The 115,343-nt window shown below is 71.6% G+C and carries 99 protein-coding genes, 1 tRNA gene and 1 other RNA gene; 69 read left to right on the forward strand and 32 right to left on the reverse strand.

Annotation, left to right across the window (positions count from 1 at the left end; genetic code table 11):
* From AB0I71_RS18025 to ilvA, 4 genes are all read left to right on the forward strand, one after another.
* Positions 1-929 (forward strand): cystathionine gamma-synthase (locus AB0I71_RS18025; RefSeq protein WP_357585939.1); only part of this gene is annotated, 929 nt, incomplete at its 5' end.
* A gap of 16 nt (positions 930-945) precedes the next feature.
* A complete protein-coding gene (locus tag AB0I71_RS18030; RefSeq protein ID WP_357585941.1) occupies positions 946-2,355 on the forward strand; it encodes an amidase family protein in 1,410 nt (469 codons plus the stop codon).
* A 43-nt stretch (positions 2,356-2,398) separates the two neighbouring features.
* Entirely contained in the window at positions 2,399-3,400 is a 1,002-nt protein-coding gene (locus AB0I71_RS18035) for a DUF4328 domain-containing protein (RefSeq protein ID WP_357585943.1), read from the forward strand.
* Between the two features lie 2 nt (positions 3,401-3,402).
* Positions 3,403-4,623: a threonine ammonia-lyase gene (gene ilvA / locus AB0I71_RS18040; protein WP_357585945.1), complete on the forward strand. Its 1,221-nt coding sequence runs from the start codon at positions 3,403-3,405 to the stop codon at positions 4,621-4,623.
* Positions 4,624-4,680: 57 nt separating this feature from the next.
* Here ilvA and greA read toward each other — a convergent pair whose 3' ends face one another.
* Both greA and AB0I71_RS18050 read right to left on the reverse strand, forming a co-directional pair.
* On the reverse strand, positions 4,681-5,178 hold the full coding sequence (gene greA / locus AB0I71_RS18045) for a transcription elongation factor GreA (RefSeq protein ID WP_164446063.1): 498 nt from the start codon (positions 5,176-5,178) through the stop codon (positions 4,681-4,683).
* Between the two features lie 190 nt (positions 5,179-5,368).
* Entirely contained in the window at positions 5,369-5,803 is a 435-nt protein-coding gene (locus AB0I71_RS18050; protein WP_357585947.1) for a DUF4307 domain-containing protein, read from the reverse strand.
* Positions 5,804-6,025: 222 nt separating this feature from the next.
* Between AB0I71_RS18050 and mca the strand changes: the two genes are divergently transcribed.
* From mca to purE, 6 genes are all read left to right on the forward strand, one after another.
* A complete protein-coding gene (gene mca, locus AB0I71_RS18055; protein ID WP_357585949.1) occupies positions 6,026-6,907 on the forward strand; it encodes a mycothiol conjugate amidase Mca in 882 nt (293 codons plus the stop codon).
* 48 nt (positions 6,908-6,955) lie between these two features.
* A complete protein-coding gene (locus tag AB0I71_RS18060) occupies positions 6,956-7,252 on the forward strand; it encodes a hypothetical protein (protein WP_357585951.1) in 297 nt (98 codons plus the stop codon).
* A 201-nt stretch (positions 7,253-7,453) separates the two neighbouring features.
* Positions 7,454-9,961, forward strand: a complete 2,508-nt coding sequence (locus AB0I71_RS18065) for a bifunctional diguanylate cyclase/phosphodiesterase (RefSeq protein WP_357586215.1) — start codon at positions 7,454-7,456, stop codon at positions 9,959-9,961.
* Between the two features lie 94 nt (positions 9,962-10,055).
* Complete coding sequence (locus AB0I71_RS18070; RefSeq protein WP_357585953.1) at positions 10,056-12,095, forward strand: thioredoxin domain-containing protein; 2,040 nt, start codon at positions 10,056-10,058, stop codon at positions 12,093-12,095.
* Positions 12,096-12,146: 51 nt separating this feature from the next.
* Positions 12,147-13,334 carry a 5-(carboxyamino)imidazole ribonucleotide synthase gene (locus AB0I71_RS18075; protein ID WP_357585955.1) on the forward strand — a complete coding sequence of 396 codons (1,188 nt, stop codon included), beginning with the start codon at positions 12,147-12,149 and terminating at the stop codon, positions 13,332-13,334.
* Positions 13,335-13,339: 5 nt separating this feature from the next.
* The gene (purE, locus tag AB0I71_RS18080) at positions 13,340-13,831 is read left to right on the forward strand and encodes a 5-(carboxyamino)imidazole ribonucleotide mutase (RefSeq protein WP_099852231.1); all 492 of its coding nucleotides are present in this window, start codon (positions 13,340-13,342) and stop codon (positions 13,829-13,831) included.
* A 189-nt stretch (positions 13,832-14,020) separates the two neighbouring features.
* Here purE and AB0I71_RS18085 read toward each other — a convergent pair whose 3' ends face one another.
* Both AB0I71_RS18085 and AB0I71_RS18090 read right to left on the reverse strand, forming a co-directional pair.
* The gene (locus AB0I71_RS18085) at positions 14,021-18,976 is read right to left on the reverse strand and encodes a zinc ribbon domain-containing protein (RefSeq protein ID WP_357585957.1); all 4,956 of its coding nucleotides are present in this window, start codon (positions 18,974-18,976) and stop codon (positions 14,021-14,023) included.
* A gap of 269 nt (positions 18,977-19,245) precedes the next feature.
* Positions 19,246-20,673, reverse strand: a complete 1,428-nt coding sequence (locus AB0I71_RS18090) for a UDP-glucose/GDP-mannose dehydrogenase family protein (RefSeq protein ID WP_357585959.1) — start codon at positions 20,671-20,673, stop codon at positions 19,246-19,248.
* Between the two features lie 251 nt (positions 20,674-20,924).
* On the opposite strand from AB0I71_RS18090, the gene AB0I71_RS18095 reads away from it, so the two are divergent.
* Positions 20,925-22,088, forward strand: a complete 1,164-nt coding sequence (locus tag AB0I71_RS18095) for an acyl-CoA dehydrogenase family protein (protein ID WP_357585961.1) — start codon at positions 20,925-20,927, stop codon at positions 22,086-22,088.
* 73 nt (positions 22,089-22,161) lie between these two features.
* Here AB0I71_RS18095 and AB0I71_RS18100 read toward each other — a convergent pair whose 3' ends face one another.
* Positions 22,162-22,812 (reverse strand): hypothetical protein, encoded by a 651-nt coding sequence (locus tag AB0I71_RS18100; protein WP_357585963.1) that lies wholly within the window; start codon positions 22,810-22,812, stop codon positions 22,162-22,164.
* A 23-nt stretch (positions 22,813-22,835) separates the two neighbouring features.
* Here AB0I71_RS18100 and AB0I71_RS18105 point away from each other — a divergent pair, with 23 nt between their 5' ends.
* The 3 genes from AB0I71_RS18105 to AB0I71_RS18115 all read left to right on the forward strand — a co-directional run bounded on the left by AB0I71_RS18105 (position 22,836) and on the right by AB0I71_RS18115 (position 26,194).
* Positions 22,836-23,357 carry a hotdog domain-containing protein gene (locus AB0I71_RS18105; RefSeq protein WP_357585965.1) on the forward strand — a complete coding sequence of 174 codons (522 nt, stop codon included), beginning with the start codon at positions 22,836-22,838 and terminating at the stop codon, positions 23,355-23,357.
* Positions 23,358-23,557: 200 nt separating this feature from the next.
* Entirely contained in the window at positions 23,558-25,540 is a 1,983-nt protein-coding gene (locus AB0I71_RS18110; protein ID WP_357585966.1) for an acetoacetate--CoA ligase, read from the forward strand.
* Positions 25,541-25,993: 453 nt separating this feature from the next.
* Positions 25,994-26,194, forward strand: coding sequence for a hypothetical protein (locus AB0I71_RS18115; RefSeq protein WP_357585967.1), 201 nt, complete (start codon positions 25,994-25,996; stop codon positions 26,192-26,194).
* A 51-nt stretch (positions 26,195-26,245) separates the two neighbouring features.
* Here AB0I71_RS18115 and AB0I71_RS18120 read toward each other — a convergent pair whose 3' ends face one another.
* Complete coding sequence (locus tag AB0I71_RS18120) at positions 26,246-26,956, reverse strand: TIGR03089 family protein (RefSeq protein ID WP_357585968.1); 711 nt, start codon at positions 26,954-26,956, stop codon at positions 26,246-26,248.
* A gap of 150 nt (positions 26,957-27,106) precedes the next feature.
* Here AB0I71_RS18120 and AB0I71_RS18125 point away from each other — a divergent pair, with 150 nt between their 5' ends.
* Together AB0I71_RS18125 and AB0I71_RS18130 are read left to right on the forward strand one after the other, a co-directional pair.
* Positions 27,107-28,252 carry a glycosyltransferase family 1 protein gene (locus AB0I71_RS18125; RefSeq protein WP_357585970.1) on the forward strand — a complete coding sequence of 382 codons (1,146 nt, stop codon included), beginning with the start codon at positions 27,107-27,109 and terminating at the stop codon, positions 28,250-28,252.
* 49 nt (positions 28,253-28,301) lie between these two features.
* Positions 28,302-29,393 (forward strand): sugar phosphate nucleotidyltransferase, encoded by a 1,092-nt coding sequence (locus AB0I71_RS18130; protein WP_357585972.1) that lies wholly within the window; start codon positions 28,302-28,304, stop codon positions 29,391-29,393.
* Here AB0I71_RS18130 and AB0I71_RS18135 read toward each other — a convergent pair.
* The gene (locus AB0I71_RS18135) at positions 29,362-29,961 is read right to left on the reverse strand and encodes an NUDIX domain-containing protein (RefSeq protein WP_357586217.1); all 600 of its coding nucleotides are present in this window, start codon (positions 29,959-29,961) and stop codon (positions 29,362-29,364) included. The genes AB0I71_RS18130 and AB0I71_RS18135 overlap by 32 nt on opposite strands.
* Before the next feature lie 356 nt (positions 29,962-30,317).
* Between AB0I71_RS18135 and AB0I71_RS18140 the strand changes: the two genes are divergently transcribed.
* Positions 30,318-31,310: a winged helix-turn-helix domain-containing protein gene (locus tag AB0I71_RS18140; protein ID WP_357585974.1), complete on the forward strand. Its 993-nt coding sequence runs from the start codon at positions 30,318-30,320 to the stop codon at positions 31,308-31,310.
* Positions 31,311-31,333: 23 nt separating this feature from the next.
* Here the strand turns inward: AB0I71_RS18140 and AB0I71_RS18145 are convergent, their stop codons facing one another.
* Complete coding sequence (locus AB0I71_RS18145; RefSeq protein WP_357585976.1) at positions 31,334-32,422, reverse strand: coenzyme F420-0:L-glutamate ligase; 1,089 nt, start codon at positions 32,420-32,422, stop codon at positions 31,334-31,336.
* Positions 32,419-33,426, reverse strand: a complete 1,008-nt coding sequence (gene cofD, locus AB0I71_RS18150; RefSeq protein ID WP_357585979.1) for a 2-phospho-L-lactate transferase — start codon at positions 33,424-33,426, stop codon at positions 32,419-32,421. Before cofD ends, AB0I71_RS18145 begins: the two co-directional genes overlap by 4 nt.
* Before the next feature lie 97 nt (positions 33,427-33,523).
* Here cofD and AB0I71_RS18155 point away from each other — a divergent pair, with 97 nt between their 5' ends.
* The 6 genes from AB0I71_RS18155 (at position 33,524) to AB0I71_RS18180 (ending at position 40,460) form a co-directional block, all read left to right on the forward strand.
* A complete protein-coding gene (locus AB0I71_RS18155; RefSeq protein ID WP_357585981.1) occupies positions 33,524-34,675 on the forward strand; it encodes a hypothetical protein in 1,152 nt (383 codons plus the stop codon).
* 74 nt (positions 34,676-34,749) lie between these two features.
* Entirely contained in the window at positions 34,750-37,311 is a 2,562-nt protein-coding gene (locus AB0I71_RS18160; protein ID WP_357585983.1) for a bifunctional FO biosynthesis protein CofGH, read from the forward strand.
* Positions 37,312-37,467: 156 nt separating this feature from the next.
* Positions 37,468-37,752 (forward strand): hypothetical protein, encoded by a 285-nt coding sequence (locus AB0I71_RS18165; protein ID WP_357585985.1) that lies wholly within the window; start codon positions 37,468-37,470, stop codon positions 37,750-37,752.
* 215 nt (positions 37,753-37,967) lie between these two features.
* The gene (locus AB0I71_RS18170) at positions 37,968-39,362 is read left to right on the forward strand and encodes a DUF4331 domain-containing protein (RefSeq protein WP_357585987.1); all 1,395 of its coding nucleotides are present in this window, start codon (positions 37,968-37,970) and stop codon (positions 39,360-39,362) included.
* Positions 39,363-39,379: 17 nt separating this feature from the next.
* On the forward strand, positions 39,380-39,730 hold the full coding sequence (locus tag AB0I71_RS18175; RefSeq protein WP_357585989.1) for a phospholipase: 351 nt from the start codon (positions 39,380-39,382) through the stop codon (positions 39,728-39,730).
* Between the two features lie 472 nt (positions 39,731-40,202).
* Complete coding sequence (locus AB0I71_RS18180) at positions 40,203-40,460, forward strand: WhiB family transcriptional regulator (RefSeq protein WP_013731688.1); 258 nt, start codon at positions 40,203-40,205, stop codon at positions 40,458-40,460.
* Between the two features lie 66 nt (positions 40,461-40,526).
* Here AB0I71_RS18180 and AB0I71_RS18185 read toward each other — a convergent pair whose 3' ends face one another.
* Positions 40,527-40,976, reverse strand: a complete 450-nt coding sequence (locus tag AB0I71_RS18185; protein ID WP_099847483.1) for a metallopeptidase family protein — start codon at positions 40,974-40,976, stop codon at positions 40,527-40,529.
* A gap of 152 nt (positions 40,977-41,128) precedes the next feature.
* On the opposite strand from AB0I71_RS18185, the gene AB0I71_RS18190 reads away from it, so the two are divergent.
* Entirely contained in the window at positions 41,129-41,506 is a 378-nt protein-coding gene (locus AB0I71_RS18190) for a DUF3499 domain-containing protein (RefSeq protein ID WP_204011217.1), read from the forward strand.
* 138 nt (positions 41,507-41,644) lie between these two features.
* Here AB0I71_RS18190 and AB0I71_RS18195 read toward each other — a convergent pair whose 3' ends face one another.
* Together AB0I71_RS18195 and AB0I71_RS18200 are read right to left on the reverse strand one after the other, a co-directional pair.
* Positions 41,645-43,021: an FAD-dependent oxidoreductase gene (locus tag AB0I71_RS18195; RefSeq protein ID WP_357585992.1), complete on the reverse strand. Its 1,377-nt coding sequence runs from the start codon at positions 43,019-43,021 to the stop codon at positions 41,645-41,647.
* Between the two features lie 66 nt (positions 43,022-43,087).
* Positions 43,088-44,434: an aspartate aminotransferase family protein gene (locus tag AB0I71_RS18200; protein WP_357585994.1), complete on the reverse strand. Its 1,347-nt coding sequence runs from the start codon at positions 44,432-44,434 to the stop codon at positions 43,088-43,090.
* A gap of 749 nt (positions 44,435-45,183) precedes the next feature.
* Between AB0I71_RS18200 and AB0I71_RS18205 the strand changes: the two genes are divergently transcribed.
* Together AB0I71_RS18205 and AB0I71_RS18210 are read left to right on the forward strand one after the other, a co-directional pair.
* Positions 45,184-45,957 (forward strand): helix-turn-helix transcriptional regulator, encoded by a 774-nt coding sequence (locus AB0I71_RS18205; protein ID WP_357586219.1) that lies wholly within the window; start codon positions 45,184-45,186, stop codon positions 45,955-45,957.
* Positions 45,948-46,142, forward strand: a complete 195-nt coding sequence (locus AB0I71_RS18210) for a DUF397 domain-containing protein (protein ID WP_357585996.1) — start codon at positions 45,948-45,950, stop codon at positions 46,140-46,142. Before AB0I71_RS18205 ends, AB0I71_RS18210 begins: the two co-directional genes overlap by 10 nt.
* 16 nt (positions 46,143-46,158) lie before the next feature.
* Here the strand turns inward: AB0I71_RS18210 and AB0I71_RS18215 are convergent, their stop codons facing one another.
* The gene (locus AB0I71_RS18215; protein ID WP_357585998.1) at positions 46,159-46,671 is read right to left on the reverse strand and encodes an Lrp/AsnC family transcriptional regulator; all 513 of its coding nucleotides are present in this window, start codon (positions 46,669-46,671) and stop codon (positions 46,159-46,161) included.
* Between the two features lie 212 nt (positions 46,672-46,883).
* On the opposite strand from AB0I71_RS18215, the gene AB0I71_RS18220 reads away from it, so the two are divergent.
* The 15 genes from AB0I71_RS18220 (at position 46,884) to AB0I71_RS18290 (ending at position 63,372) form a co-directional block, all read left to right on the forward strand.
* Entirely contained in the window at positions 46,884-48,068 is a 1,185-nt protein-coding gene (locus AB0I71_RS18220; RefSeq protein WP_357586000.1) for a spermidine/putrescine ABC transporter substrate-binding protein, read from the forward strand.
* Between the two features lies 1 nt (position 48,069).
* Positions 48,070-49,221: an ABC transporter ATP-binding protein gene (locus AB0I71_RS18225; protein ID WP_357586002.1), complete on the forward strand. Its 1,152-nt coding sequence runs from the start codon at positions 48,070-48,072 to the stop codon at positions 49,219-49,221.
* A gap of 84 nt (positions 49,222-49,305) precedes the next feature.
* The gene (locus tag AB0I71_RS18230) at positions 49,306-50,220 is read left to right on the forward strand and encodes an ABC transporter permease (RefSeq protein WP_357586004.1); all 915 of its coding nucleotides are present in this window, start codon (positions 49,306-49,308) and stop codon (positions 50,218-50,220) included.
* Positions 50,217-51,050, forward strand: a complete 834-nt coding sequence (locus AB0I71_RS18235; protein ID WP_357586006.1) for an ABC transporter permease — start codon at positions 50,217-50,219, stop codon at positions 51,048-51,050. Before AB0I71_RS18230 ends, AB0I71_RS18235 begins: the two co-directional genes overlap by 4 nt.
* Before the next feature lie 112 nt (positions 51,051-51,162).
* Complete coding sequence (locus AB0I71_RS18240) at positions 51,163-52,584, forward strand: FAD-dependent oxidoreductase (RefSeq protein WP_357586008.1); 1,422 nt, start codon at positions 51,163-51,165, stop codon at positions 52,582-52,584.
* Positions 52,584-53,786, forward strand: coding sequence for a saccharopine dehydrogenase C-terminal domain-containing protein (locus AB0I71_RS18245; protein ID WP_357586221.1), 1,203 nt, complete (start codon positions 52,584-52,586; stop codon positions 53,784-53,786). The genes AB0I71_RS18240 and AB0I71_RS18245 overlap by 1 nt, the downstream gene beginning before the upstream one ends.
* 245 nt (positions 53,787-54,031) lie before the next feature.
* Positions 54,032-54,853 (forward strand): G5 domain-containing protein, encoded by an 822-nt coding sequence (locus AB0I71_RS18250; RefSeq protein ID WP_357586010.1) that lies wholly within the window; start codon positions 54,032-54,034, stop codon positions 54,851-54,853.
* Positions 54,854-55,077: 224 nt separating this feature from the next.
* Positions 55,078-55,932 carry a type IV toxin-antitoxin system AbiEi family antitoxin domain-containing protein gene (locus AB0I71_RS18255; protein ID WP_357586012.1) on the forward strand — a complete coding sequence of 285 codons (855 nt, stop codon included), beginning with the start codon at positions 55,078-55,080 and terminating at the stop codon, positions 55,930-55,932.
* A gap of 291 nt (positions 55,933-56,223) precedes the next feature.
* Positions 56,224-56,889 carry a response regulator transcription factor gene (locus AB0I71_RS18260; RefSeq protein ID WP_357586014.1) on the forward strand — a complete coding sequence of 222 codons (666 nt, stop codon included), beginning with the start codon at positions 56,224-56,226 and terminating at the stop codon, positions 56,887-56,889.
* Positions 56,886-57,944 carry an ATP-binding protein gene (locus tag AB0I71_RS18265; RefSeq protein ID WP_357586016.1) on the forward strand — a complete coding sequence of 353 codons (1,059 nt, stop codon included), beginning with the start codon at positions 56,886-56,888 and terminating at the stop codon, positions 57,942-57,944. Before AB0I71_RS18260 ends, AB0I71_RS18265 begins: the two co-directional genes overlap by 4 nt.
* 307 nt (positions 57,945-58,251) lie before the next feature.
* Positions 58,252-59,523: an acyltransferase gene (locus tag AB0I71_RS18270; protein WP_357586018.1), complete on the forward strand. Its 1,272-nt coding sequence runs from the start codon at positions 58,252-58,254 to the stop codon at positions 59,521-59,523.
* Between the two features lie 20 nt (positions 59,524-59,543).
* On the forward strand, positions 59,544-60,746 hold the full coding sequence (locus AB0I71_RS18275; RefSeq protein ID WP_357586020.1) for a pyridoxal-phosphate dependent enzyme: 1,203 nt from the start codon (positions 59,544-59,546) through the stop codon (positions 60,744-60,746).
* Positions 60,747-60,813: 67 nt separating this feature from the next.
* Positions 60,814-61,938 carry a D-alanine--D-alanine ligase family protein gene (locus tag AB0I71_RS18280; RefSeq protein ID WP_357586022.1) on the forward strand — a complete coding sequence of 375 codons (1,125 nt, stop codon included), beginning with the start codon at positions 60,814-60,816 and terminating at the stop codon, positions 61,936-61,938.
* Positions 61,935-62,570, forward strand: a complete 636-nt coding sequence (locus AB0I71_RS18285) for a M15 family metallopeptidase (protein WP_357586024.1) — start codon at positions 61,935-61,937, stop codon at positions 62,568-62,570. Before AB0I71_RS18280 ends, AB0I71_RS18285 begins: the two co-directional genes overlap by 4 nt.
* Before the next feature lie 121 nt (positions 62,571-62,691).
* The gene (locus AB0I71_RS18290) at positions 62,692-63,372 is read left to right on the forward strand and encodes a hypothetical protein (RefSeq protein WP_357586026.1); all 681 of its coding nucleotides are present in this window, start codon (positions 62,692-62,694) and stop codon (positions 63,370-63,372) included.
* A 72-nt stretch (positions 63,373-63,444) separates the two neighbouring features.
* On the opposite strand, the gene gabT is transcribed toward AB0I71_RS18290, so the two are convergent.
* Positions 63,445-64,776: a 4-aminobutyrate--2-oxoglutarate transaminase gene (gabT, locus tag AB0I71_RS18295; RefSeq protein WP_357586028.1), complete on the reverse strand. Its 1,332-nt coding sequence runs from the start codon at positions 64,774-64,776 to the stop codon at positions 63,445-63,447.
* Between the two features lie 3 nt (positions 64,777-64,779).
* Complete coding sequence (locus tag AB0I71_RS18300) at positions 64,780-66,216, reverse strand: gamma-aminobutyraldehyde dehydrogenase (RefSeq protein WP_357586031.1); 1,437 nt, start codon at positions 66,214-66,216, stop codon at positions 64,780-64,782.
* A 139-nt stretch (positions 66,217-66,355) separates the two neighbouring features.
* Here AB0I71_RS18300 and AB0I71_RS18305 point away from each other — a divergent pair, with 139 nt between their 5' ends.
* The gene (locus AB0I71_RS18305) at positions 66,356-67,795 is read left to right on the forward strand and encodes an aldehyde dehydrogenase family protein (protein ID WP_357586033.1); all 1,440 of its coding nucleotides are present in this window, start codon (positions 66,356-66,358) and stop codon (positions 67,793-67,795) included.
* 16 nt (positions 67,796-67,811) lie between these two features.
* Here AB0I71_RS18305 and AB0I71_RS18310 read toward each other — a convergent pair whose 3' ends face one another.
* On the reverse strand, positions 67,812-69,044 hold the full coding sequence (locus tag AB0I71_RS18310) for an SUKH-3 domain-containing protein (RefSeq protein WP_357586035.1): 1,233 nt from the start codon (positions 69,042-69,044) through the stop codon (positions 67,812-67,814).
* Between the two features lie 144 nt (positions 69,045-69,188).
* Here AB0I71_RS18310 and AB0I71_RS18315 point away from each other — a divergent pair, with 144 nt between their 5' ends.
* The 8 genes from AB0I71_RS18315 (at position 69,189) to ahcY (ending at position 77,737) form a co-directional block, all read left to right on the forward strand.
* Positions 69,189-69,419 carry a hypothetical protein gene (locus AB0I71_RS18315; RefSeq protein ID WP_357586037.1) on the forward strand — a complete coding sequence of 77 codons (231 nt, stop codon included), beginning with the start codon at positions 69,189-69,191 and terminating at the stop codon, positions 69,417-69,419.
* 136 nt (positions 69,420-69,555) lie between these two features.
* Positions 69,556-70,947, forward strand: a complete 1,392-nt coding sequence (locus tag AB0I71_RS18320) for a hypothetical protein (protein WP_357586039.1) — start codon at positions 69,556-69,558, stop codon at positions 70,945-70,947.
* A gap of 69 nt (positions 70,948-71,016) precedes the next feature.
* Complete coding sequence (locus AB0I71_RS18325; RefSeq protein ID WP_357586041.1) at positions 71,017-72,396, forward strand: phosphomannomutase/phosphoglucomutase; 1,380 nt, start codon at positions 71,017-71,019, stop codon at positions 72,394-72,396.
* Positions 72,397-72,458: 62 nt separating this feature from the next.
* Positions 72,459-72,641: a Trm112 family protein gene (locus tag AB0I71_RS18330; protein WP_203991675.1), complete on the forward strand. Its 183-nt coding sequence runs from the start codon at positions 72,459-72,461 to the stop codon at positions 72,639-72,641.
* Positions 72,638-73,834 carry an SIS domain-containing protein gene (locus AB0I71_RS18335; protein WP_357586044.1) on the forward strand — a complete coding sequence of 399 codons (1,197 nt, stop codon included), beginning with the start codon at positions 72,638-72,640 and terminating at the stop codon, positions 73,832-73,834. The genes AB0I71_RS18330 and AB0I71_RS18335 overlap by 4 nt, the downstream gene beginning before the upstream one ends.
* Entirely contained in the window at positions 73,831-74,784 is a 954-nt protein-coding gene (locus tag AB0I71_RS18340; protein ID WP_357586046.1) for a cation diffusion facilitator family transporter, read from the forward strand. Before AB0I71_RS18335 ends, AB0I71_RS18340 begins: the two co-directional genes overlap by 4 nt.
* Positions 74,785-74,787: 3 nt before the next feature.
* Positions 74,788-75,945 (forward strand): mannose-6-phosphate isomerase, class I, encoded by a 1,158-nt coding sequence (gene manA / locus AB0I71_RS18345; protein ID WP_357586048.1) that lies wholly within the window; start codon positions 74,788-74,790, stop codon positions 75,943-75,945.
* Between the two features lie 292 nt (positions 75,946-76,237).
* A complete protein-coding gene (gene ahcY / locus AB0I71_RS18350) occupies positions 76,238-77,737 on the forward strand; it encodes an adenosylhomocysteinase (protein WP_357586050.1) in 1,500 nt (499 codons plus the stop codon).
* A gap of 178 nt (positions 77,738-77,915) precedes the next feature.
* Here ahcY and AB0I71_RS18355 read toward each other — a convergent pair whose 3' ends face one another.
* Both AB0I71_RS18355 and AB0I71_RS18360 read right to left on the reverse strand, forming a co-directional pair.
* On the reverse strand, positions 77,916-78,062 hold the full coding sequence (locus AB0I71_RS18355; RefSeq protein WP_357586052.1) for a hypothetical protein: 147 nt from the start codon (positions 78,060-78,062) through the stop codon (positions 77,916-77,918).
* Positions 78,059-78,952, reverse strand: coding sequence for an RDD family protein (locus tag AB0I71_RS18360; RefSeq protein WP_357586054.1), 894 nt, complete (start codon positions 78,950-78,952; stop codon positions 78,059-78,061). Before AB0I71_RS18360 ends, AB0I71_RS18355 begins: the two co-directional genes overlap by 4 nt.
* A 41-nt stretch (positions 78,953-78,993) precedes the next feature.
* On the opposite strand from AB0I71_RS18360, the gene AB0I71_RS18365 reads away from it, so the two are divergent.
* On the forward strand, positions 78,994-79,995 hold the full coding sequence (locus tag AB0I71_RS18365; protein WP_357586056.1) for a stage II sporulation protein M: 1,002 nt from the start codon (positions 78,994-78,996) through the stop codon (positions 79,993-79,995).
* 27 nt (positions 79,996-80,022) lie between these two features.
* Here AB0I71_RS18365 and AB0I71_RS18370 read toward each other — a convergent pair whose 3' ends face one another.
* From AB0I71_RS18370 to AB0I71_RS18390, 5 genes are read right to left on the reverse strand one after another with little or no spacing between them, the layout of a single operon-like run.
* Positions 80,023-81,333 carry a DUF58 domain-containing protein gene (locus tag AB0I71_RS18370; RefSeq protein WP_357586058.1) on the reverse strand — a complete coding sequence of 437 codons (1,311 nt, stop codon included), beginning with the start codon at positions 81,331-81,333 and terminating at the stop codon, positions 80,023-80,025.
* Entirely contained in the window at positions 81,330-82,301 is a 972-nt protein-coding gene (locus AB0I71_RS18375) for a MoxR family ATPase (protein ID WP_357586223.1), read from the reverse strand. Before AB0I71_RS18375 ends, AB0I71_RS18370 begins: the two co-directional genes overlap by 4 nt.
* Before the next feature lie 11 nt (positions 82,302-82,312).
* Entirely contained in the window at positions 82,313-83,692 is a 1,380-nt protein-coding gene (locus tag AB0I71_RS18380; protein WP_357586060.1) for a DUF4350 domain-containing protein, read from the reverse strand.
* Positions 83,689-84,264: a DUF4129 domain-containing protein gene (locus AB0I71_RS18385; protein WP_357586062.1), complete on the reverse strand. Its 576-nt coding sequence runs from the start codon at positions 84,262-84,264 to the stop codon at positions 83,689-83,691. Before AB0I71_RS18385 ends, AB0I71_RS18380 begins: the two co-directional genes overlap by 4 nt.
* Positions 84,261-85,106 carry a hypothetical protein gene (locus AB0I71_RS18390; RefSeq protein ID WP_357586064.1) on the reverse strand — a complete coding sequence of 282 codons (846 nt, stop codon included), beginning with the start codon at positions 85,104-85,106 and terminating at the stop codon, positions 84,261-84,263. The genes AB0I71_RS18385 and AB0I71_RS18390 overlap by 4 nt, the downstream gene beginning before the upstream one ends.
* A 210-nt stretch (positions 85,107-85,316) precedes the next feature.
* Here AB0I71_RS18390 and mtrA point away from each other — a divergent pair, with 210 nt between their 5' ends.
* From mtrA to raiA, 5 genes are all read left to right on the forward strand, one after another.
* Positions 85,317-86,006, forward strand: coding sequence for an MtrAB system response regulator MtrA (gene mtrA / locus AB0I71_RS18395; protein WP_093406568.1), 690 nt, complete (start codon positions 85,317-85,319; stop codon positions 86,004-86,006).
* Positions 86,007-86,018: 12 nt separating this feature from the next.
* On the forward strand, positions 86,019-87,788 hold the full coding sequence (mtrB, locus tag AB0I71_RS18400) for an MtrAB system histidine kinase MtrB (RefSeq protein ID WP_357586066.1): 1,770 nt from the start codon (positions 86,019-86,021) through the stop codon (positions 87,786-87,788).
* The gene (locus AB0I71_RS18405; protein WP_357586068.1) at positions 87,785-89,590 is read left to right on the forward strand and encodes an LpqB family beta-propeller domain-containing protein; all 1,806 of its coding nucleotides are present in this window, start codon (positions 87,785-87,787) and stop codon (positions 89,588-89,590) included. The genes mtrB and AB0I71_RS18405 overlap by 4 nt, the downstream gene beginning before the upstream one ends.
* Positions 89,591-89,609: 19 nt before the next feature.
* Positions 89,610-90,308: a phosphoribosyltransferase family protein gene (locus tag AB0I71_RS18410; RefSeq protein ID WP_357586070.1), complete on the forward strand. Its 699-nt coding sequence runs from the start codon at positions 89,610-89,612 to the stop codon at positions 90,306-90,308.
* A 247-nt stretch (positions 90,309-90,555) separates the two neighbouring features.
* Complete coding sequence (raiA, locus tag AB0I71_RS18415; protein WP_357586072.1) at positions 90,556-91,185, forward strand: ribosome-associated translation inhibitor RaiA; 630 nt, start codon at positions 90,556-90,558, stop codon at positions 91,183-91,185.
* Between the two features lie 85 nt (positions 91,186-91,270).
* On the opposite strand, the gene AB0I71_RS18420 is transcribed toward raiA, so the two are convergent.
* Together AB0I71_RS18420 and AB0I71_RS18425 are read right to left on the reverse strand one after the other, a co-directional pair.
* Positions 91,271-92,398, reverse strand: a complete 1,128-nt coding sequence (locus tag AB0I71_RS18420) for a GNAT family N-acetyltransferase (protein WP_357586074.1) — start codon at positions 92,396-92,398, stop codon at positions 91,271-91,273.
* Complete coding sequence (locus AB0I71_RS18425; RefSeq protein WP_357586076.1) at positions 92,395-93,549, reverse strand: GNAT family N-acetyltransferase; 1,155 nt, start codon at positions 93,547-93,549, stop codon at positions 92,395-92,397. The genes AB0I71_RS18420 and AB0I71_RS18425 overlap by 4 nt, the downstream gene beginning before the upstream one ends.
* Positions 93,550-93,710: 161 nt before the next feature.
* On the opposite strand from AB0I71_RS18425, the gene secA reads away from it, so the two are divergent.
* On the forward strand, positions 93,711-96,638 hold the full coding sequence (secA, locus tag AB0I71_RS18430) for a preprotein translocase subunit SecA (RefSeq protein WP_357586078.1): 2,928 nt from the start codon (positions 93,711-93,713) through the stop codon (positions 96,636-96,638).
* Between the two features lie 116 nt (positions 96,639-96,754).
* On the opposite strand, the gene AB0I71_RS18435 is transcribed toward secA, so the two are convergent.
* Both AB0I71_RS18435 and AB0I71_RS18440 read right to left on the reverse strand, forming a co-directional pair.
* The gene (locus AB0I71_RS18435; protein ID WP_357586080.1) at positions 96,755-97,450 is read right to left on the reverse strand and encodes an Rv3235 family protein; all 696 of its coding nucleotides are present in this window, start codon (positions 97,448-97,450) and stop codon (positions 96,755-96,757) included.
* A gap of 110 nt (positions 97,451-97,560) precedes the next feature.
* A complete protein-coding gene (locus AB0I71_RS18440) occupies positions 97,561-97,794 on the reverse strand; it encodes a helix-turn-helix domain-containing protein (RefSeq protein ID WP_357586082.1) in 234 nt (77 codons plus the stop codon).
* Between the two features lie 212 nt (positions 97,795-98,006).
* Between AB0I71_RS18440 and AB0I71_RS18445 the strand changes: the two genes are divergently transcribed.
* Complete coding sequence (locus tag AB0I71_RS18445; RefSeq protein ID WP_357586084.1) at positions 98,007-98,525, forward strand: hypothetical protein; 519 nt, start codon at positions 98,007-98,009, stop codon at positions 98,523-98,525.
* 39 nt (positions 98,526-98,564) lie between these two features.
* Here AB0I71_RS18445 and AB0I71_RS18450 read toward each other — a convergent pair whose 3' ends face one another.
* Positions 98,565-99,542: a hypothetical protein gene (locus AB0I71_RS18450; RefSeq protein WP_357586086.1), complete on the reverse strand. Its 978-nt coding sequence runs from the start codon at positions 99,540-99,542 to the stop codon at positions 98,565-98,567.
* A 284-nt stretch (positions 99,543-99,826) separates the two neighbouring features.
* On the opposite strand from AB0I71_RS18450, the gene pruA reads away from it, so the two are divergent.
* The 8 genes from pruA to AB0I71_RS18490 all read left to right on the forward strand — a co-directional run bounded on the left by pruA (position 99,827) and on the right by AB0I71_RS18490 (position 107,441).
* Positions 99,827-101,455 carry an L-glutamate gamma-semialdehyde dehydrogenase gene (pruA, locus tag AB0I71_RS18455; protein WP_357586088.1) on the forward strand — a complete coding sequence of 543 codons (1,629 nt, stop codon included), beginning with the start codon at positions 99,827-99,829 and terminating at the stop codon, positions 101,453-101,455.
* Positions 101,456-101,675: 220 nt separating this feature from the next.
* A complete protein-coding gene (locus AB0I71_RS18460) occupies positions 101,676-102,191 on the forward strand; it encodes a PadR family transcriptional regulator (RefSeq protein ID WP_357586090.1) in 516 nt (171 codons plus the stop codon).
* A 142-nt stretch (positions 102,192-102,333) separates the two neighbouring features.
* A complete protein-coding gene (gene prfB / locus AB0I71_RS18465; RefSeq protein WP_357586092.1) occupies positions 102,334-103,455 on the forward strand; it encodes a peptide chain release factor 2 in 1,122 nt (373 codons plus the stop codon).
* Positions 103,456-103,573: 118 nt separating this feature from the next.
* Positions 103,574-104,254, forward strand: coding sequence for a cell division ATP-binding protein FtsE (gene ftsE, locus AB0I71_RS18470; protein ID WP_013731749.1), 681 nt, complete (start codon positions 103,574-103,576; stop codon positions 104,252-104,254).
* Positions 104,255-104,321: 67 nt separating this feature from the next.
* Positions 104,322-105,197: a permease-like cell division protein FtsX gene (ftsX, locus tag AB0I71_RS18475; protein ID WP_357586094.1), complete on the forward strand. Its 876-nt coding sequence runs from the start codon at positions 104,322-104,324 to the stop codon at positions 105,195-105,197.
* Positions 105,198-105,361: 164 nt separating this feature from the next.
* Positions 105,362-105,841, forward strand: coding sequence for an SsrA-binding protein SmpB (smpB, locus tag AB0I71_RS18480; RefSeq protein ID WP_357586096.1), 480 nt, complete (start codon positions 105,362-105,364; stop codon positions 105,839-105,841).
* 106 nt (positions 105,842-105,947) lie between these two features.
* Positions 105,948-106,323: a transfer-messenger RNA gene (ssrA, locus tag AB0I71_RS18485) on the forward strand.
* Positions 106,324-106,490: 167 nt separating this feature from the next.
* Positions 106,491-107,441, forward strand: a complete 951-nt coding sequence (locus tag AB0I71_RS18490; protein WP_357586098.1) for a hypothetical protein — start codon at positions 106,491-106,493, stop codon at positions 107,439-107,441.
* Positions 107,442-107,564: 123 nt separating this feature from the next.
* On the opposite strand, the gene mdlC is transcribed toward AB0I71_RS18490, so the two are convergent.
* Positions 107,565-109,160, reverse strand: a complete 1,596-nt coding sequence (gene mdlC / locus AB0I71_RS18495; RefSeq protein WP_357586100.1) for a benzoylformate decarboxylase — start codon at positions 109,158-109,160, stop codon at positions 107,565-107,567.
* Positions 109,161-109,456: 296 nt separating this feature from the next.
* On the opposite strand from mdlC, the gene AB0I71_RS18500 reads away from it, so the two are divergent.
* The 3 genes from AB0I71_RS18500 (at position 109,457) to AB0I71_RS18510 (ending at position 112,027) form a co-directional block, all read left to right on the forward strand.
* Positions 109,457-110,047, forward strand: coding sequence for a YqgE/AlgH family protein (locus tag AB0I71_RS18500; RefSeq protein WP_093406609.1), 591 nt, complete (start codon positions 109,457-109,459; stop codon positions 110,045-110,047).
* An 89-nt stretch (positions 110,048-110,136) separates the two neighbouring features.
* A tRNA-Ala gene (locus tag AB0I71_RS18505) sits at positions 110,137-110,212 on the forward strand.
* A gap of 681 nt (positions 110,213-110,893) precedes the next feature.
* Positions 110,894-112,027, forward strand: coding sequence for a tyrosine-type recombinase/integrase (locus AB0I71_RS18510; RefSeq protein ID WP_357586102.1), 1,134 nt, complete (start codon positions 110,894-110,896; stop codon positions 112,025-112,027).
* A gap of 235 nt (positions 112,028-112,262) precedes the next feature.
* Here AB0I71_RS18510 and AB0I71_RS18515 read toward each other — a convergent pair whose 3' ends face one another.
* The 3 genes from AB0I71_RS18515 to AB0I71_RS18525 form a co-directional block, all read right to left on the reverse strand.
* Positions 112,263-113,801 (reverse strand): relaxase/mobilization nuclease domain-containing protein, encoded by a 1,539-nt coding sequence (locus tag AB0I71_RS18515; protein WP_357586225.1) that lies wholly within the window; start codon positions 113,799-113,801, stop codon positions 112,263-112,265.
* A complete protein-coding gene (locus tag AB0I71_RS18520) occupies positions 113,714-114,037 on the reverse strand; it encodes a hypothetical protein (protein WP_357586104.1) in 324 nt (107 codons plus the stop codon). Before AB0I71_RS18520 ends, AB0I71_RS18515 begins: the two co-directional genes overlap by 88 nt.
* A gap of 708 nt (positions 114,038-114,745) precedes the next feature.
* Entirely contained in the window at positions 114,746-115,024 is a 279-nt protein-coding gene (locus AB0I71_RS18525; RefSeq protein ID WP_357586106.1) for a 4-fold beta flower protein, read from the reverse strand.
* Between the last annotated feature and the right edge of the window lie 319 nt (positions 115,025-115,343).

Below are 115,343 nucleotides of genomic sequence, written 5' to 3' on the forward strand. Positions count from 1 at the left end.
TCGCCTTCGCCAGCGGCCTCGCCGCCGAGGACACCCTGCTGCGTACCGTGTGCGCACCGGGTGACCACGTGGTGATTCCCGACGACGCGTACGGCGGCACGTACCGGCTCTTCGCCAAGGTCGCCGAGCGGTGGGGGCTGGCGTACACCCCGGCCAAGGTCTCCGACGCGGACGCCGTGCGGGCCGCGATCCGGCCGGGCGTCACGAAGGTGGTCTGGGTGGAGACCCCGACCAACCCGCTGCTCGGCATCGCCGACATCGCCACCCTCGCCGCCGTGGCGCACGACGCCGGGGCGTTGCTGGTGGTCGACAACACGTTCGCCTCGCCGTACCTGCAACAGCCGATCACCCTTGGCGCGGACGTGGTGGTGCACTCGACCACGAAGTACGTCGGTGGGCACTCCGACGTGGTCGGCGGTGCGCTGGTGGCGGCCGACGCCGACCTCGGCGAGCAGTTGCGCTACCACCAGAACGCGATGGGCGCGATCAACGGTCCGTTCGACGCGTGGCTGACCCTGCGCGGCATCAAGACCCTCGGGGTGCGGATGGACCGGCACTGCGACAACGCCGAACGGATCGCCGCGTACCTGGACGGGCACGCCAAGGTCGGTCAGGTGCTGTACCCGGGCCTGCCGACGCACCCCGGGCACGAGGTGGCCGCCAAGCAGATGCGCCGGTTCGGGGGCATGATCTCCTTCCGCGCCGCCGGGGGTGAGGAACACGCCGTCGAGATCTGCAACCGGGCCCGACTCTTCGTGCTCGCCGAGTCCCTCGGCGGGGTGGAATCCCTGATCGAGCACCCGGGTCGGATGACACACGCGAGTGCTGCCGGCTCGCCGCTTGAAGTTCCCTCCGATCTCGTGCGACTGTCTGTCGGCATCGAGACGGTCGAAGACCTGCTCGCCGATCTGGAGCAGGCGCTGGGCTGACCGCTGGCTTGGGAGGGTGGCCGTGCAGGACATCATGCCGACCTGGGTCGGGGCGACCGCCAAACAGATCGCCCGGGGCGTACGCCGGGGCGACGTCTCCGCCACCCAGGTGCTTGCCGACCACCTCGACCACGTCGCCAAGGCCGACGTCGACCTTGCCGCGTTCCGCGCGGTACGCGGCGGGGAGGCGGTCACCGAGGCGGAGAAGGTCGACGAGCAGGAGGACCTGGCGAACCTGCCGCTGGCCGGGGTGCCGGTCGCGGTCAAGGAGAACACTCCGGTGGCGGGTGTGCCCACCTGGAACGGCTCGGCCGCCGTGCGGAGCGCGGTGGCCGAGGCCGACCACGAGGTGGTCCGCCGGCTGCGTGGAGCCGGCGCGGTGATCCTCGGCGTCACCCGGATGCCCGAGCTGGGCCTCTGGGGCATCACCGACGACGAGACCGCCGTCACCCGCAACCCGTGGGACCTGTCCCGCACCCCAGGTGGTTCCTCAGGAGGTGCGGCCGCGGCGGTGGCGGCCGGACTGGTACCGATCGCCCACGGCAACGACGGTCTCGGCTCGATCCGTATCCCCGCCGCCTGCTGCGGGCTGGTCGGCCTGAAGCCCGGTCGCGGCGTGGTGCCCTGTCAGCTCGGCGCGGAGGACTGGTTCGGCCTGACCGAGCACGGCATGCTCAGCACCACCGTCGCCGACGCCGCCGTCGGCTTCCAGGTGCTGGCCGGCCGGGCGCAGAGCAAGCTCGTTCCGCCGCAGCGGCTGCGGGTCGGTGTGTCGCTGCGGTCGCCCGTGCGGGGCGTCTCGCCGGACGCGCCGAACCGGGACGCCGTCGCCGCCGCCGGCCGGCTGCTCGCCGGTGCCGGGCACGACACCGTGCCGGCCGATCCGATCTACCCGACCGCGCTGGGCCTGAAGGGCATCGCCACCTGGTTCGCCGCGGCTGCGGCGGACGTGCGCGCCGCCGGGGTCGACAGGCGTGCCCTGCAACGCCGCAGCCGCCGGCACGTGGCCCTCGGCGAATGGGCGTGGCGGCGCGGGTACGTCCGGGAGGCCGACCGGCTGGCCTGGCGCGAGCGGTCGATCAACTTCTTCACCGACCACTCGGTGGACCTGCTGCTCACCCCGGCGCTGGCGAGCGCGCCGCCGCCGGCCGCCGGCTGGTCGACCCGCTCCTGGCAGGCCAACATGCTGGCCAGCATCCGGTACGCGCCGTACGCCGCGCCGTGGAACATCGCAGGTCTGCCGGCGCTCGTGGTGCCGGTGGGCCGCCGTCCGGACGGGCTGCCGCTCGCCGTCCAACTGGTCGGACCACCCGGCTCGGAACTGCTGCTGCTCGGCGTCGCCGGTCAGTTCGAGATGGCCAGCCCGTGGCCTCGGCACGCCCCCGGTTACCCGCGCGTCGGAACGGGGTCGCCCACCAGCGCGTGATCATCTACGCTCCCGGTGCCATCACACGGGAGGTCGGCCGACCATGCGCTGCCACACCTGCGACACCGACAACGACGTACGCACCGGCGAGTGCCCGATCTGCCGTACGCCTGTCGGGTCGCCGGCTCTGCGTCCTGGCGTCCGGGTACGCCCGGTCCAGGGCGTCGGTCGGGCCGCGTCCGTCGCCGTCGCCGCGACCACCCTGTTCCTGCTGCTGACGGTGGCGGTACAGCCGGTCAACGCGGTGCTCGCCGGGCGGGCCGCCGACTCCGGGGACGGCGAGGGTTTCCTGCTCACCGCGGGGATGCTGGAACTGGCGGCGGCCGTGCTGTACCAGGTCGCGTTCCTGGCCGCGGTGGTGCTCGTCATCGTCTGGACCTGGCGGGCCCGGATGAACCTGGACGCCTTCCCGGGCGTCGGGCCCACCAACTCCGCCGGCTGGGCGATAGCCGGGTGGCTGGTGCCGTTCGTCAACTTCGTGATGCCGCACCGGGTGGTGGCCACCATCGCCCGGGAGAGTCTCTGGCGGCTGAACACGCCGGTGCTGGTGCACCTGTGGTGGGGAGCCTGGCTGGTGTTCCTCTTCGCGGAGCGGTTCATCGCGCGCTCGGCAGCGGAGTACGAGGCGCTGCCGGTTCCGCAGACCTCGGCGGACTTCCAGGCGTACGCCGACCACTACGTGTCGGCGACCGGCGAGTACCTGGTGCCGGCGGTGTTCTGTGTGGTGGCCGGGGGGTCGCTGGTCGTGCTGATCCAGAGCATCTCCGCCGCCCAGACCGCCCGGATCGCGCGGTCGATGCCGACCGGCCCGATCCTGCCCGGCATGACCATCGCGGCACCCGGGGGAACGTCGGAGGCAGCCGTCGCCGTTGCCGCCCCGGCACCGGACGGACCGACCGGATCGCACACCGCGCCCTCCGCCGCACCGGTCGTGGCGGCGCCGGCCGCGCCGGGCCCGGCATCGCAGGTCGAGCCCGGTCCGGCCGCCCCCGCCGCCCCGGCCCAGGCGCCGCCGGAGACTGACCGGCCGGGTGGCACGATCTAGGCATGACGGAACTGGTCAGCCTGGACGACGTGCGTGCGGCACGGGAACTGCTCGACGGAGTCGTCCGTACCACTCCGCTGGAGCCGTCCCGCCCGCTCAGCGCCGCGCTCGGCGGGCCGGTCTGGTTCAAGTGCGAGAACCTCCAGCGGGCGGGGTCGTACAAGGTGCGCGGCGCGTACGTGCGGATCTCGCGGCTGTCGGCGGAGGAGCGCGCCCGGGGCGTGGTCGCGGCCAGCGCCGGCAACCACGCCCAGGGCGTGGCGCTCGCCGCCGGCCTGGTCGGCACGCACGCCACAGTCTTCATGCCGGTGAACGCGCCGCTGCCGAAGGTGGCGGCCACGAAGGGGTACGGCGCCCAGGTCGAGCTGGTGGGTGCCACGGTCGACGAGTCGCTGGTCGCGGCGCAGACGTTCGCGGAGCGCACCGGAGCGGTGCTGATCCATCCGTTCGACCACCGGGACGTGATCGCCGGGCAGGGCACGGTGGCGCTGGAGATTTTAGAGCAGTGCCCGGAGGTCACCACGATCGTCACAGGCGTCGGCGGGGGAGGGCTGATCTCCGGGCTGGCGGTGGCCGCCAAGGCGCTCCGGCCGGACGTCCGGGTGATCGGGGTGCAGGCGGCCGGCGCGGCGGCCTTCCCGCCCTCACTTGTCGCGGGCGAGCCGGTGCGGCTGCCGGCCTTCACCACAATCGCGGACGGCATCGCTGTCGGTCGGCCGGGCGACGTCACCTTCACCCACGTCCGCAAACTCGTGGACGACGTGGTCACCGTCTCCGAGGAGGACATCTCCCGGGCGCTGCTGATGCTGCTCGAACGCGGCAAGCAGGTGGTGGAGCCGGCCGGTGCGGTGGGCGTGGCCGCCCTGCTGGCCGGCGCGGTCGAGGTGACCGCGCCCGTGGTGGTGGTGCTCTCCGGTGGCAACATCGACCCGCTGCTGATGTTGCGCGTGATCGAGCACGGACTGGCGGCGGCGGGGCGCTATCTGCGGGTGACGGTGCGCTGCTCGGACCGGCCGGGACAGTTGGCCTCGCTGTTGAGCGAGATCGCCGAGCACCGGGCGAACGTGGTGGACGTGGTGCACCAGCGAGCCAATCCGCACCTGCGCCTGGGCGAGGTCGAGGTGGCGCTGTCGGTGGAGACCCGTGGTGTCGAACACTCCGACATGCTGATCAGTGCCCTGCGGGCCAGCGGTTACCAGGTGACGATCGCACCAGAGGCGTGACGCGGCGGCGTCACGCCTCTGGACGAACGGATTGCCGGCCCGGCCGGCGGGCGACGGTCAGCCGGAGAAGGGCTCGAAGCTGACCACTGTCACCTTGATGTCGGCGCCACTCGGTGCGGTGTAGGTGCAGGCCTGGCCTGCCTTGCCGCCCAGGATCGCCTGGCCGAGGGCCGACTCGGGGCTGTAGACCGTCAGGTCCGTGGTCGAGGCGATCTCACGCGAGCCGAGCAGGAACGTCTCTGTGTCATCGGCGTCGTCGTCGAAGTAGATCGTCACGACCATCCCGGGCGCCACGGCGTCGACGGTCGGTGCCTCGCCGACCTGGGCCGTGCGGAGCAGCTCCTTCAGGTAGAGGATGCGCCCCTCGGCCTTGCCCTGCTCCTCGCGGGCGGCGTGGTAGCCGCCGTTCTCGCGCAGGTCGCCTTCCTCACGCCGGGCGTTGATCTCGGCGGCGATGACCGGCCGGTTGGCGATCAACTCGTCGAGCTCGCCCTTCAGACGGTCGTACGCGTCCTGGGACAGCCAGGTGGCGGGCGCCTCGTTGCCATTGGACACAGGCGGTCCTCCTCGGTTGTGCGTGCTGGCTGACAGGTGAACCTCCAAGTTACCAGTGCCCTACGACAAGGAGTGTCGGCGATCACGCGGCTGCGCGACGGGCCGTCAGCGACCGGCTGTTAGCGACCGGACGTGCGCGACGGAGGTCGACAGTGTCGGTTGCGCCGGTGGGGCTGCCGGTGTCCGGTCCTCAGGCGGACGGCCGGCAGCGGACGACCTCACCGATGAACGGCCGAGCCTCGGTGGCCAGGCGGTGCCGGACGGTGACGTGGCGCTGCCCGGCGGCGGCGGTCACCGGCACCTCCTCGCGGGCGACCTCGGCGCCGGCATGGTCCCGGGCACGCAGCACGCAGACCGCCGAGCCGCCGTCCGGCAGGTTCACCCGGAAGTCGACCACCACCTGGGTGTCCGTGATGTCGCCGTAGCTGATCACCTGGGCGTCGTACGCCGGATCGCCGTACTGCCGGTAGAGCCGGACCGAGACGACGGTGAGCAGCGCGACCACGATGACGACAAGCAGCGCGGCCAGTACCGGCCGGCGGCGCCGTGGGGCGCGGCGGTGGCCGTACCGACCGGGCGGGAAGACCGGCGCGTTCGGTCCAAGTGTGGCGTGCGTCTCGGTCACCGGCGGGTATCTCCCTGGCGTTGTTGTCAGCGGTATCGGCAAGAATGGCAGAGTCCGCCATTCCTGTTCGACTCGGTCGCCAGATCTGGCTCAGCGTCACGTGGGGCTGGGGTCAAATATGACAGGCCGGCGTGGTCCAGTGCCGCGCCACGGGGAGGAATTCGGCAGGTCAACGGGGGCCCGGGGTGGGTCGCCGGTGGGCAGAGACGAGGAGCGCCGACCTTGGCAGAGCAACTTCGACTCATGGCCGTTCACGCGCACCCCGACGACGAGTCGAGCAAGGGCGCCGCGACGATGGCGAAGTACGTCGCCGAAGGGGTGGACGTACTGGTCGTGACGTGTACGGGCGGTGAGCGGGGCAGCGTGCTCAACCCCAAGCTCGACCGGCCCGACGTCTGGGCGAACATCGCCGAGATCCGTCGCGCCGAGATGGACGCGGCACGCGCGATCCTCGGCATCGAGCAGGCGTGGCTGGGCTTCGTCGACTCCGGTCTGCCCGAGGGCGACCCGCTGCCGCCGCTGCCCGAGGGCTGCTTCGCCCTCCAGGACGTGGACGTGGCCGCCGGTCCGCTGGTGCGGCTGATGCGCGAGTTCCGTCCGCACGTGGTCACCACGTACGACGAGGAGGGTGGCTACCCGCACCCGGACCACATCATGTGCCACAAGATCAGTGTGGCGGCCTTCGACGCGGCCGGCGACGCCGAGCGCTACCCGGAGCTGGGTGCGCCGTGGCAGCCGCTCAAGCTCTACTACGACATCGGCTTCTCCAAGGGCAAGATCCTGGCGTTGCACGAGGCCGTCGTCGCGACAGGTGTCGAGTCGCCGTACGCGGAGTGGCTGACCCGCTGGGAGGACCGGCCGGACAAGGGGCCCCGGATCACCACCCGGGTCCCGTGCGCCGACTACTTCCCGGTCCGCGACGACGCGCTGCGGGCACACGCCACCCAGGTGGACCCGGACGGCTTCTGGTTCCAGGTGCCGATGGAGTTGCAGCAGCGTGCCTGGCCGACGGAGGATTTCGAGCTGGTCCGGTCGTCGGTCGACAGCCCGATGCCGGAGTCCGACCTGTTCGCCGGCGTACGGGGGACGGGCCATGCCCGCTGAGCGGGCGCCGGGCTACCCTGGTCGCACACCGCGAACCGGAGGAATCCCATGCTGACCGCTGTCCAGGTGCTCGCCCAGAACAACTTCGGGGACACCCGCACGGGTGGTCTGGCCGGGCCGATGGGCCTGTTCCTCATCCTCGTCCTCGGCGCGGCCACCGTGCTGCTGATCCGCAACATGAACGCCAGGCTGCGCCGGCTTCCGGACCGCTTCCCCGGCGAGGGGCCGACGACGCCGGGCACGGAGTCGATGGACCGTTCGGTCGGTGATCCGACAGGTGGGATCGTGACGGATGATTCATCCACGGATGCTCCCAACGGGCATCAGCAGCGCCGCGAGGGCTGATCGGAGCATGATTCACGTCGAACCGGATGGTCGACCCCTGTTGCGACCATCGGGTTTGGCTTAGCCTTCCGCCGGGGGGACCAGAAGTCCTCAAGCTGCGCGGGAGGGGGCGCCGATGACCACCGCAGTCATGTCCGCCCGCCGCGCGGCCTGTTTCAGGCCGGCGGGAGGGGGTCGGTGACCTCCGGCAGGGCCGGTCAACTGCTCGACCGGCCCACGGGCCGTGGTACGCCGACCGGGCTGCACCTGCTCACCGCCGCCCTCGTGGCCACCGCGTTGGTCGCCGCGGTGGTGGGGCTGAGCCTGCCGGCCCGGCTGCCGGCCGACGACCCGCTCGGCGGGCCCGCCCGGTTCGGCCTCGCCGTCGCTCTCTTCGCCCTGTCCCAACTGGCCCGGCTCCGATTCCGCGCGGCGGCCGGCGTGGTGAGCGTCACCTGGGCCGAAGCCGCTTTGGTCGTCTGTCTCTACCTGGTACCACCCGGCTGGCTGCCGGGGGCCGCGCTGCTCGGCGTCACGCTCGCCTGGACGGCCCTCTCGGTGGTGGACGACGGCCGCACCACCTGGGACGTGGTCCGGGTGGCGGGTGCGCAGACCGCGGCCACCGCGCTGGCGGTGGCGGTCACCACCGCGCTGGGGCAGCCGATGCTGGCCGGTCCGACCCCGTCACTCGCGCTTGCGGTGACCGCCGGTGCCGCCGCCTACCTGCTGGCCAGTGCCTGGCTGGGCGGGGTGATGCTGGCGCTGCGGCACGGCATGCCGATCGGGCGTCCGTTGCTCGCCGCGCTGCGCGGCAAGCTGCTGATGTTCGTCGGCAACGTGGTGGTCGGTCTGCTGGTGGTGGTGCTGATCGAGATCGACCCACGCTGGCTCCTGTTGCTGCCCGCTCCACTGTGGCTGTTGCAGCAGACCTACCGGCAACGACTGCGTGAGGACCGTGATCGGCGTACCTGGCGGTCGTTCGCCGAGGCCACGAACGCGCTCAACCAACTCGACGAGCGGGGCGCGGCCACGGCGGGTGTCACCGGAGCGCTGGCGCTGTTCGAGGCGGAACTGGTCGACGTGGAGGTGGTCCGGGGCGACGGACGGTGGCGCCGCTACCGGGGTGACCCCGGCGGTCAGGTGGTCGACCGGGAGATCGCCCCGCCCGGCGATGACGAACCGGAACCGGGGGAACTGGTCCGCGACCTGTCGGTCGGCGAGACCCGCGTCGGCCGCCTACGGGTGCGATTCCCCCGTACGGCGCCACCCACCGGGCGGGAGCGCGACGCCCACGCGGCCTTCGCCGACGCCCTCGCCGCGGCGTTGCACGATGCCGCCACCCACCGGGAGCTGCGCCTGGTCACGGCCCGTTCCTCGTACGAGGCGGTGCACGACCCGCTGACCGGCCTGGCCAACCGGGCGGCGATGCTCGGCAAGGGCGACCAGGCGTTGCGACAGCTGGCCCATGACCATCCCGTAGCCCTGCTGCTGCTTGACATCGACCAGTTCAAGGAGGTGAACGACACCCTCGGGCACGCCGCCGGCGATCAACTGCTGCGGTTGACCGCGAACCGGTTGGGTGCCCTGGCCCGCTCCGGCGACCTGCTGGCCCGCCTCGGTGGCGATGAGTTCGCGCTGCTGCTGAGTTCGGTCCCGGTGGTCGGCGACCGCGCCGCACCGATGGCGTACGCGCTGCGCCAGGCCCGGGACATCGCCGAGCGGTTGGCCGCGCCGACCGAGGTGGCCGGGGTGCGGATGTCCGTCGAGGTCTCCGTCGGGGTGGTGGTCGCCCCGGCCGGTACCGCCGACCTGACCGAGCTGCTGCGCCGGGCCGACATCGCGATGTACCAGGCCAAGTCGGGTGGCGTCAGCGTGGCCGCGTACGACAGCTCACGCGACGCGGCCAGCACCGACCAACTGGCCCTGCTCGCTGAGCTGCGGGAGGCGTTGCAGGCCGACGACCAGTTGGTGCTCGTGTTGCAGCCGGCCGTGGATCTGGTCACCGGAGCGCCGACCGGCGTGGAGGCGCTGATCCGCTGGCGGCACCCACGGCGAGGCTGGTTGGGCCCGGCCGACTTCATCCGGCCGGTGGAGAACAGCGAGCAGCTGGGCGCCTTCACCCGCTACGTGCTGGACAAGGCGCTGGCCGTGGCTGCCAGCTGGGCCCGGGAGGGCCTGGACATCCCCATCTCGGTGAACCTCTCCGCGCGTAGCCTGCTGGATCCGAGGCTGCCGGTGGAGATCGCCGAGGCGCTGCGCCGGCATCAGGTGCCGGCGGACCGGCTGGTCCTGGAGATCACCGAGACGGTGGTGATGAGCGAACTGGAGGTCATCGACCAGGTGCTCACCACGCTGCGGTCGATGGGCGTGCAGCTGGCGGTGGACGACTTCGGCACCGGCTTCTCGTCGCTGGCCTTCCTCACCCGGGTCACTGTGGACGAGCTGAAGGTGGATCGCTCCTTCGTGCTCCAGATGGCGGACTCACCGGAGGCGGCGGCCATCGTACGCAGCACCGTCGGGCTCGCTCACCAGCTGGGCCTGCGGGTGGTGGCCGAGGGGGTGGAGACGGCGGCGCAGCGCTCCGCGTTGGCCGAGCTGGGCTGCACCGCCGCCCAGGGCTACCACTTCTTCAAGCCGATGCCCGCCGACAAGATCGCCGCCGTCCTCGGCTCCCTACGCGACAGCGCCCCCAACAACGTCCTCCCCCTCCGCGCCGACGGCGCCTCCTGACCCCCTCTTCCGCGTTGACCAAGAAGTTCTGGTCGGCGGCAGCGTTCCTACCGACGCAAACTTCTTGGTCAACGCGGGTGGGTATGGTCGTTGGGTGAATCGACTTGCGGAGGCGACCAGCCCGTACCTGCTCCAGCACGCCGACAATCCGGTGGACTGGTGGCCCTGGTGCGACGAGGCGTTCGCCGAGGCGAAACGGCGGGACGTGCCGGTGCTGATCTCGGTCGGGTACTCGGCCTGCCACTGGTGTCATGTGATGGCGCACGAGTCGTTCGAGGACGAGGCCGTCGGCAAGCTGCTCAACGAGGGCTTCGTGTCGATCAAGGTGGACCGCGAGGAGCGGCCCGACGTCGACGCGGTCTACATGACGGCCACCCAGGCGATGACCGGTCAGGGCGGCTGGCCGATGACGGTCTTCGCCACCCCGGACGGCACCCCGTTCTTCTGCGGCACCTACTTCCCCCGGCCGAACTTCATCCGGCTGCTGGAGTCGGTGGGCACCGCCTGGCGGGAGCAGCGCGACGCCGTGCTGCGCCAGGGCGCCGCGGTGGTGGAGGCGATCGGCGGCGCCCAGGCCGTCGGCGGCCCCACCGCCCCGCTCACCGCCGAGCTGCTCGACGCCGCCGCAGACCAGCTCGCCAAGGAGTACGACGAGGTGAACGGTGGTTTCGGCGGGGCACCGAAGTTCCCACCGCACATGAACCTGCTCTTCCTGCTGCGCCACCACCAGCGCACCGGATCGGCACGGAGCCTGGAGATCGTCCGGCACACCTGCGAGGCGATGGCCCGAGGCGGCATCCACGACCAGCTCGCGGGCGGCTTCGCCCGGTACGCGGTGGACGGCCACTGGACGGTGCCGCACTTCGAGAAGATGCTCTACGACAACGCCCTGCTGCTGCGGGTCTACACCCAGTTGTGGCGACTCACCGGCCACGCGCTGGCGCTGCGGGTCGCCCGGGACACCGCCCGGTTCCTCGCCGACGAGCTGCACCGGCCCGGGCAGGGGTTCGCCTCCGCGCTGGACGCGGACACCGAGGGTATCGAGGGCCTCACGTACATCTGGACGCCGGCCGAGCTGGTCGAGGTGCTGGGGGACGAGGACGGTCGGTGGGCCGCGGACCTCTTCGCGGTGACCGACGCCGGCAGCTTCGAACGGGGTACGAGCGTGCTGCGGCTGGCCCGCGACGTCGACGACGCCGATCCGGCGGTACGGGAACGCTGGCAGGGGGTGGTCCGACGGCTGCTGGCCGCCCGGGACAGCCGCCCCCAGCCGGCGCGCGACGACAAGGTGGTGGCCGCCTGGAACGGCCTGGCGGTCACCGCGCTCGCCGAGTTCGTCCGGCTGGTCGAGACCAGCGGCCGGATCGGCACCGAGGGCGAGGCGAACCTGCTGGAGGGGGTCACCATCGTCGCCGACGGGGCGATGCGGGACGCCGCCGAGTACCTCGCCCGGGTGCACCTCGTCGACGGGCGGCTGCGCCGCGCGTCCCGGGACGGCCGGGTCGGTGATCCGGCCGGGGTACTTGAGGATTACGGCTGCGTGGCCGAGGCGTTCTGCGCCATGCACCAGGTCACCGGTGAAGGGCGGTGGCTGGAGCTGGCCGGTCAGCTGGTCGACGCCGCGCTGGCACATTTCGCCGCGCCGGGCGGGGCGTTCCACGACACCGCCGACGACGCGGAGCAGCTGGTCGCCCGGCCGGCCGACCCGACGGACAACGCCACTCCCTCCGGCCGGTCGGCGATCGTCGCCGCCCTGGTCGCGTACGCGGCGCTGACCGGGGAGAACCGCTACCGCGAGGCGGCCGAGGCGGCCCTGTCCACAGTCGCGCCGATCGTCGGGCGGCACGCCCGCTTCACCGGGTACGCGGCGACAGTGGGCGAGGCGCTGCTCTCCGGGCCGTACGAGATCGCGGTGGCGACCGACGATCCGGCGGGTGACCCGCTCGTGGTGGCGGCGTACCGGCACGCCCCGCCGGGTGCGGTGATCGTGGCGGGCTCCCCGGACCAGCCGGGGGTTCCACTGCTGGCTGACCGGCCGCTTGTCGACGGCCACGCCGCCGCGTACGTCTGTCGGGGTTTCGTCTGCCAGCGGCCGGTCACCGGTGTCGAGGAGCTGGTGGGGCAGCTGCGTTGAGCCGGATCCGCCGATCGGTGCCGCACCCGGCCCGGATAGGCTGACGCCGCTATGGATTCCCGTACCGGTCTGCCCGTTGTCGGCATGGTGGGCGGCGGCCAGCTGGCCCGGATGACCCACCAGGCTGCCATCTCTCTCGGCCAGTCGCTGCGTGTGCTCGCGCTCACCCCGGACGACGGGGCGGCCCTGGTCGCCGCCGACGTCCAGTACGGCGACCACACCGACCTCGCCGCGCTGCGTACCTTCGCCAAGGGTTGCGACGTGGTCACCTTCGACCACGAGCACGTCCCGACCGAGCACATCCGAGCGCTGGCCGGCGAGGGGGTGAAGCTGTTCCCACCCGCCGACGCACTTGTGCATGCCCAGGACAAGCAGGTCATGCGGGAGCGGCTCGGCACCCTGGGCGCGCCGAACCCGCGCTGGCGACCTGTCGCGTCCCCCGCCGAGCTTGTCGATTTCGGCGACGAGGTCGGCTGGCCGGTCGTGCTCAAGGCCGCCCGTGGTGGGTACGACGGGCGGGGGGTCTGGCCGGCCACCGACCCGGCGTCCGCCACCGAACTGGCGGAGACCCTGATTGCCGGCGGCACCAAGCTGATCGTCGAGGAGCGGGTGGCGCTGCGCCGGGAACTGGCAGTGCAGGTGGCGCGCTCGCCGTTCGGGCAGGTCGCGGTCTACCCGGTGGTCGAGACGGTGCAACGCGACGGGATCTGCGTCGAGGTGCTGGCCCCGGCTCCCGGCCTGGCCGAGGAACTGGCGGTCGCCGCGCAGCAGCTCGCGATCGACCTGGCCACCGCGCTCGGCGTGGTGGGCCTGCTGGCCGTGGAGCTGTTCGAGGTGGCCGATCCGGCGGCCTCGGGCGGCAGCCGGCTGGTGGTCAACGAGCTGGCGATGCGCCCGCACAACTCGGGGCACTGGACCATCGAGGGCGCCCGGACGTCGCAGTTCGAGCAGCATCTGCGGGCGGTGCTGGACTACCCGATGGGCGACACCTCGTTGGCCGCTCCGGTGGTGGTGATGGCGAACGTGCTCGGTGGGCAGCCCGGCGGTATGTCGATCGACGAGCGGCTGCACCATCTCTTCGCCGCCGAGCCGACCGCCCGGGTCCACCTGTACGGCAAGCAGGTGCGCCCCGGCCGCAAGATCGGCCACGTCACGGTGCTCGGCGACGATCTGGACGAGGTGCGGGCCCGGGCTGCCCGGGCCGCAAGCTGGCTGCGGGACGGAACAGCGGAGGAATGAGCGACGTGAGCACGGTCGGTGTGATCATGGGAAGCGACTCGGACTGGCCGACGATGAAGGCCGCCGCCGAGGTGCTCGCCGAGTTCGAGGTGCCGTACGAGGTCGAGGTGGTCTCGGCGCACCGCACCCCGGTCAAGATGATCGACTATGGTCGGGCCGCCGCCGACCGTGGGCTCAAAGTGATAATTGCCGGGGCCGGTGGCGCGGCGGCGCTGCCCGGCATGGTCGCCTCGGTGACCCCCTTGCCGGTGATCGGCGTACCGGTGCCGCTGAAGCACCTCGACGGCATCGACTCGCTGCTGTCCATCGTGCAGATGCCGGCCGGGGTGCCGGTCGCGACCGTGTCGATCGGCAACGCCCGCAACGCCGGGTTGCTCGCCGTCCGCATCCTCGCCACCGCTGACCGCGCCCTGCTCGACCGGATGTCGGCCTACCAGGCCGACCTGGAGCAGTTGGTCGCCGAGAAGGACGCCGCGCTGCGCGCCTCCCTGGCTTAGCAGCGGGTACCCGCTCGCCTGTCGGCCTGCTCGCCTGCCGGCCCTGCTCGGCTCGTTGCCGCCCCGCTCGCGACCGCTGTTCGCCGCGTTGCGTTCCCGCTGGCGGCGGTTGTTCCCCGTGGTGTGGCCGACGCACCATGTGTGGTCCGGACGCTGTCGAGCTGAGCCGTCCTTGCGCGCCGACCCGGTTCAGCGCATGCCGCGTAGCGCCGTCTGCAGACGTTCCTGGGCGCGGCGACGGCGTTCGTTGCTGGCGCCGAGAATCAGCAGCAGGAAGCCGACCGGGATCAGCGCCAGCCACGGTCCGAGGCTGAACAGCGCGTGCACGGCCGCGATGGCGGTGACCGCCGCACCGACGATCACCGGTGCCTGCTGCTGGGTCATCGAGCCGAAGACCAGCACGGCGACCGCGCCGAGCAGCAGCAGCACCTGGCGCATCGTGCTCGAATCGGTGGCCAGCACGATCGCCAGGGTCGGCACGAAGGCGGCGAGCAGCGCCGGCCCGTACGCCACCCAGCTGCTCAGGTCGGTGCGTTGGCGTAGCTCCAGCACCCCGACCAGCAGGGCCAGCGCGGCGAACGGCAGCGTGTACGCCTCGGGCAGGGCCACGTCGGCAACCCGCATCAGGATCCACCAGGCGGTGATCTCGCAGAGCACCACAGCCCAGAACAGGACCCTTCGCTCCGTCGGCCGGCGGCCGGGCCGGGTCGCGGCGAGGCCGAGGACCGCACCCCAGGCGGCGAGCAGCGCGGCGATGTGCCGGGGCGAGTCGAAGGCCAGCGCCAGCGCGATGAGTGCTGCGGCGTGTCCGCTCCACTCCACCGTCGCCGCCTCGCGACGTGCCTCGGGGCGGCGAAGTCGGGGCAGGGTGGCGGAGAAGACCTGCAACGCCGCGCCGACCGCCAACACCCCGAACGCCGACCAGACCGGGGCGAGTCCGGCCACGAGCCCGGCGGTGAGTACGAACAGCTGCGCCATCAGCGAGGCGAACAGCCAGCCGAGCAGACGGGCCCGGGAGGTCAGGCCGTAGAGGGCGGCCACCAACCCGACCCCGACCGCACCGCCGAGGGTGAACAGGGTCAGCTCCCGGGTGGCGAGGCTGCCGGCGAGGCCGGCCCCACCCGCCGCCAGCCCGATCACGAAGACCAGGACCCGGGCCAGCCGCAACGAGCGGGCCGGCTCCACCAGGGCCGGCGGTGGCGTCAGCGCCAACCCCAGCATCGAGATGGTGAACACGGCCAGGGCGGACAGGGTGCTCGCCGGCCAGCCGCCGCCCAGCGCGATCGGGGCGATGAGCAGGGTGACGGCGGCGCCGGGCAGCACCACCGGCACGGCCCGGGACCGGCGGCCGCCACTGAACCCGGTGGCGGCCAGGGCCGCCGTCACGGTGAGCAGCAGCGCGGTGAGCACATGGGTCGGGTTGACCGCTGCCGGGGGCGGGTCGAGCAGAGCCGCCGGTGGTCCCTGCCAGATCCGGTTGACCGTGCGGTGCGGGTCGACGAGGGCCGCGATCAGCGCTGGGGCGATGGAGACCAGGGCCAGTACGGTCGGCAGGGCGGCGGCGGCCAGCGCACCGGCGGCCGGGCTCACCCGCCACCGGCGCCGGTTGTCGTCGGGCAGCCGGCGCAGCGCCCCGTCGAGCAGCACGGTCCAGCGACGCACCGGCTGGGCCGCGCCTACCGGTGGCTCGGTCGCTCCCCGCACCAGTTCGGCGAGTACGCCGAGCAGTGCCGCAGCCGCCGCGTAGACACCGACGGGCAACGCGATAGGTACGGCGGCGAGCGCTGTCACACTCGCCCCACCGACCACCCCGGCGCTGGCCCAGGGCAGGTACTGGGGCACCTGCCGGCGAACCGCGGCCATCGCGGCCAGGCCGAGGCTGGATGCGGCAAGGCCGGCGGTGAGCACCACCTGGGGGGTGTGGCCGAATTCGACAGCGAGGGCTGCGGTGGCACCCGGCAGCGCCAGCAGTGCCGCGCCCACGCCGGCACCACCGATCTGCGCCAGGTGCGGCGGCATGCCCTCCGCCTCGATGTCCTCGACGAGCGGCTCGGCCATGTTGCGGGCCAGCGCGGCCACCACCGCGCCGATCAGCACGATGCTGCCCAGGGCCAGCGCGGTCGTCCACGGCCGGACCAGGCCGGCACCGGCCGCGTGCAGCGCGACCACCCCGGCCACCGTGATCCGGGACAGCGCCGCCCGAGGATCGATCGTGGCGACCGCGGCCATCCCGAAGATGGTGGCGACCATGCCGCCGATCAGGACCGGTGACCACCAGGGGAGCTCGAACGCGGCGGGGGCGCCGATGGTGGCGAGCACGACCGCCACGCCGGCCACGTCGTAGCGCCAGGGCGGTGGCAGCAGGATGCCCGCCGCGATGGCGAGCAGCACCAGGGCGATCGGGCCCTGCCAGGTCGTGCCGCCGGTCGGCGCGGCCGGCCAGCCGCTGAGGTCACCGTTCCAGATCGGGCCGGGTGTGGCCAGCACGCCGACGCCGCCGCGCAGCGCCATCCAGCCGGCCAGCAGCCCGATCAGCACCCCACCGACGGTGAGGCCGAGCACCGGCCCTCGGCGCCACTCCTCGGGCATCGCCCGGGCCGCCACGGCGACCACCAGGACCAGTGCCGCGGCGACGGCGAGTTGCCCGGTCGGTGCGAGCACCGTGCCGATCCGCAGCAGGGTGGCGACAAGTGCGACGGTCACCGCGGCGGCCGCCAGGTCGGAGCCGTCCAGGGTGAGATCGGAGCGGCGGCCGGTGTCGATCGAGGGGGCCAGGAAGAGCAACACCGCGGAGACCAGCAGCAACGCGCCGACCCAGGCGTCCGCGACGGTGGCACCCGGTGAGCCGAATCCGGCTGCGGCGACCACCAACGCGCCCAGGCCGGTGCCCACCGACAGCGGTACCGGGATCTGGCGTTGCGACACCTGCACGACGGCGGCGTAGCCGAGCGTCACGCAGACGGCGAGGAAGCTGGCCGCCAGCACCGGCACGGTCGCCTCGCGCAGGCTCGCCGGGGTCGGTGTGGCGTCGACCGGCAGGGTGGCCGCGACAAAGGCGGCCACGGCTCCGGGCAGGGCGAAGGCGGCACCTCCGGCAGCCCAGGCCGAGACGGTGTCCGCCGCCGCCGGAGCGAGCCGGATCCGGGGCGCGGCGGCGATCAGCACACCGGCCACCACGAAGGTGAGCAGCACGGCGGCGGTCAACGCCGGCCGGGCGAGGGCCGCGCCGGCACCGGCGAGCCCGACCACGGCGGCGGCCACCGCGTGCGCCAGCGCGGCGCGGGGGGTACGGGCGGAGAGCCCGGCCGCCCCGATACCGATCGCGGCCAGCACCATCGGCCAGGGCGCCAACGTCCAGGCCAGCCCGAAGGAGGCTGGTACGGCCAGCGCGGTGAGTGCCGCACCGGTCACCGCGAACTCGCGTCGGATCTCCGGCGGCAGGGCCAGCACCGCGGCCACGGTCAGCAGGAAGGCGCTGGCGGCGAGCTGCCAGGCGGCCGGTCCCACGGCGGCGGCCAGCTCGGCCGGGTACCGGTCGAGGTCCGCCGCCCAGGCCGGCAGCGCCGCCTGGACCGGGGCGATTCCGGCCCGCAGCGCGCTGCCGGCGACCACCACCCCGCTGACCGTGAGCGCCACCGCGGAGGCCAGCTGCGGACCCCGCCGTGCGGACTCGGGTACCGCCCGGACCGCGAGACCGGTGACCGTGATGACCAAGGCGATCAACAGCAGGGCGCGGCCGGGCAGCGCCACCGACGCGATCCGCCCCAGGGCGCCGATGACGGCGAGGGTGAACACGCCAGCGCCCAGGTCGGGCAGGGGAGGGCGGCGGAGCACGAGCGTCCCCGCCAGGCAGGCGGTGGCGGCGAGGAGGAGCACCAGGCCGGCGCCGGTCGCGCCCGGCACGGTGGTGGTCCGCAGCAGGGCGGTCACCGCGTACGCCAGGGCGACGGCGACCGCCACCCCGTGCAGCACCCAGGTCAGTTCCCGTAGCCCCGGCACCGGTCGGATCGGTGCGGTCGCAGCGCCGCCGACGGTGAGGTCCAGCAGTTCGCCGGCCTCCTCCGGTGCCGCCTCCGGCCTGCCGTCGGCCGAACTCTCCTCGGCCGATCGCTGCCGGGGCGCGCTCGACCGGCCGGAATCGGCCGCGACGTCGGTGAGCGGCTGCTCCACGGTGACCGGGGAACGGGCCAGCCACAGGTCGAGCAGCGCCACCAGGGTCAGCACCAGCGCCCAGCCCGCCGGTCCGGTGATCCGGTCGTACGCCAGCAGCGGCAGCACCGGCTGGGCGGCCAGCACGGTGGCGAAGCGGGGTGCGCGGAGCCTGGTCCACCCGGCGTAACCGACCGAGACGGCGGCGGTGACCGCGAAGATCACTCCAGCGAAGACGGCACCGGAGGCACCACCGTTGCCGATCCGGTCCACGGCCCAGAGGGCGTACCCGGCGAGGGGCACCAGGAGCAGACCCACTGCGGCGATGGTCTCGGCCGTGGAGGTCAGTCCGCGCCGGACCAGCACCGGCGGGGCGAGCAGCATGAGCACGGTGGCGAGCAGCAGGATGCCGAGGCGGGTCAACGCGTCCATAGAGCTGGTGGCGACCACGGCGAACACCACAGCGGCGACGCCGAGCAGCAGCGCACCGAGGCCGAGCGGGATGTTCTGGACCTCCCGTGAGGAGGCCTCCGGCGGGTGTTCCGGGTCGTCGGCGTTCAGCCAGACAGGTTCGGTCGGTGGCGGTGGCTCCTGGGCACCTGCCGTGCCCTGGCGGGGTACCCGGGGTGGCGGAAACGCGCCGTCCCGCGGTGGCGGGACCGCACCGTCGCGGGGCGGCGAAGCACCGTCGGACGAGGGGCGGCGCGGTGGCCGACGGCGTAGCACGCGGCGCGGCCGGCTGGCCTGCCGGAGCCGCTCGTCTCCTTGACTGCCGGCGTGCGAGAGGATGTCGCGCTGGAAGAGCGCCGCCTGCATCTTGGCGGCGAGCTGTCGTTGTTCCCGGGCGATGGCGGCCTCGCGGGCCTTCATCTCCGCGATGGACCGCTCGATCTCCGCCAGGTGTTCGGCCCACTGTGGCTGGTGGGCACCGCAGTGCGGGCAGCGAACCGCCGGCTTGATCTCCCGGCCGCACGAAGGGCACTGAAAGTTCGCCACGACACCCCTCCACCCGCACTGTGGATTCCCACTGTCGCAGCATGCCCAAAGCGGGCCGGGAATTCGACAGTTGTCGGCGGGTCAAGCGCCAACATCACCAAACGACGCGATCAACGGCAGCCCCGCTCGGACCCCTGAGGGGGCGTGGCACCGAAGCCGGCCGCGAAAGGCCGCGGAGGTCAGGTTTTCCGGGGTAGCCCGCCCGCGCAGGGATCAAGCCTGACCGCCCGGAGCGGGTGGGCTCCCCCGGAAAACCCAGCCGCAAGAGCTCAGGGGCGCCCCATGCCCCGGTACTCCCAGCCGGCCTGGGTCCACAGTGCCGGGTCGAGGCAGTTGCGGGCGTCGACCACGCGGCGGCCGGCGACGAGGTCACCGAGGAGGCCGGGGTCGGCGTTGCGGAAGTCGGCCCATTCGGTGAGGACGCAGACCAGGTCGGCGCCGGTGACCGCCTCGGCCATGTCGGCTTCGTAGCTGAGTTCAGGTACGGCCCGGCGGGCGTTGTCCATGCCCTCAGGGTCGTAGACGTGGACGTCGGCGCCGGCCTTGTGGAGCAGGGCGGCCACCGCGAGGGCGGGGGCGTCGCGTACGTCGTCGGTGTTGGGTTTGAAGGTGGCGCCGAGCACGGCGATCCGGGTGCCGGACAGGTCCGGGCCGGCCGGGCCGGAGCGGCGGCCGAGCAGGTCGGCGGCGAGTTGCAGGACACGGGTCCGGCGCCGCAGGTTGATCAGGTCGACCTCGTGCAGGAAGCGCAGTGCCTCGCCGGCGCCGAGTTCCTGGGCGCGGGCCTGGAAGGCGCGGATGTCCTTGGGCAGGCAGGCGCCGCCGAAGCCGAGTCCGGCCTGGAGGAAACGGTTGCCGATGCGGGGGTCGTAGCCGATGGCGCGGGCGAGTTGGGTGACGTCACCGCCGGAGGCCTCGCAGACCTCGGCCATCGCGTTGATGAAGGAGATCTTGGTGGCGAGGAAGGCGTTCGCGGCGACCTTCACCAGTTCGGCGGTGGCGAAGTCGGTGACCACCAGGGGTACCTCGCGGTCCTCGGTGGCGGCGAGGTCGAACACGCCCTTGTGGGCGGCGTAGAGCATGCCGTTGGCCCATTCGCTCTTGACGCCGACCACGATGCGGTTGGGTCGGAGCACGTCGTCGACGGCGAAGCCCTCCTGGAGGAACTCCGGGCTCCAGGCCACCTCGACGCCGAGGTCGGCGGGGGTGTGCTTGCCCACGAGTTGCTCCACCCACTCGGCGGTGCCGACCGGGACGGTGGACTTGCCGACGATGAGCGCCTTGCGGGTCAGGTGCTGGGCCAGGCTGGTGACCGACGCCTCGACGTACGACAGGTCGGCGCCCATCCCGTCGGCCCGCTGCGGGGTGCCGACGCAGATGAAGTGCACGTCACCGAAGGCGGCGGTCTCGGCGATGTTTGTGCTGAACCGCAGCCGACCGGCGGCCAGGTTGCGGCGCAGCAGTTCGTCGAGGCCAGGCTCGTGAATCGGCACCTCACCGGCGTTCAGCTTGGCGATCTTGTCCGCGTCGACGTCGAACCCGAGCACCTCGTAGCCGAGTTCGGCGTAACAGATGGCGTAGGTCGCGCCAAGGTAGCCGGTGCCCAGGAAGGTCACCCGCGGCCGGGACGCGCCCGAGGGGGGCGTGACCGCCGCGATGGCGGGCACCGGCTGGGTGTTCGGGTACGGGATGGTCACGCCTGTCTTCTCCGCTCGCACTGGCGCCGCGTGGTTGCGTCGCGTTCCGCTGCGGCGCCAGGGCAGGGCGCCGGAGAGGTGGTTCGTCTGCTGGGTCCCATCATCGCCGAGCGGCATCGGGGCTTCGTCATAGCCCAGCCTACGCGCCGGTAACATCACCTGAACTGTGGTCGTTATCCTTCAGTCTGCGCGGTGGGCGTCCAGGTGACGCTACAGACTGCGCATGATAGCGGTGAAGGGGAGGGGCCGACATGGCCGCAGAGCAGTCGTTCGACGCGTACCGCCTGCCCGAGGAACACGAGGCGATCCGGGAAGCGGTCCGTGAGGTCTGTGCGGCCAAGGTGGCGCCGCACGCCACCGAGGCGGATGAGACGGGTGAGTTCCCGAAGGCGTCGTACGACGCACTACGCGCCGCCGACTTCCACGCCCCGCACATCCCGGTCGAGTACGGCGGGGCCGGTGCGGACGCGCTGGCCACGGCGATCGTGATCGAGGAGGTCGCGCGGGCCTGCGCTTCGTCCTCGCTGATCCCGGCGGTGAACAAGTTGGGCACCATGCCGCTGTTGCTGGCCGGCTCCGACGACCTCAAGCGCCGCTACCTGACGCCGGTCGCCAGCGGCGAGGCGATGTTCTCGTACTGCCTCTCCGAGCCGGAGGCCGGCAGCGACGCGGCCGCGATGACCACCCGGGCGGTCCGTGACGGCGATCACTGGGTGCTCAACGGCGTGAAGCGGTGGATCACAAACGCCGGCGTCTCGGAGTTCTACACCGTCTTCGCGACGACCGACCCCACCGCCCGTTCCCGGGGCATCTCCGCCTTCGTGGTCGAGAAGTCCGATCCGGGGGTCAGCTTCGGTGCCCCCGAGAAGAAGTTGGGCATCAAGGGCTCGCCGACCCGCGAGGTCTACCTGGACAACGTCCGGATCCCGGCGGACCGGATGATCGGTGCCGAGGGCACCGGCTTCGGCACCGCGATGAAGACCCTGGACCACACCCGGGTCACCATCGCCGCGCAGGCGGTGGGCATCGCGCAGGGTGCGCTCGACTACGCCAAGGGGTACGTCGCCGAGCGCCGGCAGTTCGGCAAGGCGGTCGCCGAGTTCCAGGGCGTGCAGTTCATGCTCGCGGACATGGGGATGAAGCTTGAGGCGGCCCGGCAGTTGACGTACGCGGCGGCCGGCCGGTCCGAGCGCGGCGACGCCGATCTGACCTACTTCGGCGCGGCGGCCAAGTGCTTCGCCTCGGACGCGGCGATGGAGATCACCACCGACGCGGTGCAGTTGCTCGGCGGGTACGGCTACACCCGGGACTACCCCGTCGAGCGGATGATGCGTGACGCCAAGATCACCCAGATCTACGAGGGTACGAACCAGGTGCAGCGCATCGTGATGGCCCGCCAGCTGCTCAAGGGCTGACCGCCCGCACGGACGCCCACCGTCACCTCCGCCCGACGACCGCCGGGCGGAGGTGACGATCGGTGGTACCGGGTCAGTTGGTGGCGTCGTCGCGTCGGGGCAGGTTGCCAGGTGGCGCCGACCAGGGCGACCCGCCGCCGGTACGCCGGGGCAGCGGCTCGGTGGGCGTCGGATCCGGATCCGGATAGCCCAGGCTCAGCGGCGCGGTGTCACCCTCCGACGACGGGGCCGGTGACCAGTCGGTCAACGTCGGCTCCGACGTCGACGCGTCCGGCGCCCCCGCCGGCTGCGGCACCGGGGCCGGCCAGCGTCGCCAGCGTTGCCCGCTGAACGTCGCGATCAGCAGCAGCACGCCGATCAGGAAGAGCGTTCCGTTCTCCACCGGCAGCCCCAGCGGCAGCGGGTCGCCGAGAAAGCCCCAGTCGGACGGGATGCGCTCACGCACCCGGAAGGGCGCGATGAACAGTCCGACGTACGGGGTGACCAGCAGCAGCCCGGCCACCAGCGGACCGAGCGGTGAGATGCGCAGCGTGCCGAGCAGGCCCAGCACGATGCCACCGACAGCGAGGTATACGGCCGGTTCGATGAGGTTGGCCGTGTTGGAGGTGCCGATCTCCACCCACCGGTTGACGGTGCCGGCCGACCCGTCCTGACCGAGGGTGACCAGCACCCAGGTGACCGGCACCACCACCAGCCCTGCGAGGAAGCTCCACAGATGTCGCATCCGCGCACCGTACCGTTTCCGACATGACCGAGCACCCCGCCACCGCACTGCCGGGCAAGCCGACCTCGTACTCCCGGGTAACCCTCAGTCGGATCATGACCGCAGTGGACGTGAACCTGTACGGAACGGTGCACGGCGGGGTGCTCATGAAGTTCGTCGACGACGTGGCCGGAGCGGCGGCGGCGCGGCACAGCGGCGGTACCGCGGTGACCGCCGCGATCGACGAGATCGTCTTCTCCGAGGCGGTCCGGGTGGGCGATCTGGTGCACGCGTACGCCCAGGTGAACTGGTCCGGGCAGACCTCGATGGAGGTCGGTGTACGGGTGATGGCCGAACGCTGGGACTCGGCCGACGAGTTGCCGGTGCGGGTGGCCACCGCGTACCTCGTCTTCGTCGGGGTCGAGGTGGGCGGCGCGCCCCGGCCGGTGCGTCCGGTCCTGCCGGAGACGCCGGAGGACGAGCGACGCTGGCGTGAGGCGGAGATCCGCCGCGCCCACCGGCTGGCCCGCCGCCGCGCGATCCAGGCGGCACGCAGCGAACCCTGAGGTCCGCCCGCCGGGCCCCGCTGCGGTGCCGACCGGCGAGCCTTCCCTGCCGCACGGCCACACTGGTCGGGCGCCGGGGATGTGGGGTGGGCACATGCGCCCGCCGGGCTCGGGTGCGGAGAATGGCGCTTCGAGGTAGGGCAAGATGGCGCCACGGCCCACCGCACAGCGTCGTGCCGGGCCAGGGGAGGAGTGGACCAGTGACGGACGTGCTGTGGACGCCACCGGCGGACGTGCTCCAGCGGTCACGGATCGGTGCTTACCTGCGTTGGCTCGCCGAACACCGGGGGCTGACGTTCGCCGACTACGACGCCCTGTGGCGGTGGTCGGTCACCGACCTGGACGCCTTCTGGCGGTCGATCTGGGACCACTTCGGCGTCGTCGCGCACACCCCGCCGACCGCCACCCTGGCCGACCGGGACATGCCGGGCACCCGGTGGTTCCCCGGCGCCACCCTCAACTACGCCGAGAACGTGCTGCGGATGCCGGGCCGGGCCGACGACGACCCGGTGGTGGTGGCACACGGGCAGACCCGCGCGCCGGTCACCCTCACCGCCGGTCAGTTGCGCGAGCAGGTCCGCCGGGTCGCCGCCGGGCTGCGCCGGCTCGGTGTCACCACCGGCGACCGGGTGGCCGCGTACGCGCCGAACATCCCCGAGACGTACGTACTGATGCTGGCCACCGCCAGCCTCGGTGCCGTCTTCTCCTCCTGCGCGCCGGAGTTCGGCACCCGCAGTGTCACCGACCGCTGGCAGCAGATCGAGCCGAAGATCCTGGTCGCCGTCGACGGCTACCGCTACGGCGACAAGCCGGTGGACCGGCGTGCCGAGGTGGCCGCGATCCGAGCCGCGCTGCCGGCACTGCGGCACACCGTCTCGATCCCCTACCTGGACCCTGACGGTTCGCCGCCGGACGGGGCGCTGGCCTGGGCGGAGCTGGCGGCCCAGACCGACGAACCGCTGGCCTTCACCCCGGTGCCGTTCGACCATCCGCTGTACGTGCTCTACTCCTCCGGCACCACCGGGCTGCCCAAGCCCATCGTGCACGGACACGGCGGCATCCTGCTGGAGCACCTGAAGATGCTCGCCCTGCATCACGACCTGGGCCCGGCGGACCGGTTCTTCTGGTTCACCACCACCGGCTGGATGATGTGGAACTTCCTGGTCTCCGGGCCGGCGGTGGGCGCGGCGATCGTGCTGTTCGACGGCAACCCCGGCCACCCCGACCTGAGCGCGATGTGGCGGCTGGCCGAGCAGACCGGCACCACGTACTTCGGTACCTCGGCGCCGTTCCTGCTGGCCTGCCGCAAGGCCGGCCTGGTCCCGCGCGAGATCGCCGACCTCGCCGCGCTGCGCGGGCTCGGCTCCACCGGCGCGCCACTGCCCGCCGAGGGCTTCACCTGGGTGTACGACACGGTCGGCAGCGACCTTCAGCTTCAGTCGCTGTCCGGTGGCACCGACGTCTGCACCGGTTTCGTCGGTGGCGTCCCGCTGTTGCCGGTGCACGCTGGTGAGATCACCTGCCGGGCCCTGGGTGCCAAGGTGGAGGCCCGCTCGCCGGACGGCACCCCGGTGATCGGTGAGCTGGGTGAGCTGGTGATCACCGAGCCGATGCCGAGCATGCCTGTGGGTTTCTGGAACGACCCGGACGGGGTCCGTTACCGGGAGGCGTACTTCGACGTCTATCCCGGGGTGTGGCGGCACGGGGACTGGATCACCATCAACTCGCGGGGCGGCTGTGTCATCACCGGTCGCTCCGACGCCACCCTGAACCGGGGCGGGGTACGGCTCGGCACCGCCGAGTTCTACTCGGTGGTGGAAGGGCTGGACGAGGTCGTCGACTCGGTGGTGGTGCACCTGGAGGACGACGAGGGCGGCGCCGGTGAGCTGCTGCTGTTCGTGGTGCTCGCGGAGGGACTGTCCCTCGACGACGAGCTGCGGAGGAAGATCTGCCGCGAGCTGCGTACCGCGTTGTCCCCCCGGCACGTCCCCGACGAGATTCACCAGGTCCGCGCCGTCCCACGCACCCTGTCGGCGAAGAAGCTCGAGGTGCCGGTCAAGAAGATCCTCACCGGAACCCCGGTCGACCAGGCCGCGGCCAAGGGCGCCCTCGCCAACCCCGATTCGCTTGCCGCCTTCGCCACCCTGGCCCAGCACCGCGCCCCGCACCATCCCGCCACCTGACCCCGGCCGGACCTCTGCTGGCCCCAGGCCGGACCTCCAGCCGGACGCCGGCCCGGACCACCCGGTCGGCGGCCGCGCTGTCCACTGCCGATGAGCGGCCTGGCTGATGGGCAGCTCACGCGTGACGTGCCCGGTCGGTTCCGCACGGCCCGGGACGGCATGGCCGGGGTCCAGCACCCGGCCATCCCCGCGGCCCTGCGTCACTGAACGTGCTGTCGTCGGCAGCCAACCCGTACCCCCTCACCCTTTGCTCTGCTTCAACCCACGCAACAGTTACTCTCCGCAGCCTCGGCGCTCCCGACTGCCTCGCGCGCGGGTCGCATCGCCCCAGCTCAGCCGGTTGTGCGTCGGTTGAAGCAGAGCAAAGGGTGGGGGTAGGTGGGTTGGTCCTGGCCGACATGGCAACGTTGGGTAGTCATTGCTGACGGTGACGGTGACGGTGACGGTGACAACGTGACGGTGGCGGCGACAATGATGACGGTCGCGGTCGCGGTCGCGGTCGCGGTCGCGGTCGAGGTCGCGGTCACGGCCACGGCCACGGCCACGGTGACCCTGGCGGCGACGGCGACGGCGACGGCGGTCACGGCGGTGACGGTCGTCGGGCGGTGGCGGCAACGGTGGCGGCAACGGTGGCGGTCACGGCGACGGCGGTGACGGTGGCTGTCGTCGGGTGGCGGCGGCTTGGTGAGCGGACTGGCGGGCGGTTCAGCCGAGGGTGCGGGTGGTCCGCTCCGTCGACTGCCGGTCGGCCAGGCGGGCCGGGTCCGGATGGGCGCAGAGCACCAGGGTGGCGCCCGCGCTGAGCGGGGCCAGCAGCCAGTCGAGTGGGTCCGGGTGCCGGTCGACATCCACCAGGAGCCGGTCGCCTGGGGAGATGCCGAGCTCGGTGGCGCGGGCGGTGGCCCGGGCGCGCAGCGCGGTGTGGTCGGGACCGCCCGGCGGGTACGCAGTGAAGTGGTCGCCGTGAGCGCGTACCTCGGTCACATAGTCGGCGAAGCCCGCCGGTACCTCACGCAGCGGTAGCGCGAACGGGTGCAGTGCCAGCGCGTACCGGTCGCCCGCCGACCAGACGTCGGCCTCGGCGGCGCGGTCGGCGGTGGCGAAGAGCACGTCCACCTCGCCTGGGCGCTCGGCGAGCGTCAACCCGGCTGGCCGGACCGCCAACCCCGCCGACCAGCAGCCGAGCAGCACGGCGGCGCTCTGCCAGTGCGGCGGTAGCAGCACCGCCGCGGTGCCGCCCGGCCCCAGGGCCAGTTCGTCGACGAGCAGGTTGGCCGTCTTGGCCACCCAGTTCGCCAGCGTCGCGCCGGAAAGCTCGGTGCGTTCGCCGGTCGCGTCGTCGTACCAGGTGAGCAGCGGGCGGTTCGGGTCGGTCGCGATCGCATCGGCGAACACCCGGGCAATGTTGTCGGCCATCGGCGCGAACGATACGCGCCCGGCGGCCGTACTCGATGACAGCGACAAGTCGGCGTACCGTCGGGTCGCAGTCAGCGTCCGTGCCCGGCTCCGGCGTAGGCTTGCCGGAGTGTTGTTCCCCACAGTCCCGCCACCGCAAGGAGTCGCCCCGTGACCGCCGGTCGCCCGCCCCGCGTGCTCATCGACGCCACGAGTGTTCCCGCCGATCGCGGCGGCGTCGGTAGATACGTCGACGGTCTGCTCGGTGCCCTCGGCAAGGTGTGCGGATCGGCGGTGGACCTGGTGGTGGTCAGCCTCCGCACCGATCTGGAGCGTTACCGCCGGATGCTGCCCGGCGCGGAGATCATCCCGGCGCCCGCCGCGGTCGCACACCGGCCGGCCCGGCTCGCCTGGGAGCAGACCGGCCTGCCTCTGCTCGCCCAACAGGTCGGTGCCGAGGTTCTGCACTCGCCCTTCTACACCTGCCCGCTGCGGGCCGGCTGTCCGGTCACCGTGACGGTGCACGACGCGACGTTCTTCACCGAGCCGGAGCACTACGACAAGTCCCGCCGCACGTTCTTCCGCAGCGCCATCAAGACCTCGCTGCGGCGCGCGGACCGGGTGATCGTGCCCAGCAAGGCCACCCGCGACGAGCTGATCCGGCTGCTGGACGCCGACCCGACCCGGATCGACGTGGCTTACCACGGCGTGGACCACGACGCCTTCCACGCGCCGGGCGACGAGGAGAAGGCCCGGGTCCGTGCTCGCCTGGGTCTCGGCGGCAGCAGCTACGTCGCGTTCCTCGGGGCCAAGGAGCCCCGCAAGAACGTGCCGAACCTGATCCGTGGCTGGGCCCGGGCGGTCACCGACCGGCAGGACCCGCCCGCACTGGTGGTGGCCGGCGGGCAGGGGCACGACGACGACATCGACCGCGCGGTGGCCGAGGTGCCCTCCCACCTGCGGTTGCTGCGTCCGGGCTACCTGCGCTACGGCGACCTGCCCGGCTTCCTCGGCGGGGCTCTCGTGGCCGCGTACCCCTCCTACGGTGAGGGGTTCGGGTTGCCCATCCTGGAGGCGATGGCGTGCGCCGCCCCGGTGCTCACCACCCCCCGGCTCTCGCTGCCCGAGGTCGGCGGCGACGCGGTGGCGTACACCAGCGAGGACCCCGACCAGATCGCCGCCGACCTGGCCGCGCTGCTCGACGACGAGCCACGTCGGTTGTCGCTGGCCAAGGCGGGCTTCGACCGGGCGAAGGAGTTCACCTGGGGGTCCAGCGCCGAGGTGCACATCGCGGCATGGACCAGGGCACGGGCCTGACGCCGGCAACCGAGCCGCCCGGTCCGGGCGGTTCGGGCATGATGTCCTGGTGATCTATGTCGTCATTCCGGCCGGTGGCAGTGGCACAAGGTTGTGGCCGCTGTCCCGCGCCGGCCATCCCAAGTTCCTCCACCCGTTCACCGGCACGTCCGCGTCCCTGCTCCAGGCGACGGTCGAGCGGTTGGGGCCGCTGACCACCCCCGAACGCACGATGGTGGTCACCGGGGCCGCGCACGCCGCGGCCGTGGCCCGCCAGCTCACCGGTCTGCCGGAGGAGAACATCCTGGTCGAACCGTCGCCACGGGACTCCTGCGCCGCTATCGCGCTGGCCGCGGCGGTGATCGCCGTACGCGATCCGGACGCTGTCATGGGCTCGTTCGCCGCCGACCACCTGATCGGCGACCCGCAGCGGTGGGTGGACACCGTCCGGGAGGCGGTCCGGGGTGCGGAGCAGGGGCTGCTGATGACGGTCGGGATCACCCCGACCCGGCCGGAGACCGGCTACGGATACCTGCGGACCGGCGAGCCCGTCGGCGGCGGCCCGATGCGCCCGGTGGTCGAGTTCAAGGAGAAGCCGAGCGCGGACGTGGCCGAGACGTACCTGCGGTCTGGCCACTACCTCTGGAACGCCGGCATGTTCGTCTGGCGGGTGTCGGCGTTCCTCGCCGAGTTGGCACGTCAGCAGCCCGACCTGCACGCCGGGGTCACCGCGATCGCGGCGGCGTGGGGCTCCGACGAACAGGACGACGTGCTCGGTGCGGTCTGGCCCACGCTGACGAAGATCTCGGTGGACTACGCGGTGATGGAGGGCGCGGCCGCGGCCGGCCGGGTGGCGACCGTACCCGGTGACTTCCGGTGGAACGACGTGGGTGACTTCCACACCCTCGGCGAGGTTCTGCCGGCGGACAGCGACGGCAACGTGGTGCTCGCGGGCGACGCCAAGACCGAGGTGCTGCTGCGCGACAGCAGCGGCATGGTGGTGGTGCCCCAGGCCGGTCGGCTGGTGGCCGCCGTCGGCGTGCGGGACCTGATCGTTGTCGACACCGTGGACGCGTTGCTTGTCTGCCCGCGCGACCGCGCTCAGGACGTGAAGTCGATCGTGGACGAGCTCAAGAGACGGGGTGAGGACAAGCTCGTCTGAAGGCTGCCAGGCCCGGTGTGACGAGCCGGGCCGTGCCGCCGGCCAGCGGATGCGGTAGGCGCTCCGGTGAGAACCAGCCGAGCGCCTCCGACTCCACGCTCACTCGTTCCGCAGCACCGGCCGGGGCGAAGAGGGCGAAGCGGACGTCGTGGTGCAGCGACCCGCCCTGGCAGGCCACCGGGTGCACGTCCACGTCGATCGGCGTCGGATCGATCCGTAGCCCGGTGATGCCGGATTCCTCGGTGGCCTCCCGCAACGCCGCGCCGGCCAGCGTCCGGTCGCCCGGCTCGCAGTGCCCGCCCAACTGCACCCACTTGTGGAACTTTCCGTGCAGGCAGAGCAACACCTGGGTGCCGGTCGCGTCGAACACCAACGCGCTGGCGGTGATGTGGCCGGCCCGGTGCTCGCGGCTCATCGCGATCGGCCCGGCGTCGAGCAGGCCGAGGGTACGGTCGCGGGCCTTCGCCGCGTCCGGGCTGGTCGGCGTCCAGTCGGTGAGTACCGCCACCGCGTCGGCGTGCAGCGCTGGCCAGCCGTCCGCGTCGCCGCGCGGGGATTCGTGCACCATTCGGGGCGTCGACAACTGCCGCTCCTTTCGTCCGGGCCAGCGTACGGGTGCTGGTGGGTACGCCGGTGCGGTGTGCCGGAGCTGCGGGGGGGTGCCGAATCTGGGCCAGGGAGATCGGGCGGCACCCCCTGCGGAATCTGAGCCGCAGACCCTCGTATGGTGCCGCCCGTTCTCGGGCACCCAGTGGGGCGGACACGTTCGACGTGGGTCGCCCCCTGTGGCACGGGAAGCATGGCGGATTCACGTGACGGGCGTCGAGGTCTTTTAGCTGAGGCTTAACTGACCGAGGCCGACGGGGCCGGGTAGAGTTCGAAGGTCGCCGGGTGCCCCCCCAGCCGGGCGACGGGAGTGTGCCCATGCTGAAGATTCATTTCTCCGGCGAGGACATCCTCCGGACCCGGGTGGCTCCGGCGGCTGATCCGGTCTGGGAAATGGTGCTGAGCCTGCACCTGTTGCCCGGACGCAGCCGGGACCCGTTGCTGGCCGGCTGGCGCCGCGAGGTCTCGCGAGGGCTGCGCCGCGAGGTGGACGCCGACGCGCTGCGGCTGCTGTCCACATTGAGCCCGCCCCGCGGCTACTTTCCCGATTTCCTCACCCCCTACGAGAGCGTGCACGGGTTCGAGGCCGGGATGGAAGCGCTGCGGCGTACCCCGGTCACCCTGCTGCAACGCGATCTGACGCTGCTCGCCAACAACAACCGGAACCTGCCCGTCGGTGTCGCCGCCCTCGCCCGGGGTGAGCCGGAGGCGCTGACCCGGCTGACGGAGACGATGGGACGCTACCGGGAACTCGCCCTCGGCCCCTACTGGACGCGGGTCCAGGGTGCGGTGGAGGCCGATCGCGCCCGCCGCGCCCGGGCCATGCTCGACGGCGGCATCGAAGGGCTGCTGACCACGCTGCGGCCGGGCCTGCGCTGGGAGTCGGGCGTGCTGGAGATCCCCGCCTACCCGCGGAGCCGGGAACTGCACCTTCAGGGACGAGGGTTGCTGCTGGTGCCGTCGTTCTTCTGCGCGAACACGCCGGTCGCGCTGCTCGACCCGGAACTACCGCCGGTGCTCGTCTACCCGGTCGACAAGCTGGGTGGGCTGACCGGGGAGGTGCCCGGGGCGGGCGATACCGGCCGGGAGTCGTTGGCCGCGCTGCTCGGCCGCACCCGCGCGGCGGTCCTGGCCGCCAGCGACGACGGCTGCACCACAGGCGAGCTGGCGCGCCGGTTGCGCATCTCGGCGGCCGCGGCCAGCCAGCACACCACAGTGCTGCGGAACGCGGGGCTACTGGTCAGCCACCGTGACCGCAACACGGTCCTGCACACCCTCACTTCCCTCGGCCGCGCCGTCCTCAACCCCTGACGTCCCAGGCGCGGGAGGGTGAGTCAGAGGGCGAGGGTGGCGGCGGCGGTGGTGCCGCTGGGTGGGGGAAGAAGTTGGGAGGGGACGCCCGCTGCCGCGAGGGCGGTGCGCAGGCGCTGCACGTCCGTGCCGAACCGGACCAGTTGGACCGGGCCCACCGGGGTGGGTGGGGAGCAGAGCACCAGACCGGTGGCGCGGGCCGGCCAGCCCGGCACGATGGCGACCAGCGCACCGCGTACGCCTTCGTCGGTGACCTGGGTGAAGACCGTGCCGGGCGCGATCACACCGGCGACCGAGGAGATCGCCCGGTCGACGGCGGCCGGGTCGGGTGCGACCTCGCCCGGGTGGTCCGGCAGGGTGGCGGCAGCCGCCAACCCGGCGGCCGTCGCCTCGGCGGTGCCGAGCGAGAACAGATCCATCGAGGCGTCCCGGACCAGGACCCGGGCACCCTCGCCGTCACCCGACAGCGGCGGCGTCAGGTAGCCACGGATCACCGCGACCGGCATCTGGTCGCACTTGCCCTTGATCAGCTCGCCGGCCCCGGCCAACTCGTCGATCACCGCCATCTGGGTCAGCACCAGCTCGTTGCCGTAGGGGTCGACCTCGCCCCGGTGGTCGCGGATGGCGTCCATTCCGGCGACGCCGAGGGCCACGTCGGTCAGCCCGTTCCGCCAGGGGCGACCCATGGTGTCGCTGACGACGACCGCCACGTCCACGCCGTACCGGTCGCGCAGACCGGCACGTAGCGCGCGGGCTGAGGCGTCCGGATCCTCCGGCAGCAGCACCAGCCGGGTCTTGTCGACGTTTGAGGCGTCGATACCGGCGGAGGCCATCACGAAGCCGTGGCGGGTCTGCACGATCCGGGTCGGGCCGCGCGCGGCGACCACCCGTACCGTCTCCGCCGCCAGCACCTCGTCCCGGACGGCCTGCCGATCCGGGCCGTCGGCTGGCACATCGACCAGCCGCCCCTCGGACTTAGAGATGATCTTGCTGGTCACCACCAGCACGTCCCCGTCGCGCAGCCAGGGTGCCGCGGTCCCGATCAGGACCGCCAGGTCGTCACCCTCGGTCACGTGCCCGATGCCGGGCACCGGCAGGATCTCCAGTTTCACGTCAACTCCACCGCGGCGCGGACCATCGCCGCCGTCGCCGCCTCGTCGGTCATCCGCAACGGCACCGCACGTACCGTCACGTCCGGCACCACCGTTCCGGCGTCCTCCTCGGCCACCAACCAGCCGTCGAGCAGACCACCGGTGGCCCGGCCGCCGTACAGCCCGCCGACCCCGGCTGCTGTGCACTCCACGCCGACGACCGCCAGGCAGCGGTCGGCCATGCCGCGTACCGGCGCGCCGCCGATGATCGGCGAAACGCCCACCACCGGGGCGGGACCGTCCGTCACCGCCTCGCGCAGCCCCGGTACGGCCAGGATCGGTGCGATGCTGACCACCGGGTTGCTCGGTGCCACGAGCACCACGTCGGCACCGGCGATCGCCTCCGTGACGCCCGGTGCCGGCTTCGCCGACTCCGCCCCGACGAAGACGAACCGGTGGGTCCGGATCTGTGCCCGGTACCGCACCCACCACTCCTGGAAGTGGATCGCCCGCTGACCACCGTCGGCGGCAGCGGGGTCCGGCGCGCTCACGGCGTCGGCACCGTCCGCGACCGGGTCAGCCTGGCCGCTGACGATCGCGTGCGTCTCCAGGCGGTCGTCGGTCGCGGGCAGCAGGCGTACGCCGGGCTGCCAGCGGGTCGCCAGCGCCGCGGTGACCTGGTGCAGCGGATAGCCGGCGTCCAGCATTGTGGTGCGGACCAGGTGGGTGGCGATGTCCCGGTCACCCAGCCCGAACCAGCTCGGCTCGGCGCCGTACGCCGCCAGCTCGTCCTTGACGGTCCAGCTCTCGTCGACGCGCCCCCAGCCCCGTTGCGGGTCGGCACCGCCGCCGAGGGTGTACAGCACACTGTCCAGGTCCGGGCAGATCCGGAGCCCGTGCAGCCGTAGGTCATCGCCGACGTTGACCACCGCGGTCACCTCGGCGCCCACCTCGCGGGCGTACGCCCGCACCCCGAGCAGGAACCGGGCACCGCCGATTCCGCCGGTCAGAACCACGATGCGCATCAGCCCATCCTCGCCTACGTGACGCCTGCGGCAGCCAGGTGCCCCGGGAGACTAGGCTCACGTCGGCATCTGTCCGCTTTCGCCCCAGGGAGAGTTCGTGACCAGCCCCGCCGAGCCCCCGCCCACCGACCCGACCCCGGCCCGACAGGTGACCGGGCCGCTGCGTGAACTCGTCGCCCTCGTGCTCCTGGGCGCGAACGCCGTCTTCCTCTTCGTGGGGCTGATCCGGCTGCTGACCCCGCAGGGCGCCTACAGCACGGTGACCGGGCGTGCCGCCAGTTCGTTCTTCGCCTTCATCGGCATCGAGGCGGTCGTCCTGCCGGTGCTGGCGGTACTGCTGGCCACGCATCTGGCGCCGACCGTCGGACGGGCGAAACTGATCACGCAGGTGGCGTTGATCGAGTACGCGGTCAGTGCCGTACTCGGCGGTCTGACCCTGCTGATCTGGGTGGTCGGCCGGCTGGCCGAGGCGCAGCTGTTCGATGCCATGACCGGCCTGCTCACCCGGGTCGCCTGGGTGGCGCTGTTCGCGGTGGCGGCCTATCTGGTCTGGAGTGTGTGGCAGCGGCTCTACCACGTGCCTCGGCCCAAGCCCGAGCCCGGCCTGTACGGCACGCCGCAGCAGGGCTGGCCGCAGCCGGGTGGCCCGGGTCAGTTCGGTGGCCAGCCCGGCCAGCAGGGCGGCTGGACGCCCCCCGGCCAGCCGGGCGGCTGGGGTGCTGACCGTCCCGCCACCGGCTATCCGGCTGGCTACCCCGGTGCCGGTCACCCGGGCGGGGGCCAGCCGAACCAGCCCGGCGTCGGCCAGCCCGGCGGCTACCCGACGGGCGGCCCGACCCAGGGCGGCCAGAGCTACCAGGGCGGTCAGGGCCACCAGGGCGGCCAGCCGGGTTGGCCACTCGCGGGTCAGTCACCTTCCGCCGGGGGGCCGCCCGAGTCCCCGCACACCTGGCCGCCGCACGGCCAGCCGGCGGTACCACCGCAGTCGGCGGCGCCGTCCTCGCCGGCCGCACCGCCGTTCGGGCAGCCGGCCTCGGCCGACCCGACCCAGAGCATCCCGCGCCAGGGCGACCCGGCCGGGACCACTCCGCGTCAGGGTGCCGAGCCGACCCAGGCGATCCCGCACCAGAGCGCCGAGCCGACCCAGGCGATCCCCCGACCGGGCGACGCCGACCCGTCGGTGCGCCGGTCCGGTGACGCGGAGGCCGACCGCACCCAGCGGATCGACCCGGGCGACCAGCCGGGCTGAGCAGGGGTCGTCAAGGCCAGTGCGGTTGCCCACGGGCGGGGGCCGGACCGGACCGCAGCGCATAGGCTGAGCGGATGGTTGATCAGAGCGAGCGCGGGCCGGGTGACGGGGGCGTACGACGGGCGCTGCGCCGCGCTGCCACCGGGCGGGCGCTCGACGTCGACGAGGCGTCGACCCTGCTGACCGCCCGGGGCGCGGCCCTGGAGGAACTGCTCGGCATCGCCGGTGGGATCCGCGACGCGGGTCTGCGGGACGCCGGGCGGCCCGGCGTGGTGACGTACTCGAAGAAGGTCTTCATTCCGCTGACCCGGCTCTGCCGGGACCGCTGCCACTACTGCACCTTCGCCACGGTGCCGCACCGGCTGCCGGCGGCCTTCCTCGACCGCGACGAGGTGCTGGCCATCGCCCGGGCCGGCGCCGAGCAGGGCTGCAAGGAAGCTCTGTTCACCCTCGGTGACCGGCCGGAGGAGCGCTGGCCGGCCGCCCGGCAGTGGCTCGACGAACGGGGCTACGGGTCCACCCTGGACTACCTGCGGGCCTGCGCCGTGGCGGTGCTGGAGGAGACCGGCCTGCTGCCGCACCTGAACCCGGGCGTGCTCTCCTGGGCGGAGCTGCAACGGCTCAAGCCGGTCGCGCCGAGCATGGGGATGATGCTGGAAACCACGGCCACCCGGCTGTGGTCCGAGCCCGGTGGCCCGCACTACGGCTCCCCGGACAAGGAACCGGCGGTGCGGTTGCGGGTGCTCGACGACGCCGGACGGGTAGGCGTCCCGTTCACCACAGGCATCCTGATCGGTATCGGCGAGACGCTCGCCGAGCGGGCCGACGCCATCTTCGCGATCCGGCGTGCCCAGCGCGAGTACGGCCACCTCCAGGAGGTGATCGTGCAGAACTTCCGGGCCAAGCCGGACACGGCGATGCGCGGGATGCCCGACGCCGAGCTGCACGACCTCGCGGCCACCGTGGCGGTGGCCCGGGTGCTGCTGGGCCCAAAGGCCCGCGTGCAGGCGCCACCGAACCTGATCGCCGGCGAGTACGACCTGCTGCTGCGGGCCGGTATCGACGACTGGGGCGGTGTCTCACCGGTGACCCCGGACCACGTCAACCCGGAGCGTCCCTGGCCGCAGCTCGACGAACTGGCGGCACGTACCGCGGCGGCCGGCTTCGTTCTCCGGGAGCGGTTGACCGTCTACCCGGAGTATGTCCAGGCCGGCGAGCCGTGGCTGGACGCACGACTGCTGCCGCACGTGACGGCGCTCGCCGATCCGGCGACCGGGTTGGCGGTCGAGGCGGCCCGTCCGGTGGGACGGCCGTGGCAGGAGCCCGACGAGACCTTCGGTGGGCGGACCGACCTGCACGCCACGATCGACACCGCGGGGCGTACGGACGACCGGCGGGGCGACTTCGACCACGTCTACGGCGACTGGGCGGAGGTCGCCGCGAAGGCGGCTGTGCCGCCGGCGCGAGCGGGCGGCGAAGACGGTCCGGGGCCCGGGGTCGGGAGGCAGGCCACCGCCGGCTCCGGCGACGCCGACCTGCGGGCCGGGCTGCGGTTGGCCGCGGACGACCCGGCGGCGCTGCTGGAGCCCCGGCACACCGAGGCCGCGCTGGCGCTGTTCGGCGCGGACGGAGCGGCCCTGGACGAGCTGTGCCGCACCGCCGACGAACTGCGTCGCTCCGCCGTCGGTGACGATGTGACCTACGTGGTCAATCGCAACATCAACTTCTCGAACGTCTGCTACGTGGGCTGCCGGTTCTGCGCCTTCGCCCAGCGGGAACGGGACGCCGACGCGTACCGGCTCTCGGTGGAGCAGGTCGCGGACCGGGCGCAGGAGGCGTGGCAAGCCGGCGCCGGCGAGGTCTGCCTCCAGGGCGGCATCGACCCGAAACTGCCGGTGACGATCTACGCCGACCTGGTCCGGGCGATCAAGGCCCGGGTGCCGGAGATGCACGTGCACGCCTTCTCCCCGATGGAGATCGTCACCGCCGCCGCCAAGGCCGGCGTGTCGGTGCGGGAGTGGCTGGCCGGGCTGCGCGAGGCGGGACTCGACACCATCCCGGGCACCGCGGCGGAGATCCTCGACGACGAGGTGCGCTGGGTGCTCACCAAGGGCAAGTTGCCGGCCGCCGCCTGGGTCGAGGTGGTCAGCACGGCCCACGAGCTGGGCATCCGGTCCAGCTCGACGATGATGTACGGCCACGTCGACCATCCCGCGCACTGGTTGGCCCACTTCCGGGTGCTGGCCGGGGTGCAGGACCGCACCGGCGGGTTCACCGAGTTCGTGGCGCTGCCGTTCGTGCACACCAACGCCCCGATCTACCTCGCCGGCATCGCCCGGCCCGGGCCGACGTGGCGGGAGAACCGGGTGGTGCACGCGATGGCGCGGGTGCTCTTGCACGGCCGGATCGACAACATCCAGTGCTCCTGGGTGAAGCTCGGCGACGCCGGTACGGCGGAGCTGCTGCGCAGTGGCTGCAACGACCTGGGCGGCACGCTGATGGAGGAGACGATCTCGCGGATGGCCGGATCCGGCAACGGGTCGGCGCGTACCGAGGAGCAGTTGCGCGCGATCGCGGCGGCAGCGGGCCGACCGGCGCGTAGGCGGACGACTGCGTACGGTCACATCGCGGCCTAGGGTCGAACCTTCGCCCGCCGAGGGACGTACCTGTCGATGCCGGCGGCGGCACGGCGAGGACCGCCGCCGGCACCCCTCAGGGGGCCCCGGCGTGGTCTGTCGTGACCCCCGTCCGTCATCGCCGGCGCCTGCGCGCCGCCGCCGGAAAGGTCGACCATGATCACTGAGAAGCGTAAGCGGCGTTTGCCGAAACTGACCCGCCGGCAGACGATCACCGCCGCGGCCAGTGCCACCCTCGGCGCCGCCGCGCTCGCGGTGCCGGGGCTGTCCCTGGCCGGTGACGGCGACAAGGGTGCGGCGGCCGGCCCCGACGAGACGATCGTCGTGCACCTGCGCGACGCCCGGTCCGGAATCATGGACGTCTTCGTCGGTCAGTCCCGCGTCGAGGTACGTGACCGTGGCCTGGCGGACCGGCTGCGTCGCGCCGCCGCCCGGCGCTGAGCCCGTGCTGGTCCGCCCGCGCGCCGTGCCGGCCGCTTCGCCCGTCACCGACCCGCCCGTCGTCACCGAGCGTGTCGACCCGCACGTCGTGCCTCGCCGCCGACGCTGAGCGTTCCCGCTGGCCCGCCGCAGTGCGCGGGTACGGCGTTCTCGGCGGGCCCCGGCGCCCGGCCGACCATCCGATTGACTCTTTCGCCCAGTGAGGTGGGTCCGTCATGTCTTCACACCGCGAGGCACCGGAGATCGCCAAGGATCCGGTCGCCGATTCATCCGACCTGTACGCGTTCGTCACCCCGGACCGTCCGGAGACGGTGACGCTCATCGCCAACTACGTGCCGTTGCAGTTGCCGTCCGGCGGACCGAATTTCTTCGAGTTCGGCGACGACGTGCGGTACGAGATCCACATCGACAACGACGGTGACGGGCAGCCGGACGTCACCTACCGTTTCGAATTCACCACCGAGATCACGAACCCGAACAGTTTTCTCTACAACACCGGGCCGATCGATTCGCTCGACAGCGAGAACTGGAACCGGCGGCAGTTCTACAGCCTGACCCGGATCACCGGTGGCAAGGAAGAGCGCCTGGCCCGCAAGCTGCCGTGCCCGCCGTGCAACGTCGGTCCACTGTCCACGCCCGCGTACGGAGAGTTGGTGCGGCAGGCCACCTTCAAGCTCTCCACCGGGGAGCGGGTCTTCGCCGGCCAGCGCGCGGACGGCTTCTTCGTCGACCTGGGCGCGATCTTCGACCTGGGTACGCTGCGGCCGTTCCAGCAGCTGCACGTCGCCGGGAAGAAGATCTTCCAGGAGGCGGGGGAGCCGGTGAACGCCACCGACCGGCTGAACGTGCACAGCCTGGCGTTGCAGGTGCCGGTGGAGCGGCTGCGCCGCCGTGCCGACCGGTACCACTGGCAGGAACCCGCCTCGGTCATCGGGGTGTGGACCTCGGCGTCCCGCCGGCAGGTGCGGGTGCTCGGCGACCGGGTGGCGGCCGACACCAACGCCGGGCCGTTCACCCAGGTGTCCAGGTTGGGCAACCCGTTGTTCAACGAGGTCATCGTGCCGATGGCGCAGAAGGACCTGTGGAACACCCTGCCGCCGTCGGAGGACAAGCGGTTCGCCCAGTTCGTCGAGCGGCCCGAACTGGCCGCCCTGCTGCCGGTGCTCTACCCGGACGTCTTCCCCAACCTGGACAAGTTGAACAGGTCGAAGAAGGCCCGCGCGGACCTGGTCGCCATTCTGCTCACCGGCATCCCGGAGGGACTGATCGACGGCTTCACCAACAACACCGGGGACCTCCAGGCCGACATGCTGCGGCTGAACACCGCGATCCCGCCGGCCCGCCGGCCGAACCGTTTCGGCGTACTCGGCGGCGACCTCGCGGGCTTTCCGAACGGTCGGCGGGTGACCGACGACGTGGTGACCATCGCGCTGCGCGCGATCGCGGGGCTGACCGTGCCGCTCGTGGACCGGAAGTTCCAGCCGGACGAGGCGGCGGGGGCGGTGACGCCGGGACTCAGCGCGGCCGACGTGACAGCGCCGTTCCTGCGCAACTTCCCGTTCCTCGGTACGCCCTACGACGGGTTCAACAATCCATCGGCGCAGTCCTGACGCTGGAGGTGGGAGAGATGACCGGACACGAGCATTCGCACACGTACGGCCCCTCGGGAACCGGGACCGTGGTCCTCGACCTGGGTGGCGACACCGGTGCACTGATCATCTACACCGGACGACAACTGCTCGGGCGGGAGATCGAGGTGAGTCGGGCCGATCGCGACGGTGACCCGCGGACGCACTCCGCCGTACGGGAGCGTCGGGTCCAGGACGGCACGTTCCACAGTGCCGTCTATCCGGATCTCCCGGCAGGCGTGTATACCGTTTGGTGGGACAACGACACGCCCGTCGGGTCGGTCACTGTCGCCGGCGGCGTGGTCGCCGAGTTCGCCTTGCCTACCAGCGCAATCACGTCGACCGACTGAGTCGCCGGAGCCGCTACCAGCCGCGTCCCGTCCACATTGTGGGCGGGACGCGGTCGTCGTTCACCCGCTCGGCGGGCGGGGTCGGCGAAGTCGGGATAACCTTGCGGATCAAGATCAACGGATCTTGGTGGATGGCTTCCCCGGCGTCGGCGCGAAGCTCGGTCACTCCTGTGGCGCTCGGCGCGCCACGGGAGAAAACTCGGGCAACTCGCCGGGGAGGGCGTTACTCGGCCGGGGTCTGAATCGATAGGGCAGGGCGAGACCGGGTGGTACGGACGGCCGTCCGGACGCGTGTCGGGAGGGCGACTCCATTATCAAGTTTGGCTTGACGGCGCACGCATTACACGCGTGTAATTTGAATGGGGTTGTTCGCACGGAACGCACGATAACCGGACCGGACGGACAAAAGCACGCCTTTCGCGTGGGGGGTTGCAGCGGCGACGACGCCGGTGCGCGACAAGGAGGCAACTGAATGGACGGCCAGCTCGAGGCGGCCGACCTGCTCGGAAACGCGCCGGAGTGGCAGGAGCGGGCACTGTGCTCGCAGACCGACCCGGAGGCGTTCTTCCCCGAGAAGGGCGGCTCGACCCGCGAGGCGAAGCGCATCTGCTCGCGGTGCGAGGTCAAGACGGAATGCCTCGAATACGCTCTCGGCCACGACGAGCGGTTCGGGATCTGGGGTGGGCTCTCCGAACGGGAGCGGCGCAAGCTCAAGCGCCGGGCGGCCTGATCCGACGTGGGGGGGCGGGACGGTTGGGGACCGTCCCACCCGGACCGGCCGGCGCGCCGGCCGTGATCAGGCCAACTCGTCCGGGTCGACGCCGAGCAGGTTCGCCACCTGCTCGATGATGACGTCGTGGACCAGATCGGCGAGATCCTCCCGGTCCATGGCCCGGAATTCCAGCGGCCGCCGGTACAGCACGATCCGGGGCGGCACCTCCTGACGGCCGGGCCGACCGGGCAGCAGCCGGGCCAGCGGCACCTCGCCGTCCTCCAGGACATCGGAGTCGTAGACGTTCAGGTCGGGCGGGACGTCCTCGACGGCGAACTCCACCCCGGCCAGCTCCTTGGCGAACCGACGCTCCAGCGTCTCGACGGTGTCCAGCACCAGGTCGTCGAAGATCTCCGCCTTGGTCCGGGCCAGCGGCACGGTGGCCGGCACCAGCCGCCCACGCAGGCCGCGGCCGTGCCGGTCGCGGTGCGTCCGCCGGCCGGTGCCGGGGCGGCGGTTCTCCGGGCTCGTCATGAGCCAAAGAGTAGCTTCCGGTCCGCTTCCGGCCGCGTCAGCGCCGACCACGTGGCGCGTTGCGGCACCGGACGGGAAATGTGATCACCAAGACGGGCGTGTCGTAACGCGAACCGGTGCGCCGGAGCCGGTAATGGAGATACCCTGCGCCGGTGAGGTCACCACGGCGCTGCTCCCGCAACGGCTGCCCCCGGCAAGCGGTCGCCACGCTGACCTATGTCTACAACGAGTCGACAGCGGTGGTGGGCCCACTGGCCGCCTTCGCCGAGCCGCACACGTACGACCTCTGTGAGCCGCACGCCCGTAGCCTGACCGCCCCGCGCGGCTGGGAGGTGGTCCGGCACGAGGGTGAGTTCGAGCCGCCGCCGCCCACCACCGACGACCTGGTGGCGCTCGCCGAGGCGGTCCGCGAGGCCGCCCGCCCCGCCCCCCGTCCTCCCCAGGACGACCAGAACCACCCCACCGCACCCCCCGCCGGTTCCCCCACCTCCCGCCGCGGCCACCTCCGCGTAATCCCCCCCACCCACTAACCCCCCAGCCCGCGCGCTGCCCGCGCGGCCGCGCTGCCCGTCCGCGCGCTGACGCGCGTTGATCATGAGGTTAGCGGCGTTCTCGATCTCTAAAACTGCCGCTAACCTCATGATCAACGCGGGTGGGCGCGGGTGGGGTCAGGGGTTTAGGAGGCGGGAGAAGGCGGCGGCTCGGCGGGAGGGGCGGTTGCGGCGGGATTCGGCTTCGTCGGCCGAGGACATGACCCGGAGGCCGGCGTTGATCGCGAGCCAGCGCAACGGTTCCGGCTCCCAGCGCGGGGAGCGGTGGTTGACCCACGGCAGGCGGGTCAGCGCGGTGCGCTCGCCCCGGATCAGGTCGGCCAGCGTACGCCCGGCCAGGTTGCTGCTGCCCACCCCGTCGCCGACGTATCCACCGGCCCAGGCCAGCCCGGCGGCCCGGTCGTAGCCGACCGAGGCCGACCAGTCCCGCGCCACCCCGAGCGGCCCGCCCCAGGAGTGGGTCACCGGCACGTCCGGCCCGAGGGTCGGGAAAAGCTCGCCGAGCGTACGCCGCAGTGCGGCGAAGACCCGTGGCTCCCGGTCGAAGTCCGGGTGTACCCGTGAGGCGTAGTGGTATGGCGCGCCCCGCCCGCCGAAGGCGAGTCGTCCGTCGGCGGTGCGTTGGCCGTAGATGATGACGTGCCGATGGTCCGAGAAGGTCTCCCGCTCGGCGAGCCCGATCCGCGCCCAGGTCGACGCCGGCAGCGGTGCCGTCGCGACCATCAGCGAGTAGACCGGCGCGATGGCCCGTCGGTGCCCCGGCAGGCTCGGCGTGTACCCCTCGGTCGCCCGCACCACCACCCGTGCGGTGACCGTGCCGGTCGGGGTGACCGCCGCGCCAGGGCGGATCGCGGTCACCGGGGTCCGTTCGTACAGGCTCACCCCGAGCCGCTCGACCGCCCGGGCCAGGCCGCGTACCAGCCGGGCCGGGTGCAGCGCGGCGCAGTGCGGGGTGTACGTGGCGGCCCGTACCCCCTCGGCGGCGCAGCGGGCGGTGGCCTCGTCCGAACCGATCAGGTCGAGGTCGTCGGGACCGAAGCCGAACTGCCGCGCCTCGGCCACCGCCGCGCGGGCCCGGTCCAGTTGTGGTCCGCTGCGGGCGAGCACCACGGTGCCGCCGTACGACCAGTGGCAGTCGATGCCCTCGGCCGTGACCACCCGGCCGACCTCGCGCACCGTGTCGTGCATGGCCCGTTGCATGGCGACGGCCGCGTCCCGGCCGTGCCGGCGGGCCAGTCCGGTCAGCGACGTCGGAAGCAGTGCCGAGCACCAACCGCCGTTACGGCCGGAGGCTCCGTAACCGGCCACCTGCCGTTCCAGGATGACGATCCGCAGCGTCGGATCGGCCCGGGCCAGGTAGTACGCCGTCCACAGCCCGGTGTAGCCGGCGCCCACGATCACCACGTCCGCGTCGGTGTCCCCGGCCAGCGCGGGGCGCGGCGTGAGCGGATCGTCCGTTGTGGACAACCAGTACGACAGATCGTGGTAACGCACGTCCACTCCTGACGGTCTCGGCTGGCCGGGCCGAGCCCGCACCCGGCGGCTGACCCGTGGCGACTCCTAGAGCCGGGACCAGGCCTCGGTGAGCACGGTCCGCAGGATCTGCTCCATCTCGTCGAACTGCTGCTGCCCGGCGATCAGCGGCGGGGCGAGCTGCACCACCGGGTCGCCCCGGTCGTCGGCGCGGCAGTAGAGCCCGGCGTCGAACAGGGCGCTGGAGAGGAAGCCCCGCAGCAGCCGCTCCGACTCGGCCTCGTCGAACGTCTCCCGGGTGGTCTTGTCCTTGACCAGCTCGATGCCGTAGAAGTAGCCGTCGCCCCGGACGTCGCCGACGATCGGCAGGTCGTGCAGCTTCTCCAGGGTGGCGCGGAACGCCTCCTCGTTGGCGCGTACGTGCCCGACCAGGTCCTCCCGGGCGAAGACCTCCAGGTTGGCCAGGGCCACCGCGCAGGAGACCGGGTGCCCGCCGAAGGTCACCCCATGGGCGAACATGCCGGTCTCGGTCAGGAACGGCTCCATCAACCGGTCACTGGCGATCATCGCGCCGAGCGGGGCGTAACCCGAGGTGATGCCCTTGGCGGTGGTGATGATGTCGGGCTGGTAGCCGTAGCGAAGGGCGCCGAAGTACTCGCCGAGCCGGCCCCACGAGCAGATCACCTCGTCGCTGACCAGCAGCACGTCGTACGCGTCGCAGATCTCCCGGACCCGCTCGAAGTAGCCGGGCGGTGGCGGGAAACAGCCGCCGGAGTTCTGCACCGGCTCCACGAAGACCGCCGCCACCGTCTCCGGCCCTTCCCGCTCGATGGCGCGGCCGATCTCCTCGGCGGCCCACCTGCCGAACGCCACCGGATCGTCACCGTGCTCCGGTGCCCGGTAGAAGTTCGTGTTCGGCACCTTGATGCCCCCCGGCACCAGCGGCTCGAAGTCGGTCTTGATGCCCGGTAGCCCGGTGATCGACAGCGCGCCCATGGAGGTCCCGTGGTACGCGATGTATCGGCTGACCACCTTGTGCTTGGTCGGCTTGCCGACCCGCTTGAAGTACGCCCGGGCCAGCTTCCAGGCCGCCTCGACCGCCTCGGAACCGCCGGTGGTGAAGAAGACCCGGTTCAGGTCGCCGGGGGTGAGCGTGGCGATCTTCTCAGCCAGCTCCACAGCCTTCGGGTGGGCGTACGACCAGAGCGGGAAGTAGGCCAGCTCGCCGGCCTGCTTGGCGGCGGCCTCGGCCAGCTCGGTGCGCCCGTGACCGGCGTTGACCACGAACAGCCCGGCCAGCCCGTCCAGGTAACGGCGGCCCTGTGCGTCCCAGACGTACGCACCTTCGCCGCGCACGATCGTCGGCACCTCTGCCGCGGAGTAGCTCGCCATCCGGGTGAAGTGCATCCAGAGGTGGTCGGTGGCGTTGGCCATGTCAGCCCCATCGGGTCTCGGGCCGGTCAGGGGTCACCGGCCGCTCGTTCCACGGTTATCCCACAGTCCTACGCCTCGAAGCAAGTGCTATCGGTTGACGATCGACGAATACGCAACGAATTTGACGTTGGTAGTGCTGCTTCGACAACGGAATCCGCACCTGGTCCCGTCGGCCGTCGCGCCCCGGTCCTCGTGGCGGGCGCGACCAGGGGAGAGGTGCTCGGTCGCCGTTGTCGGCGGGCCGGGAGGGGTGTGCCGGCCTGGTTGCTGGCGGCCGGGTAGGGGGTGTTCGGGCCTGCATGCTGGCGGCCGGGCAGGGGTGTTCCGGGCCTGGTTGCTGGCGGGGTCCGGGAGCGGTGCTCGCTGGCGCAGCCGCGCAGAAGCTGCGGGAGCCGGCCGTGCACGGGGAGCAGAGCCAGTCCTCGAGGGCGCCCGGATCGGGTGTCTCCTGCGCCCCCTTGCTCTGCTTCACCGCACGCACAGGATCCCGGCGGAAACCGTTGCGCGGGTTGAAGCAGAGCAAAGGGGGGCGAGGTGGCGGTGGGTTGCCGCCTGGCCTGTCCGTTCGTCGGCTGCCACCAAGGGGGCCGACCGCGATCACTGCCGTCTCCAGGGCGTCTCCGGGGCATCTGGAGCGCATCTGAAACGCGCGAAACAGTCCTGACCGCAACACGTCGGCGGTGAGCGGACACGGCCACCCGTGGTGACTAGCGTGCGCCGGAGTGTCACGCGAACCAGGGAAGGGTGCGATGGGCAACGAGGTGCTGCGGGTGGCGATGGCGGACAAGGGTGAGACGGTCGAATCCCTGGCCGGGAAGGTGGGCGTCGACCCGAAGACGACCGCGCGCTGGCTGGCGGACGGGCGGATCCCGCATCCGAGGACCAGGATCGCGGTGGCCAACCTGCTCGGGCGCAAGGCCGCGGAACTCTGGCCGGAGCCGTTCCGCCGCCGGGATCTGCCCTGGTTCCGGGAGTGGGCGGAACTGGAGCAGGACGCCCGGTCCATCCGGTCGTACCAGCCGCTGCTCGTGCCGGGACTGCTCCAGACCGAGGCGTACGCCCGGGCGGTGCTGGCCACCGGCGGCCTGCTGGCGTCGACGGAGGTCGAGGAGATCGTGGCGGCGCGGCTGGCCCGGCAGTGGGTGCTGGAGCGGGAGGTTCCGCTCCAGTTCGTCGCGGTGCTCGACGAGGTGGTGCTGCGCCGGCCGGTCGGCCACGATCCGGGCGTGATGGCCGGGCAGTTGGCCCACCTGGCCGCTCTCGGCGAGCGGGAGTGCGTGCAGGTCCGGGTGATTCCGGCGGAGAGCCCGTGGCACACCGGCCTGGCCGGGCCGTTCGTGCTGGCCAGGATGCCGGACGGTGCCGAGGTGGCCTATCTGGACAATCAACTGCGCGGTCAGGTGGTGACCGAGAGTGCGGACCTTGCTAGCCTGGGCGCGAGATGGGAGAGCGTCACCGGTGAGGCGCTGCCCCGTCGACGGTCCATCGACCTGATCAGGGAAGTGGCGACCACATGGAGCTGACCGACGCCCGCTGGCGTACCGCCACCCGCAGCAGCAACAACGGCGGCGACTGTGTCGAGGTGGCCGACAACCTGCCCGGCCGGGTGCTGGTGCGCGACAGCAAGGATCGCACCGGCGGCACCCTGGCCTTCACCCCGCCCGCCTGGCGCGCCTTCGTCGCCGCGGCTCCGCACTCGTCCGTCTGATCGTTCGGCGGTCGGGTCAGGCGGTGCCCCAGCTGTAGGTCTGCTTGCGCAGCTTGAGGTAGACGAACGCCTCGGTCGACAGCACCCCGTCGACCGCGCGCAACCGTTGCAGGATCTCCAGCAGGTGCTCGTCGTTGCGGCAGACCACCTCGGCCAGCAGGTCGAACGAGCCGGCGGTGATCACCACGTAGTCGACCTCGTCCAGCTCGGCGAGGCGGTCGGCGACGCTCTCCAGGTCGCCGTCGGTGCGCAGCCCGATCATGGCCTGCCGGGGGAAGCCCAGTTGGAGCGGGTCGGTCACCGCGACGATCTGCATCACCCCGGCGTCGAGCAGGCGCTGCACGCGTTGGCGTACCGCCGCTTCGGAGAGCCCCACCGCCTTGCCGATTGTGGCGTACGGGCGGCGGCCGTCCTCCTGCAACTGCTCGATGATCTGCTTTGCCACGTCGTCGAGCAGGGCGTGGCTGGCACCCTCGCGCACGCTGACCCGGCGTCCGCCGTTGCCGCTGTCCTGCTGCCGGTTCGTCATCGACCGCTCCCCATGCCCGTCACCGGGTGAGCCTAGCGTCATCAGTCACTCTGGCGTAATTCGTCGTCGATAGCTATCCAGGCAACGGAATCCCTTGTGAGTGAGGTTTCCTCATGTCAGGATCAGTCGTCATATCGCCACTGACCCTCCAGCCCCCAGCCGGCGCGCCCACCCCCGTCCCGCCGCCGACGATCACCGATAGGAGTCGTCACATGCGTAGTGCCCTCCGGCCCCTCACCCGGCGTGGTCTGCTCACCGGCACCCTCGGCTCGGCCGCGCTGCTCGCGGCCGGCGGCACCCTCGCCGGCTGCGGCACCCCCGCCGCCCAGCAGACCGAGGAGGGATGCGTCAGCGAGGATCTGTCCGGCACGGAGAAGACGCTCGCCTTCTCCAACTGGCCGCAGTACATGGACGTGGACGATGACGACGAGTCGAAGCGTCCCAGCCTGGACGGGTTCGTCAGCAGGTCCGGCATCCAGGTGACCTACACCGAGGACGTCAACGACAACAACGAGTTCTTCGGCAAGGTGCAGAACCAGCTCGCCGCCTGCCAGAGCACCGGGCGCGACATCGTGGTGCTCACCGACTGGATGGCCGCCCGGATGATCCGGCTCGGCTGGATCCAGAAACTCGACAAGTCGAAACTGCCGAACGTCGAGGCCAACCTCCTGCCGTCGCTGCGTAACCGCCCCTTCGACGTCGACAACCAGCTTGCCGTCCCGTGGCAGTCCGGCCTCGCCGGACTGGCCTACAACGGCCGGGTCACCGGGGAGATCCGCACCGTCGACGAGCTGCTCACCCGTCCCGACCTCAAGGGCAAGGTGACAGCGCTCAGCGAGATGCGCGACACCATGGGCCTGCTGCTGATGTCCAACGGCCACGACCCGGCCGACTTCACCGCCAGCCAGTTCGACGACGCGCTGAACAAACTCAAGCGGGCGGTGGACTCCGGCCAGATCCGCCGCTTCACCGGCAACGACTACGCCCCGGACCTGGCCAAGGGCGACATCGCCGCGTGCGTCGGCTGGTCCGGCGACATCATCCAGCTCGGCTTCGAGGACGAACGGATCAAGTTCGTGGTGCCGGACTCCGGGGTCATGCTCTGGTCGGACAACATGCTGGTGCCGAACCGGGCCAACCACAAGGCAAACGCCGAAGAGCTGATCAACTACTACTACGAACCGGCCGTCGCCGCCCAACTCGCCGCCTACGTCAACTACATCTGCCCGGTGCAGGGGGCGCAGGCGGAGATGGAGAAGATCGATCCGGAGCTGGCCGAGAACCCGCTGATCTTCCCGGACGAGGCCATGCTCGCCAAGGCCAAGGTCTTCATGGCGCTGGACGAGCAGCAGGAACGGGAGTACGAGACCAAGTTCCAGCAGGTTATCGGAGCGTGAGATGGCGCGGGAAACTCCGGCCGGCGACCTGAGGCTGGCCAACCTCACAAAGACCTTCGGCGCGTTCACCGCCGTCGACGAGCTGAGCCTCACGATCCCGCAGGGCTCCTTCTTCGCCCTGCTCGGTGCCTCGGGCTGCGGCAAGACCACCACCCTGCGGATGATCGCCGGTCTGGAGGAACCGACGAGCGGGCAGGTGCTGCTCGGTGACCGGGACATCGCCCGGCTGCGGCCGTACAAGCGACCTGTCAACACGGTCTTCCAGAGCTACGCGCTCTTCCCGCACCTGGACATCTTCGAGAACGTCGCCTTCGGGCTGCGGCGGCGCGGCATCCGCTCGGTCGACGGCCAGGTCCGGCAGATGCTGTCCCTGGTGCAGCTCGACGGTTACGAGCGGCGGCGCCCCGCCCAGCTCTCCGGCGGCCAGCAGCAGCGCGTGGCGTTGGCCCGGGCGCTCATCAACCACCCGCAGGTGCTGCTGCTCGACGAGCCGCTCGGTGCGCTCGACCTCAAGCTGCGTCGCCAGATGCAGATCGAACTCAAACGGATCCAGACCGAGGTCGGCATCACCTTCGTGCACGTCACCCACGACCAGGAGGAAGCCATGACGATGGCGGACACGGTCGCGGTGATGAACGCCGGCAGGATCGAGCAACTCGGCGCGCCGGCCGAGATCTACGAGTTCCCGGCGACCGCCTTCGTGGCCAACTTCCTCGGCCAGTCCAACCTGATCGCCGGAGACGTCTCCGGCGGCAGCGGGGACGACCTGCTGGTCACCGCGCACGGCGCGCGCTTCTCGGTGCCCGCCGGTCGGTCCCGCGCCGACCAGGGTCCGGTCTTTCTGGGCGTACGTCCCGAGAAGCTGCACCTGGCCGGGGCGGCGGTGCAGGTGCCCGCCGGCAACCAGCACCTCGAAGGCACCGTCACCGACGCCTCCTACGTCGGGGTGAGCACGCAGTACCTGCTGCGCACCGGCTGGGGCACCGAGCTGAGCGTCTTCGTCGCCAACAGCGGCGCGCAGCAGCGCTTCGCGGTCGGCGAGCGGGCCGTGGCGTACTGGGATCCGCGGCACGCCTTCCTGCTCGGCCGCCGCGCCGACGAGCAGGACCGGACCACGCCGGTGCTCGACGAGCCGGTCGGTGCGTCCTCATGAGCCGGCGGAGCGAGGCCACGGCGTGAACGCGAGGAGTGAGCCGCGTCTGCGAGCCCCGCTGTCGCGGACAGAGGCGGTGATCCGGTGAGCGCACTGGCTCACGTGCCCACCGGCGCCGGGCGGCAGGTGCCGCCGCCGGCCACCCGGTCGGGGCGCCGCTACCGGCTCCTGCCGTACCTGCTGTTGCTGCCGGGCGCGGCCTGGCTGGTCCTGTTCTTCGCCGTGCCGTTGGTGCAACTCGCCGCGGCCAGCCTCTACGATCCCACCGGCTCGATCTCCACCGGATACGCGCTGACCTGGGCCTTCGGCAACTACCCGGCGGCGTTGCAGACGTACTGGCCGCAGTTCGCGAGATCCTTTCTGTACGCCGGCATCGCGCTGGTGCTGGCGCTGCTGATGGGCTATCCACTGGCGTACGCGATCGCGCAGAAGGCCGGCCGGTGGAAGAACCTGCTGCTGGTCTGCGTGATCGCACCGATGTTCACAAGCTTCCTGGTGCGTACCCTGGCCTGGAAGACGATCCTGTCGGACAACGGCTGGCTGGTCGGTCTGCTGCGCGACGTGCACCTGCTCGGCCCGGACGGTCGGCTGCTGGCCACCCCGATCGCGGTGGTGCTCGGCCTGACGTACAACTTCCTGCCGTTCCTGGTGCTACCGCTCTACGCGAGCCTGGAGCGGCTGGACTACCGGCTGCTGGAAGCGTCGAGCGACCTGTACGCGAGCCCGCTGAAGACGTTCCGGCGGGTCACCCTGCCGCTGTCGATGCCCGGCCTGATCGCCGGCACCCTGCTCTTCTTCATCCCGGCGACCGGCGACTACATCAACGCGGAACTGCTCGGCACTCCGAACGAGTACATGATCGGCAACGTCATCGACTCGGCGTTCCTGGTCCGGCTCGACTACCCGCAGGGCGCGGCGCTGTCGTTCCTGCTGATGTCGGCGATCCTCGCGGTGGTCTTCGTCTACCTGCGCCGCGCCGGCACTGAGGAGGTGCTGTGAGGATCTCCCGTTGGTTCGCCGAGCACTGGGTGATGGGCGTGGCACTGCTGGTGCTCGGCTACCTGTTCCTGCCGATCGCCGTGGTCGCCGCACTGTCGTTCAACCGCCCCTCCAGCCGGCTGTCGTACGACTTCAACGAGTTCACCCTCGACAACTGGCGCAACCCGTGCGCCACCTCCGACATGTGCGACGCGGTGCTGCGCAGCGTGCAGATCGGGTTCCTCGCCACCGTGGCGGCCACCGCGCTCGGCACGCTCATGGCGTTCGCCCTGGCCCGGCACCGGTTCCGGGGCCGGTCCGGGCTCAACGTGCTGATCTTCCTGCCGATGGCGACACCGGAACTGGTGATGGGCACCTCGCTGCTCGCCCTCTTCGTCTCCGGTGGGGTGCCGCTCGGCTTCTGGACCATCGTCATCGCCCACGTCATGTTCTGCGTGTCGTTCGTGGTGGTGACCGTCAAGGCGCGGCTGACCGGGATGGACGGGCGGCTGGAGGAAGCCGCGATGGACCTGTACGCCAGCGAGTGGCAGACGTTCCGGCGGATCACCCTGCCGCTGGTGCTGCCCGGCATCGTGGCCGCCGCCCTGCTGGCGTTCTCGCTCAGCTTCGACGACTTCATCATCACGAACTTCAACTCGGGCACCACAGTCACGTTCCCGATGTACGTCTGGGGTGCCGCCCAGCGGGGCATCCCACCGCAGGTGAACGTCATCGGCACGGCCATGTTCCTGATCGCGCTGCTGCTGGTGCTGGCCACCTCGCTGCGCGGTCGGCGAGCCCGCCGGGCAGCTGTCGTTCCCGTGCCCGCCCAGGGAAACGGCCGGCCATGACCCGGGCACCTGCCGGCCGGGCGGTGCGACCCGGGTCGGCGTCCCCGGTCGGCCACGCCGAGGTGCCCGGACGGTCCGCGCCGGGACCGTCGGATCCGCTCAGGGCGACGCCATGATCCGCGCCGGGGATCCGACCCACGCCCTGGCCGAGGCGGCGCGGGTGCCGTACTGGCTGGACCGCCCGGAACGGCCCGCGCCACTGCCGCCGCTGACCGGCGCGACAAGCGCCGACCTGCTGGTGATCGGCGGCGGCTACAGCGGGCTGTGGGCGGCGCTGCTGGCCCGGCGGGCCGACCCCGGGCGGGACGTGCTGCTGGTCGAGGCGGGCACCTGCGGCTGGGCCGCCTCCGGACGCAACGGTGGATTCTGCGCCGCCTCGCTGACCCACGGGCTGGCCAACGGGGCACGGCGGTTCCCCTACGAGATCGGTGAGCTGGAACGACTCGGTCAGGAGAACCTCGACGCGATCGAGGCGACCGTGGCCGAGTACCGGATCGACTGCGACTTCGAGCGCACCGGCGAACTGGCCGTCGCCGTCGAGCCGTACCAGCTCACCGGGCTGGCCGAAGAGGTCGAGCTGGCCCGCCGGTACGGGCACCACGTGACCCTGCTCGACGCCGACGAGGTACGCGCTGAAGTGGACTCGCCGACGTACCTCGGTGGTCTGTGGGACCGGGACCGGGTGGCGATGCTCGACCCCGCCCGGCTGGCCTGGGGACTGCGACGGGCCTGCCTGGCAGCGGGCGTCCGGATTCACGAGCACACCCGGGTCGCCGGGCTGCGCCGCGACGACGGGGCACTGCTCGCGCGTACCGTCGGGGCCGAGGGGGTGCCCGGGGCGGTGCGTGCCGGGCGGGTGGTGCTGGCCACCAACGCCTTTCCGCCGCTGCTGCGCCGGCTGCGGGCATGGGTCGTGCCGGTGTACGACTACGCGCTGATGACCGAGCCGCTCAGCGCCGAGCAGCGGAACGCCGTCGGCTGGCGTCACCGGCAGGGGCTGGCGGACAGCGGCAACCAGTTCCACTACTACCGGATCACCGGCGACAACCGGATCCTGTTCGGCGGCTACGACGCCGTCTACCACTACGGCAACCGGGTGACACCCGCGCTGGACCAGCGGGACGCCACCTTCACCGCCCTCGCCGAGCACTTCTTCACCACCTTCCCGCAGCTCGACGGCCTGCGGTTCAGTCACCGCTGGGGTGGGGTGATCGACACCTGCACCCGGTTCTGCCCGTTCTTCGGCACCGCGTACGACGGTCGGCTCGCCTACGCGGCCGGCTACACCGGGCTCGGTGTCGGCGCGACCCGGTTCGGTGCCCGGGTGATGCTCGACCTGCTCGACGGCGCGGACACCCCGCTGACCCGGCTCAACCTGGTCCGCGACCGGCCGCTGCCGTTCCCACCCGAACCGGCCCGCGCGGTCGGCATCGGGCTCACCCGTTGGTCCCTGGCCCGCGCCGACGCGCGGCAGGGGCGGCGCAACCTGTGGCTCCGTACGCTCGATCGCTTTGGTCTGGGGTTCGACTCGTGATGCGTATCCTGCTCGTCGGTGCCGGTGGCGTCGGCTCCGCCGTGGTCGCCATCGCGGCCCGGCGCGCGTTCTTCGAGACCATCGTGGTCGCCGACCACGATCCCGGCCGCGCCGCGCGGGCGGTCGCCGGCCTCGACGCCCGCTTCGTCGCCGCGTCCGTCGACGCCGCCGCCGCGGACGCGGTCGCCGCGCTCTGCCGGGAACACCGGATCACCCACGTGCTCAACGCGGTCGACCCGCGGTTCGTCATGCCGATCTTCGACGGGGCGTACGCGGCCGGCGCCGACTACCTCGACATGGCGATGTCGCTGTCGAAGCCGCACCCGGCCCGGCCCTACCGGGAGCCCGGCGTCAAGCTCGGCGACGAGCAGTTCGCGGTGGCCGACAGGTGGGCCGACGCGGGGCGGCTGGCGTTGTGCGGCATCGGCGTCGAACCTGGCCTGTCCGACGTCTTCGCCCGGTACGCGGCCGACGAACTGTTCGCCGAGATCGACGAGATCGGGGTGCGCGACGGGGCCAACCTGACAGTGGACGGCTACGACTTCGCGCCGTCCTTCTCCATCTGGACCACCATCGAGGAATGCCTCAACCCGCCGGTGATCTGGGAGACCGGGCGCGGCTGGTTCACCACCGAGCCGTTCAGCGAGCCCGAGGTGTTCCACTTCCCCGCCGGCATCGGGCCGGTGGAGTGCGTGAACGTCGAACACGAGGAGGTGCTGCTGATCCCGCGCTGGGTGCCGGCCCGACGGGTCACCTTCAAGTACGGGCTCGGCGACGAGTTCATCCAGGTGCTGAAGACGCTGCACAAGCTCGGCCTGTCCGCGACCTCGCCGGTGCCGGTGGGCGGCGTGTCCGTGTCGCCCCGGGACGTGGTGGCCGCCTGCCTGCCCGACCCGGCCACCCTCGGCGAGCGGATGCGCGGCAAGACCTGCGCTGGCACGTGGGTTCGGGGTACCGGACTCGACGGCCGGCCGCGCGAGGTCTACCTCTACCACGTGGTCGACAACGAATGGTCGATGCAGGAGTACGGCCACCAGGCGGTGGTCTGGCAAACTGCCGTCAACCCGGTCGTGGCACTGGAACTACTGGCCGGCGGCGCGTGGTCCGGTGTCGGCGTCCTCGGCCCGGAGGCGTTGCCGGCGAAGCCTTTCCTCGACCTGCTGACCGGCTACGGCTCACCCTGGGGTCTGGAGGAACGATGACCCGGTACGGAGCGATGTACGGCCCCGACGTGACATTTCTCGGCGTATCGGCTGCTCCGTCTGGGCTCGTCCGTTCGCAGGAGCGATGCTGTCGGTCGCGATGACGGTCAGCAGCCAGATGTGTCGGCGGAGTGACGATCGGTGCCGAGTTGCCGCCCTGATGGTCACCTGAGGAACGCATTCGGTGAGGGTGAACGACGCGCCAGAGGATAGCGCGGTGAGTACCGCCGACGAGACTCATGGATGTGACAACTCCGAATGCCTTCCCTGGCCAGCCGCAGCCCGCCCCGCCGCCGACCTGGTTCAGCCGGCTCAGCCCCGGCCACCGGGTCACCATGATCCTGGGCGGAGTGTTCATGTCATTCGTACTGCTCTGCTGCGCGGGCAGCACCTTCGTGGGTGCCCTCGTCGACGAGCCCGAGCCGCTGCGCACCGGCACGGCCGCCGAGGAGTCCGCCCCAGCCATCGTCGCCACAGTGGCACCCGTGCCGGATTCGTCCACTTCCGACGGTGGCGAGGTGGTACCAGCAACGCCCGGTGACCCGGTGCCGACGGCGAGCGGTGCGTCGGCACCGATGCCCACTTCCGGCGACGGGTCGGCGGTGACCGAATCCGCTGAACCACGCGGCATCACCGGTAGCCCGACTTCCGCCCCTACCCCAGTGGTGCGGACGCGCAGCGTGGTGGAGAAGCAAACCATCCAGCACGGCACCCGTACAGTGCAGGACTCGTCGCTGGCCGAGGGAAAGCGGGTGGTCCGTACCCGAGGCGTGGATGGCGTACGCACCCTGACTTATCAGGTGACAGTGGTGGACGGGGCACAGACCAGCAAGGAACTGGTCAGCTCAGTCGTGACGAAGAAGCCGGTCACCGAGGTCGTCGCCGAGGGCACCAAACCGGCCTCCCGATGCGACCCGAACTACACCCCTTGCGTGCCGATCGCCAGCGATGTCGACTGTGCCGGCGGCAGCGGCAACGGACCCGCATACGTGACCGGTCCGGTCAAGGTCATCGGCACCGACATCTACGACCTCGACCGCGACAACGACGGCTGGGGCTGCGACTAACGCCCCCGCCCTCCCCGCGCCCTCCCGCCCTCCCCGCGCCGATCATGCAGTTGTGGTTGTCGTTACATCACGGATAGCCCTTTTTGTGAGGTGCCACAACTGCATGATCGGCGGGACGGGGAGTGGTTTAGCAGAAAGGGGCAGCGGGTGGGGGTTTTCCACAGGGCCTCTGGTTGTCCACAAGGGGCGGAAATCGGGCGGCTGTCGGAGCACAGTGCGGGGGTGTGGCGGGTCTTATTCGATACTCCGAGTTGTTGGCTTCAGGGTGGAGCCGTGGGCAAGTCAGGTGCAGGGCTGAGGCGGGGGCGCTCACTCGGTTGAGTCGAGGGGTGTACGTGCCGACGACCGCCCCTGGCCCGGATGAGCGGCTCGCCGCGGTCTTCGACCGGCTGCCTGACGGATGCGCGCTCGGCTACCACAGCGGCGCGTCGCTGCACGGTTTCGGCGACGCCCGCTCTGAGGATCTGCACGTGATCGTGCCTGCCGGTCTGGTGGTGCCGCGACTGCGGGGAGTCGTGACACACGAGTCCATCGTTCCGGTCCGGAATCCGATGTGGATCGGCGGCGTACCGTGTGCGCCTGCGGTTCGCTGCGCTATCGACCTGGCGAGGACGTTACGGCGGATGGACGCCCTGCCGGTGTTGGATCTGTGCCTACGGGTCGGTGCCTGCAGCCTTGAAGGGCTGCGAAGTGAGCTCGTCGCCCACCGGGCCTTGCGTGGTGTCCGGCAGGCGCGGCGCCTGGTCGATCTGGCTGATCCCCGCCCCGAGTGCCGCCAGGAGAGTCAACTGAGACTGCTTCTCGTGGATGCCGGACTGCCGGTTCCGGAGCCCCAGTGTTGGGTCCATGACCGGGACGGTCTGGGGATCTATCGACTCGACCTGGCCTACCGTGAGTGCCGGGTCGGTATCGAGTACGACGGACTTTCCCACCTCGACCCTGATCGTCTCCGGCATGATCGGGCGCGGATGAACTGGCTGGCCGCCGAGGGCTGGCGGATGAGGCATTTCACTGCCCATGACCTCTACCGTCGCCCCACCTACATCGCCGCCACCATCCGTACCCTCCTCACCCGCTGACCCCCGCCCAACCCCGCTGGCCCTTCGCGCCGTGGCCCCTTGCCCCACCCACGCCGCCTGGCTTTCGTCGATCATGCAATTGTGGCACCTGCCATAAGGGGCTAATGCGTACATGTCGGGTGCCACAACTGCATGATCGCGGACGCAGGTGAGGGCTGGGGGTGGGGTTGGGGAGGGTGGGGGGTGGGGTGGGGTGGTTACGTGGAGTATTGGTGCGGCGGGCACTTACGGAACCCTTAACTCGTGCCTGAGAACGTATGCCCGACAGCGAGGACTACGGGGAGCGGAAGCGTGCGGGTGCTGGTGGCGGACGACGAACGGTTGTTGGCGGACACCGTCGCAGAGGGGCTGCGTCGCCTCTCGATGGCGGTGGACGTCTGCTACGACGGTGACGGAGCGTTGGAGCGGGTCGGGGTGAACCGGTACGACGTCGCGGTGCTGGACCGGGACATGCCCGGCCATACCGGTGACGAGGTGTGTCGCAGCCTCGCCGCGTCCGGCTCCGGTACCCGGGTGCTGCTGCTCACCGCCGCCGCCGGGATCCGGGACCGGGTGGAGGGCCTGGGGCTTGGTGCCGACGACTACCTGACCAAGCCGTTCGCCTTCGCCGAACTGGTCGCCCGGGTCCAGGCGTTGGGTCGGCGCTCCGCCCCGGCCGTCCCGCCGGTGCTGGAGGCGTACGGCGTCGTTCTGGACGTGGCCCGGCACACGGTCACCCGGGATGGTCGGCCGGTAAGCCTGAGCCCCAAGGAGTTCGCGGTGCTGCACGTGCTGCTCCGGGCCGAAGGCCGGGTGGTCAGCGCTGAGGAACTACTCGAACAGGCGTGGGACGAGTTCGCCGACCCGTTCACGAACGTGGTCCGGGTCACCGTGATGACGCTGCGCAAGAAGCTCGGCTCGCCCCAGGTCATCCACACCGTCCCCCGTGCCGGGTACCGCATCGGCGGTGCCGAGTGACCCCGCGCTGGCGCGTCGTGCTGGTCGGCGTACTCGCCCTGCTCGTCGGGTACGCCCTGCCCGGCCTGACGAAGTCCGTGCTCGGCGAGTTGTGGGTGAGTGCCAGCGGGCTCTGCCACACCGGGCTGCCCGGCGTGGGTCTGGTGTGCCAGCCGGCGCGGGACCTAGCCGGCCTGGCCGTCCCGCTCACCGGGCTGGGCATCCTCGTGCTCTCGATCGCCGGTATCTGGGCCGCCGCGCTGTGGTGCCTGCGTCCGGTGCGGGACCTGGCCGGGCCGATCGCGCAGGTCGGGCCGCAGAATCTCGGTCACCGGCTGCGTCCGCGCGGCAACGACGAGCTGGCCCGGCTGGCCCGGTCCATCGACGCGATGATGGAGCGCATCGCCGCAGGCTACGAGGGGCAGCGGCGGTTCGCCGCGAACGCCTCCCACGAACTGCGTACGCCGTTGGCGGTGCAGCGGACGCTCATCGAGGTCGGTATGGCCCGGTCGCTCACCGGCGAACAGCTGGAACTGCTGACCGGGCAGTTGCTGGAGACCAACGAACGCAACGAGCGGCTGATCGAAGGGCTGCTCGCGCTCAGCGAGAGTGACCAGGGGCTGCGCTCCCGTACCCCGCAGCGGCTCGACGAGATCGTCACCGGCGTGCTGGCCGCGTACCAGGACCGGATCGCCGAGGCGGGGGTGACGGTGCAGAGCCACCTGGAGCCCCGGATGGTGATGGGCGAGCGGGTGCTGCTGGAACGCCTGGTGACGAATCTCGTGGAGAACGCGATCAAGTACAACCGGCCGGGTGGCACCCTCACCGTCGCGGTCGGTCGCAGTCCGGCCCTGACCGTGGTCAACACGGGCCAGGTGGTGCCGGCCGAGGCGGTGGCCGGGCTCTTCGAGCCGTTCCGGCGCCTGGCCCGGGACCGGACGAACCACAGCGGTGGTGCCGGCCTCGGCCTGGCCATCGCCCGCTCGATCACCCAGGCGCACGACGGCCTGATCGCCGCCCGCCCGGCCGAGTACGGCGGCCTGCGGGTGGACGTCCAACTGCCCACCGCACCCTGACCCGGCCGCCAGGCCGGTAACCGAAGCACCGCCCGCGAACGGGGCCGCACACCGCGGCAGCCCGACCTTCAGCGTGCCCACAAAACGACTGGCCCGGCGTGCCCGACAACCAGTTGGCCCGGCGCACCGGGACCAGTTGGCCCGGCGTGCCCGGCAACCAGTTGGCCCGGCGTACCGGGACCACCGCCCGGGGCTGGCACCGCCCGACCAGGGTGCCGGCACCGACCGCCCGGCTTGCCCGGAACCGGCCGACCCGGAGTGCCCGAGGACCGGCCGGCCGACGTGCCCGCGACGGAGAGGAGAGACCATGACGACCCGTCTACCCATCGTGGTGGAGACGGCGACCAGCCGGCCCACCCCAGGTGGCGACGCCGGCACCGGCCCGGCTTCGACCGGCGCTGGCCCGGCTTCGACCGGCGCTGGCCCGGCTTCGACCGGCACCAGGTTGGCCTGGGCTGACGTCGCCAAGGGCGGCTGCATCCTGCTGGTCCTGCTCTGGCACGTGATCGTCAAGGACTACCTCCAGATCGACTGGCGGCTCGACGTGCCGGTGCCGGGTGCCTGGGGAACCTTCGGTGAGCTGCTGTTGCCGATGCGGATGCCGTTGTTCTTCACCATCTCCGGCATGTTCGCGGCGACCGCCGTGCAGCGGCCCTGGCGGTCGGTCGCCCGGCCCCGGGCCGCCCGCTTCCTCTACCTGTACGGCGTTTGGCTGATGATCCACACTGTCGTGCTGGCCCTCGCCCCGGACTTCCCGACCGACCGGGCGAGCGACCTCGGTGGCCTGCTGGCACAGCTGACGGTCACCCCGTCGAACCTCTGGTACCTGTACGCGCTGGCGTTGTACTTCGTGCTGGCCAAGGCGCTGCGACGGGTCCATCCGGCGGTGCTGCTGGTCGCCGCCGGCATGTTGAGCGCGGTCGCCTCGGCAGGGTTGGTCGACACCCCGGGTAACCGGGGAGGTCTCTACCAGAACCTGGTGTTCTTCCTGGCCGGCCTGCACTTGAGCGGGTACGTCCGGCGGTGGGCCGACGGCATGACCGGCCGACGGTTGCTGCTGTCCGCCGGGGCGTACGCCGCCGCGTTGGCCGCGGTGGCGGCGACCGGGACCGCTCGACTGCCCGGAGTGGCGCCACTTGTCTCCGTCCTCGCGGTCCTGTTCGGCATCGCCGTGGCGGTCCGACTGGCCCGATGGTCGGCGGTCGGCGAGCCGCTCGCCGCCCTCGGCCGCCAGACATTGCCGATCTACGTCATCCACATGCCGGTGCTGGCGCTGCTGCATCGCCTGATCGCCGATCCGATCGCCGGCCTGGACGACCCCACCCGGTTCGCGTTGGCCATCGGCTTCCCGTTCTCGCTCACCGTCGGCGTGCTGGCGCTCAGCCTCGGCCTGCACCGGTTGCTGCTGGCGGCCCGGGCGACCTGGCTGTTCGACCTGCCCGGCCGGGCCGCCGACCGGCGGCCGGAACCCCGACCACTCGCGCCGACGTCGTCCCGGCCATCAGGGCCGAGGACGCCGGAGCCGTCCGCGCCGACGGCGCCCCTGCCGAGGGCGCCCGTACCGACGGCACCTCGCTGACCGACTGCAAAGGAGAGGACATGTCTCACACCGATCCGTCCGGAGCCGTCCCGGCTTCGATCGACGTGCCGGAGGCAGCCCGGTGGCTTGCCGGCCGGGTAGTGCGTACCCCGGTGCTGCGGGCACCCGCCATCGACCGGCTGGTTGGTGCCCGGGTGCTGTTGAAGGCGGAGAACCTACAGTCCGGGGGCTCGTACAAGATGCGCGGCGGCCTGTTCGCGGTGGGTCGGCTGGCGGCGGCCGGGTACGCCGGGGTGGTCGCGCAGAGCACCGGTAACCACGCGGTGGCGGTGGCACTCGCGGCTCGGCGGTTCGAGTTGGCCGCCACGGTGGTACTTCCGGTCGACGCGGCACCGACGAAGGTGGCTCGGGCCCGCGCGGCGGGTGCCCGGGTGGTGCTGGCCGGTACCACTGTCGAGGAGCGGCTGGCCGTGGCCCGCCGGGTGCGCGACGAGACCGGCCACCCGATCGTCGACGCGTACGACCATCCGGACGTCATCGCCGGGCAGGGCAGCGCCAGCCTCGAACTGATCGAGGAGGCCGAGCGGGCCGGCACCCCGCTGGACGCCCTGGTGCTGCCGGTCGGCGGGGGTGGCGGCGTGGCCGGTGCCTGCCTGGCCGCGACCGGTCGGCGGATCGAGGTGTACGGCGTGGAGCCGCGTGGCTGCGACTCGTTGGCCCGCAGCCTGGCGGCCGGTCGTCCGGTTCCGGTCACGCCGGCACCGACGATCGCCGACGGACTGCGCCCGTCCTGCGTGGGTGAGCTGCCCTTCGCAGTTCTACGCGACCGCCTGCGGGGGGTGGTGCGGGTGGACGACGACGAGATCGCCGAGGCGTTCCGGCTGCTCCTGCTGGAACTGAAGGTGCTGGCCGAGCCCTCAGGGGCGGCCGGCCTGGCCGGCGCGCTGCGGCTCGCCGCCGACGGGACGCTGCGGTCGCTCGGCAACGACGAGGCGCTGCGTGCGCCTGCCGCCGAGGGTGCGTCGCGGTCATTCGGTGCCGACGGGGCACCGCGGTCGCTCGACACCGACGGGACGCTGCGGTCGCGCGGCGATGACGGGGCACTGCGGTCGCCTGCCGTCGAGCGGTTGCCGGTGGCGGCTGCTGGTGGGCACCGGCTGCGCACGGTCGGCGTGGTGCTGACCGGCGGAAACGTGGAGGCGGAACTGGTCGCCCGGCTGGCGGCGAACGCCCGACTTGAGGAAGAGGTGGCAGTGGCATGAGTGAGTTGATCATCGGAGTGTCGGGCCTGGGTTGCAGGCGGGGCACCGAGCGAAGCGAGGCGACGGCATGAGTGCACCGGTACGGATCGGAATCCTGTTCGGCGGCCCGTCGGCGGAGCACGACGTCTCCTGCGCCTCGGCGCTCGGCGTGGCCCGGGCACTGGCCGGCGGTGGGTACCGCATCGTCGCCATCGGCGTCACCCGTGGCGGTGGCTTGCGGCTCGTCCCGGACGCGGCGCTGTCCGGGTTCCTCGCCGGAACGGCGACCGAGCGGGCCATCGACGACCGGCTGACGGTGATCGGTCCGGCCGTGGAACTGCGGACCGGGCTGCGCCCGGGTACGGCGGTGGTGACCGCGATGGATGCTCCCGGCGCGGTGCACGCCGAACTGGACGTGGTCTTCCCGGTGCTGCACGGTCCGTTCGGCGAGGACGGGGTGGTGCAGGGGCTGCTCGAATCCCTGGGTGTGCCGTACGTCGGGTGCGGCATCCTCGCCTCCGCCGTCGGGATGGACAAGGTGGCGATGAAGCGGGCGTTGCGGGCCGAGGGGGTGCCGATCACCCCGCACGTCTCGTTCGACGCGACCACCTACCGGACCACCGAGGATCCGGAGAAGCTGGTGCTGGGGCTGCGCCGTCCGCTGTTCGTCAAGCCGGCCCGGATGGGTTCCTCGATCGGGATCTCCCGGGTGGCCGAGGGCGACGATCTGGGTGCGGCGATCGAGGAGGCGCTGCGACACGACACGGTGGTCGTGGTGGAGCAGGGGGTGAACGGTCGGGAACTGGAGTGCGGGGTGCTCGGCGGTACCCGGCCGGACGCTTCGGCGGTCGGCGAGGTGCGGGTCAGCGGCGGCTGGTTCGACTACCGCCAGAAGTACTTCGGCGACACCGATCCCATGGTCGTGCCGGCTCCGCTGCCCCGGGAGGTGACCGAGCGGATCCGGGAGCTGTCGGTGCGGGCGTTCGCCGCGATCGGGGGCTGGGGTCTGGCCCGGGTCGACTTCCTCTACGACGAGGTGGCCGGCGAGTTGTACGTCAACGAGTTGAACACCATGCCGGGATTCACCGCGCACTCGATGTACCCGAAGGTGTGGGCGGCGGCCGGCGTCGACTACCGGGAGATCCTGGACCGCCTCGTCGCGCTGGCCTTCGCCCGGCACGCGGAGCGGCCCGGCGGGGGAGGCGAGCGGTGATCCTCCTCTGCGATCCGCGGGTCGCTGCGGTCCGCGGTGCCGACGACGGTGAGCCGCTCGTCGACCTGCGCGAGATCCCCGAGCTGCGGTTGGACGGGCGGGCTGCCGACCCGGCCGGCGCGTACGCCCGGTTGCGCCGGCCGGTGGTGGACCGGCTGCTCCTGGCACAAAGCGCGTTGCCCGGGGGGTTGCGCCTGCTGATCATCGAGGGATACCGGCCCTACCAGTCGCAGTTGGACATCTTCACCGGCTACCAGGAGGAACTGCGACGGGCCCACCCGGACTGGTCGTCGGAGCGGCTGTACCGGGAGACCACCAAGTTCGTCTCGCCGGTGGAGGTGGCGCCGCACAGCACCGGCGGTGCGGTGGATCTGACGCTGTGCACACTCGACGGCGTCGAGCTGGACATGGGCACCGCTGTCGACGCCACCCCGGAGGCGAGCGGCAACGCCTGCTTCACCGCCGCGTCGTCGGTAAGCGCCGAGGCCCGCCGGCATCGGCAGATCATGGCCGGCGCGTTGCGCGGGGCCGGCCTGGTGAACTACCCCACCGAGTGGTGGCACTGGTCGTACGGGGATCGCTACTGGGCGTTGCTTACCGGTGCGCCGCGCACCCGGTACGGCCCGGTATGACCGTGCTGTCGCCGGTTCACTCGAAGCCTTGTTTTCGATAAGTGTCACGGCGATGAACTGGAAAGCGCTCCCAGGCCGTACCAGCCCCCGAAACACAAGGGTGTGAGGACGGGAGGAACAGGTGAGGCTGCAGCGGAAGCACATGCTGGCGGCGGGGGTGGCGGTGGTCGCCGCGGCGACGGTGGCGGTGGGCACCGGACTCGGGTTCGCTGACAGCGCACCGACCCGACAGAGCGTCTGCTCGGGATCGATCACGTTCTCGGCCGAGGGCGGCGGACCTGCCGCCACCAGCAACCAGTTTCCCGTCGGTACCCGGCTGCGGGTGACGAACCTCGACAACGACAAGGTGGCGGAGGTGACAGTCGTCGGCCCGTCGGGCAGTTGCGTGCTGCTCAACACCGCCGCGATGGAACTCGTCCGCGAGCCGGGGAAGAACGTGATCCGGCGCAACGTGGTCGAGCGGATCGGGGATGCCGCCGCGCAGCCGGGCGCGGGACAGCCGGGCGTGATCGGCGACCGGCCGGGCTCGGCCTCACCGCCGGCGGCCCGCCCGGTCACCGGGTCGGCCTGCCAGGGTGCGATCACCTTCTTCGACGAGGCCGCCGGGCCGGCCGCGACCAGCGACCGCTTCCCGGTCGGCACCCGGCTGCGGGTGACCAACCTGGACAACGACAAGACGACAACCGTCACCATCACCGGACCCTCGGGCAGCTGTGTGCTGCTGAACTCCGCCGCGATGGAGCAGATCCGGGAGCCGGGCAAGAACCTGGTGCGCAACAACACCGTCGAGCTGCTGCGCTGAGGTCAGGCGAGTCGGGCAGGAGGCCGGGTGGCTGCCGCGCGGTGCGGACGCGGCAACCACCCGGCCGGTCGGTCACCCGAAGGCGGCGTCGAGGATGTCCAGGCCGCGGGCGAGTTCGTCGTCGGAGATGACGAGCGGTGGCAGGAAGCGCAGCACATTGCCGTACGTGCCGCAGGTGAGGGTGAGCAGACCGGCGGCGTGGCAGGCCGCCGATACCGCGGCGGTGGCGGTCGGGTCGGGGGTCAGGGTGCCCGGCGTGACGATCTCCACGGCGAGCATCGCGCCGCGCCCGCGTACCTCGGCGATGCGCGGGTCGCGGGCGGCGACGGCGCGTAGCCGGTCGCCCAGCACCGTCCCGATCCGCCGGGCCGCGCCGGCCAGGTCCAGTTCCCGCATGGTCTCGATGGCGGCCAGTGCGGCGGCGCAGGCGATCGGATTGCCGCCGTAGGTGCCGCCGAGCCCGCCGACGTGCACCGCGTCCATCAGTTCCGCCCGGCCGGTGACCGCGGCCAGGGGCAGCCCACCGGCCATGCCCTTGGCCAGGGTCACCAGGTCCGGTTCGACGCCCTCGTGCTGGCAGGCGAACCAGTCGCCGGTGCGGCAGAACCCGGTCTGGATCTCGTCGGCGACGAAGACCACCCCGGCCGCCGTCGCCCACGTGCGCAGCGCCGGCAGGAAACCCTTCGCCGGTACGACGAAACCGCCCTCGCCCTGGATCGGCTCGATCAGCAGCGCGGCGACGTTCTCCGCCCCGACCTGCTTCTCGACGGTCTCGATGGCGCGGGCCGCCGCGGTGGCGCCGTCGAGACCACCGTCGCGCAACGGGTACGACATCGGCACCCGGTACACCTCGCCGGCGAACGGCCCGAACCGGTGCTTGTACGGCATGTTCTTCGCCGTCAGCGCCATCGTCAGGTTGGTCCGCCCGTGGTACGCGTGGTCGAACACCACCACCGCCGGCCGGCCGGTGGCGTGCCGGGCGACCTTCACCGCGTTCTCCACCGCCTCGGCACCCGAGTTGAACAGCGCCGAACGCTTCTCGAACCCGCCCGGGGTCAGCGCGTTCAGCTGCTCGCAGACCGTCACGTACGACTCGTACGGCGCGACCATGAAACAGGTGTGGGTGAACCGTTCGACCTGCGCCCGAACGGCCTCGACCACCCTCGGCGCGGAGTTGCCGACGTTCGTGACCGCGATGCCGGCGGCGAAGTCGATCCACTGGCGACCGTCGACGTCGGTGAGGGTGCCGCCCGAGGCGGAGTCCACGTAGGACGTGATGACACTGCCGACGCCCCGGGCGACGGCGGAGCCGCGCCGCTTGTGCAGCTCGTCGGAGGAAGCCGCCGTGCCGTCATTCGTTCGCGACTGCGGGACCCGCCAGCCCGGCTCACTCCTCGCGCTCACGGGTCAGCCCTCGATGTTGTGCATGACGTGCTTGATCCGGGTGTAGTCCTCCAGGCTGTAGACGGAGAGGTCCTTGCCGTGCCCGGAGTGCTTGAATCCGCCGTGCGGCATCTCGGAGATGAACGGGATGTGGGTGTTCACCCAGACGCAGCCGAAGTCGAGCCGTCGGGTCATCCGCATCGCCCGGCCGTGGTCGCGGGTCCAGACCGAGGCGGACAGGCCGTAGTCGACGCCGTTGGCCCAGCGGACCGCCTCGTCCTCGTCGGAGAACCGCTGAACGGTGATCACCGGTCCGAACACCTCGTCCTGGATGATCTCGTCGTCCTGCCGGACGCCGGAGACGACTGTCGGCGCGTAGAAGTAGCCACGCTCGCCGACCTGGGCGCCCCCGGTCTGCACCGTCGCGTGGTCGGGCAGTCGGTCCAGGAAGCCACGTACCCGGGCCAACTGGTTGGCGTTGTTGAGCGGGCCGTAGAGAACGTCCTCGTCGTCCGGTGCCCCGGTCCTCGTGTTGCGGGCCTGCTCGGTGAGGGCGGCCACGAAGTCTTCGTGTACGCCGGGTCCGGTGAGCACCCGGGTGGCCGCCGTGCAGTCCTGGCCGGCGTTGAAGTAGCCACCGACCGCGATGGCCTCGGCCGCCGCGGCGATGTCCGCGTCGTCGAAGATCACCACCGGGGCCTTGCCGCCCAGCTCCAGGTGGGTCCGCTTGAGGTCGGGTGCGGCGGCTGCGGCGACCTCCATGCCGGCCCGGGTCGAGCCGGTGATGGAGACAAGTTGCGGGGTGGGGTGCGCGACCAGGGCGCGGCCGGTGTCCCGGTCGCCGCAGACCACGTTGAACACGCCCGGCGGCAGGTGCTCGGCGGCGATCTCGGCGAGCAGCAACGTCGACACCGGAGTGGTGTCGGAGGGTTTGAGGACCACCGTGTTGCCGGCCGCCAGCGCGGGAGCGATCTTCCAGACCGCCATCATCAGCGGGTAGTTCCAGGGCGTGACCTGGGCACACACCCCGATCGGCTCGCGCCGCACGTAGGACGTGTGCCCGGCCAGGTACTCGCCGGCCGAGCGGCCCTCCAGCAGGCGGGCGGCACCGGCGAAGAAGCGGAACTCGTCCACGGCCGGCGGCAGCTCCTCGTCGGCGGTGAGCTGGCGCGGCTTGCCAGTGTTGCGTACCTCCGCGTCGACCAGGTCGGCGGCCCGGGCCTCGACCGCGTCGGCGAGCTTGAGCAGTGCCTTCTGCCGCTCGGCCGGGGTGCTGTCCCGCCAGCCGTCGAAGGCGGTGGCGGCGGCTCGCATCGCCGCGTCCACGTCGGCGGTGCCGGAGACCGGGGTCTGGGCGAAGACCTCACCGGTGCACGGGTCGATCAGGTCGGCGTAGCCACCGTCGACCGGCTCGACGTACTCGCCGTTGACGAAGTTGCGCAGCCTCTGCTGGTCACTCATGACTGGATCACTCCGAGGGGTTCGGGGTCTCGCTGCGGCGGTTATCGCAACCTTGCTGCCATCTTCGCTACTGAATTCGCGGCAGACAAGGGTTAAGGCGACTGTTTCCGTCGGCGGAGCGGTCGTCTAGGCTGCGCACGTGGAGCCCACAGCGTTCTTCGTCGCCGGTCGGCCCGCCCACGGTGTCGATGAGGTGACCGTCCACCATCCCTACGACGGTCGCCCGGTCGGGCGTACCACCGTCGCCACCGCCGACCAGGTCGAGGCGGCCGTGGCGGCGGCGGCCGGGGTGGCCGCGAGGGCCGCGGCGCTGCCCGCGCACATCCGCGCGGCCGCCCTGGACCACGTCTCGCGTCGCCTCGCCGAGCGGGCCGAGGAGGTCGCCCAGCTGATCACCGCCGAGAACGGCAAGCCGCTCAAGTGGTCACGGGCCGAGGTGGGCCGGGCCGGCTCGACCTTTCGGTGGGCGGCCGAGGAGGCCCGTCGCTTCTCCGGTGAGCTGCAACGACTCGACACCGACCCGGCCGGCACCGGGCGCATCGCCCTGGTCCGCCGGGTGCCGAAGGGACCCGTGCTCGGCATCACGCCGTTCAACTTCCCGCTGAACCTGGTGGCGCACAAGGTCGCCCCGGCGATCGCGGTCGGTGCGCCGATCGTCGTCAAGCCGGCGCCGGCCACCCCGCTGTCCGCGCTGCTGTTGGGCGAGCTGCTGGCCGAGACGGAACTGCCGGCGGGCATGTTCTCGGTGCTGCCGCTGCCCAACGACCGCGCCGCCGAGCTGGTCGCCGATCCTCGGCTGCCGGTCGTGTCGTTCACCGGCTCCGGACCGGTCGGCGCGGCGATCCGCCGTTCCGCCCCCGACAAGCAGGTGACCCTTGAGCTGGGTGGGAACGCGGCGGTACTGATCTGTCAGGACTGGGCCGAGGACGAGGACCTCACCTTCGCGGCGCAGCGCGTCGCCACCTTCTCCAACTATCAGGCCGGCCAGTCCTGCATCGCCGTGCAGCGGGTCTACGTGCACGAATGGCTCTACGACGGCTTCCTGCCCCGACTGGTCGCGGCGGTGCGGGAGCTGCGTACCGGGGATCCGACCGACCCGCTCACCGACGTCGGCCCGCTGGTGTCCGAGGCCGCCGCCCGCCGGGTGGAGGCGTGGGTGGACGAGGCGGTGACGGCCGGCGCCACAATCGAGACCGGCGGCCGGCGGGACGGCGCGACCTATCCGCCCACCATCCTGAGCGGAGTTCCCCGGGACGCGAAGGTCCACGCCGAGGAGGTCTTCGGCCCGGTGCTCGTGGTGGACCGGGTGGTGGACGACGCCGCCGGCTTCGCAGCGGTGAACGACTCGGCGTACGGGTTGCAGGCCGGCGTCTTCACCCGCCGCCTCGACGTGGCGTTCGCCGCGGCGCGAACCCTGGAGGTGGGTGGAGTGATCGTCGGTGACGTGCCCTCCTACCGCGCCGACCAGATGCCGTACGGCGGCATGAAGGGCAGCGGCGTGGGTCGGGAAGGACTGCGCAGCGCCATGGACGACTACACCGAGCCGCGGGTCACCGTCCTGACCGGCGTGCAGCTCTGAGCGGCTGACTGCGACGTCACCAGCCGCCGTCGTCGCGTACCCGGGCCGGGGCGCGGCCGAGCAGCAGGGTGGTCAGCGCGGCGTCGATGTCGACCCCGAGAAACCACTCACCCGCCTGGTCCAGCGCGAATATCCGGCCCTGCTCGTCGACCGCGATGATGCTGTGCCGGCCCTCGGTGCCGAGCGGGAACAGCCGGGTGCCGATCACGGCCGCGAAGTCACCGAGCGAGTCGGCGGTCTGGGCGACCTGGCGGGGGTGGATGTCGAAGCGTGAGATCCACACCTGCTGGCCAGGGCCGCGTCGCCGACTGAGCAGCCGTGGAAAGGCGGTGAGGGTGGCGACCGCGGCGGGAAACGAGGCGTGTCCGTGCACCCGGCCACCAACCGCACCGACGTCGTGAATCGTCGACGTCGCCACGGCTGCGTCACTGAAGTGTGGCCGCCAGCCGGCGGCGACCAGGGCCCGGGCCACCTCCGGCGGAAACCGGCCGGGTGCCGGATCGGGAGCCGGTTCCGCGAACCAGGGCTCGATGTGGGCCCGTTCGCCGCGCGGCAGGACGTTGAACTCCACAAGCATGTCCAGGCACGAGTCGCAGGGCCGCTCGGCCGCCCCACCGTGGGGATCTCCCGGATCCCGGACCTGGGACACCTCGACGCGGGCGGTACTCAGCAGTTCCCTGGCATCGCCCATGTTCATGGCGGCGATGCCTTCGGCGGTGCGGTGGTGGTCGTACTCGTGCAGCACGTCGGAGACCGCGACGAACTCCGCGTGCCGGTCTCCGCCGCGAACCAGGCGGCCGGCGGGCAACCTGTCGAGATAGGCGCGGACCAGCGGATGATGGTTGAGTTCCACGTCTCCCTTGGCGCCCCGGGCGGTGAAGATCCGCCCTTCGACGGTGAGCCGCACGGTCGTGGTCGGTGCGGGCAGCCGGCGGATCTCCCGCAGCAGCTGGGCGGCCGGGTCCACGGTGCGCGGGGCCGGCGGGCCGGCGACCCGGCTGCGGCGGTAGAGCCGCGCCACCACCTCGGGCGGCACCCGCGGCCAGGTGCTCACCTCACCGGTCCGCTTGTCGACAACGGTGGTGGGCAGATCGCCGGGCAGCGATCTGACAGGTGTGGACACGGTGGAGATGATGACGTACCCGAGGTCGAACTCGGCGACCGCAGGCCGGCACTCGCGACCCAGGCGCAGCGAGTCGCGGCGGGCCCACACCGCTGCGAGCTGCTCGGCCTGTTCGCGGTCAATCACACCGGGAACCTATCGGACTACGTCGTTTCGTGGCGCTGCGTGCGGTCGAGCCTACCGAACGTGAGACGAGCGGTAGGTCTGCCGCGCCGAACGGCGCGAGCGCTGTCCGGTGCGGGCCTCGACGGGGCGCAATAGGCTCACGGAATGGCAGCTCCAGAGAAGCAGGACGGTGACCGACGACTCTGGGCCTGGCCGGTGGGAATCCTGCTCGGCGTGGTGATCGGTGTGGCGGCACTTGACGGCGCCGCCGGCATCGGCGTCGGGGTGGCCATCGGCATCGCGCTCGCCCTGGCGCTCGGTGCGACCGGTGGCGGCGCCGAGGCGGACGGCGCTGACGGGCCCGATGCCGGGGAGGGCCCGGACCGCCCGGCCTGACCGCCCGGCCTGACCGCCGAGCGGCCACCGCGACGTGGTGCGGCGCACATGCGGGGTGCTCGATGACCAGCCGAGGTCCGGCCCCGGTAGTAGCCTGACCGGCGTTCCCCCGTCGGGGGAGGGACGGTGGTTGATCATGTCGGTACGTCGGCACACGGCGCGGCTCGCGACGCTCTGCGTGTTTCTGGGCGCCCTGGTGGCGCTCGGTGGTGCCCCCGCGCACGCCGACGAGGACCGGGTACGGGTGCGTTCGGCGGGCAGCTTCACCGCGGGACGTTCCGCCGAAGGCGTGACCGTGGAGGTGCGCAAGCGTACCGACGGGTGTGTGCGGGTGCGCACCGCGCTGGGTCTCAGCCTGCCCGACGTGCGGGCCGAACAGGTGGCGGTGCAGGCCAACGTGGGGGGCCGCTGGGTGCCGGTGGCAGTCTCCGGCGAGGCGGGGCTCGTCACCACCGCACCGGTCGCCCCGGCCAGGGACGAGATCTGCAAGGGCAAGGGCGTGGCGATGCGGTACCGGGTCGCCTTCGCCGCGGATGCCCCCGGCGGTCGACTGGTGCTGACGGGAGAGGCAACCACGGCACGGGGCGCCGTGCTGGGCCGGGCGGCCGCGTCGTCGCGGGTCGTCGGCGGGCGGGTACCGGTGTCGCCCTCTCCGTCACCCACGCCGTCGCCGTCGCCCAGCACGGAGCCGGCCGAGGAACCGTCCGTCGAGGCGACGCCGACCGTGGCGCTCGCCGCCGAGGCGACGGACGACCTCGCCCAGACCGCTGGTGAGTCCTCCGGCGGATCGCCGGTGATGTACTTCGGCATCGCCATGGTCGCCGCCGGTGCGCTGCTCATCGGGCTGTTGATCCACCGTTCCCGCAAGGATCGCAAGGACCGCGGACGACCGGCCGACGGGTTCGAGATTCCGCCGCCGCGCAACCCGGGCGGCACCACCTACCGGTCCGGCGGCGGTCAAGGTGCCGCGCCGGTCGTACCCGCCCCGGGCGCCGCGCCGGTCCCGCCGGTCCCGGGCGCTGCGCCGGTGCCGCCGCCCGGGTTGGGGGGCGTGCCGCCGGTAGCGCCCGGCCAGCCGTACGGGACCAGTCGGCCCGGCACGCCACGGGTCTACGGCGGCACCCCGGCGCCCCGCCCGACCGGCGGTGTGTACGGTGCCCGGCCCGCCGACCCGAGCGAAGCGACCCGGCCGGGTGAGCCGGTCGAACCGACGCGGCCTGCCCCGCCCGGCACGTCCGCCCGCGCGGCTGTGCCACCGGCGCGGACCGGTCCGCCCACCTCCGCCCCGCCGGCCCCGCCACCGCCCGGCCAGGCCGCGCCGATCCCGGGGCTTTCGCCCGCGCCGCCCCCCGGCCTTTCGCCCGCGCCGATCCCGGGGTCGGTCGGGCCGACCTCCGGTCCACCGGCCGGGTCGGCCGCCGTGCCGCCGGCTGATCCCGGTCAGGGCATGGTGCCCGGGCACCCGGACGGTGCACCGGGCGCCGGGAAGGGTGACGAGCCGGAGTACGGGCGCGGGCTCGGCGGCTGAGCCGGGGTGGCTGCCGCCGCTCCGATACGCTCAGGTTCGTTGACGACCCGCAGGCGAGGAGTGGAACCGGTGTCTGATCTGTCCCGGATCGTGAAGGCGTACGACGTCCGTGGGACGGTGCCGGACCAGTGGGACGAGCGTGTCGCCGGTGCTCTCGGCGTCGCCTTCGCCCAGATGCTCGACGCCGCCGGTGAGCCGGGGCAGGCGGTGCTGATCGGGCAAGACATGCGGGCCTCCGGGCCCGGGTTGGCCGCCGCCTTCGCCACCGGCGTACGGGCCGAGGGGCGCCCGGTCATCGAGATCGGGCTCGCCTCGACCGACATGGTCTACTACGCCTCCGGTTCGCTCGGTTTGCCCGGGGCGATGTTCACCGCCAGCCACAACCCGGCGCAGTACAACGGCATCAAGCTGTGTCACGCCGGTGCTCGCCCGGTCGGGCAGGACAGCGGGCTGGCCGAGGTCCGCGACCGGGCTCAGGCCCTGCTCGACAAGGACGAGCCGCTCGGCGAGCCGACCGCACCGAACCAGCGGCGTGACCTGCTGCCCGACTACGCGGCACACCTGCGCACGCTTGTTGACCTCTCCGGCATCCGGCCGTTGACAGTGGTGGTGGACGCGGGCAACGGAATGGGCGGGCACACCGTGCCGAGCGTGCTCGGCGACGCCGCCCTGGCGGCCCTGCCGCTGCGGATCGTGCCGTTGTACTTCGAACTGGACGGCACGTTCCCCAACCATGAGGCCAACCCGTTGGATCCGGCCAACCTGGTCGACCTGCAACGCGCGGTGGTGGCGCACGGCGCGGACATCGGCCTGGCGTTCGACGGAGACGCCGACCGCTGCTTCGTGGTGGACGAGCGCGGGGAGCCGGTCTCCCCGTCGGCGATCACCGCGTTGGTGGCCGCCCGGGAACTGGCCAAGCACCCCGGCTCCACGGTGATCCACAACCTGATCACCTCAAGCGCGGTGCCCGAGATCATTCGGGAGCACGGCGGTGAACCGGTGGTGGCCCGGGTGGGTCACTCGTTCATCAAGGCCGAGATGGCACGCACCAACGCGGTCTTCGGTGGGGAACACTCGGCGCACTACTACTTCCGGGACTTCTGGTTCGCCGACACCGGGATGTTGGCGGCGATGCACACCCTGGCCGCGCTCGGCGAGCAGCCGTTGCCGCTGTCCACGCTGGCCGCCGAGTACGAGCGGTACGTCGCCTCGGGTGAAATCAACTCCACCGTGGCGGACCAGGCGGCCAAGGTGGCCGAGGTGCGCGACGCGTACCCGGACGCCGAGGCCGACGAGATGGATGGGCTCACCCTGCGCTTTCCCGACGGGGCGTGGTTCAACCTGCGCGCCTCGAACACCGAGCCGCTGCTGCGGCTCAACGTCGAGGCACCGACCGCCGAGCGGATGACCGCGCTGCGCGACGAGGTGCTCGACCGGGTTCGCCGATAAGATCGCTCGCGCCGGTCGGCACCGCCGATCGGTGAAGCCGCATACGTGGAAGGAGCCGCGCAGTGGCCCTCGACCCGCAGTTGCTGGAAATCCTCGCCTGCCCGGACACACACCATGCCCCGCTGACCTACGACGCGCAGGCCCAGACGCTCACCTGCACCGAGTGTGGCCGGATCTTCGAGGTCCGCGACGACGTACCGGTGTTGCTGCTGGACGAGGCGCGCGGCCCCGCGGAGGGATCGTGATCGACGGAACGGCCGGCGTCAGCGGACACCGCAACGCCGACGAACGGCTCCTCGACGACCCGCAGGCGCTCGCTGAGCGGGATCCGGGCGGCATGCTGCGGCACACCGCCTCGGCGGGGGCACAGGTACGCGAGTCGGCAGCCCTGGCCGCCGAGGCGAACCTCTCCGTACTCGCCGACGAGGGACGTCCCCGGGCGGTCGTGATCGCCGGCATCGGCACCGCCGGGCGTACCGGCGACGTGCTGGCCACGGTCGCCGGGCCGCGCTGCCCGGTGCCGGTCATCGCGCACCGCAGTGCCGGAGTGCCCGGCTGGGTCGGCGCGGCCGACGTGGTGATCGCGATCAGCGCCTCCGGTCGCAGTCCCGAGGCGTTGGGTGCCGCCGAGGCCGCCCACCGCCGGGGAGCCCGGTTGGTCGCGGTGGGCCCGGCGGAGTCGCAGCTGCACTCGGTCGCCGAGCGGGCCCGTGCCCCGTTCATCCCGGTGCCCCGGCGGGCGCCGGCCCGGGCCAGCCTCTGGGGGCTGACGGTGCCGGTCCTGCTCGCCGCCCGGGCCCTCGGTCTGGTCAAGGTCAACGAGGCGGACCTGGCGGAGACCGCGGCCCGGCTGGACGCCGACGCGGACCGCAGCCGCCCGACCGCGGAGTCCTTCGTCAACCCGGCGAAATCCCTCGCCCTCGGGCTGGCCGGGTCGATCCCGATCGTGTGGGGCTCGTCGCCGCTGGCGGCGGTCGCCGCCCGTCGCTTCGGCGACACCCTGTCGGCGAACGCCAGGTACCCGGTGGTCACCGGTGCGCTCGGCGAGGCGGGTCGGGGTCGGGTCGGCCTGCTCGACGGGGTTTTCGGCGGCCTGGCCGAGGGGGAGCGGGACATCTTCGCCGATCCCGACGAGTCGGACGGTGAGGGCACCCGGCTGCGGTTGGTGCTGCTGCGCGACGGTGGCCTGAACGCCGAGGACGACGCCGACGAGCCCCTCGCTGTCGAGGAGCGGCGCGCGGACGCGGTGCAGACCCTCGCCGAGCGGCGGGGCGTCCGGTGCGACGTGGTCACCGCCGAGGGCGGTTCGGCGCTGGAGCGGCTCGCCTCCCTGGTGGCGGTGCCGGACTTCGCGTCGATCTACCTGGCGTTGGCGCACGGTCTGGACCCGATGGCGGTACCGGCGATCACCGAGATGAAGGAACTGGCCAACCAGTGAGCACGCAGGGTGGCATCAAGGCGATCATCGCCGCGCTGCTGGCCAACATCGGTATCGCCGTGACGAAGTTCGTGGCCTACCTGCTGACGAGTTCGTCGTCGATGCTCGCCGAGTCCATCCACTCGGTCGCCGACGCGGGCAACCAGGCCCTGCTGCTGCTCGGTGGCAAGCGGGCCCGGCGGGCCGCCACCCCCCAACACCCCTTCGGCTACGGCCGGGAACGCTACGTCTACGCGTTCATCGTCTCCATCGTGCTGTTCAGCCTGGGCGGTCTGTTCGCGCTCTACGAGGCGTGGCACAAGTGGTCCGACCCGCACGGCATCACCAACTGGCAGTGGGTGCCGGTGACCGTGCTGCTCGCCGCGATCGTGATGGAGTCGTTCTCCTTCCGTACCGCCATCAAGGAGTCGAACCTGGTCCGGGGCCGCGAGTCCTGGACCAGGTTCATCCGCCGGTCGAAGGCACCGGAGCTGCCGGTGGTGCTGCTGGAGGACTTCGGCGCGCTTGTCGGCCTGGTCTTCGCTCTGTTCGGCGTGGGCATGACGCTGGCCACCGGTAACGGCCGGTGGGACGCGGCCGGCACCGCGATGATCGGTCTGCTGCTGGTGACCATCGCGATCGTGTTGGCCGTGGAGACCAAGAGCCTGCTGCTGGGGGAGGGGGCCGAGCCGGCGGACGTCTCGGCCATCGAGCGGGCGGTCACCGCCGGACCCGAGGTGGAGCGGATCATCCACATGAAGACCCTCTACCTCGGTCCGGAGGAGCTGATGGTGGCCGCGAAGATCGCGGTGGGGCGGTGCGAGAGTGCCGAGGAGGTGGCCCGGGGCATCGACGCCGTGGAGCAGCGGATCCGGGCCGCGGTGCCGGTCGCCCGGGTCATCTACCTAGAACCGGACATCTACCAGGTTCCGGCGGAGCCCGCCACAGCGTCCGGGCCCGCTGGGGGCTGACCTGTGGAACCGCTGCACGGGCCGATCAAGGACTACGCCTGGGGCTCCCGCTCGGCGATCGCCGAACTCCAGGGGCGGCCGGTGCCGAGCGCGGCGCCCGAGGCGGAGCTGTGGCTCGGGGCGCATCCGTGCGCGCCGGCCGCCGTCGAGCGCGACGGCGGCCGGATCGCGCTGACCGAGGTACTCGCCGCCGAGCCGGTCGACTGGCTCGGCCGGCCGGTGCTGGACCGGTTCGGCACCCGCCTGCCGTTCCTGCTCAAGGTGCTGGCCGCAGCGGCTCCGCTGAGTCTTCAGGCTCATCCGGACGCCGAGCAGGCGCGGGCCGGTCACGCCGCCGAGCAGGCCCGGTCCGGTGGGCACCGCAACTACGTCGACCCGTTCCACAAGCCGGAGCTGCTGGTGGCGCTCGGGCCGATGGAGGCGCTGTGCGGGTTCCGGGCTCCCGCCGCTTCGGCGCGGGCGCTCGCCGCCCTGGGCGTACCGGAGCTGCGTCCGGTGCTTGACGCGTTGGCCGCCGGGCCGGCGGGGCTGGCGGAGGCCGTACGCCGGCTGCTGGAGTGGCCCACGGCGGAGCGTGCCGGTCTGGTGGCGGCGGCCCGGGCGGCGGACGGTCCGGACGCGGATCTGGTGGCCCTGTTGGCCGAGGTCTACCCGGCCGACCCCGGTGTGCTGGTGGCACTGCTGCTCAACCGGGTGCGGCTGGCTCCCGGTGAGGCGATCTGGATGCCGGCCGGGAACCTGCACGCCTACCTGCGCGGTACCGGCGTGGAGGTGATGGCCGCCAGCGACAACGTGCTGCGGGGCGGGCTGACCCCGAAGCACGTGGACGTGGCCGAACTGCTGCGGGTGCTCCGCTTCGAGGTGCTCGACCGGCCGGTGGTCGCGCCCCGCGAGGTGGCCGACGGGGTGGTGACCTGGCCGGTGCCGGTGGACGACTTCGCCTTGCACCGGGTGACCGTGGGCCACGGGCGGCGTGAGGTGACGCTGGCGGTGCCGGGCCCCCGGGTGGTGCTCTGCACCGCCGGTCGGATCACCGTGACCGACGGTGTGGCGCCGGTGACCCTCGGCCCCGGTCGGGCCGCGGTCGGGCCGGCCGCTGGCGGCTCACTCACGGTCACCGGCGAAGGTGAGACGTACATCGCCTCGACCGGCCTGGTCTGAGTCTTCGGCGAGGCCGGGATCAGGCCGACCGCCCGCCGATAAGTCCGACTTTCCCGGAATAGCTTGACTCGCCTCTTGCTTAGTGTGACTCTATGAGTGCGTAGCGTTATCGCGACGATGGTCCGAGAACGCGCGGGGGAACCAAACCGGGGGGATGCACGGGGCGGACGGAGATGGACGGCACACGTCCACGCCGGCCGCCCCGTGCGCTGTCCGTAACCACCCCGGCCGCCCGTCGTGGGCGCGCGTAAGGTGGGAGGTTGCGCAGCACCATCGTCCGACAGGAGCTTTCATGACCAGCACCCTCCCGGCGTCCGCCACTGGCACGTCGTCCGAGGTCCGGCCGCGTACTGTCGCCGAGGGCGACTACAAGGTGGCGGATCTGTCGCTCGCCGAGTTCGGGCGCAAGGAGATCCGCCTCGCCGAGCACGAGATGCCCGGCCTGATGGCGATCCGGCGTGAGTTCGCCGACGCGCAGCCCCTCGCGGGCGCGCGGATCACCGGGTCGCTGCACATGACGATTCAGACCGCCGTCCTGATCGAGACCCTGGTCGCGCTCGGCGCGCAGGTCCGCTGGGCGTCGTGCAACATCTTCTCCACCCAGGACCACGCCGCGGCCGCGGTCGTCGTCGGCCCCGAGGGCACCGTCGACGCTCCTGCCGGAGTCCCTGTGTACGCGTGGAAGGGCGAGACTCTTCCGGAGTACTGGTGGTGCACCGAGCAGGTGCTGGACTGGCCCGAGGGGGACGGCCCGAACATGATCCTGGACGACGGTGGCGACGCCACGCTGCTCGTCCACAAGGGTGCCGAGTTCGAGAAGGCCGGCGCGGTGCCGCCAGTCGAGTCCGCCGACTCCGAGGAGTACGCGGTCATCCTCGACCTGCTGCACCGCTCGCTGGCCGCGAACGGGCAGCGGTGGACGCGGATCGCCGCCGGCATCAAGGGCGTCACCGAGGAGACCACCACCGGCGTGCACCGGCTCTACGACATGCACCGCGCCGGCACGCTGCTCTTCCCGGCCATCAACGTCAACGACTCGGTGACCAAGAGCAAGTTCGACAACAAGTACGGCTGCCGCCACTCGCTCATCGATGGCATCAACCGTGCCACCGACGTGCTGATCGGCGGCAAGATGGCCGTCGTGCTCGGCTACGGCGACGTGGGTAAGGGCTGCGCCGAGTCGCTGCGTGGCCAGGGCGCCCGGGTCGTGGTGACCGAGGTCGACCCGATCTGCGCGCTCCAGGCGGCGATGGACGGCTACCAGGTCGCCACCCTGGAGGACGTGGTCGAGCAGGCCGACATCTTCATCACCGCCACCGGCTGCTTCGACGTCATCACCAACGAGCACATGGCCCGGATGAAGCACCAGGCCATCGTCGGCAACATCGGGCACTTCGACAACGAGATCGACATGGCCGGCCTGGCGAAGCGCTCGGACGTCACCCGGGAGAACATCAAGCCGCAGGTCGACGTGTGGCGCTTCGACGACGGTCACGCCATCATCGTGCTCTCCGAGGGCCGCCTGCTGAACCTGGGCAACGCCACCGGCCACCCGAGCTTCGTGATGTCGAACTCGTTCGCCAACCAGACGATCGCCCAGATCGAGCTGTTCACCAAGACCGACGAGTACCCGATCGGCGTCTACGTGCTGCCCAAGCACCTCGACGAGAAGGTCGCCCGGCTGCACCTGGACGCCCTCGGTGCCAGGCTGACCACGCTCACCAAGGAGCAGGCCGCCTACCTCGGCGTCACCGTGGACGGCCCCTTCAAGCCGGACCACTACCGCTACTGAGCATCGACGCCACCTCCGGGGCCGACCCGCAGCGGCCGACCCCGGAGGTGGCCCTCCGGGGTCGTCCCCGGGCGGTGCTGGCTCTCCGGGTCGCCCTGGATGGCTCTCCAGGGCGCTGTGGCACCGGCGGTGGCCTTCCGGGTCGCGGGTGCGGCTCCGGCCGGCGTGGTCCGGCTGGTCAGCGGTGGCGGGTGGGGCGGACCCAGGTCCAGACACACCACAGCAGCCAGGCCACGGACACCAGCGCGGCCAGGGTGCGCAGCCGCAGTGCGCTGAGCAGCAGCACCACCGCGAGCACCGCCAGCCACGGCCCGAAACCCCTCATCCCGACCCCCCGGGTTGTCCAGCGTCGGATCCGACCTGGAACTGCGGCCACAGCGCCTCGGTGAGCGCGCGTTCACCGGCGAGAAGGCGACGGGCCCGCCGATGTCGTTCGGCGATGACGGCGGCCAGGTAGGCCGTCGCCGACAGCCCGGCCGGTGGCGGCGGGCCGGTCACCTCGGCGACCTGCCGCCACAGCAGCCGGGCCAACTCGCCGCGTGCCGGCTCGCTGAACCCGTGGGCCCGCGCCAGGTACTGCCGGACGGCCAGCGCCAGATCCGCGTCCAACCGGCTGAGGTCCAGGGTGTACGCCCAACCGGCCAGCTCCGGCACCGTCGCCGGAACCGGACGCCACCTCGTCGCGGGCCGGGTGTGCACCACCAGCGTGCCCGCTGCCAGGTCACCCAGTCGCCGGCCGCGGGCGTCGCTGAGCATCACGGTCAGCCCGACCGCCCAGGACAACAGCGGCAGCACCAGACCCGGCCACTCCACGGCGACCCCGACCAGCGCCCGGGTCAACGACTGCCGGAACCCGACCGGGGCACCGTCGACGCTCACCACCCGCAGCCCGACCGCCGCCTTGCCCGGCGTGCGGCCGTCGTTGAACCGCTCGCAGAGCACGGGATAGCCGACCAGCAGCAGGACGAGCCCGACGGTGAGCAGTGCCCGTTCCATCGCCGCGTCGAGCAGTCCGTACGGCAGTGCGGCCAACAGCAGCCCGGCAAGCGCGGCGAGCAGCAGCCCGGCCACCAGCTGGACCAGCACGTCGAGCAGGAGTGCGAGCACCCGGGAACCGATCCGCGCGGCCCGTACGTCCAGCTCGACCGCCTCGCCGCTGACCAGCCCGGCGTCACCCCAGGCCGGGGCGGTCCACGCTGGCGTCGCTGTGCTCACCCCGACAGTGAACACTATGATCGCGCGGTCGGAGGTGGCTGGTGGATGTCGACGCGTACGTCGCGGAGCACGGCGGGCAGTGGCGTCGGCTGAGCCAGCTCTGCGGTCAACGACGGCTCGACCCGGCCGAGGTCGACGAGCTGGTCGCGCTCTACCAGCGGGCCACCACCCAACTGTCGGTGCTGCGTAGTCGCTCGCCGGACCCGGCACTGGTTAGTGAGCTGTCCCAGGTGGTGCTCCGCGCGCGGGGGCGGCTCACCGGGCGGCCTCACCCCTCCTGGGCGGCCGTCCGGAGGTTCCTGCTGGCCGGCCTGCCCGGTGCGATCTGGCGGGCGGCGCCGTGGTGGTGCGCGGTGGCGACCGCCTTCACCCTGCTCACCTTCACCCTGATGTGGTTCGTGGCGGACAATCCGGAGACGGCGGCGGCGTTCATCGGCGACGACGAGGCCGCCGAGCTTGTCGAGTCGGGCTTCGCCGGCTACTACACGGAGTTCTCCGCGCCGACGTTCGCCTTCCACCTGTGGACGCACAACGCCTGGCTGGCCGCGAAGTGCCTGGCGGCGGGGGTGCTGATCGTGCCGGTCGGCCACCTGCTCTGGCAGAACGCGGTGAACATCGGCGTGGTCGGTGGGGTGATGGTCTCCTACGGCCGGGCGGACGTCTTCTTCGGCCTGATCACCCCGCACGGTCTGCTGGAGCTGACCGGCGTGTTCGTCGCCGCCGGGGTGGGGTTGCGCATCGGGTGGGCGTGGATAGCACCGCCGGAGCAGTTGACCCGGGGGCAGGCGGTGGCCCGGGCGGGCCGCGACGGCGTCCTGGTCGCCGTCGGCCTGGTCGCCCTCTTCGCCGTAGCCGCGGTGATCGAGGCATTCGTCACCCCCGCCCCCCTGCCGACCCCCGTACGCATCGCCATCGGCGCCACCACCTGGCTAGCCTTCCTGGCCTACGTCCTCCTCCTCGGCTCCCGCACCACCCCACCCCACCCGACCACCCAGGTTGATCATGAGGTTAGCGGCAGTTTTGGAGATCAACTTCGCCGCTAACCTCATGATCAACGTGGGGGTGGGGGGTCAGAGTTGGGCTTTGGATTTCAGGGTCAGGTAGGCGTCGGCAAGGGCGGGGGCCAGGTGGGGGGCGGGGGCGTCCACCACTGTGACGTTGTGGCGGGTGAGGGTCCGGGTGAGGCGGTCGCGTTCGGCGAACGTGCGCCAGGCGGCGGCTGCGGCGTACGCGTCCCCCGGGCGTCGCGGGGGTGCGGCGGTGAGCCGGGCGAGCACGGGGTCCTGTACCGCGGCCACCAGCACCCGGTGCCGGGCGGCCAGCCGGGGCAGCACCGGCAGCAGTCCCTCGCCGAGCGCACCGGGTTCCAGGGCGGTGAGCAGCACCACCAGGCTGCGCGGGCGGTGTCGCCGCAGCAGCTCGCCCGCGATGAGCCGGAAGTCGGTCTCGACAAGCGCGGGTTGCAGCGGGGCCAACGCGTGCGCCAGTCGGCTCCACTGCCCCGGTCGTTCGGCGCCACCCACCGAGGCGCGGGGCAGGGCGTCCGCCGCGAGCACGTCCACCCGGTCACCGGCCCGCGCCGCCAACGCGCTGAGCAGCAGCGCCGCCTCGATCGAGGCGTCCAGCCGCGGCTCGTCGCCCACCCGTACGGCCGAGGTGCGGCCGGTGTCCAACACGCAGATCAGCCGCCGGTCCCGCTCCGGACGCCAGGTGCGGACCAGTACCTCCGCCCGCCGGGCGCTGGCTCGCCAGTCGATGGAGCGTACGTCGTCGCCGGACACGTACTCACGTAACGCGTCGAACTCGGTGCCCGGTCCGCGTCCCCGGCCGACCTGTGTGCCGGCGATGACCCGCAGCCGCGACAGCCGCTCCGGCAGGTGCCGCCGGGAGTCGAAACGGGGCAGCACCCGCACCGTCCACTGTGGGGTGCCCGGCCGGCCACCCCACTGCCGGAACGCCAGCCCGAGCGGCCCGAACGAGCGGACGGTAAGGGCCACGGCGGGCCGGTCACCCCGGCGGGTGGGGGTGAGATGGCTGGGCAGCACCAGCACCTCACCGGGGGCGGCGCGCACCACCCGGGTCGGCGGCACCTCCGGCCGGGCCCCGGCCGACGGCACCCAGGCGTCGCGGACTCGGACGCGCAGCTGTCGGCCGGAGGTGTTGCGCAGGTACAGGGTGACCGTGGCGGTGCCGCCCAGCCGGACCGCCCGCTCACCGGCCCGCTCGGCGGTCAGCGCCCGCAGCGGCGCGGCGAGCGCGAGGTCGACGCCGACCAGCAGCAGCACCACGCCGACCATGACCACCACCCCGACGAAGGGAGCCGGCCATCCGGGCAGGGTCAGCGCGCCCGCCGCCAGCAGCGCCGCCGCCCGCCAGGTCATCGCGGGGTCGGCACGGTGCCCAGCACCGTGTCCAGGACCGGATCCACCCCGACACCTTCGAGTTCGGCCTCCGGACGCAGGCGCAGCCGATGCCGCAGGGTGGGTCGCGCCATCGCCTTGACGTCGTCGGGCACCACGTGATCGCGTCCGTTCAGCCACGCCCAGGCCTTCGCGGTACCCAGCAGGGCCGTCGCACCGCGCGGCGAGGCGCCCAGCTCCAGCGCCGGGGTGGCGCGGGTGGCCCGGCACAGGTCGACGACGTAGCCGAGCAGCGGGTCGGCGACGTGGACCCGGCCCACCGCCGCACGCGCGGCGGCCAGCTCGGCCGCGTCCGCCACCGGGCGTACGCCGGCAGCGGTCAGGTCCCGAGGGTCGAAACCGGCGTGGTGGGCGCGGAGCACACCCAGCTCCTCGTCCCGGTTGGGCAGCGGCACGGTGAGCTTGAGCAGGAACCGGTCCAGCTGGGCCTCCGGCAGCGGGTAGGTGCCCTCGTACTCCACCGGGTTCTGGGTGGCGGCGACGATGAACGGATCGGGCAGCAGGCGCTGCTCGCCCTCGACGGTGACCTGCCGCTCCTCCATCACCTCCAGCAGGGCGGACTGGGTCTTCGGTGGGGTGCGGTTGATCTCGTCGGCGAGCAGCAGGTTTGTGAAGACCGGCCCCTCCCGGAAGGTGAACGCCGCGGTCCGTGCGTCGAAGACCATCGAGCCGGTGACGTCACCGGGCATCAGGTCGGGGGTGAACTGCACCCGCCGCGAGGTCAGATCCAGCGCGGCGGCCACGGTACGCACCAGCAGCGTCTTCGCGACCCCCGGTACGCCCTCCAGCAGCACGTGACCACGGCAGAGCAGGGCGACGATCAGTCCGGTGACCACGCCCTCCTGGCCCACTACCGCCTTGGCCACCTCGGCGCGTAGCCGGTGCAGTGCGGCCCGGGTGGGGTCGGCGGCGAGCGGGTCCACGGTCATCGCGGGTCGGGTCACCGGGGGTCTCCTTCGGATCGGGGCTTCGGCAGCCGGGCCGGGGCCGGCGGGTCGGCGACGGGCTGCGCGGGCGTCGACCCGCCGGCCCGCGTCACGCGGTCCAGGTCGGCGGCCAGCTCCAGCAGGTCCCGGTCGGTTCGGGGCGCGTCGCCGTAGAGCAGCTCGTGGATGGCGTCGGGTCGGTCGCCGGTCCCGGCGGCCACGGTGGCGGCGACAGTGGCGGGCGGCGCCTCGGCGGGCAGGTGCAGGCGTCGGGCCAGCCGGGCGAGCGTCGCGCTGCGGAGCACCCGGGCGGTGCTCTCCCGCGCCCGCGCCCGCTGGTAGAGCCGGCCGCGGCCGAGGACCGTCTCGGCCGCGGGCACGGACACCGGCAGCGGTTCCGGGGTGGGCGGGCCGAGACGGCGGGCCCGGCCGACGGCGATCAGCAGGGCCGCCAGGGCGAGTTGCAGCAGCAGCGCCCAGAACCACTGCGGGAAGGCCGACCAGAGCGGGTTGGGCTCCCCGGAGGAGCCTTGTCCGCCGGGGCCGGACGCCTCACCGCCCGGACGGCCCCCCGGCGACGTCTCGCCGTTCCCCTCGCTGTCCAGGTCCTCCTGTTCGCCGGGCTCGTCGATGCCGTCGTCGCGTTCGGGCAGCGGCCGGGTGGGAGCCGGGCTGGGTTCGGGTGGTGGCGGCGCCGGGCCGTCCAGGTCGAGCCAGACCACCCGGCCGGAGGTGGCGAGCAGTCCGGTGGCGAAGGCGAGGTTGTCCCATTCGTCGATCCGGCCGTTGCGGAACGGGTCGCTGGCACCCACCACCACGCTCTCGACGGCCCCGGGCAGGCGGGCCAGACCGGCGTTGTAGCAGAGGTCGACGCTGCCCTGAGCACCTGTGGGTGCGTACCGCTGGCGGGCGACGGCGGCCGTGGCGGCGGGGGTGACCTCGGCCAGCGGGCAGGGCCGGTCGAGCCCGTGCGGTGGCACGGCCCGGGTCGCCCACCGCCGGCCCGCCGGTCGCAGCGGCAGCCCGGCGGCGGCCAGCACCCGCCGGGCCGGGTCGACAAGCACCAGCCGGGTGCCGTCGGGCAGCAGACCCAGGTAACTGACGGTTCGCGGGTGCAGCAGGTCGGGCGCGGGGACGAACAGGGTGGTCGGGCCACGCCGGGTGGCCAGCAATGCCCGGAGCGTGTCGGTCTCCCGCTGCACCACCACCCCCTGCCGGGCCAGACTCGCGGCGAGCCGGCTGGCGCCGTGGTCACCTGTCGCCACCGGGGAGAGGAAGTCCCGGTCGGTCTGGTCCGGCTGGTCGATCTCACGGGTGACCAGCGTGATCGCCATCAGCAGCACCCCTACCAGCACCGGTACCACGATCCGGTGGCGGCGTCCCCGCGCGCTCACCGGTCGTCGTCCTTCGGGTGGGTGACCGTGGCGAGCAGATCCCGCAGCCGGCCGGCGTGGTCACGCATCCGGTGATCGTGGTCGGCGGTGGCCGGGCGTTGGGCGTACCACACCTCGGAGAAGATGACGGCGGCGGCGGTCAGCGGCGGTCCGGCCGGTGGATGGTTGGCGGTGGCCTCGGTGACCACCTCAGCGACGGTCATGCCGGGCCGGACCCGCACCACCTGCCGTTCGGTGAGCTGGTGGAGCATGACCCGCAACCGCTCGCGGACCGCCTCGTCGTAGCGGCCCTCGGCGGCCAACCGGTCGGCCACCACGACGGTGCCGACCGGACCGGCGGGCGGCTGCGGGGGGACGGTCGCTGGCGGCGCGGTGGCCGGCTCCGGCGCGATCCGCCGGACGGGGCGGCGTCGGCGGGGCCGGGGAAGTCGGCGGGGCAGCCAGGCGGGGAAGGTGTACCAGGCGGTCGCGGTCAGCACCGTGGTCAGCACCAGCAGCAGCGCGGCCAGCGGCAGCGGCAGGCGGTCACCGAGGGCGGCGGTGGTCTCGGTCCACCACCGGCTGAAGCTCATCCGCCGACCGCCAGCAGCTCCGAGGTCCCCGACGCGCCGGGCGCGCGGGAGAGCCGGATGTCCAGGCCCTCGCTGCGGATCCGGGTCTCCAGGTGTACGACCGCGTCGAGGCAGGCCAGCGCGGCGTAGGCGACCATGTTCACGGCCGCCCAGACCAGCATCGCCACGGCGGTGGCCCAGCTTTCGGTGATCAGATCGAGTGCGGTCAGCCCGGTGAACAACCCCCAGCCGAGCCCGACCCGGATGAGCCACCAGACGAGGTACCCCAGTAGCCGCAGCGCGGCGGCCCGCCCGCCCAGGCGTAACGCGAGCGTGACGGAGCGGTTGATCGCCCGTACCGGCGCGACCCGGTCGACCACCAGCGTCGGCGCCACCGCGCCCAGCAGGGCGAACCCGATGAGCCAGGCGGGCCCGAGCAGGGACGCGAGCAGCATGACCGCGCCGACGACGAGGCAGAGCAGGCCGGTGGCGCCCCACCGGCCGCCGCTGGCACCCATCACCTCTCGGGTGGTGGGTCGGCGGCCGACAAGCCCGCTGGCGGCGGCGCGGCCGGCCGGGTTGCCGAGCAGCAGGATGATCATCGCCTCGGTGGCGGCGCCGAGGGCGAGCAGGAACCAGAAGAGGCCGAGTTCGCTCAGGCCGGCCGGCCACCACAGCGGCCCGGTGGCACCCACGACGGTCCGCAGGGGCAGCAGCAGGAGTTGTTCGCCGGCGGCCAGCACCGCGGCGAGCGGGAGCAGGACCGCCGTCTGGCCGCGCAGCAGCAGTACGGCGGAGTCGAGCAGTTCCCCGATGGTGAGCGGGCGGCCGGGGAGTACGACTGTCGGGCCTGTTTCGGGCACGCGTACTCCTGGAAGGCGGTGGCGGTGGCGCGCTGCGGCGCACCCGGGGATCATGTTGACACGCGCGGTCGTCAGGGGTGCAGTCCCGCCCCCCGGGGGCGGCACGTGCGGGCGGTAGAACCGAGCGGTGCTGGGCACGGCGTACCTGACGGCAGTAGCGTGCGGGTGACGCCGAGCCCACCGAACTGACGGGATGGAACCATTAACCCCATGAGAGCCCGGGTACTGGTGGTCGACGACGACCCCGCGCTCGCCGAGATGCTCGGCATCGTGCTGCGCAGCGAAGGCTTCATGCCCTCGTTCGTGGCGGACGGGGAACGGGCACTTGCCGCGTTCCGCGACAATCGGCCCGATATCGTCCTGCTTGACCTGATGCTGCCCGGAATGAGTGGTATCGACGTGGCGCGGGCGATCCGGGGCGAGTCCGGGGTGCCGATCGTGATGTTGACCGCCAAGAGCGACACGGTCGACGTCGTGCTCGGCCTGGAGTCGGGCGCAGACGACTACGTGGTCAAGCCGTTCAAGCCCAAGGAACTGGTGGCCCGGATGCGGGCGCGGCTGCGCCGTGGCGAGGATGCCGCGCCGGAACTGCTCACCATCGGCCCGCCCGGCAACCAGATCGCCATCGACGTGCCGGCGCACACCGTCAGCCGCAACGGCGAGGAGGTGAAACTGACGCCGCTGGAGTTCGACCTGCTTGTCGCGCTCGCCCGCAAACCGCGTCAGGTCTTCACCCGCGAGGTGCTGCTGGAGCAGGTCTGGGGGTACCGGCACGCGGCGGACACCCGGCTGGTCAACGTGCACGTGCAGCGGCTGCGCGCCAAGATCGAGCCGGATCCGGAGCGACCGGAAATCATCCTCACCGTTCGCGGCGTGGGCTACAAGGCGGGTACCGGATAGCCTGGTCGCACTGTGACCACCTCCCCGATCCCCGATCTCGACCCGACGTCCCGCCGGCGTGGTGCCGGGTGGGAGTTGTGGCGTGGGTTGAGTGGTCGGCTGGCCCGATCGCTGGCGAGGCTGCACCAGACCTGGCGTCGCTCGTTGCAGGTGCGGGTGGTGACCATCACCCTGGTGACCTCCAGCCTGCTTGTCGGTGGCTTCGCCTACCTGATCGCCGACAAGATCACGAGCATCCTGCTGGACAATGCCAAGACCGACGTCCAGTTGCGGCTGCTCAACGGCGCGGAGTACGCGGCGAAGCAGTTCAGCCTCTACAGCCAGCCCCAGGAGGCCCAGCTCCAGGAGACGATCGACGGCACGGTCAACTACCTCGCCGGTGGCGACCCCCAGCAGAACAGCGGCGTGGTGGTGGCCCTCACCGCGGAGAACTGGCCCGGGGTCATCGAGTCACGCACCTCACCGTCGGCGAACGTCCGGCCCCTGATCAGCCCCGAGCTGCGCGCCGCGGTGGCCGACGGCAACGTGGCCAACCAGATCCGTACCGGCCGACTGACCGGAGACGTCGAGCGGAAGTACCTGGTCTACGGCTCACCGGTGCCGACCCGGTTCGGTCAGGTGGAGCTCTACTACTTCGTGCCGCTGACCCTGCAGGACGCCACTGCGGCACAGGCGCGGGCCACCGTGGTGGCCACCGGGGTCGCTCTGGTGCTGCTGCTCGGCCTGCTCGCCGCGCTGGTGACCCGGCTGGTGGTGATCCCGGTACGGGTCGCCGCCCGGACCGCCCAGCGACTCTCGGCCGGCCTGCTCGACCAGCGGATGGCCGTCAACGGCGAGGACGATCTGGCGCTGCTCGCGGCCTCGTTCAACCAGATGGCGACCAACCTGCAACGGCAGATCCTGCGACTGGAGGAGATGTCCCGGCTGCAACGCCGGTTCACCTCGGACGTCTCGCACGAACTGCGGACCCCGCTGACCACCGTACGGATGGCCGCTGACCTGATCTTCGCCGAGCGGGACGGGTTCGACCCGGCGGTGGCGCGCAGCGCCGAGCTGCTCCAGGCCGAGCTGGACCGCTTCGAGGAACTGCTCACCGACCTGCTGGAGATCAGCCGGTTCGACGCGGGCTTCGCGGTGCTCGACGCCGAGCCGACCGACCTGGTGCCGGTGGTCCACCGGGTGGCCGACCGGCTGGCCGGGCTGGCGGAGCGGGTCGGGGTGGCCATCGAGCTGGACGTACCGACCGCCCCGGTGATCGCCGAGATCGACCCGCGACGGGTCGAACGGGTACTGCGCAACCTGGTCGGCAACGCTGTCGAGCACGGCGAGGGCCGGCCGGTGCGGATCACGCTGGGGATGGACGAGACCGCCGTCGCGCTTACCGTCCGCGACCACGGCGTCGGGCTCAAGCCGGGCGAGGAGAAGCTGGTCTTCAACCGGTTCTGGCGGGCCGACCCGTCGCGGGCGCGGCAGACCGGCGGGACCGGGCTGGGACTGTCGATCAGCCTGGAGGACGCCCGGCTGCACGGCGGCTGGCTGGAGGCCTGGGGTGCGCCGGGGCAGGGCGCGCAGTTCCGGCTCACCCTGCCGGCGCGCGCCGGTGACCGGCTGACCACCTCGCCGCTGCGGCTGGTACCGGCCGACGCCGCGCTGCCGTTCGGCGGCGCGCCGGCGGGCGGACTGCTGGCCATCGGGCCCGGCCCGGCCGGCGCGCTCGCCATCGGCCCGGCGCCCGACCCGACACCGTCGGCGGAACAGCGGCGCGCGGAGGTGGGCTCGTGAAGCGCCGGCTGCTGACCGGGGCACTCGGCGGCGTGCTGGTGCTGGCCGTCTCCGCCGGCTGCGGGATTCCCGACCGCAGCGCGGTGCAGATCGAGCAGCGCGGCCCGGCCGCGGAGACGAACTGGTCGTTGGGGCGTGGTACGGAGCCGCCGACGCGAGAGGCCAGCGGCAGCGACGCCGTGGCGTTCGTGCGCAACTTCCTGGCTGCGGCGGCCGGCGAGCCGGACCGGGCGTACGAGCGGGTCAAGCGGTTCATCGCCACCTCCGAGCGGAGCGGGTTGCCGGAGAAGCAGGGCAGCGAGGTGGCGCTGTCGGTGGTGCGGCTCACCGACGATCCGGTGATCGAACCGGACGTCGACAGCATGAAGGTCACCATCAGCGTGCAGCAGGTCGGCCTGCTACGGGCCAACGGGATGCTGGTGCCGCCGGTGGCCACCGAGTCGACGTACGAGTTCCGGCTGGTCAGCGCCGGTCCGGTGGGCGAGGACGACGCCGGCTACTACGTCAGCGACCCGCCGAACGTGCTGCTGCTCAGCGACGACGCGCTGCGCCGGTTCTACCAGGCGGAGGCGATCTACTTCTGGAACTCCGACCGCACCCAGCTCGTGCCGGATCAGCGGTACCTCTCCTCGGCCGTGCCGGCGCAGCGCCGGGTGAGTGAGGTCATCCGGTGGTTGACCGCCGGTCCCTCGGAGTGGTTGCGGATCGGCGTCTCCGGTCTGCCCGACCGTACCGAAATGATCAACAATGCCACCGGTTCGGACGGCCGGTGGGAGGTCAACCTCGACATGCCGGGCGCTGACGAGCGGCGGCTGGAGCAGCTCGGTACCCAGTTGGCCTGGTCGCTGGGGGAGCTGCACGGCACCGTCGAGGTGAAGATCCTCAACCAGTCCCGCAAGGTGATCGACCTTGAGGAGCAACGCAGGCTGAATCCGCTGAACCTGATCGACGTCGACGCGCGGCGCTACTGCGTCTACGAGGGGGGCATCCACTCGCTGACCGTGGCCGGCGAAGCCGCCGGCTCGGTGCCGGTGGCACCCGAGGTGAACAGCGGCATCGTCTCCGCCGGGCTGCGTCGCGCCGACGCGGACGTCCTGGCCGCCGTCGTGGTGGTCGGCGAGGACGGGCGGCAGCGGCTGGCCGTCGGGCGCAGCGGTGGCGGTGGCGTGGTGGAGACCCTGACCACCGGCCCCTCCCGGTACGCCGCGATGAGCCGCCCGGTCTGGATCCGCAGCGACGGCGCCCGCCCGGCCGGCCTGGTGGTCGCCGACGGCCGGCTCTACCGCTTCGACGACCAGGCGGCGACGCGGCAGGTCCAGCTCGGTCTGCCGGGCCGGGTCACCGCCGTGGCGGCGGCGCTGGACGGCCACCGGCTCGCGCTCATCGTCGACGGTGCGCTGCACGTCGCCACGATCAACTGGGAGGGTGGGGTGCCCACCGTGGGCCCGGCCCGGCGGTTGGTCAGCTCGCTCACCGACGTCACAGCGGTGGACTGGTCGGCGGCGAACCGCCTGCTGGTGGCCGGCTCGGCCGGTCGCCCGGCGATCTACGACGTGAGCGTGGACGGTGCCGTGGAGACCCCGCTGCGGGAGGACACCGGCAGCCAGGTCGACCACCTCGCCGCGTACCCCGCCATCCCCGAGCGGTCCCCGCTGGCCGGGTCGTTCATGTACGAGGCGAACGGGGTGGCGTACCGCAGCAACCCGTTCGAGCGGATCAACCGGGACCAGGTCCAGGACGTGACGCCGCCGCCAGCGGGCGTACGTCCGGGCAACCCCACCGCGCCCGTCTTCCTCTACTGAGTGCGGGGTGGAGAGGGCCGTGACGGGCGGGCTCTGGGCGGACCTGGCCGACCTGGTGTTGCCCACCGAATGCGCCGGCTGCCGGGAACGCCGCCCGGGGCTGCGACACGGGGTGTGCCCGGACTGCGTCGACGTGCTAGGTGCGTTGCGCCCGGCCCCGGTGCGCCCCGTCCCCGCCCCGCCGGACCTGCCGCCCTGTCACGCCCTGGGCGCGTACGGCGGGCCGCTGCGGGAGACGCTGCTGGCGTACAAGGAACACGGCCGGCACGGTCTGGCCCGGCCACTCGGTGCACTGCTCGCCGAGGTCGTCGCCGCAGCGGTCGGCCCGGTCGGGCCGGTGCTGCTGGTGCCGGTGCCGGACACACCGGCGGCGGCCCGGGCCCGCTACGGCGACCACCTCGGCCGGCTGACCCGGCACTGCGCCCGCCGGCTGCGGTCGGCGGGCTGGCCGGTGCGGGTGCACAACGCGGTACGCGCCGCGCCCCGGCCGGACTCGGTCACGCTGGACAGCGCCGGCCGGGCGGCGGCGGCCACGGCCTCCTTCCGGGCCCGGTCGGGCCGCGGCCCGGCGGCTGCGGGGTCGAGGGTGGTCCTGCTGGACGACATCGTCACCACCGGGGCGACCCTGGCGGCGGTCAGTCGGGTACTGACCGTGCGTGGGCTGTCGCCGTTCGGGGCGGCGGTGCTGGCCGCGACACGGAAAAGGCACCAACAGTGACCGATCGTGTTTCCGTTTCACCCCTTCGTGTATGAGGTGTGGAAATTCTCCGGGCGGTCTTGGCGACCGGGGGTGACTGTCGGGCTAACAGGAGTTAGCGTTTGGCTGTCGGGGGTAGGAAGGCCATCCCACCCGCCCCCGGCGGTGAGAGGAGGCGTAGCCGTATTGACCGGTCGACGCCGAATGGGGCTTTCCCCGGGCGCGACCGGAGTTCCGGATCGAAGACCGTCCGAACAAGGGAGGTCACGTGGACATCGTGGTCAAGGGCCGTAACGTCGAAGTGCCGGATCACTACCGAGTGCACGTAGCTGACAAGCTTGCGAAGATCGAACGCTACGACCACAAGCTCATTCGTGTCGATGTCGAACTGTTCCACGAGCGCAATCCGCGCCAGGCCGATCACTGCCAGCGGGTGGAGATCACCTGCTATTCCCGTGGCCCGGTGATCCGGGCCGAGGCCTGCACCAGCGACTTCTACAGCGCTCTGGACTCGGCTATCGCCAAGCTCGACTCCCGGCTGCGTCGCGCGGCCGACCGCCGCCGGGTGCACCGGGGCCGGCACGCGCCGCTGTCGGTCGCCGCCGCGACCGCCGGCCTACCGGTGACCGACCTTCCCGCGCTGTCCGCCCCCGCGGAGACCAGCACCGCCACCGCGGTGGCCGAGCGGCCGGAGGAGGAGTACGCCGACGACCAGCCGTGGCACATCGCCCGGGAGAAGGTGCACCCCGCCGAGCCGATGACCATCGACGACGCCCTGTTCCAGATGGAGCTGGTGGGCCACGACTTCTATCTGTTCCAGGACAAGGAGTCCGGTCGTCCGAGCGTGGTCTACCGGCGGCACGCCTACGACTACGGCATCATCTCGCTGGACATCTGACCGTGACGGCGGCCCGGGTCGGCACCCACCGACCCGGGCCGCCGGCGCGGCGTCGGACCGGACCGGCGACACCACCGGGCCTCCGTCAGCCCGTCGGATCCGTCGGCAGCAGGCCGTAGACCGTTGAGTCGGCACGGCTCCCGGCCGCGCCGGGCAGCCGGCCGCGTAGCAGCCCCTCCCGTTTGAAGCCGGCCTTCTCCAGTACCCGCTGGGAAGCGAGGTTCGACGGCAGGGTGCCGGCCCACAACCGGGACAGGCCGATGTGGTCGAACCCCCAGCGCGTGACCAGCCGTACGGCACGGGTGGCGTAGCCACGTCGGCGCCATCGCGGCAGCAGGCTGTAACCGAGCATCGCCTGGCCGCTGGCGGGCTGGTCGTGGACGAGCGTGCAGTTGCCGACGAAGTCACCGGAAGCGGCGTCGAGGATGGTCATGGCCGCGGCGGTGCCGACCAGCCACTGACTCTCCGCACCAAGGCAGCGTCGTTCGACCTCGGCCAGGGGCGGCGCCCCCGGGGGAACCCGGCTGGCCACCACCTCCGGGTCGCTGTGCAGGCGATACGTCTGCTCGACGTCGTCCGGTCCGAGCCGGCGCAGCACGATCACCCCGTCGGTGAGCCGGCCGTCGGGCAGGTCCGGAAGCGGGCGCTCCGCCGGTCCGGGCGGGTCGTCGGCGAGTCGTACCCACACGAGCAGGTCCCGCCGGCCGCCGTCCCGGGCGGGCGTCGCGGAACGGCGTACGCCCTCGGGGCGGAAACCGGCGGCCAGCGCGACGCGTTGGCTGGCCGCGTTCTCCACCCGGGTGAGCAGCTCCAGCCGGATGGTGCCGCTGGCGAACACGTGCTCGGACAGGGCCCGGGTGGCGGCGGTCGCCACGCCCCGGCCGCGCGCCCACGGCGCGACCCAGTAGCCGATCTCGGCCTGCCCCCGCTGCGGCACCGGATTGTTCAGGCCCACGGTGCCGAGCAGCCGGTCGGTCACCGGGTCGACGACGGCGTACGCGGCACCGCCACCGGCGAAGGCGGCCGGCGCGCCCTCCGTGATCCACCAGCGGGCGTCCGCCTCCGTGTACGGGTCAGGCAGTCCGTCGAGAAACCGCTGGACGAGCGGATCGGCGCAGCCGGCGGCGACGTCGTCCACGTCGCCGAGGTGGAACGGCCGCAGGCACACCCCGTGCGCTTCGATACGTTGCTCGCCGCGGTGCGGGTCGGTCATGCCAGGTCCTTTGCGAGCAGCGCGCCGACCCAGGCGTCGACCCGGGTGCCACGGTGGTTGAGGGCCCCCCGGGCGGTGCCCTCCATCACGAAACCCGCCTTTTCGGCGGCCCGGCGGGAGGCGACGTTGCCGACGTTTGCCCGCCATTCGATCCGGGCCAGCCCCAGGGTGGTGAAGCCCCAGGCGCAGAGGGCCGCGAGCCCCGCCGACTGGTAACCCCGCCCCCGGGCGTGTGGTGCGGTCATGAAGCCGACATCGGCCAGCAGTGGATCGGTGGGCGACAACCGCAGGTCGACCGAGCCGGCGTAGCGGTCCGTGGCATCGGTGATGACGAAGCAGGCACCGGTGCCCGCCGCCCAGGTGTTCCGGACGAACCTGAGGAAGTCGTCGGCGTCCGGGCGGGTGTAGTTCTCCGGGACTGTCGTCCAGCGCAGCGTCTCCGGGTCCCGACAGGTGGTGACGACCGCGTCGAGGTCGCGCTCCTCCATCGGGCGCAGGCTCAGCTCCTGCGTGCCGGTGGTCGCGAACAGGGTCGGCTGCGGCCGGCCGAAGACGACCGCGCGTCGGGCCTCCAGCGTGCCCGGACCGGCCGGGCCGACCTCGCCGGGAGCCGGTACGTCACCGGGCAGCAGCGAGCCGAACCATTCGTGGGCGCCGCCTGCCGGGTCGGCGGCCCGCAGTCGCCCCTCGATCCGGACACCGGACCGGAGGGCGACCAGTCGGGAGGCGTGGTTGCCCACCTGGGCGCCCCAGAGCAGGCGTCGCAGCTTCAGCTCGTCAAAGGACCACCTGGCGACGGCCCGGACGGCACGCACCGCGACGCGTTGTCCACGCGCCCACGGTGCGGTCCAGTACCCGATCTCGCTGAGTTCGTGGTTGCGGTCGATGGTGTTCAACCCGCAGGCGCCGAGCACCTTGCCGCGTGCGGCGTCGCAGACCGCGAAGGATGCGCCGGTGCCGAGTTCCCATTGGCGTGCCCGGTCCGCGACGAAACTCTGCGCGTGTTCGGGTCGGTACGGGCGAGGTACGGTGGTCCAGCGCTGAATGTCCGGATCCTGGCAGGCGCGGTGCACTGCGTCGGCGTCGGTCGCCCGCCATGGGCGCAGCACCAGGCCCTCCTCGATGATCTCCACGGGCTCCACCCGAGTCATCGTGCCGGATCGTTCGCCCACGGCGTAACCGGATAACCGGGACACGGACGGGAGTGGGGAGTGTTATGTCGGTTTCGCGATGGCCGACCACCGCCACCAGTGACCATCGGCCCGATGGAACGCCTACGATGGTTCGAGACTGTCTAGGGGAGCGTTGATCCGTGTCGATTCTGGAAAAGGTCCTCCGCGCGGGCGAGGGGCGCATGGTGCGTCGCCTCAAGGCGATCGCCGCCGCCGTCAACTCGATCGAGGACGACTACGTCAACCTCACCGACGATGAGCTGAGCGGCATGACCGAGCAGTTCAGGGAACGCCTCGCCGACGGCGAGACCCTGGACGACCTGTTGCCCGAGGCGTTCGCGGTCTGCCGCGAGGCGGCGGCCCGGGTGCTCGGCCAGCGGCCGTACGACGTGCAGGTGATGGGTGGCGCCGCGTTGCACTTCGGCAACATCGCCGAGATGAAGACCGGTGAGGGCAAGACCCTGACCTCGGTGATGCCGGTCTATCTCAACGCGCTGTCCGGCAAGGGCGTGCACGTGGTCACGGTCAACGACTACCTGGCCCAGCGCGACGCCGCCTGGATGGGACGGGTGCACGAGTTCCTCGGCCTGACCGTCGGTGTGGTGCTGCCCAACCGGCCGGCGGCCGAGCACCGCGCGGCGTACGAGTGCGACATCACCTACGGCACGAACAACGAGTTCGGTTTCGACTACCTGCGCGACAACATGGCCTGGTCGAAGGACGAGCTGGTCCAGCGCGGGCACAACTTCGCGGTGGTCGACGAGGTCGACTCGATCCTGATCGACGAGGCCCGTACCCCGCTGATCATCTCCGGCCCGGCCGAGCACTCCGCCCGCTGGTACGGCGAGTTCGCCGCCGTGGTGGCCCGCCTCCAGTCGGGCAAGGACGGCGCTGGCGACTACGAGGTCGACTACGCCAAGCGCACCATCGCGGTCACCGAGCGGGGCGTGGCGAAGGTCGAGGACCGGCTCGGCATCGACAACCTCTACGAGTCGGTGAACACTCCGCTTGTCGGCTATCTGAACAACGCGATCAAGGCCAAGGAGCTGTACAAGCGCGACAAGGACTACATCGTCAGCGACGGCGAGGTCCTGATCGTCGACGAGTTCACCGGCCGCATCCTGCACGGTCGCCGCTACAACGAGGGCATGCACCAGGCGATCGAGGCCAAGGAGGGGGTGGAGATCAAGCAGGAGAACCAGACCCTGGCCACCATCACCCTCCAGAACTACTTCCGCCTCTACGACAAGCTGGCCGGCATGACCGGTACCGCGCAGACCGAGGCGGGCGAGTTCAACAAGGTCTACAAGGTCGGCGTGGTGACGATCCCGACCCACCGGCCGATGGTCCGCGAGGACCGGGCCGACGTCATCTACAAGACCGAGCAGGCCAAGTTCAACGCGGTGATCGAGGACATCGCCGAGCGGCACCAGGCAGGTCAGCCGGTGCTTGTCGGTACGGTCTCGGTGGAGAATTCCGAGATCCTGTCCCGGCTGCTGACCCGCCGGGGCATCCCGCACTCGGTGCTGAACGCGAAGTTCCACGCCCGGGAGGCGGAGATCGTCGCCCAGGCAGGTCGCAAGGGCGCGGTCACGGTGGCCACGAACATGGCCGGCCGAGGCACCGACATCCTGCTCGGCGGCAACCCCGAGTTCCTCGCGGCCAACGAGCTGCGCCAGCGCGGGCTGGACCCGCTGGAGCACGCCGAGGAGTACGACAAGGCCCTCGAAGAGGTCCTGCCGAAGTGGAAGCAGGCCTGCGACGCGGAGGCCGAGGAGGTCGCCGCCGCCGGTGGGCTCTACGTGCTGGGCACGGAGCGGCACGAGTCCCGGCGGATCGACAACCAGCTGCGTGGCCGGTCGGGCCGGCAGGGCGACCCGGGCGAGTCGCGGTTCTACCTGTCCCTGCAGGACGAGCTGATGAAGCGGTTCCGCTCCGGTGCGGTGGAGGCGGTCATGGACCGCTTCAACATCCCGGAGGACGTGCCCATCGAGTCGAAGATGGTCACCCGTCAGATCAAGAGCGCACAGGCCCAGATCGAGGGGCAGAACGCCGAGATCCGCAAGAACGTCCTCAAGTACGACGAGGTCATGAACAAGCAGCGCCAGGTGATCTACGCCGAGCGGCTGCGCGTGCTCAACGGAGAGGATCTCTCCGAGCAGGTGCGCAACATGATCGACGACACCATCGAGGCGTACGTGCGGGGGGCCACCTCGGACGGCTACGCCGAGGACTGGGATCTTGAGCAGTTGTGGTCCAGCCTCAAGCAGCTCTACCCGGTGGGCATCACCATCGAGGAGCTTGAGGAGGAGGCCGGCGGGTCCCGGGCCAGCATCGACGCCGACTTCCTGCTCGCCCGGCTCAAGGAGGACGCGAACGCCGCGTACGACAGGCGTGAGGAGCAGCTCGGCGCCGAGGGCACCCGGCAGCTGGAGCGGATGGTGCTGCTCCAGGTCATCGACCGTAAGTGGCGCGAGCACCTCTACGAGATGGACTACCTCCAGGAGGGCATCTCGCTGCGGGCGTACGCCCAGCGCGACCCGGTGGTGGAGTACCAGCGCGAGGGCTTCGACATGTTCGCCACCATGATGGACGGCATCAAGGAGGAGACCGTCGGCTTCCTCTACAACCTCGAGGTGCAGGTCAACGAGCCGGAGCCCGAGGCCGAGGAGGTCCAACTGCTGGACAAGCCGGTGGAGATCCGGGCCAAGGGCCTGGGTCGTGCGCCGCAGCAGCAGGGGCTTCAGTACTCCGCGCCGACGATCGACGGTGAGGCCGGTGCCGGTGGCGTCGCCGTGCAGCGTGAGGAGCAGCGGGCTCCCGCGCTCGGTATCGGTCGTCCGGACCAGGCCGCTCCGGCGGCGCCGGGGCGGACGGCACCGACCTCGCCGCAGCGTCCGGCCGGCGGCCTGCGCGGCCCGGCGGTTCCGGTCGGCAATGCCCGTCAGTCCGCACCGGGGCAGGCGAGCGCCAGCAACGGTCCGTCCCGCAACGCGCCGTGCCCCTGCGGCTCGGGCCGCAAGTACAAGCGCTGCCACGGTGCCCCCGGCGGCACCTCAGCCAGCTAGGAATCACCCGCTCGGAAGTTCGCGCCCGATCCAGGACCTGGTGGCCTCGACCATGGCCACCTGGTCAGGGGTCGGGCGCGACCTCGTCTGACCAGGCGGCCGGCTGACCGTCCGTGTCACAGGACCCGCAGGTCGGTGCAGAGCCAGTTGCCGCGTCGGTGTTCCAGGCGCAGCGCCATCGCCCAGCTACGACCACCCGCACCGGTGAGTACCGCTGCGGCCTCGATGGCGGTGGGGCGCGGCTCGCAGACGCGCAGCCGTTGCAGCCGCACCCCGGGGCGCGCAGAGCGTCGCCGGGGTGGTGCCCCGCGGGCGGTGGCGCGGACCAGCTCGGGCAGCAGCACCGCGACCCGGGCCGGGTCGAGGTGACGCCGTAGCTGCACCGGCGGCCGGAAGCCGTTGAACACCTCCAGACAGGTGGCGACGAAGCGGTGGGCGACCCGGGTGGCCGCCGGAGTGGCCGTGGCCAGTGACCCGGGCGGCAGGTGTCGGGCCTGGCCCTGGCCGGGCAGTGCCGCCCCACCGCCAGGCGACCCGGCCCGGGTGGGCCGGCCGGGCTGACCCGACCTCGGCGCACCCGGCGCGATCGGCCGGCTGCCGGAGCGCCCGGCAACCCACGGCGGCGGCGGCCGGTCCGGGCCACCACCGCCCGGCCACCGGCGGCCGGAATCGAAAAGGTCGAGAGCGAGCTGGCCGTCGGTCGGGCGGGGCCACCCGGCGGTGTCCTCGTCGACGGAGGGGGGCTCGAAGGCAGGCGCCGGCCGCAGTCGCACGGGTGGGCGGGCCGGCCCGGGTCGCCGGAGGTCGGTCATCGCGCTGCCCCCTGCCGTCAGCCGCTTAGATTACGTTTGCCTTCGTTTGCCTTCGACAGCTTCGATTCTCAGGCATGACAGAGCCGGCGGTCAATGCCATGGGTGCGGTCCTACCGCTCCTCGGGATCGCGTTCGGCCAGCGGGTTGCCGCGTACCCACTCGGCGGTCTCCGCGTACTTGCGCTGGATGTACTCCTCCAGGCGGGCCCGCTCCACCCGCCACTGCCCCCGGCCGCCGATCTTGATCGCGGGCAACTCGCCGCTGCGTACCATGTGGTAGACCTGCGAATCCGACACGTTCAGCTCGGTGGCCACGTCGGACAGGAGCAGGAACCTCGGTTCCACCGAAACTCCCCGGGTTGACGTCGTTCGCCTCAGTTTGCCACCGGCTGCCGCCTCCCGGCCAATCCGCTCTCCGACCGGCGGGACACACCGGCCCGTCGCCGGAACTTCCACGACAGCGATGCACGGTGTATGACGGTCAGGGCGAACGGGCGGGTCCGTACGCCAGGTCCGACGGTGTCGCCGCCGGACGGAGCAGAGCGGGGGAGACCACTGTGACCGACGAGCTTGTCCGGGTCTACGTGCCGGCGACCGTGCCGATGCTGGCCAGGCTGCCGGAGCACGGACTCGCCGCGACGCAGGCACACGCGGTGACCCCGACGCTGCGCGAGTGGTACGCGGAAGGCGACGAGGAGGAGCTGGAGTACGTCGCCTTCACCCGCGCCGCCCAGGACGCCCTGCAACTGATCCGGCACGACCCGGCCGCGCCTCGTCGACGGGTGGTCGTCTCGGCGGACCTGCCCGCGACGGCTGTCGGTCGGGGCGACGGCGAACTGGGCTCCAGCGTGGTGGAGCTGCCGGCCCCGGTGCCGCTCGCGGCCGTCGCGGCCGTGCACGTGGACGGGGTGGACGCCGCGACCGATGTCGCCGCCGCCGTCCAGGTGGTGCTGGAGGCGTTGGCCGGTGACCCCGACGCCCAGTTCACCGTCGACGGTGCCGAGGACCATGAACTGGAGTGGTACGACCCCAGCGAGCTGGACTCACTGCTGCGCGCCGCCGCCCCGGAGAGCTGACCGCGACCGCAGGTCCGGGTCGTCGGCCCCGGCCTGCGGCTACGCCTCGTCGTCGGCCGGCGAGCCGAGCGTACGGCCGAAGCTGACCACAGCGGTGAGCGCACCGACGAACAGCACCCAGATGGCGTTGTCCACCCGCGAGGTTCCGAGCGAGGTCTGCGCGACCGCGTCCGCCTCGCTGAGCGCGGCGGCCAGGTCGATGAGCGAGCGCCCACCGATCCTGATGATCACCTCGGTGAGCAGGAGCAGGAGTCCCGGTCCGGCGCCCGCCACCAGGTAGGCCGGCCAGCGTGGTCCGGCCCCGCCGCCGTCGCGTGCGGCTCGTCGCCGCGCCCAGGTGAGGTAGCCGAAGGCCAACCCGCCGGCGATGAGCCCGGCGAGCAGGGACTCGGTCCGGGAAACCCAACTGGCCGCGTTGACGAGCGACTGCTGGCTGTCGCCGGCACCGAAGAGGTCGAACAGCGGGTCCCGGGCCACGCTGAAGGCCACCACGAAGACCAGGGTGCCCAGCGCGGCAGCCACCACCGCCCCCACCACGGCACCGTTGCGGGCTCCGGCGAGCGCGCCGCCGATGACGGCCGCGGCGGCCGTGGTGCCGGCGATCGTGCGGGTGGTGACGTCACCGGCGTAGGTGAGATCGATCGCGAGCGCGGCGAGCAGCCCGACCAGCAGGCCGGCGCCGACCGCCACCGCGAAGCGCAGGGTCACCCGTTCGGTGCGGCGGGCAACCGGTTCGCCGACGGCCAGCCCGACGGCGGCGCCGGCCACCAGCGCGGCCGAGATCACGCCGGGCAGCGCGAAGGCGGAGAGACTGACAGCCGTGACACCTGCCGTCGCCGAGCTGATCGCCTCCCGGGTCGACCAGAGCATCGCGGCCAGCCAGCCGGTCGCCAGCAGCGCCAGCGCCGTCGGTGCCGGTGCCGGTTGACCGGTGTCCGAGTGGTCGTCGACGCCCGGTTCAACGGCCTCGGACTGGTCGGGCTGAGCGGCGGTCGGCCCACCGGGCTCGTTGCTCATGGTCTCCCCTTCGCCGCCGGGCCCGACCGGGCCGGAACGTCACCGGCAACCCAGCGTACGCGGCCGGGACGGGCGGGAGCCGGAAGCCCGCAGAGCCTGCATTTTTTCGGCTGCGTGTCCCTTTCGGGTACGAATCGGTTCCGGTGGACCTGGGCTGCCTCCTGATCAATGGTCTGCCGGTGGCCGTGGTGTGCTCGTCCGACGCCGGGCGTGGAAAGATTGGCGCAGGTCCCGCCACTACGGGGCCGGTTTCGCCACCGCCGTCGAGATCGCCAGGAGCCCTGATGGACGCCGTGTTCTCCGTACCCGAGCCGCGTAACGAGCCGGTGCGCACCTACGAGCCGGGTAGCGCCGACCGCGAACGTCTCCAGCGGCGGCTCACCGAACTGGCCGCCGAGCGGATCGACCTGCCGATGACCATCGCGGGCGAGCAGCGGATGGCCGGTGGGGAGCCGATCCAAGTGGTGCAGCCGCACCGGCACGCGCACGTGCTCGGGATGACCGGGCACGCCACCCACGACGACGCGCGGGCGGCGGTCAAGGCCGCCAAGGACGCCGCGCCGGGTTGGCGCGCGCTGCCCTTCGAGGAGCGCGCCGCGATCTTCCTGCGCGCCGCCGAGCTGCTCTCCGGGCCGTGGCGGGACACCCTGAACGCGGCCACCATGCTCGGCCAGTCGAAGACGGCCGTGCAGGCTGAGATCGACTCGGCCTGCGAGTTCATCGACTTCCTGCGGTTCAACGTGCACTTCGCCCGTAACCTGCTGGCCGAGCAGCCGATGTCGTCGCCAGGTGTGTGGAACCGGTTCGACCACCGGCCGCTGGAGGGTTTCGTCTACGCGGTCACCCCGTTCAACTTCACGGCCATCGCCGGCAACCTTCCCTCGGCGCCGGCCCTGCTCGGCAACACGGTGGTGTGGAAGCCGGGCCCGACCCAGCAGTTCGCCGCGCACTTCACCATGCGCCTGTTCGAGGCGGCCGGGCTGCCCCCCGGCGTGATCAACATGGTGACCGGTCGGGGTGAGGAGGTCTCCGACGTGGTGCTGGCCGACCCCGACCTGGCCGGCATCCACTTCACCGGGTCCACCAAGGTCTTCCAGCAGCTCTGGCGCACGGTCGGCGAGAACATCGCCAGCTACCGGGGCTACCCCCGGCTGGTCGGCGAGACCGGCGGCAAGGACTTCGTGGTCGCGCACACCAGCGCCGACGTCGACGCGCTGCACACCGCGCTGATCCGGGGTGCCTTCGAGTACCAGGGGCAGAAGTGCTCGGCGGCCTCCCGCGCGTACGTCCCGCGTTCGCTCTGGGAGGGTGGCCTGCGCGACCGGTTGGCCGCGACCGCCGACGGGCTGGCGTACGGCGACGTCACCGACTTCCGCAACTTCGGCGGCGCGGTCATCGACGACAAGGCGTACTCCCGGCACACCGCGGCACTGGAGCTGATCTCCTCGGACGACAGCTGCCGGATCATCGCCGGCGGCACCGCCGACGACTCGGTGGGCTGGTTCGTCCGACCGACGATCTTCGAGTGCGGTGACCCGGCACACGAGACGTTCACCACCGAGTACTTCGGTCCCATCCTCGGCGTGCACGTCTTCGACGACGCCCGCTTCGACGAGGTGGTGACGCAGGCCGAGGCGATCGCCCCGTACGCACTGACCGGGTCGATCTTCGCCACCGACCGCCGGGTGGTCGACGCGGTGGCCGAGAAGATGCGGTACGCGGCCGGCAACTTCTACATCAACGACAAGCCGACAGGCGCGGTGGTCGGGCAGCAGCCGTTCGGTGGCGCCCGGGCCAGCGGCACCAACGACAAGGCGGGTTCCTGGCACAACCTGGTCCGCTGGATGTCCCCCCGGACGATCAAGGAAACCTTCGTTCCGCCGACCGACCACACCTACCCCCACATGGGCTGAAATGTAACGACCAGCCCCGGCCCGACGCCATGCATGGTGTGACAGGAGGGGCCCTTGTCGACCCCGCGCCCGCCGAGTCGGGCCGGGGGCGGCCGGGGGACGCCGGTCGGGCCGGTGTGGGTGGACCGTCGCGCGCCGACAGTGCACATAGGAAACCCCAATGGGTGGCGAAAAGGTGAAATCCTGGACGCCGGCCCGGCAAAGTGGCAGCGTGAGGGGCATGGCGGAATCCGGAGTGAACCCCACGGCGGCGGCCCTGCTCGGGCTGCTCCATGAGGGTCCCATGACAGGTGGCCAGTTGATGGCCGCCGCCGAGCGCCGGCTGGCGCCGTACTGGTCGATGACCCGAAGCCAGGTCTACCGGGAGTTGCCGGTACTGGCCGAGAGAGGCTTCGTCCGGTTGGGTAAACCCGGGCCGCGGATGAGCCAGCCGTACGCGATCACGGCAGCCGGAAAACGGACATTTTCCCGCTGGCTGGCCGAGGATCCGGGACGCGACACCATCCGCAACCCGATCGCCCTGCGCATCGCCTTCGGGAACCTGCACTCCCCGAGCCAGCTGAAGAACCTTCAGGCCGCAGCCAACGAGTACCACACGGACGCGCTGGCCCGGGTCCGCGAGCAGGTCAAGAACGCCAAGAAGGAAGGCGACACGTACGACGCGAGCGCACTGGAGTTCGCCGTGGCGTACCACCGTGCCGCCCTGTCCTGGCTCAAGAGCGCCGCCGCCGGCTGAGACCGATGCCGGCCCGAGCTGGGTTTGTTTCGGCCCGGACTGCGGGGCTCGCAAGCTCACTCCTCGTCCGAGCTGGGTTTGTTTGGCTCGGACTGCGGGGCTCGCAAGCTCACTCCTCGTCCGAGCAGTACCCTTGTCTGTCGTGACCGCTGCCGACTTCTCCGAACAGCTCAAGGAACTCGACGCCACCCTGCGCAACATCGAGGCGGTGCTCGACCTCGACCGTCTCCGCGCGGACAAGGCCCGCCTGGAGCAGGAGGCGTCCGCCCCGGACCTCTGGGACGACCAGGCCCGCGCCCAGCAGGTGACCTCGCAGCTGTCGTACGTCAACGGCGAGATCGACAAGCTCGGCAGCCTGCGGGCGCGCCTGGACGATGCGCACGTGCTGCTGGAACTGGCCGAGGCGGAGTCCGACTCGGGGGTGCTCACCGAGGTGGAGTCGGAGATCGCCGGGCTGACCAAGGCCATCCAGGAGATGGAGGTCCGCACGCTCCTCTCCGGCGAGTACGACTCCCGGGAGGCGCTGGTGGCCATCCGGGCGGGCGCCGGCGGCGTGGACGCGGCCGACTTCGCCGAGATGCTGCTGCGGATGTACCTTCGCTGGGCCGAACGGCACGGCTACCCGACCGAGGTCTACGAGACCTCGTACGCCGAGGAGGCCGGCCTGAAGTCGGCCACCTTCACGGTCAAGGTCCCGTACGCGTACGGCACGCTCAGCGTGGAATCCGGCACCCACCGGCTGGTGCGGATCAGCCCGTTCGACAACCAGGGGCGGCGTCAGACCAGCTTCGCCGGGGTCGAGGTGTTGCCGGTGGTCGAGCAGACCGACCACATCGACATCCCCGAGAACGAGATGCGGATCGACGTCTACCGCTCCTCGGGCCCGGGTGGGCAGAGCGTCAACACCACCGACTCGGCGGTACGGATCACCCACATTCCCACGGGCATCGTGGTGACCTGCCAGAACGAGAAGTCGCAGTTGCAGAACAAGGCCTCCGCGCTGCGGGTGCTCCAGGCCCGGCTGCTGGAGCGTAAGCGCCAGGAGGAGCAGGCCAAGATGGCCGGGCTCAAGACCGACGCCGCCGGCTCCTGGGGTGACCAGATGCGTTCGTACGTGCTGCACCCGTATCAGATGGTGAAGGATCTGCGGACCGAGCAGGAGACCGGCAACCCGAGTTCGGTCTTCGACGGCGAGCTGGACTCCTTTATCGAGGCGGGGATCCGGTGGCGCAAGCAGCAGCAACTGGCCGGCGACCGTGCGTGACCGATCGTGGGCGGAGCGCGTCGTCGATCTCCACCTGACGTGCTGATTTGATGACTTGCCCCGCAACGGCGGGGCGTGGGACTTGGCACGACAGTTACACGGCGTAGACTCACCACCCGTGATTCAGCTTGAGCAAGTGACGAAGACGTACCCGAAGGCGTCGCGGCCTTCGCTCGACAACGTGTCCGTGTCGATCGACAAGGGCGAGTTCGTCTTCTTCATCGGCCCATCCGGCTCCGGCAAGTCCACGATCATCAAGATGCTGCTGCACGAGGTGACCCCCAACAAGGGGCGCGTCGTCGTCAACGGCAAGGACGTCACGTCGATGCGGTCCTGGAAGCGCCCGCACTTCCGCCGTTCGATCGGCTGCGTCTTCCAGGACTTCCGGCTGCTGCCCAACCGCACCGCGTACGAGAACGTGGCCTTCGCGCTGGAGGTGATCGGCAAGACCAAGGCGGTGGCCCGCCGGGTCGTGCCGGAGGTGCTGGAACTGGTCGGCCTCGGGGGCAAGGAGCACCGCTACCCGCACGAGCTCTCCGGCGGTGAGCAGCAGCGCGTGGCGGTGGCCCGGGCGTTCGTGAACCGTCCACTGATCCTGCTGGCGGACGAGCCGACCGGAAACCTGGACCCGGACACCTCCATCGAGATCATGCGCCTGCTGGACCGGATCAACCGCACCGGCACCACCGTCGTGATGGTCACGCACGACTCCAACATCGTGAACCAGATGCGCCGTCGCGTCATCGAGATCGAGAGCGGCCGTATCGTTCGCGACCAGGCCCGCGGCGTCTACGGGTGACGGCCCTACCCACCGCACCCCGATCTGACGACGAACACCTCACGCCGGAGAGCCGGAGGAAATCCCGATGCGGATGAAATACGTCATGTCCGAGGTACTGGTCGGACTGTGGCGCAACGTGACGATGACCATCGCGATGATCATCACGATGGCGGTCTCGCTGACCATGCTCGGTGCCAGCGGCCTGATCTACACCAAGGTCGCGGACATGAAGCAGCTGTACTTCGAGAACATCCAGGTCTCGATCTTCCTGGAAGCCGACATCACCGAGGAGCAGCGCACCGCGATCGCTGCCCAGCTGGATTCCGACCCGCTTGTCTCGCAGGCCACGTACGTCAACAAGGACGAGGCCTTCCAGCGCTTCCAGGAGATGTTCCGGGACTCGCCGGACCTGCTCAGCGCGGTCAAGGCGGACCAGCTTCCGGAGTCGTACCGGGTCAACCTGGTCAACCCGGAGGAGTACAAGACCATCTCCGAGCAGTACGCCGCGGTCGAGGGGGTCGACCAGGTGGTCGACCAGAGTCAGGTGCTCGACAAGATCTTCAACCTCTTCACCGCCGGGCAGAACATCGCCCTGGTCGCCGCGATCGCGATGGCCGTCGCCGCGCTGCTGCTGGTCGCCAACACCATCCAGGTCGCCGCGTACAGCAAGCGGCGTGAGGTCGCGGTCATGAAGCTGGTCGGCGCGTCCAACTGGTTCATCCAGGCACCGTTCGTGCTGGAGGCGGTGGTCGCCGGCCTGATCGGCTCGATCCTGGGCCTCGGCGCCCTGGTCGCGCTCAAGATATTCCTCTTCGACGGCGCGCTCAGCGCCCTGCAAGGGCTCTTCGCGCCGGTGAGCTGGGGCGAGGTGTTCCTGACCTTCCCGGTGATGGCCGGCGTGGGCGGTCTGATCAGCGCGGTCACCGCCTGGGTCACGCTCCGCTTCTACCTGCGGGTCTAGCGCCGCGGGGCGCGCAGGCGCACCCCTCGCTCGGGTTTGGGCAAGGGCCCTTCCACGCCGGAATAAACGGCGCGGGAGGGCCCTTGTCGTTCGGGTAGCATGATCTCCGCTCTTCGGCCGGCAGGGCCGGCCACGGGCGGCAACGAAAGGGAGGTGGCGCGGCGATGCCACGGGAAAAGGGGCGCAAGGTCGTCGCCTCCAACAAGAAGGCGCGTCACGACTACGCCATCCTCGACACGTACGAGGCGGGCATGGCGCTGACCGGCACCGAAGTGAAGTCGTTGCGGGCCGGGCGCGCCTCGCTCGTTGACGCGTTCGCTCAGGAACGGGACGGCGAGCTGTACCTGCACAGCATGCACATCCCCGAGTACGTGCAGGGCACCTGGACCAACCATGAGCCCCGGCGTACCCGGAAACTGCTGCTCAAGCGGCTGGAGATCGACAGGCTGATCGGCAAGCTCCGGGAGAGCGGGCTGACCCTGGTGCCGCTCCAGGTCTACTTCTCCGACGGCTGGGCCAAGGTGGAGATCGGCCTGGCCAAGGGCAAGAAGGCGTACGACAAGCGCCAGGACCTGGCCAAGCGGGACGCCGACCGGGAGATCCAACGGGCGGTGGGCCGGCGAGGCAAGGGGATGAGCGACTGATTTGTCCGGATCATCCCGCTCTGGCGCGTCGGCGTGGGCTCGGGATGAATCCGGTTACGGCAGGCGTTAGGCTTGTCGGAGCCGCCGGAACCCGGCGGCCTGTCGAGGGGGTGACTGGTTTCGACTTCGTACGTTGCGGCAGGGGAAGCGAGCCGAGGAAGCCGACGTCGTCTCGAGAATCGTTCGTCGGAAACCAATAAGCGCCAAGAACAATCGCGCTGACTTCGCTCTCGCCGCCTGAGGCGAGTAGCAAGTCTGTCGGCCTGGGAGCGCCTTCGACCCAGATAGCCGGCATCAGCTAGAAGGCTGGCCAATCGGACCCGGTCGCGGGGTCCGTGCGGCGAGATCAATCAGCGACTGGGCCCGTCACACCGACTCGCTCGCGTGATCGGAGGGGCCGAGTAGAGGCACAGCGAGCTGCGCTCGGAGAAGCCCTGACAAGGCGGCGAAGGACCCGGGTTCGATTCCCGGCACCTCCACCACCTGACTGCGCGCCCCGGTCATTCGACCGGGGCGCGCAGTCGTTCCCGTCTGCCGGTCCTGAGGGTCAGGGGCCTCGGACCGGGGTGGCACCCGGCGTCTGCCCACCCGCGCCGGCCGGGTTTTCCAGTGCCGGGAACCAGCCGCCGCGCCGCGCCGTCAGACCGGTATGCGCCGCACACTCGCCCTTGTGGGCCTGCCACTGCTGATGATGGCCGCCGGTTGCGCCCCGGCCGGCAGCGAACCGACAGGTCCGGGCATCCCGACCGACCGGCACGAGGCGTTCGAGCAGCGAGCCACCGCCGTCGCGGAAGCGTGGCGCCCGGGTGCGGCGTGGACCACCGGCTACGTGCCGCTCCAGGAGCCCACGGTGCTCGTCGGCGACCCCGCGTTCACCGAGGAGACCAAGCTCGCCTTCCAGGCCGGCTGGTACCGGGAGCAGGTGCCGTTGCCGTCCGGGCGGCCCGACGACGGGACCGTCCGTTTCGCCGACGGGGAACTCCGCGTGCCACTGATCACCGCGGCCGAGGCGTACCGGCAGATCGACCAGGGCGACCCGCCACCCTGTCCCGGGCGACCGAAGGACCCCGGCACGCCGCCACCGGCCAACCCGCCGGACGGGCCGGACGCCCCGGTGAGCAGCGAGCCGCAGGCCGCCTGCATACCGCTCACCGTCACCGGCGTCGAACTGGGTTCCGCACCCGTGCACACCACCCGGGGCGCGGCGCAGGTGCCGGCATGGCTGTTCACCGTCGAGGAGATCAACGCCGTGGTGGCCCGGGTCGCTGTCGCACCCGACGCCGTCGGTGCCCTGCCCGAACCGGTCGCGCCGGCCGCGCCCGCGCCGCAGGACCTGGTCAGCGCACAGGACATCGAATCCGTCGACGGTGCGACGCTCAACTTCCGGCTCGGCGTCGGCAGCTGCGACACCGGGATCACCCCGCTGGTGCAGGAACACGAGCATCTGGTCGTGGTCGGCGGCACGGTGGTGCGGTCCACCGGCGCCTGCAACGACATGCTCAAGCTGGAACCGGTCGCGGTGACGCTGCGGGCGCCGTTGGGAACCCGTCCGGTCCTGGACGTGGTCAGCGCGTCGCCGCTGCGCCTCGCCGCGGGCTGAGCGTCCGGCCGACGCCGTCCGGTCCCGGGACGGCGTCGGCCGGGACCTCGACGTCAGCACCTGACGTTGCCGACGGCGATGGCTCAGCGGCCGTCGGACCCCGCAGGTGCCTCACGCGCGTTCTCAGAGGATCGGCGGCACGTCGGTGCGGATCGGCACCGGCAGCACTGTCGGCCCGTCGGCCCGTAGCGCCGTGGCCAGTGCCTCACCGAGCTGATCGGGGTTGTCGACGACCGTGGTGGCACACCCGTAGCCGCGGGCGATCGCCGTGATGTCGATGCCGGGCAGGTCCAGCCCGGGTACCCCCGGCGTCTGCTTGAGTTCGGCGAACGCCTTGAGGATCGCGTACTGCTGGTTGACCGGAACGACGACGACGAGCGGCAACCGCAACTGGGCGGCGGTCCAGAGTGCCTGGACCGAATAGTGGAACGAGCCGTCGCCGATCACCGCGACCACCGGCCGCTGGCGGCCGGTGTCGCGCTGTGCCAGCGCGATGCCGACGGCCGCCGGCAGGCCGTAGCCGAGACCACCGCTGGCCATCGTGAAGTACGACCCGGGGGTGTCGAACCGCAACCGGCGACGCAGCGCCGACAGGTTGGAGGGGGACTCCTGCACCAGCACGCCGTCCTCGGGCCAGTGCCGGGCCAGCGCGGCGAAGAGGGCGTCGGCGCTGAGTGGAACCGAATCCTCCACCGGCGACGGTACGGGCCGGGCGGCCGGTGGCGGCCGGTCCGCCGGGGGCATCAGGTCGGCCAGCGCGGCGAGGGTGAGGCCGGCGTCGCCGAGCAGACTGTCGCCGACCGGTGCCCGGGCCGCCTCCTCCGGATCGTCGGTGACGTGCAGCAGCCGGGCGCCGTCCGGCAGCGTCTCGCCGGGTACGTGCGGGTAGTACCGGAACACCGGGGCACCGACCACCAGCACGGTGTCGTGCCCCCGGAGCTGGTCGGCCAGCGGGCCGATAGCGAAGGGCAGTACGCCCCGGAAGTGCGGGTGATTCTCGGGGAAGGCGGTCCGTTCGGGCGCGGGGGCCGACCAGACCGGGGCGACCAGCCGCTCCGCGAGGGCGACCCCGGCCGCCCAGCCGCCGGCCCGGTCCACGGCGGCACCGAACACGAGCGCCGGTGACCGACTCGTCGCCAGTGTCGCGGCGAACTGACGCAGCCGGTCGGGATCGGGAGCGAACCGGGTGGCCACCGTGCGGACCTGTGGCGGCGGGTCGGCGGGCTGTGCCCAGTCGTCGAGCGGAAGCGAGAGGAAGACCGGCCCGGTGGGCGGTTGGACAGCTGTGGCGTACGCCCGCATGAGCGCCGCCGGGACGTCCTGGGCCCGGACCGGCTCGTGGGCCCACTTGACGTACGGCTGGGGCAGCTCGGTGGGATGGCGGGCGGTGAGCCGGGGTTCGAGCAGCAGCATCTCCCGGGTCTGCTGGCCGGCGGTGACGATCAGCGGGGTCCGGTTGTGCCAGGCGGTGACGATGTTGCCCATGGCGTTGCCGGTGCCCGGTGCCGTGTGCAGATTGACGTGCGCCGGGGCCCCGGTGGCCTGCGCGTAACCGTCCGCCATACCCACCGCCGACGCCTCGTGCAACGCGAGCACGTAGTGGAAGTCGTCGGGGAAGGCGTGCAGGAACGGCTCCTCGGTGGAGCCGGGGTTACCGAAGACGGTGGTCATGCCCAGGGCCCGGAGCAGGTCGTAGGTGGTGTCGCGGACCGTTGCCATCGCTTCTGAATGTATCGGGGCCACTCGGGTGTACAGGGCATTTCGCCACTGCTCCGGCGCCGGCTTTCCTCGCCGCCCGGTGCGGTGCCGCCGCACCGAGGGTGAGTCGGCCACCGGTGCCGCCCACCCTGCCCGTTCCGTCTGTCGATCACCCGACGCTCAGACCTTCGCCTGGGTCGGGGACGCAAGCTATGGTGCCAGGCATGGCGATGACAGCGCGGATGTCACCGGTTGGGCCCACCGTCGATGACTGTGACCGGTTCCGCCTCCCCGTGCACGACTGACGGGTGCGTGTGATGCAGGGAGAGGGGCAGGCGATCGGCGGGCGGGCGACGGAGTCGATGACCGGGAAGCTGCTGGTGGCGACACCGGCGCTGAAGGATCCGAACTTCGACCGTACGGTCGTGCTCCTGGTCGCGCACGAGCCCGGTGGCGCGCTCGGTGTGGTGCTCAACCGGGCCACCGAGGTGCCGGTGGCGGACGTGCTGCGCGACTGGGGCGACCTGGCCCGCCACCCGGCGGTGCTGTTCGAGGGTGGCCCCGTGCAGCCCGACTCCGCGATCTGCCTGGCCCGGATGCGTCCCCCGGTGCGCCGGCTCAAAGGCTTCCATCAGGTTTCCGGCGCGGTGGGCACGCTCGACCTGTCGGTCGATCCGCAGCGGTTACGGGAGAACGTGCAGAGCATCCGGGTCTTCGCCGGTTACGCGGGCTGGGGCACCGGGCAGTTGGAGCAGGAGATCGAGGACGGCTCCTGGTTCGTCCTCGACGCGCTGCCCGGTGACGCGTTCGTCGACCGCCCCGACGACCTGTGGCCGATGGTGCTGCGCCGACAGGGCGGCATGATGGCCGCGGTCGCGCACTTCCCACCGGACGTGGCGCTGAACTGACAGGTGTCGGCGGGCACCCCCGCGAGATGACCATGCCGACGGGCGTGTGTATAGTTCTTCCAGTGCCCGGGCGACCGGGTCGACAGCAAGGGGCCGTGGCGCAGCTGGTAGCGCACCACACTGGCAGTGTGGGGGTCAGGGGTTCGAGTCCCCTCGGCTCCACCAGGATTGACCTGGTGATATAGAAGTACGGCGATGATCTTGTGGTCACCGCCGTGGTCACAGAGATCCGTTACCGTGGTCCTTGCAGTCGTCGCGTGTGACCACGGGAGGCACAGATGAAGGTCCTCTGTGACCAAGGGGCGAGGGAGTTTCGTAGCCCCTCGATCCACGTTTGTGCATGCCTGAGGTCGAGCTACCGGGCAGGCTTGCGTCCTGGTCGCCTTGCCGCTGGACGCATTCCGGCAACGGCCAGAGCCCTCTGCGGTTGGGCTCACTCCATAACGGTCTCGTAGCGCCCGTAACCCTGCACGGATCCGGCTGAGCTTATCCGTAGCGCTGCCGATAACCCGCGCCGATCAGCATCGGCGGGGGAGATCACCGTGCCGAGGTACGACGAGACGGCTGCAACACCAGGGCGGCCCCGAGCACGTGACTCCACCACAAGCCCGGGGCCTAGATCGGACGTAGGAGGTCCAATCCATGCACAACTCTACGATCCCGTGCGGGTCCTGCCCGCGTGCCGTCGAGGTAGCGGCAGTGCCGGCAGGCGCTCTGCCTCCGGTTGCGCCGTACTCCAAGCCCGCCTTCACCTCGGCCGGCGCGGCCACCGTTCCATTCGAGGCGCGCTCGCGTGGTGCTGTTGCCGCGCTCGCGAACGTGGCGTGAGTCGAGGGAGAGAAGAACATGGCAGTTCATTTCGATCCCAAGCGGCGGAACTGGTACTTCGTCATCGACCTTCCCCGGGGCGAGGACGGCAAGCGAAAGCAGATGAAGCGTCGTGGGTTCAAGGACGAGAAGCAGGCAATCCGTGAGGAAGGGCTGGCTCTCAAGCAGTTCGGCAAGACCGAATTGGCGGCGGACGGAAGTGTGGCTGCCGAGCTGATTCACTGGCTGGAGGAGCGCGAGCTGGACGTTGCTGTCACGACTCTCGGCAACTACCGCAACGCGGTCATGAAGTACATCATTCCTCGGCTGGGCGCTCTACAGCTCTACGACCTCGACAAAAGGGCTATCAATGATCTTTACCGTTACTTGCTCAAGAAGGGGGGAAGGAACGGCACCGGATTGTCGGCGGAGACGGTTCGGCACGTCCACCGCACCCTCAAGAAGGCGCTCCAGGATCTCGGAATCGTGATCGAAGGGGTACGCCAACCCCAGCCCTCTGAGCGTGAGGATCGGGGCCGCAAGGGCATCTGGACGGCTAAGCAGTGCACCAAGTTCCTTACCGCTGCGGCGAACGACCGCCTGTACGCCGCGTGGGTGCTCGTCGTGGTGTGCGCGATGCGCCGTGGTGAACTGGCCGGGCTGAAGTGGCCGAAGCTCGACCTGGAGAGCGGGGTGATCTACGTCCACTGGCAGCGCGCGGTGGCTAGTGGCGAGGTGGATGGCGGCGTGATCGAGAAGGAGCCCAAGGGCAAGAGCAAGCGTTCGATCGCTATCGGTGCCGCGATAACCAAGGTCCTTTTGGAACACCTTCGCCGCCAGGAGAAGGAGATGGCCGAGGTGGGCGTGCTCTACAAGCAATGGGGCTACGTCTTTTGCAAGGAGGACGGCTCGCCTTACCACCCGAAGTACTTGACCGACCGGTTTCGGGCCCTCTGCATCCAGGCTGGGGTGCCGGTGATCGCGCTTCATGACGGTCGGCACTCGTCGGCGACGGTTGGAGCCGATAACGGGATCCCTCAGCACGCGATGCAGCGTCGACTGGGACACGCGCAGTCACGGACTACGCAGGAGTGGTACACCCATGTCCTGCCGGAGGCGGAACGCGCGGCGGCGAAGATCATGGAACAGACCATCCTGGGTGAAGCAGCGTGATCCTTGATCAGGCATAAAGATCAACTCCGGCCTGGGGCCTGCTGTTTCTGAGCCGGTTTCTCTAGCCTGAGGCAGGGAGGGTTCCCGTGACTTCGGGAGCCCGCCCTGCTTGCTAGCCTCCCGACGCGGACCTTGCGGCAACGTGGCATGCGCCGGAGTTGACGTTGCCGGCGGTGCTGTGGTTCGTCCGCGACCCGCTCGGGGTGCAGCGCATCCTCCGAAACTGACCGGTACCTCAAGCTATGCGACCCTTGGGCTGGCTCCGTCCGGGGACTACGTGTGCGGGTGTGATGGCGGATCGGACTTCTACCGGGTTGGTGGAGGCATTCGCTGCGGTCTCGCGGAGTCGTTCCGCTGCTTGTCGGGCTGCCCGAGCCTGGTGAAGCCTGCCTTTAGCCTCGCGGAGGCGGGCGAGGTTGTCCGCGATCATCGAGATGCGCAGTACGAGTTGGAGAGCTGCGGCCGTGTCGTCTTCGCCGGTGAGCCGGCCGACCGCCGAGATGAGTCGGGACATGACCCGGAGTTGATCGGCTGCCGGATGGATCCGACGGCCAGGGCGTCGCTGGTTCGGCTCACGGGCCGCGCCGTCCAAGATCTCCGAGGCATCGCTGAGTGGACCACCCTTGCGGCCCTCGAACGCCCGTGCAGTGGACGCCAGGACGTCGGACGCAGACTCGGCAAGGTATGCGATGTCCTCCTCGTTGACATCTCGCTCAGCCATGAGGTGACGGCCGCCCTTGTCCGCCGCTGTTGTTGCCCGGCGGAATGCGCTCGCTCGTCGCTGAACGCCCGGGGGCGGTGTGCGCTGCCGGCCGCCACGCGGGACGGCTCCGGAGCCTGAGTCCCAGCGTCGTCGGAGTTGCGGGAGGGTCAGGTCTGGGGCGAGTCGGCCGCCGCCATACCAGACGGTGTTTCCGGTGCTGGTGTGGTGGTCGGGGAGTCCGACTGCGTAGCCGGTGATCTCGGCCGGGTTGATCGTGCTGTGCCGGAGCCGTACGAGAACACCTGCTGCCTTGAGCCGGTTGACGAAGTCGTTCTCGTCGGTGGCTGCGGCTGCGGCGGCGCGTACCTCGCGGCGGAGCTTGTCTCGGGGAATCTCGGGCCGGCCCTGTCGGTGGCTCTTGTTCTGCTCTGCGGCGGTTGGCCGGCGGTGGCTGGTGTGGTCAACCGGGCCGACCTGGTATAGGCCGTAGCGTTGTTCGAGGTCTCGGGCGGCGGTTTGGGCCTTGAGGCGTTCGTTCCAGGCCCAGACGGTCTCGCCGTCCTGTCGGACGAGCGTGGCCACGATGTGGATGTGGTCGTCGGCGTGGCGGACGGCCACCCATCGCACAGCGTCCGGGTCGCCATGCGGGGCGATGCCGACGGCGGCGACGATCTCGGCGGCGATGTGCGCCCATTGGCTGTCGGTGAGGATGCGGTCGGTGATGTGGTTGCGGACGGAGGTGTGCCAGACGAACTTTTGTGGCGGGTTCCTGCCGGCCCGTACGGGCTGTTCGAGCAGGCGGGCCAGGGCCCGGATGTCGTGGCGTCCGGAGGCGTGGGTTGGGGGTTCCAGCGAAGGTAGCTGGCTGGGGCCGGACCACGCGGCAATGAGGTGGGGGTTGACGTGTTCCTCAGCCTTCCCTGGCCCGAACAGGTAGCGGAGCAGTCCGCCTACGTTCGTGCCGCGGGGATGGATCGCGGGGATCAGCGCAGCCGCCGGTCGATGTCGGCCACGAGGGCGTCGAGTCTGTCGAGTGCCTGCACGGACCGCCTGACGGCGTGGTCGAGCCAGACCGGCGCTTCACCGGTGGCGTTGAGTGCTGCGGTGGCTTGGTTGAGGTTGGTGCCGGTCCGCGTGATGGCGGTCCGAGCAGCGAAGAGTTCTCGCTGCATGGCGGCGAGTTCTGCTCGGGTGACGCCGGTTCCGGCGATCAGGGTGCCGGGGGCGGTGGTGCTCCTGGCGGCGGCCAACGCGGCGTCGGCGCAGAAGCCGGTCGGGGTCAGCCCGGCGCGGTTCGCGGCGGTCACGACGTCGTTGTGCTCGGCGTCGTCGAGTCGGAGGTTGATCCGTTGCCGTCGGCCTGGGAACTGGTGACGCCGGTCGGCGCCACGTGGGCTTGGCGTGTCGCCGACCGCTGTTCGCGTACGGGTGTCCACCGTCGTTGCCTCCGCTTCGCACGTTCCTGCGTCCGAACGTGCGGCGGCGGGGTTATCGGCGACGCTACGGGTAGCGGCTCGGCATGACTCTGCTTCCGGTTCCGCTCCGGCTGTGACGGTGGAAGCAGGAGTCCGCGACCGGAAGCAATCGTGTCGGACCTGCCCGGCTGCGGAAGCGGAACCAGTCGGGACCGCTTCAGTGCGAGGTATGGCAACTCGCCCTCGAAGGCGGAAGCCTGCCGGAGCGTCGGCGTGGCCGCTGTCGGTGCGCGACGTGGTCGCGTTACCTTGTCCACTGACCCCGCTGGGTCAGTGCTCTTGCCGGTTGCCGGATGTGCCGACCGTGCTCGGTCGGCACATCCGGTGACCGGTACTACAACTTGCTTGCCCTTCCACGCACACCGGTTCCGGAACGGGGCGAGGCATCGTTGACTCGAATCACCGATAGGGCGGTGGGTGTTCGTCATCTCGATCTTGGACTGCGCTTGTCGCGTCCGCGTGAACCTTGCGAGTGTTCGAGTAACCCTGCGAGCCGTCCGGCTGACGTTGCGAGCAACGCCAAGACCAGGCCCGGCCCGATCAGTCAGGGAAGTTGGGCTCGTCCCCCCATATAGCTGAACCGACGGCGTTCGCGGCGGCCGACCCCACGCGCGGCGCGCTGATGCTGGGACTACTGATGGATGCGCTTTCAGTCGATCGGTAGACGACCCGGTCCCCGTCGATCGTTCCGGCATAACGCCCGCTCGGGTCGTAGATCTTGCCACCGCTGATGCGACCGACATACTTGCCGGAGCGGGAGTACACGCTATCGCCGGAGACCTGCAACGGCCGGCCGTTCTTGGTGTAAAGGCTGCTCATGGGTTGCCATTCCACCAGGCAGCTACGACACTTCCTGCCCGACCGGGGCCGCCCACGCTGGCTCGGCCGGGAATCCGCAAGGTAGGTCCGGACAACTGGACCGGCCGGTGTCCGGACCTACCGTGCGGGCCGCTGGTCAACGACTTGATCATCCGAAGCTTTTGAACGGACGCGACAGCGCTCATGAGCAGTTCGGCTGTCGACCCCGAATGCAGTGGCTGACGGCAGCCTCTCGCCCCCCGTCTTTGCAGGTCAAGTAGGTCTAGGGCTGCTATTTCTGAGGCTAATGCGGTATCATTACAAATAGCAAGGCGGGTTG

This window comes from Micromonospora sp. NPDC049891 (genome assembly GCF_040660295.1).
Classification (GTDB): domain Bacteria; phylum Actinomycetota; class Actinomycetes; order Mycobacteriales; family Micromonosporaceae; genus Micromonospora.

Bases quoted from the DNA above. Each gene is read 5' to 3' on its own strand.
- AB0I71_RS18035 (WP_357585943.1), top strand. From the start codon at position 2,399: ATGCGCTGCCACACCTGCGACACCGACAACGACGTACGCACCGGCGAG.
- ilvA (WP_357585945.1), top strand. From the start codon at position 3,403: ATGACGGAACTGGTCAGCCTGGACGACGTGCGTGCGGCACGGGAACTG.
- AB0I71_RS18060 (WP_357585951.1), top strand. From the start codon at position 6,956: ATGCTGACCGCTGTCCAGGTGCTCGCCCAGAACAACTTCGGGGACACC.
- AB0I71_RS18075 (WP_357585955.1), top strand. From the start codon at position 12,147: ATGGATTCCCGTACCGGTCTGCCCGTTGTCGGCATGGTGGGCGGCGGC.
- AB0I71_RS18095 (WP_357585961.1), top strand. From the start codon at position 20,925: ATGGCCGCAGAGCAGTCGTTCGACGCGTACCGCCTGCCCGAGGAACAC.
- AB0I71_RS18100 (WP_357585963.1), bottom strand. From the start codon at position 22,812: ATGCGACATCTGTGGAGCTTCCTCGCAGGGCTGGTGGTGGTGCCGGTC.
- AB0I71_RS18105 (WP_357585965.1), top strand. From the start codon at position 22,836: ATGACCGAGCACCCCGCCACCGCACTGCCGGGCAAGCCGACCTCGTAC.
- AB0I71_RS18120 (WP_357585968.1), bottom strand. From the start codon at position 26,956: ATGGCCGACAACATTGCCCGGGTGTTCGCCGATGCGATCGCGACCGAC.
- AB0I71_RS18135 (WP_357586217.1), bottom strand. From the start codon at position 29,961: ATGGTGCACGAATCCCCGCGCGGCGACGCGGACGGCTGGCCAGCGCTG.
- AB0I71_RS18140 (WP_357585974.1), top strand. From the start codon at position 30,318: ATGCTGAAGATTCATTTCTCCGGCGAGGACATCCTCCGGACCCGGGTG.
- cofD (WP_357585979.1), bottom strand. From the start codon at position 33,426: ATGCGCATCGTGGTTCTGACCGGCGGAATCGGCGGTGCCCGGTTCCTG.
- AB0I71_RS18160 (WP_357585983.1), top strand. From the start codon at position 34,750: ATGGTTGATCAGAGCGAGCGCGGGCCGGGTGACGGGGGCGTACGACGG.
- AB0I71_RS18165 (WP_357585985.1), top strand. From the start codon at position 37,468: ATGATCACTGAGAAGCGTAAGCGGCGTTTGCCGAAACTGACCCGCCGG.
- AB0I71_RS18170 (WP_357585987.1), top strand. From the start codon at position 37,968: ATGTCTTCACACCGCGAGGCACCGGAGATCGCCAAGGATCCGGTCGCC.
- AB0I71_RS18175 (WP_357585989.1), top strand. From the start codon at position 39,380: ATGACCGGACACGAGCATTCGCACACGTACGGCCCCTCGGGAACCGGG.
- AB0I71_RS18180 (WP_013731688.1), top strand. From the start codon at position 40,203: ATGGACGGCCAGCTCGAGGCGGCCGACCTGCTCGGAAACGCGCCGGAG.
- AB0I71_RS18185 (WP_099847483.1), bottom strand. From the start codon at position 40,976: ATGACGAGCCCGGAGAACCGCCGCCCCGGCACCGGCCGGCGGACGCAC.
- AB0I71_RS18200 (WP_357585994.1), bottom strand. From the start codon at position 44,434: ATGGCCAACGCCACCGACCACCTCTGGATGCACTTCACCCGGATGGCG.
- AB0I71_RS18205 (WP_357586219.1), top strand. From the start codon at position 45,184: ATGGGCAACGAGGTGCTGCGGGTGGCGATGGCGGACAAGGGTGAGACG.
- AB0I71_RS18210 (WP_357585996.1), top strand. From the start codon at position 45,948: ATGGAGCTGACCGACGCCCGCTGGCGTACCGCCACCCGCAGCAGCAAC.
- AB0I71_RS18215 (WP_357585998.1), bottom strand. From the start codon at position 46,671: ATGACGAACCGGCAGCAGGACAGCGGCAACGGCGGACGCCGGGTCAGC.
- AB0I71_RS18220 (WP_357586000.1), top strand. From the start codon at position 46,884: ATGCGTAGTGCCCTCCGGCCCCTCACCCGGCGTGGTCTGCTCACCGGC.
- AB0I71_RS18225 (WP_357586002.1), top strand. From the start codon at position 48,070: ATGGCGCGGGAAACTCCGGCCGGCGACCTGAGGCTGGCCAACCTCACA.
- AB0I71_RS18240 (WP_357586008.1), top strand. From the start codon at position 51,163: ATGATCCGCGCCGGGGATCCGACCCACGCCCTGGCCGAGGCGGCGCGG.
- AB0I71_RS18245 (WP_357586221.1), top strand. From the start codon at position 52,584: ATGCGTATCCTGCTCGTCGGTGCCGGTGGCGTCGGCTCCGCCGTGGTC.
- AB0I71_RS18270 (WP_357586018.1), top strand. From the start codon at position 58,252: ATGACGACCCGTCTACCCATCGTGGTGGAGACGGCGACCAGCCGGCCC.
- AB0I71_RS18275 (WP_357586020.1), top strand. From the start codon at position 59,544: ATGTCTCACACCGATCCGTCCGGAGCCGTCCCGGCTTCGATCGACGTG.
- AB0I71_RS18280 (WP_357586022.1), top strand. From the start codon at position 60,814: ATGAGTGCACCGGTACGGATCGGAATCCTGTTCGGCGGCCCGTCGGCG.
- AB0I71_RS18300 (WP_357586031.1), bottom strand. From the start codon at position 66,216: ATGAGTGACCAGCAGAGGCTGCGCAACTTCGTCAACGGCGAGTACGTC.
- AB0I71_RS18315 (WP_357586037.1), top strand. From the start codon at position 69,189: ATGGCAGCTCCAGAGAAGCAGGACGGTGACCGACGACTCTGGGCCTGG.
- AB0I71_RS18320 (WP_357586039.1), top strand. From the start codon at position 69,556: ATGTCGGTACGTCGGCACACGGCGCGGCTCGCGACGCTCTGCGTGTTT.
- ahcY (WP_357586050.1), top strand. From the start codon at position 76,238: ATGACCAGCACCCTCCCGGCGTCCGCCACTGGCACGTCGTCCGAGGTC.
- AB0I71_RS18355 (WP_357586052.1), bottom strand. From the start codon at position 78,062: ATGAGGGGTTTCGGGCCGTGGCTGGCGGTGCTCGCGGTGGTGCTGCTG.
- AB0I71_RS18370 (WP_357586058.1), bottom strand. From the start codon at position 81,333: ATGACCTGGCGGGCGGCGGCGCTGCTGGCGGCGGGCGCGCTGACCCTG.
- AB0I71_RS18375 (WP_357586223.1), bottom strand. From the start codon at position 82,301: ATGACCGTGGACCCGCTCGCCGCCGACCCCACCCGGGCCGCACTGCAC.
- AB0I71_RS18385 (WP_357586062.1), bottom strand. From the start codon at position 84,264: ATGAGCTTCAGCCGGTGGTGGACCGAGACCACCGCCGCCCTCGGTGAC.
- mtrA (WP_093406568.1), top strand. From the start codon at position 85,317: ATGAGAGCCCGGGTACTGGTGGTCGACGACGACCCCGCGCTCGCCGAG.
- AB0I71_RS18420 (WP_357586074.1), bottom strand. From the start codon at position 92,398: ATGACCGACCCGCACCGCGGCGAGCAACGTATCGAAGCGCACGGGGTG.
- AB0I71_RS18425 (WP_357586076.1), bottom strand. From the start codon at position 93,549: ATGACTCGGGTGGAGCCCGTGGAGATCATCGAGGAGGGCCTGGTGCTG.
- AB0I71_RS18435 (WP_357586080.1), bottom strand. From the start codon at position 97,450: ATGACCGACCTCCGGCGACCCGGGCCGGCCCGCCCACCCGTGCGACTG.
- AB0I71_RS18450 (WP_357586086.1), bottom strand. From the start codon at position 99,542: ATGAGCAACGAGCCCGGTGGGCCGACCGCCGCTCAGCCCGACCAGTCC.
- pruA (WP_357586088.1), top strand. From the start codon at position 99,827: ATGGACGCCGTGTTCTCCGTACCCGAGCCGCGTAACGAGCCGGTGCGC.
- AB0I71_RS18460 (WP_357586090.1), top strand. From the start codon at position 101,676: ATGGCGGAATCCGGAGTGAACCCCACGGCGGCGGCCCTGCTCGGGCTG.
- ftsX (WP_357586094.1), top strand. From the start codon at position 104,322: ATGCGGATGAAATACGTCATGTCCGAGGTACTGGTCGGACTGTGGCGC.
- smpB (WP_357586096.1), top strand. From the start codon at position 105,362: ATGCCACGGGAAAAGGGGCGCAAGGTCGTCGCCTCCAACAAGAAGGCG.
- AB0I71_RS18490 (WP_357586098.1), top strand. From the start codon at position 106,491: ATGCGCCGCACACTCGCCCTTGTGGGCCTGCCACTGCTGATGATGGCC.
- mdlC (WP_357586100.1), bottom strand. From the start codon at position 109,160: ATGGCAACGGTCCGCGACACCACCTACGACCTGCTCCGGGCCCTGGGC.
- AB0I71_RS18500 (WP_093406609.1), top strand. From the start codon at position 109,457: ATGCAGGGAGAGGGGCAGGCGATCGGCGGGCGGGCGACGGAGTCGATG.
- AB0I71_RS18510 (WP_357586102.1), top strand. From the start codon at position 110,894: ATGGCAGTTCATTTCGATCCCAAGCGGCGGAACTGGTACTTCGTCATC.
- AB0I71_RS18525 (WP_357586106.1), bottom strand. From the start codon at position 115,024: ATGAGCAGCCTTTACACCAAGAACGGCCGGCCGTTGCAGGTCTCCGGC.